Annotated in this window: 106 protein-coding genes and 4 pseudogenes (1 of these 110 running past the window's edge); 59 read left to right on the top strand and 51 right to left on the bottom strand. The window is 68.8% G+C overall.

Translation table 11 applies throughout. From position 1 onward, the window contains the following. From uppS to NMN56_RS24875, 9 genes are all read left to right on the top strand, one after another. Positions 1-276, top strand: partial view of a polyprenyl diphosphate synthase gene (gene uppS / locus NMN56_RS24915; protein WP_274043248.1) — the final stretch only. It extends 459 nt beyond the left edge of the window; 276 of the gene's 735 nt are visible here — the last part of the coding sequence; its start codon lies off the left edge, out of view; the stop codon is at positions 274-276. Positions 277-858: 582 nt separating this feature from the next. Continuing rightward, complete coding sequence (locus NMN56_RS24910) at positions 859-1,854, top strand: beta-ketoacyl-ACP synthase 3 (RefSeq protein WP_274043249.1); 996 nt, start codon at positions 859-861, stop codon at positions 1,852-1,854. 45 nt (positions 1,855-1,899) lie between these two features. Continuing rightward, positions 1,900-2,142, top strand: a complete 243-nt coding sequence (locus NMN56_RS24905) for an acyl carrier protein (protein WP_274043250.1) — start codon at positions 1,900-1,902, stop codon at positions 2,140-2,142. A 173-nt stretch (positions 2,143-2,315) separates the two neighbouring features. Beyond that, complete coding sequence (gene mvk / locus NMN56_RS24900; protein WP_274043251.1) at positions 2,316-3,503, top strand: mevalonate kinase; 1,188 nt, start codon at positions 2,316-2,318, stop codon at positions 3,501-3,503. Then, a complete protein-coding gene (mvaD, locus tag NMN56_RS24895; protein ID WP_274043252.1) occupies positions 3,493-4,491 on the top strand; it encodes a diphosphomevalonate decarboxylase in 999 nt (332 codons plus the stop codon). Before mvk ends, mvaD begins: the two co-directional genes overlap by 11 nt. Then, a complete protein-coding gene (locus tag NMN56_RS24890) occupies positions 4,491-5,654 on the top strand; it encodes a phosphomevalonate kinase (protein WP_274043253.1) in 1,164 nt (387 codons plus the stop codon). Before mvaD ends, NMN56_RS24890 begins: the two co-directional genes overlap by 1 nt. A gap of 54 nt (positions 5,655-5,708) precedes the next feature. Continuing rightward, positions 5,709-6,788: a type 2 isopentenyl-diphosphate Delta-isomerase gene (gene fni, locus NMN56_RS24885; protein WP_274043254.1), complete on the top strand. Its 1,080-nt coding sequence runs from the start codon at positions 5,709-5,711 to the stop codon at positions 6,786-6,788. Further along, a complete protein-coding gene (locus NMN56_RS24880) occupies positions 6,785-7,879 on the top strand; it encodes a hydroxymethylglutaryl-CoA reductase (protein WP_274043256.1) in 1,095 nt (364 codons plus the stop codon). Before fni ends, NMN56_RS24880 begins: the two co-directional genes overlap by 4 nt. Further along, the gene (locus NMN56_RS24875; RefSeq protein WP_274043257.1) at positions 7,869-9,056 is read left to right on the top strand and encodes a hydroxymethylglutaryl-CoA synthase; all 1,188 of its coding nucleotides are present in this window, start codon (positions 7,869-7,871) and stop codon (positions 9,054-9,056) included. The genes NMN56_RS24880 and NMN56_RS24875 overlap by 11 nt, the downstream gene beginning before the upstream one ends. A 388-nt stretch (positions 9,057-9,444) precedes the next feature. Here NMN56_RS24875 and NMN56_RS24870 read toward each other — a convergent pair whose 3' ends face one another. From NMN56_RS24870 to NMN56_RS24860, 3 genes and pseudogenes are all read right to left on the bottom strand, one after another. Continuing rightward, a complete protein-coding gene (locus NMN56_RS24870) occupies positions 9,445-10,314 on the bottom strand; it encodes an SDR family oxidoreductase (protein WP_274043258.1) in 870 nt (289 codons plus the stop codon). Positions 10,315-13,321: 3,007 nt separating this feature from the next. Next, a pseudogene (locus NMN56_RS24865) lies at positions 13,322-16,104 on the bottom strand (RHS repeat-associated core domain-containing protein); the annotation flags it as partial. Between the two features lie 289 nt (positions 16,105-16,393). After that, positions 16,394-17,305, bottom strand: a complete 912-nt coding sequence (locus NMN56_RS24860) for a LysR family transcriptional regulator (protein ID WP_274043260.1) — start codon at positions 17,303-17,305, stop codon at positions 16,394-16,396. A gap of 302 nt (positions 17,306-17,607) precedes the next feature. Between NMN56_RS24860 and NMN56_RS24855 the strand changes: the two genes are divergently transcribed. The 3 genes from NMN56_RS24855 (at position 17,608) to NMN56_RS24845 (ending at position 19,959) form a co-directional block, all read left to right on the top strand. Then, entirely contained in the window at positions 17,608-18,228 is a 621-nt protein-coding gene (locus NMN56_RS24855; RefSeq protein ID WP_274043261.1) for an NADPH-dependent F420 reductase, read from the top strand. Between the two features lie 52 nt (positions 18,229-18,280). Then, on the top strand, positions 18,281-19,219 hold the full coding sequence (locus NMN56_RS24850) for an SDR family oxidoreductase (RefSeq protein ID WP_274043262.1): 939 nt from the start codon (positions 18,281-18,283) through the stop codon (positions 19,217-19,219). An 80-nt stretch (positions 19,220-19,299) separates the two neighbouring features. Further along, entirely contained in the window at positions 19,300-19,959 is a 660-nt protein-coding gene (locus tag NMN56_RS24845) for an NADPH-dependent F420 reductase (protein WP_274043444.1), read from the top strand. A gap of 1,311 nt (positions 19,960-21,270) precedes the next feature. Here the strand turns inward: NMN56_RS24845 and NMN56_RS24840 are convergent. Both NMN56_RS24840 and NMN56_RS24835 read right to left on the bottom strand, forming a co-directional pair. After that, positions 21,271-21,645, bottom strand: a complete 375-nt coding sequence (locus NMN56_RS24840; RefSeq protein ID WP_274043263.1) for a hypothetical protein — start codon at positions 21,643-21,645, stop codon at positions 21,271-21,273. Positions 21,646-22,106: 461 nt separating this feature from the next. Further along, entirely contained in the window at positions 22,107-23,051 is a 945-nt protein-coding gene (locus NMN56_RS24835; protein WP_274043265.1) for an SDR family NAD(P)-dependent oxidoreductase, read from the bottom strand. 140 nt (positions 23,052-23,191) lie between these two features. Here NMN56_RS24835 and NMN56_RS24830 point away from each other — a divergent pair, with 140 nt between their 5' ends. Continuing rightward, positions 23,192-24,058 (top strand): helix-turn-helix transcriptional regulator, encoded by an 867-nt coding sequence (locus NMN56_RS24830; protein ID WP_274043266.1) that lies wholly within the window; start codon positions 23,192-23,194, stop codon positions 24,056-24,058. A gap of 867 nt (positions 24,059-24,925) precedes the next feature. Here NMN56_RS24830 and NMN56_RS24825 read toward each other — a convergent pair. Then, positions 24,926-25,549: a TetR/AcrR family transcriptional regulator gene (locus NMN56_RS24825; RefSeq protein ID WP_274043445.1), complete on the bottom strand. Its 624-nt coding sequence runs from the start codon at positions 25,547-25,549 to the stop codon at positions 24,926-24,928. A 93-nt stretch (positions 25,550-25,642) separates the two neighbouring features. Here NMN56_RS24825 and NMN56_RS24820 point away from each other — a divergent pair, with 93 nt between their 5' ends. Next, positions 25,643-26,389, top strand: coding sequence for an SDR family NAD(P)-dependent oxidoreductase (locus NMN56_RS24820; RefSeq protein ID WP_274043267.1), 747 nt, complete (start codon positions 25,643-25,645; stop codon positions 26,387-26,389). Between the two features lie 590 nt (positions 26,390-26,979). Here the strand turns inward: NMN56_RS24820 and NMN56_RS24815 are convergent. The 4 genes and pseudogenes from NMN56_RS24815 to NMN56_RS24805 all read right to left on the bottom strand — a co-directional run bounded on the left by NMN56_RS24815 (position 26,980) and on the right by NMN56_RS24805 (position 29,234). Beyond that, complete coding sequence (locus tag NMN56_RS24815; protein WP_274043268.1) at positions 26,980-27,909, bottom strand: NADP-dependent oxidoreductase; 930 nt, start codon at positions 27,907-27,909, stop codon at positions 26,980-26,982. A 353-nt stretch (positions 27,910-28,262) separates the two neighbouring features. Further along, a pseudogene (locus NMN56_RS24810) lies at positions 28,263-28,480 on the bottom strand (IS5 family transposase); the annotation flags it as partial. Between the two features lie 25 nt (positions 28,481-28,505). Next, a pseudogene (locus tag NMN56_RS43305) lies at positions 28,506-28,619 on the bottom strand (transposase); the annotation flags it as partial. A gap of 45 nt (positions 28,620-28,664) precedes the next feature. Then, positions 28,665-29,234 carry a TetR/AcrR family transcriptional regulator gene (locus tag NMN56_RS24805; protein ID WP_274043270.1) on the bottom strand — a complete coding sequence of 190 codons (570 nt, stop codon included), beginning with the start codon at positions 29,232-29,234 and terminating at the stop codon, positions 28,665-28,667. Between the two features lie 82 nt (positions 29,235-29,316). On the opposite strand from NMN56_RS24805, the gene NMN56_RS24800 reads away from it, so the two are divergent. Continuing rightward, positions 29,317-30,231, top strand: a complete 915-nt coding sequence (locus NMN56_RS24800; RefSeq protein ID WP_274043271.1) for an NADP-dependent oxidoreductase — start codon at positions 29,317-29,319, stop codon at positions 30,229-30,231. 191 nt (positions 30,232-30,422) lie between these two features. Here the strand turns inward: NMN56_RS24800 and NMN56_RS24795 are convergent, their stop codons facing one another. From NMN56_RS24795 to NMN56_RS24770, 6 genes and pseudogenes are all read right to left on the bottom strand, one after another. Further along, on the bottom strand, positions 30,423-30,932 hold the full coding sequence (locus tag NMN56_RS24795; protein WP_274043272.1) for a hypothetical protein: 510 nt from the start codon (positions 30,930-30,932) through the stop codon (positions 30,423-30,425). A gap of 1,222 nt (positions 30,933-32,154) precedes the next feature. Continuing rightward, positions 32,155-32,544, bottom strand: coding sequence for a CPCC family cysteine-rich protein (locus NMN56_RS24790; protein WP_274043273.1), 390 nt, complete (start codon positions 32,542-32,544; stop codon positions 32,155-32,157). 621 nt (positions 32,545-33,165) lie between these two features. Continuing rightward, positions 33,166-33,786: a DUF3887 domain-containing protein gene (locus tag NMN56_RS24785; protein ID WP_274043274.1), complete on the bottom strand. Its 621-nt coding sequence runs from the start codon at positions 33,784-33,786 to the stop codon at positions 33,166-33,168. Positions 33,787-34,162: 376 nt separating this feature from the next. Then, on the bottom strand, positions 34,163-34,345 hold the full coding sequence (locus NMN56_RS24780; RefSeq protein ID WP_274043453.1) for a hypothetical protein: 183 nt from the start codon (positions 34,343-34,345) through the stop codon (positions 34,163-34,165). A 375-nt stretch (positions 34,346-34,720) separates the two neighbouring features. Continuing rightward, positions 34,721-35,244: pseudogene (locus NMN56_RS24775) on the bottom strand (helix-turn-helix domain-containing protein); the annotation flags it as partial. A 90-nt stretch (positions 35,245-35,334) separates the two neighbouring features. Continuing rightward, complete coding sequence (locus tag NMN56_RS24770; RefSeq protein ID WP_274043275.1) at positions 35,335-36,123, bottom strand: SDR family NAD(P)-dependent oxidoreductase; 789 nt, start codon at positions 36,121-36,123, stop codon at positions 35,335-35,337. 122 nt (positions 36,124-36,245) lie between these two features. Here NMN56_RS24770 and NMN56_RS24765 point away from each other — a divergent pair, with 122 nt between their 5' ends. Continuing rightward, positions 36,246-36,884 (top strand): TetR/AcrR family transcriptional regulator, encoded by a 639-nt coding sequence (locus NMN56_RS24765; RefSeq protein WP_274043276.1) that lies wholly within the window; start codon positions 36,246-36,248, stop codon positions 36,882-36,884. A 303-nt stretch (positions 36,885-37,187) separates the two neighbouring features. On the opposite strand, the gene NMN56_RS24760 is transcribed toward NMN56_RS24765, so the two are convergent. The 3 genes from NMN56_RS24760 to NMN56_RS24750 form a co-directional block, all read right to left on the bottom strand. Further along, positions 37,188-38,573 carry a class-II fumarase/aspartase family protein gene (locus tag NMN56_RS24760; RefSeq protein ID WP_274043277.1) on the bottom strand — a complete coding sequence of 462 codons (1,386 nt, stop codon included), beginning with the start codon at positions 38,571-38,573 and terminating at the stop codon, positions 37,188-37,190. Beyond that, a complete protein-coding gene (locus tag NMN56_RS24755; protein ID WP_274043278.1) occupies positions 38,570-40,093 on the bottom strand; it encodes an NAD-dependent succinate-semialdehyde dehydrogenase in 1,524 nt (507 codons plus the stop codon). Before NMN56_RS24755 ends, NMN56_RS24760 begins: the two co-directional genes overlap by 4 nt. 106 nt (positions 40,094-40,199) lie before the next feature. Next, on the bottom strand, positions 40,200-40,898 hold the full coding sequence (locus tag NMN56_RS24750) for a type 1 glutamine amidotransferase domain-containing protein (RefSeq protein WP_274043279.1): 699 nt from the start codon (positions 40,896-40,898) through the stop codon (positions 40,200-40,202). A gap of 692 nt (positions 40,899-41,590) precedes the next feature. On the opposite strand from NMN56_RS24750, the gene NMN56_RS24745 reads away from it, so the two are divergent. From NMN56_RS24745 to NMN56_RS24720, 6 genes are all read left to right on the top strand, one after another. Beyond that, positions 41,591-42,160 carry a TetR/AcrR family transcriptional regulator gene (locus NMN56_RS24745; protein WP_274043280.1) on the top strand — a complete coding sequence of 190 codons (570 nt, stop codon included), beginning with the start codon at positions 41,591-41,593 and terminating at the stop codon, positions 42,158-42,160. 359 nt (positions 42,161-42,519) lie between these two features. Next, positions 42,520-43,818, top strand: coding sequence for an MFS transporter (locus NMN56_RS24740; RefSeq protein WP_274043281.1), 1,299 nt, complete (start codon positions 42,520-42,522; stop codon positions 43,816-43,818). Next, positions 43,815-44,231 (top strand): Dabb family protein, encoded by a 417-nt coding sequence (locus tag NMN56_RS24735; RefSeq protein ID WP_283742506.1) that lies wholly within the window; start codon positions 43,815-43,817, stop codon positions 44,229-44,231. Before NMN56_RS24740 ends, NMN56_RS24735 begins: the two co-directional genes overlap by 4 nt. A 442-nt stretch (positions 44,232-44,673) precedes the next feature. Continuing rightward, positions 44,674-44,994, top strand: coding sequence for an SDR family NAD(P)-dependent oxidoreductase (locus NMN56_RS24730; RefSeq protein ID WP_283742505.1), 321 nt, complete (start codon positions 44,674-44,676; stop codon positions 44,992-44,994). Then, on the top strand, positions 44,987-45,190 hold the full coding sequence (locus NMN56_RS24725; RefSeq protein WP_274043283.1) for an SDR family NAD(P)-dependent oxidoreductase: 204 nt from the start codon (positions 44,987-44,989) through the stop codon (positions 45,188-45,190). The genes NMN56_RS24730 and NMN56_RS24725 overlap by 8 nt, the downstream gene beginning before the upstream one ends. Beyond that, positions 45,187-45,450, top strand: coding sequence for an SDR family oxidoreductase (locus NMN56_RS24720; protein WP_274043284.1), 264 nt, complete (start codon positions 45,187-45,189; stop codon positions 45,448-45,450). The genes NMN56_RS24725 and NMN56_RS24720 overlap by 4 nt, the downstream gene beginning before the upstream one ends. A gap of 444 nt (positions 45,451-45,894) precedes the next feature. Here the strand turns inward: NMN56_RS24720 and NMN56_RS24715 are convergent, their stop codons facing one another. Continuing rightward, positions 45,895-46,602: a TetR/AcrR family transcriptional regulator gene (locus NMN56_RS24715; protein ID WP_274043285.1), complete on the bottom strand. Its 708-nt coding sequence runs from the start codon at positions 46,600-46,602 to the stop codon at positions 45,895-45,897. Positions 46,603-46,746: 144 nt separating this feature from the next. Next, positions 46,747-47,706, bottom strand: coding sequence for an NAD-dependent epimerase/dehydratase family protein (locus NMN56_RS24710; protein ID WP_274043286.1), 960 nt, complete (start codon positions 47,704-47,706; stop codon positions 46,747-46,749). 730 nt (positions 47,707-48,436) lie between these two features. Between NMN56_RS24710 and NMN56_RS24705 the strand changes: the two genes are divergently transcribed. After that, complete coding sequence (locus NMN56_RS24705) at positions 48,437-48,670, top strand: hypothetical protein (protein ID WP_274043287.1); 234 nt, start codon at positions 48,437-48,439, stop codon at positions 48,668-48,670. An 816-nt stretch (positions 48,671-49,486) separates the two neighbouring features. On the opposite strand, the gene NMN56_RS24700 is transcribed toward NMN56_RS24705, so the two are convergent. Then, positions 49,487-50,071 (bottom strand): TetR/AcrR family transcriptional regulator, encoded by a 585-nt coding sequence (locus NMN56_RS24700; protein ID WP_274043288.1) that lies wholly within the window; start codon positions 50,069-50,071, stop codon positions 49,487-49,489. Positions 50,072-50,169: 98 nt separating this feature from the next. On the opposite strand from NMN56_RS24700, the gene NMN56_RS24695 reads away from it, so the two are divergent. Further along, entirely contained in the window at positions 50,170-50,556 is a 387-nt protein-coding gene (locus tag NMN56_RS24695; protein ID WP_274043289.1) for a nuclear transport factor 2 family protein, read from the top strand. Positions 50,557-50,732: 176 nt separating this feature from the next. Here NMN56_RS24695 and NMN56_RS24690 read toward each other — a convergent pair whose 3' ends face one another. The 3 genes from NMN56_RS24690 to NMN56_RS24680 form a co-directional block, all read right to left on the bottom strand. Then, positions 50,733-51,941 carry an NAD(P)/FAD-dependent oxidoreductase gene (locus NMN56_RS24690; RefSeq protein WP_274043290.1) on the bottom strand — a complete coding sequence of 403 codons (1,209 nt, stop codon included), beginning with the start codon at positions 51,939-51,941 and terminating at the stop codon, positions 50,733-50,735. Continuing rightward, the gene (locus NMN56_RS24685) at positions 51,938-53,962 is read right to left on the bottom strand and encodes a LodA/GoxA family CTQ-dependent oxidase (RefSeq protein ID WP_274043291.1); all 2,025 of its coding nucleotides are present in this window, start codon (positions 53,960-53,962) and stop codon (positions 51,938-51,940) included. The genes NMN56_RS24690 and NMN56_RS24685 overlap by 4 nt, the downstream gene beginning before the upstream one ends. 519 nt (positions 53,963-54,481) lie before the next feature. Next, entirely contained in the window at positions 54,482-55,126 is a 645-nt protein-coding gene (locus tag NMN56_RS24680; protein WP_274043292.1) for a LysE family translocator, read from the bottom strand. 244 nt (positions 55,127-55,370) lie between these two features. Between NMN56_RS24680 and NMN56_RS24675 the strand changes: the two genes are divergently transcribed. Next, positions 55,371-55,496: a hypothetical protein gene (locus NMN56_RS24675; RefSeq protein ID WP_280842760.1), complete on the top strand. Its 126-nt coding sequence runs from the start codon at positions 55,371-55,373 to the stop codon at positions 55,494-55,496. 50 nt (positions 55,497-55,546) lie between these two features. Here the strand turns inward: NMN56_RS24675 and NMN56_RS24670 are convergent, their stop codons facing one another. Continuing rightward, positions 55,547-56,557, bottom strand: coding sequence for an aldo/keto reductase (locus tag NMN56_RS24670; protein ID WP_274043293.1), 1,011 nt, complete (start codon positions 56,555-56,557; stop codon positions 55,547-55,549). 423 nt (positions 56,558-56,980) lie between these two features. Continuing rightward, positions 56,981-57,907, bottom strand: a complete 927-nt coding sequence (locus NMN56_RS24665; RefSeq protein ID WP_274043294.1) for a LysR family transcriptional regulator — start codon at positions 57,905-57,907, stop codon at positions 56,981-56,983. Positions 57,908-57,998: 91 nt separating this feature from the next. On the opposite strand from NMN56_RS24665, the gene NMN56_RS24660 reads away from it, so the two are divergent. The 4 genes from NMN56_RS24660 (at position 57,999) to NMN56_RS24645 (ending at position 61,194) form a co-directional block, all read left to right on the top strand. Beyond that, a complete protein-coding gene (locus NMN56_RS24660) occupies positions 57,999-59,111 on the top strand; it encodes an epoxide hydrolase family protein (RefSeq protein ID WP_274043446.1) in 1,113 nt (370 codons plus the stop codon). Then, complete coding sequence (locus NMN56_RS24655; RefSeq protein ID WP_274043295.1) at positions 59,108-59,284, top strand: hypothetical protein; 177 nt, start codon at positions 59,108-59,110, stop codon at positions 59,282-59,284. Before NMN56_RS24660 ends, NMN56_RS24655 begins: the two co-directional genes overlap by 4 nt. Further along, entirely contained in the window at positions 59,281-60,171 is an 891-nt protein-coding gene (locus NMN56_RS24650) for a fumarylacetoacetate hydrolase family protein (protein ID WP_274043296.1), read from the top strand. Before NMN56_RS24655 ends, NMN56_RS24650 begins: the two co-directional genes overlap by 4 nt. A gap of 117 nt (positions 60,172-60,288) precedes the next feature. Continuing rightward, positions 60,289-61,194 carry an SCO6745 family protein gene (locus tag NMN56_RS24645; RefSeq protein ID WP_274043297.1) on the top strand — a complete coding sequence of 302 codons (906 nt, stop codon included), beginning with the start codon at positions 60,289-60,291 and terminating at the stop codon, positions 61,192-61,194. A 114-nt stretch (positions 61,195-61,308) separates the two neighbouring features. Here the strand turns inward: NMN56_RS24645 and NMN56_RS24640 are convergent, their stop codons facing one another. Beyond that, positions 61,309-62,061 (bottom strand): hypothetical protein, encoded by a 753-nt coding sequence (locus NMN56_RS24640; protein ID WP_274043298.1) that lies wholly within the window; start codon positions 62,059-62,061, stop codon positions 61,309-61,311. 991 nt (positions 62,062-63,052) lie between these two features. Further along, positions 63,053-63,406 (bottom strand): hypothetical protein, encoded by a 354-nt coding sequence (locus NMN56_RS24635; protein WP_274043299.1) that lies wholly within the window; start codon positions 63,404-63,406, stop codon positions 63,053-63,055. A 257-nt stretch (positions 63,407-63,663) separates the two neighbouring features. Between NMN56_RS24635 and NMN56_RS24630 the strand changes: the two genes are divergently transcribed. The 3 genes from NMN56_RS24630 (at position 63,664) to NMN56_RS24620 (ending at position 66,034) form a co-directional block, all read left to right on the top strand. Beyond that, a complete protein-coding gene (locus tag NMN56_RS24630) occupies positions 63,664-64,344 on the top strand; it encodes an HAD family hydrolase (RefSeq protein WP_280842761.1) in 681 nt (226 codons plus the stop codon). Between the two features lie 225 nt (positions 64,345-64,569). After that, the gene (locus NMN56_RS24625; RefSeq protein ID WP_274043301.1) at positions 64,570-65,007 is read left to right on the top strand and encodes an NUDIX hydrolase; all 438 of its coding nucleotides are present in this window, start codon (positions 64,570-64,572) and stop codon (positions 65,005-65,007) included. 574 nt (positions 65,008-65,581) lie between these two features. Further along, positions 65,582-66,034, top strand: coding sequence for a cupin domain-containing protein (locus NMN56_RS24620; RefSeq protein ID WP_274043302.1), 453 nt, complete (start codon positions 65,582-65,584; stop codon positions 66,032-66,034). Between the two features lie 445 nt (positions 66,035-66,479). Here the strand turns inward: NMN56_RS24620 and NMN56_RS24615 are convergent, their stop codons facing one another. Next, positions 66,480-66,980, bottom strand: coding sequence for a hypothetical protein (locus NMN56_RS24615; protein ID WP_274043303.1), 501 nt, complete (start codon positions 66,978-66,980; stop codon positions 66,480-66,482). 123 nt (positions 66,981-67,103) lie between these two features. Here NMN56_RS24615 and NMN56_RS24610 point away from each other — a divergent pair, with 123 nt between their 5' ends. After that, positions 67,104-68,318, top strand: a complete 1,215-nt coding sequence (locus NMN56_RS24610; RefSeq protein ID WP_274043304.1) for a serine hydrolase domain-containing protein — start codon at positions 67,104-67,106, stop codon at positions 68,316-68,318. A gap of 186 nt (positions 68,319-68,504) precedes the next feature. Here NMN56_RS24610 and NMN56_RS24605 read toward each other — a convergent pair whose 3' ends face one another. After that, positions 68,505-69,116: a TetR/AcrR family transcriptional regulator gene (locus NMN56_RS24605; protein WP_274043305.1), complete on the bottom strand. Its 612-nt coding sequence runs from the start codon at positions 69,114-69,116 to the stop codon at positions 68,505-68,507. A gap of 101 nt (positions 69,117-69,217) precedes the next feature. Between NMN56_RS24605 and NMN56_RS24600 the strand changes: the two genes are divergently transcribed. After that, positions 69,218-70,162: an alpha/beta fold hydrolase gene (locus tag NMN56_RS24600; RefSeq protein ID WP_274043307.1), complete on the top strand. Its 945-nt coding sequence runs from the start codon at positions 69,218-69,220 to the stop codon at positions 70,160-70,162. 474 nt (positions 70,163-70,636) lie between these two features. Here the strand turns inward: NMN56_RS24600 and NMN56_RS24595 are convergent, their stop codons facing one another. Then, positions 70,637-71,179, bottom strand: coding sequence for a GNAT family N-acetyltransferase (locus NMN56_RS24595; RefSeq protein WP_274043311.1), 543 nt, complete (start codon positions 71,177-71,179; stop codon positions 70,637-70,639). A 1,045-nt stretch (positions 71,180-72,224) separates the two neighbouring features. Here NMN56_RS24595 and NMN56_RS24590 point away from each other — a divergent pair. Both NMN56_RS24590 and NMN56_RS24585 read left to right on the top strand, forming a co-directional pair. Continuing rightward, complete coding sequence (locus tag NMN56_RS24590; protein ID WP_274043312.1) at positions 72,225-72,620, top strand: hypothetical protein; 396 nt, start codon at positions 72,225-72,227, stop codon at positions 72,618-72,620. A 906-nt stretch (positions 72,621-73,526) separates the two neighbouring features. Beyond that, positions 73,527-73,655, top strand: a complete 129-nt coding sequence (locus tag NMN56_RS24585; protein WP_274043313.1) for a hypothetical protein — start codon at positions 73,527-73,529, stop codon at positions 73,653-73,655. A gap of 331 nt (positions 73,656-73,986) precedes the next feature. Here the strand turns inward: NMN56_RS24585 and NMN56_RS24580 are convergent, their stop codons facing one another. Then, positions 73,987-74,547, bottom strand: a complete 561-nt coding sequence (locus NMN56_RS24580; RefSeq protein WP_274043315.1) for a carboxymuconolactone decarboxylase family protein — start codon at positions 74,545-74,547, stop codon at positions 73,987-73,989. 133 nt (positions 74,548-74,680) lie between these two features. Here NMN56_RS24580 and NMN56_RS24575 point away from each other — a divergent pair, with 133 nt between their 5' ends. Further along, complete coding sequence (locus NMN56_RS24575) at positions 74,681-74,971, top strand: winged helix-turn-helix transcriptional regulator (RefSeq protein ID WP_280842762.1); 291 nt, start codon at positions 74,681-74,683, stop codon at positions 74,969-74,971. A 262-nt stretch (positions 74,972-75,233) separates the two neighbouring features. Here the strand turns inward: NMN56_RS24575 and NMN56_RS24570 are convergent, their stop codons facing one another. Both NMN56_RS24570 and NMN56_RS24565 read right to left on the bottom strand, forming a co-directional pair. Beyond that, positions 75,234-75,911, bottom strand: coding sequence for a hypothetical protein (locus tag NMN56_RS24570; RefSeq protein WP_274043318.1), 678 nt, complete (start codon positions 75,909-75,911; stop codon positions 75,234-75,236). Between the two features lie 62 nt (positions 75,912-75,973). Further along, complete coding sequence (locus tag NMN56_RS24565; RefSeq protein ID WP_274043319.1) at positions 75,974-76,909, bottom strand: MBL fold metallo-hydrolase; 936 nt, start codon at positions 76,907-76,909, stop codon at positions 75,974-75,976. 81 nt (positions 76,910-76,990) lie between these two features. Between NMN56_RS24565 and NMN56_RS24560 the strand changes: the two genes are divergently transcribed. Continuing rightward, positions 76,991-77,854, top strand: a complete 864-nt coding sequence (locus NMN56_RS24560; RefSeq protein WP_274043320.1) for an AraC family transcriptional regulator — start codon at positions 76,991-76,993, stop codon at positions 77,852-77,854. A 99-nt stretch (positions 77,855-77,953) separates the two neighbouring features. Here the strand turns inward: NMN56_RS24560 and NMN56_RS24555 are convergent, their stop codons facing one another. Beyond that, complete coding sequence (locus tag NMN56_RS24555) at positions 77,954-78,565, bottom strand: flavodoxin family protein (protein ID WP_274043321.1); 612 nt, start codon at positions 78,563-78,565, stop codon at positions 77,954-77,956. 199 nt (positions 78,566-78,764) lie between these two features. On the opposite strand from NMN56_RS24555, the gene NMN56_RS24550 reads away from it, so the two are divergent. Further along, on the top strand, positions 78,765-79,706 hold the full coding sequence (locus tag NMN56_RS24550; RefSeq protein ID WP_274043323.1) for an AraC family transcriptional regulator: 942 nt from the start codon (positions 78,765-78,767) through the stop codon (positions 79,704-79,706). A gap of 113 nt (positions 79,707-79,819) precedes the next feature. Here NMN56_RS24550 and NMN56_RS24545 read toward each other — a convergent pair whose 3' ends face one another. Next, a complete protein-coding gene (locus NMN56_RS24545) occupies positions 79,820-81,391 on the bottom strand; it encodes a hypothetical protein (RefSeq protein ID WP_274043324.1) in 1,572 nt (523 codons plus the stop codon). 364 nt (positions 81,392-81,755) lie between these two features. Here NMN56_RS24545 and NMN56_RS24540 point away from each other — a divergent pair, with 364 nt between their 5' ends. The 6 genes from NMN56_RS24540 to NMN56_RS24515 all read left to right on the top strand — a co-directional run bounded on the left by NMN56_RS24540 (position 81,756) and on the right by NMN56_RS24515 (position 86,316). After that, the gene (locus NMN56_RS24540) at positions 81,756-82,082 is read left to right on the top strand and encodes a PadR family transcriptional regulator (RefSeq protein ID WP_274043325.1); all 327 of its coding nucleotides are present in this window, start codon (positions 81,756-81,758) and stop codon (positions 82,080-82,082) included. Beyond that, on the top strand, positions 82,079-82,435 hold the full coding sequence (locus NMN56_RS24535; protein ID WP_274043326.1) for a DUF1048 domain-containing protein: 357 nt from the start codon (positions 82,079-82,081) through the stop codon (positions 82,433-82,435). Before NMN56_RS24540 ends, NMN56_RS24535 begins: the two co-directional genes overlap by 4 nt. A gap of 1 nt (position 82,436) precedes the next feature. Further along, on the top strand, positions 82,437-82,763 hold the full coding sequence (locus tag NMN56_RS24530) for a DUF1048 domain-containing protein (RefSeq protein WP_274043327.1): 327 nt from the start codon (positions 82,437-82,439) through the stop codon (positions 82,761-82,763). A gap of 396 nt (positions 82,764-83,159) precedes the next feature. Beyond that, the gene (locus tag NMN56_RS24525) at positions 83,160-84,146 is read left to right on the top strand and encodes an ATP-binding cassette domain-containing protein (RefSeq protein WP_274043328.1); all 987 of its coding nucleotides are present in this window, start codon (positions 83,160-83,162) and stop codon (positions 84,144-84,146) included. Next, complete coding sequence (locus NMN56_RS24520) at positions 84,143-84,934, top strand: ABC transporter permease (protein WP_274043329.1); 792 nt, start codon at positions 84,143-84,145, stop codon at positions 84,932-84,934. The genes NMN56_RS24525 and NMN56_RS24520 overlap by 4 nt, the downstream gene beginning before the upstream one ends. 419 nt (positions 84,935-85,353) lie before the next feature. After that, positions 85,354-86,316, top strand: coding sequence for a phosphotransferase family protein (locus NMN56_RS24515; protein WP_274043330.1), 963 nt, complete (start codon positions 85,354-85,356; stop codon positions 86,314-86,316). Between the two features lie 296 nt (positions 86,317-86,612). Here the strand turns inward: NMN56_RS24515 and NMN56_RS24510 are convergent, their stop codons facing one another. From NMN56_RS24510 to NMN56_RS24495, 4 genes are all read right to left on the bottom strand, one after another. Further along, positions 86,613-87,617: a HEAT repeat domain-containing protein gene (locus tag NMN56_RS24510; protein WP_274043331.1), complete on the bottom strand. Its 1,005-nt coding sequence runs from the start codon at positions 87,615-87,617 to the stop codon at positions 86,613-86,615. Positions 87,618-87,620: 3 nt separating this feature from the next. Continuing rightward, positions 87,621-88,292, bottom strand: coding sequence for a HEAT repeat domain-containing protein (locus NMN56_RS24505; RefSeq protein ID WP_274043332.1), 672 nt, complete (start codon positions 88,290-88,292; stop codon positions 87,621-87,623). Positions 88,293-88,555: 263 nt separating this feature from the next. Beyond that, complete coding sequence (locus NMN56_RS24500) at positions 88,556-89,443, bottom strand: alpha/beta fold hydrolase (RefSeq protein ID WP_274043334.1); 888 nt, start codon at positions 89,441-89,443, stop codon at positions 88,556-88,558. A gap of 198 nt (positions 89,444-89,641) precedes the next feature. Then, the gene (locus NMN56_RS24495; RefSeq protein ID WP_274043335.1) at positions 89,642-91,135 is read right to left on the bottom strand and encodes an FAD-dependent monooxygenase; all 1,494 of its coding nucleotides are present in this window, start codon (positions 91,133-91,135) and stop codon (positions 89,642-89,644) included. 64 nt (positions 91,136-91,199) lie between these two features. Between NMN56_RS24495 and NMN56_RS24490 the strand changes: the two genes are divergently transcribed. Then, positions 91,200-91,826 carry a TetR/AcrR family transcriptional regulator C-terminal domain-containing protein gene (locus NMN56_RS24490; RefSeq protein ID WP_274043337.1) on the top strand — a complete coding sequence of 209 codons (627 nt, stop codon included), beginning with the start codon at positions 91,200-91,202 and terminating at the stop codon, positions 91,824-91,826. A 258-nt stretch (positions 91,827-92,084) separates the two neighbouring features. Here NMN56_RS24490 and NMN56_RS24485 read toward each other — a convergent pair whose 3' ends face one another. Beyond that, entirely contained in the window at positions 92,085-92,906 is an 822-nt protein-coding gene (locus NMN56_RS24485) for an SAM-dependent methyltransferase (protein WP_274043338.1), read from the bottom strand. A 341-nt stretch (positions 92,907-93,247) separates the two neighbouring features. On the opposite strand from NMN56_RS24485, the gene NMN56_RS24480 reads away from it, so the two are divergent. Both NMN56_RS24480 and NMN56_RS24475 read left to right on the top strand, forming a co-directional pair. After that, on the top strand, positions 93,248-94,045 hold the full coding sequence (locus NMN56_RS24480) for a thymidylate synthase (protein WP_274043339.1): 798 nt from the start codon (positions 93,248-93,250) through the stop codon (positions 94,043-94,045). Then, the gene (locus NMN56_RS24475) at positions 94,042-94,545 is read left to right on the top strand and encodes a dihydrofolate reductase (protein ID WP_274043340.1); all 504 of its coding nucleotides are present in this window, start codon (positions 94,042-94,044) and stop codon (positions 94,543-94,545) included. The genes NMN56_RS24480 and NMN56_RS24475 overlap by 4 nt, the downstream gene beginning before the upstream one ends. A gap of 136 nt (positions 94,546-94,681) precedes the next feature. On the opposite strand, the gene NMN56_RS24470 is transcribed toward NMN56_RS24475, so the two are convergent. Further along, positions 94,682-95,101: a hypothetical protein gene (locus tag NMN56_RS24470; protein ID WP_274043341.1), complete on the bottom strand. Its 420-nt coding sequence runs from the start codon at positions 95,099-95,101 to the stop codon at positions 94,682-94,684. A 211-nt stretch (positions 95,102-95,312) separates the two neighbouring features. Next, positions 95,313-95,828 (bottom strand): MarR family winged helix-turn-helix transcriptional regulator, encoded by a 516-nt coding sequence (locus NMN56_RS24465; protein ID WP_274043343.1) that lies wholly within the window; start codon positions 95,826-95,828, stop codon positions 95,313-95,315. A gap of 139 nt (positions 95,829-95,967) precedes the next feature. On the opposite strand from NMN56_RS24465, the gene NMN56_RS24460 reads away from it, so the two are divergent. The 4 genes from NMN56_RS24460 (at position 95,968) to NMN56_RS24445 (ending at position 100,714) form a co-directional block, all read left to right on the top strand. Next, positions 95,968-96,618, top strand: coding sequence for an FMN-dependent NADH-azoreductase (locus NMN56_RS24460; RefSeq protein WP_274043344.1), 651 nt, complete (start codon positions 95,968-95,970; stop codon positions 96,616-96,618). A 393-nt stretch (positions 96,619-97,011) separates the two neighbouring features. Then, positions 97,012-98,385 carry a PucR family transcriptional regulator gene (locus NMN56_RS24455; RefSeq protein ID WP_274043345.1) on the top strand — a complete coding sequence of 458 codons (1,374 nt, stop codon included), beginning with the start codon at positions 97,012-97,014 and terminating at the stop codon, positions 98,383-98,385. A 526-nt stretch (positions 98,386-98,911) separates the two neighbouring features. Continuing rightward, complete coding sequence (locus NMN56_RS24450; protein ID WP_274043346.1) at positions 98,912-99,406, top strand: flavin reductase family protein; 495 nt, start codon at positions 98,912-98,914, stop codon at positions 99,404-99,406. Between the two features lie 93 nt (positions 99,407-99,499). Next, positions 99,500-100,714 carry an acyl-CoA dehydrogenase family protein gene (locus NMN56_RS24445; protein ID WP_274043347.1) on the top strand — a complete coding sequence of 405 codons (1,215 nt, stop codon included), beginning with the start codon at positions 99,500-99,502 and terminating at the stop codon, positions 100,712-100,714. Here NMN56_RS24445 and NMN56_RS24440 read toward each other — a convergent pair. The 3 genes from NMN56_RS24440 to NMN56_RS24430 form a co-directional block, all read right to left on the bottom strand. Then, positions 100,663-101,622 (bottom strand): hypothetical protein, encoded by a 960-nt coding sequence (locus tag NMN56_RS24440; protein ID WP_274043348.1) that lies wholly within the window; start codon positions 101,620-101,622, stop codon positions 100,663-100,665. The two genes, NMN56_RS24445 and NMN56_RS24440, sit on opposite strands and share 52 nt — an antisense overlap. 26 nt (positions 101,623-101,648) lie before the next feature. Next, a complete protein-coding gene (locus NMN56_RS24435; protein ID WP_274043349.1) occupies positions 101,649-102,032 on the bottom strand; it encodes a peptidase inhibitor family I36 protein in 384 nt (127 codons plus the stop codon). Between the two features lie 304 nt (positions 102,033-102,336). After that, positions 102,337-103,386 (bottom strand): zinc-binding dehydrogenase, encoded by a 1,050-nt coding sequence (locus NMN56_RS24430; protein WP_274043350.1) that lies wholly within the window; start codon positions 103,384-103,386, stop codon positions 102,337-102,339. A 76-nt stretch (positions 103,387-103,462) separates the two neighbouring features. Between NMN56_RS24430 and NMN56_RS24425 the strand changes: the two genes are divergently transcribed. Together NMN56_RS24425 and NMN56_RS24420 are read left to right on the top strand one after the other, a co-directional pair. Next, on the top strand, positions 103,463-104,035 hold the full coding sequence (locus NMN56_RS24425) for a TetR/AcrR family transcriptional regulator (RefSeq protein WP_274043351.1): 573 nt from the start codon (positions 103,463-103,465) through the stop codon (positions 104,033-104,035). A 122-nt stretch (positions 104,036-104,157) separates the two neighbouring features. Next, positions 104,158-105,024 (top strand): LLM class flavin-dependent oxidoreductase, encoded by an 867-nt coding sequence (locus NMN56_RS24420; RefSeq protein WP_274043352.1) that lies wholly within the window; start codon positions 104,158-104,160, stop codon positions 105,022-105,024. A 127-nt stretch (positions 105,025-105,151) separates the two neighbouring features. Here the strand turns inward: NMN56_RS24420 and NMN56_RS24415 are convergent, their stop codons facing one another. After that, positions 105,152-105,724 (bottom strand): TetR/AcrR family transcriptional regulator, encoded by a 573-nt coding sequence (locus tag NMN56_RS24415; RefSeq protein ID WP_274043353.1) that lies wholly within the window; start codon positions 105,722-105,724, stop codon positions 105,152-105,154. A 99-nt stretch (positions 105,725-105,823) separates the two neighbouring features. Here NMN56_RS24415 and NMN56_RS24410 point away from each other — a divergent pair, with 99 nt between their 5' ends. The 4 genes from NMN56_RS24410 to NMN56_RS24395 all read left to right on the top strand — a co-directional run bounded on the left by NMN56_RS24410 (position 105,824) and on the right by NMN56_RS24395 (position 109,236). Continuing rightward, positions 105,824-107,077 carry an MFS transporter gene (locus NMN56_RS24410; protein ID WP_274043354.1) on the top strand — a complete coding sequence of 418 codons (1,254 nt, stop codon included), beginning with the start codon at positions 105,824-105,826 and terminating at the stop codon, positions 107,075-107,077. A gap of 92 nt (positions 107,078-107,169) precedes the next feature. Next, the gene (locus NMN56_RS24405; RefSeq protein ID WP_274043355.1) at positions 107,170-107,970 is read left to right on the top strand and encodes an alpha/beta fold hydrolase; all 801 of its coding nucleotides are present in this window, start codon (positions 107,170-107,172) and stop codon (positions 107,968-107,970) included. Positions 107,971-108,107: 137 nt separating this feature from the next. Further along, entirely contained in the window at positions 108,108-108,851 is a 744-nt protein-coding gene (locus NMN56_RS24400; protein WP_274043356.1) for a class I SAM-dependent DNA methyltransferase, read from the top strand. A 181-nt stretch (positions 108,852-109,032) separates the two neighbouring features. After that, positions 109,033-109,236 carry a hypothetical protein gene (locus NMN56_RS24395; protein ID WP_274043357.1) on the top strand — a complete coding sequence of 68 codons (204 nt, stop codon included), beginning with the start codon at positions 109,033-109,035 and terminating at the stop codon, positions 109,234-109,236. Here NMN56_RS24395 and NMN56_RS24390 read toward each other — a convergent pair. Beyond that, entirely contained in the window at positions 109,217-109,588 is a 372-nt protein-coding gene (locus NMN56_RS24390) for a VOC family protein (RefSeq protein ID WP_274039739.1), read from the bottom strand. The genes NMN56_RS24395 and NMN56_RS24390 overlap by 20 nt on opposite strands. 95 nt (positions 109,589-109,683) lie before the next feature. On the opposite strand from NMN56_RS24390, the gene NMN56_RS24385 reads away from it, so the two are divergent. Continuing rightward, the gene (locus tag NMN56_RS24385) at positions 109,684-110,145 is read left to right on the top strand and encodes a MarR family winged helix-turn-helix transcriptional regulator (RefSeq protein WP_274043358.1); all 462 of its coding nucleotides are present in this window, start codon (positions 109,684-109,686) and stop codon (positions 110,143-110,145) included. Positions 110,146-110,982: 837 nt separating this feature from the next. Here the strand turns inward: NMN56_RS24385 and NMN56_RS24380 are convergent. Next, complete coding sequence (locus NMN56_RS24380; RefSeq protein ID WP_274043359.1) at positions 110,983-111,783, bottom strand: hypothetical protein; 801 nt, start codon at positions 111,781-111,783, stop codon at positions 110,983-110,985. 536 nt (positions 111,784-112,319) lie between these two features. Further along, positions 112,320-112,745, bottom strand: a 426-nt coding sequence (locus NMN56_RS24375; protein ID WP_283742504.1) for an NUDIX domain-containing protein, incomplete at its 5' end; no start/stop codon positions are given.

Below are 112,745 nucleotides of genomic sequence, written 5' to 3'. Positions count from 1 at the left end.
ACCGCGGTGCGCTCCATCATCGAGGACGTCACGCACGGCCGGGGCGTACAGGTGACGGAAGAAGAACTGGCCAACCGGCTGTCCACCGCCGGGCAGCCCGATCCGGAATTCATCATCCGTCCCTCCGGCGAGTTCCGGACCTCAGGGTTCCTGCTATGGCAGGCCGCACTCGCCGAACTGTACTTCTGCGACTGCCTGTGGCCCGACTTCACGCGGGACGACCTCGCCCAGGCCCTGCGGTCCTTCAGCGAGCGCACTCGCCGCCTCGGTGTCTGAGCCCTGTCCCGCCAGTGATTGCCGGCGAGCCGAGGGCGCTGTCGGCCGGCCATGGGCCGTCACTTGTCCGGGCCGGGTCACGGAGGCGGGCGATGCCGAGCACGGCCCCATGGAAGCCGTCCCCCGACTCGACGCGGACGAGGAGTCGGGGAACCATGCCCGCAGCTTCACAGCTCAGGTTCATAGGGTGCCTGACCAGCGCTTTCTCACCTGTGAGCCGGCGCTTCGGGCGTTCAACGCGTTCACGCCTGGATCAGGGTGCCGAGGGGATCCGGCAGAACGTGGAGGGCACCCGACGGATACGCACCTCTTGGCGGACCGGCCGGCCAGATGTCGCCGACCGATGCGTCCCCGCTCCCTCTCGTGATGTCAGTGGGTGGTTTCTGAGATGTCGGCAGCACTGTTCGTGGCGGAAAGCCGTGGTCGGGCGGGCCTGTGCCGGGGCAGACACCCGGGCGGTCGTCAGGCGCCGGGGGCGCCTGCCGCCGTGCTGTGGGGCGCTGTTGACCACGGTGCCCGGCCTGACGTCATCGGGGCTCGCATGCCGTGGGTGCCTCGTGCCGCAACGTTTCGGAGTGTCAAGTGGACGAGAAATATGCATCCCAAGCTGCAGCCGTAGCCGCTTCGGGCAGCTCGCCGAGTGCCGGTTCCCGTATCGGCGGGCTCGGCGCGTACCGGCCTGTGACTGTGGTGACCAACGAGGAGGCGGCCACGGCCGCCGGTGTCAGTCCGGAGTGGATCTCGAAGCGGGTCGGGGTCGAGGAACGTCCTCACGCCACGGATGCCGAGACGGTGGTGATGATGGCCGTCGCGGCGGGCAAGGAAGCGTTGGCCGACTGCGGTGCCTCCGTCGATGACGTCGACGTGGTGCTCCTTGCCACCTGTTCCATGCCGTCTCCCATGCCCAACGGGGCCGCGTCGGTCGCCGCAGCCATGGGTTGCACGGCATCGGCCGGATTCGATCTCAACGCCGCCTGTGCGGGGTTCTGCCATGGATTGGCGGTCGCCGACGCTCTGGTGCGGGCCGGAACCGCGCGGGGCGTGCTGGTCATCGGCTCGGAGCGGATGACGGACTGGGTCTCGCCCGAGGACCGCAATACCGGTCCCATCTTCGCGGACGGGGCAGCCGCGACCTATGTCGCGCCGTCGGCTGAGCCCACCATCTTCCCCGTCGCGTGGGGCAGTGACGGTGCCCAGGCCGCCCTCATCAAGATCCCTGGTGAGACGGGCCGGATGGAGATGGCGGGGAAAGCGGTCTTCCGTTGGGCCACCTCCCAACTGGCCGACGTCATACAAGCCGCCTGCGAGCGGGCGGACCTGAAACCTGCCGACCTCCAGGCTTTCGTGCCGCACCAGGCGAATCTGCGCATCATCGAAGCACTGAGCCAGGGCGTTGACGCACCTGACCTGGTGACCGCGACCGACGTGGTCAGTGCGGGCAACACCTCGGCCGCTTCCGTCCCGCTCGCGCTGCACTCACTGCGGCTGAGGGGCGATGTCAGCCGGGGCGAGCCCGTGCTCCTTTTCGGATTCGGCGCCGGGCTGTCCTATGCGGCGCAAGTCGTTCTGTGCCCGTAACGACCGAGTCCGTCCGACCCGACCTTCTCATTCAAGGAGCAAACCGTGTCCCTCGATCAAGACACTCTGGTGCAGGTGCAGAACACCGTTGCCCTCCTCAGCGAGCGGCCCGTCGATGAAGTGAAGCCGGACCACAGGCTGTTGGAGGACCTCGGTCTCGACTCCCTCAAGATCGCGGAGCTGGCACAGAAACTCCAGAACGCGTTGGGCAAGCCCATCGACGACGACTTGCTCAACGCGAACGGCACCACCGTGGCCCGCTGTGCCGAGATCGCACAGGAAGCCTGAGGCCCCTTCAGGCCAGGGCCGGGGCCGCGGTGACCCCACCCGAGGGCATCCGCCCGCTTGGGGGCCCGCCCCTGTCCGTAGCGGCGCGGTACGGCAGTTGAGCTGTACGCCGGGGCGACGGGCGACACCGCCTGGGCATGGCGATCAGTCCACACCAGGAAAGGTTGATGAGCATGAGCGCAACACCAAGCACCGGCGCGCTGACCGACTGCCTCGGCGCTATGCGTACCTGCCCCGAAGTGGTCCTGGAGATCCTCTGGAGGGCCAGCTCCCTTCGCCGTCGCGACGCGGTACTGGCGCAGAACACGTCCGACGCCGAACAGCTGATGAACCCGCAGCCGGAACCGCGGGCCGGCCCGGACGCCGAGCTGCCGGGCACGGGCACAGGGACCGCGCACGGGAAGGTCGTCCTGCTGGGGGAACACGCCGTGGTCTACGGCGCCCCCGCCCTGGCGCTGCCCGTACCGGCGTTGGGCTGCCGGGCCCGCGTTGTACGCCGTGACCAGGGCGGGCACGGGCTGCTGGGGTTGCGGATGGTTCAGGTCCAGCCGGGCATGCCGTCCGGTGTGGCGCCACTGCCACCGCACACCCAGGAGAGTTCCGTACCGGAAGGGTTGCGGACGCTCACCGAGACCGTGTTACGGGACGCGGGGCTGCGCTCGTTGCCCGGGGTGGACGTGCTGGTCGAGAGCGGTGTGCCGCCCGCACGCGGCCTCGGCTCCAGCGCGGCGTGCGCTCGCTCTCTCGCCCTGGCACTGGACGATCTCCTCGGGCTGCAGCTGAGTGCGGACGCCGTCTTCCACCGTGTGCAGGCGTCCGAGAAGGCGGCACATGGCCGGGCCAGCGGCATCGACGCACTGGCCACAGGCAGCCGCAGGCCGGTGCTGCTGGCCGACGGCCACATCAGCAACCCGCCGGTAGGCGCTGATGGCTGGATCACCGTGGCGGACAGCGGTAGCGGCGCCGGCACCAGGAAGGCCGTCGCGATGCTGCGTGACGGATTCGCGAGGGACCCCGGCAGCCGTGAGGTGTTTCTCCACCGCTCGGCGACGCTGACCCGGGCCGGACTGCGGGACATGGAGCGAGGCCGCCTGGAAGCGCTGGGTGGCAGGCTCACGGACTGCCACACGCTGCTCGCCGGCCTCGGCTTGACCACCGGTCGGACCGATCGCCTGGTGGACGCCGCGCTCCGGGCCGGCGCACTGGGCGCCAAGATGAGTGGCGGCGGACTCGGCGGATGCGTGATCGCCCTGACGGCCACCGAGCGGGCCGCTGACGCGCTGGCTGCCCAGCTCACGGCCGAGCACGGCGCGCGCTGCTGGAGGGCTCCGCTCGCGAAGGGTGAGCGCCATGCTGGGTGACGGTGCCGTGGCAGTGGCTCACCCCAACATCGCGCTGGTCAAGTACTGGGGGAAGCGTGATGAGCGCCTCATCCTGCCGTGCACCGACAGCCTGTCGATGACGCTGGACATCTTCCCCACCACCACCCATGTCCAACTCACCGACCAGAACACGCAGGACGCGGTGCTGACGGACGGCGCCGTGGCCCGGGGCGAGATGGCGCGGCGCATCACCGCCTTCCTGGACGTCATCCGCGAGCGGGCCGGAAGGACAGAGCGCGCCATGGTGGAAACCCGCAACACCGTGCCGCTCGGCGCCGGTCTGGCCTCATCAGCCAGCGGGTTCGCGGCTCTCGCTCTCGCCGCGACCGATGCCTACGGCTTGTCCCTGGAACCCGTGGCGCTGTCCCGGCTGGCCCGCAGGGGCTCGGGGTCCGCCGCACGGTCAATCTTCGGAGGCTTTGTCCTCTGGCACTCCGGCGCGTCCGACGACCCCGATCCCGACCTTGCCTCCTACGCCGAGCCGCTCGCGCACGCGCACCTGGACCTCGCCCTGGTCGCCGTCCTGGTGGAGACCGGGCCCAAGCCGGTCTCCAGCCGCGAGGCCATGCGCCGCACAGCGATGACCTCTCCCCTCTTCCCCGACTGGCTCGCCACGACCCGTGGCGACGTCACAGCGATGCGGGAGGCGCTGGCCAGGGAAGACATCGCCACCGTGGGCGAGATCGCCGAGCGCAACGCACTCGGCCTGCACCGGACCATGGAGACTGCGGTGCCGCCCGTGCGGTATCTGACCCCCACCTCGCACCGGGTGCTCGAAGGAGTGCGCGACATGCGCGCACGCGGCTTGCCGGCCTGGGCGACGATGGATGCCGGGCCCAACGTGAAGGTGCTGTGCGGTGGCGGCGATGCCCAGCGTGTGGCCGGTGAACTGCGCAAGCAGTCCGGCTGTGCGGCAGTGGTGGCCCGCAGCGGACCCGGCGCCGTGCTCCGTAAGAAGGTCCGCTGATGACGCCGGCGGTCACGCACAGGGCGCCGGGCAAACTCCTCGTCGCCGGGGAGTACGCCGTACTGGAGCCGGGGCAGCCGTCGATCGTGCTGGCCGTGGACCGGTTCATCACCGTCGAAGCCTCGACGCCCGGGGACGCTCAGGTAGTACTCGCCACCGATCTCCTGCCGCACGAGGTACGGATGTTCCGTGGCCGGACGGGGCTGGGCCCACTCGACCGGAAGGACACCCGTCACCTCCGCGGAACCCTCGCGCACCTGGTTTCCGCCGTCGAGGTCGTCGACCAGCTGCGATCCCAGCTCGGGCTGGCGCCGGTGCCGTTGCGTCTGACGGTCCGCAGCGACCTGCACGAGCAGGGCACCAAGATCGGACTCGGTTCGAGCGGTGCGGTGACGGTTGCGGCCGTCACCGCGATGACGGACTTCTGCGGTATGCCGATGCCGCCGGAACTGCGCCTGCGTCTGGCTCTGCTGGCGAGCATCCGCGTGGACACCGGCCCCTCCGGCGCCGATCTCGCCGCCAGCACATGGGGCGGCTGGATCCTCTACCGCGCCCCGGACCGCGCCCGGCTGCTGCGGCGCCTGAGGCGGGACGGCGTGGCGGAAACGCTGCTGGCCACGTGGCCCGGGCTGACCGTACGCGCCCTGCCTCCGCCGAACGCGCTGAGTCTGCACACGGGCTGGAGCGGCAGCCCGGCCTCCACTTCGACCCGCGTCGGACACCTGTCCCGCACCACGTGGTGGCACAGCGCGGCCCGCAGCCGTTTTCTGACACGCAGCACGAACTGCGTGAGCACGGCGGTGCACGCGCTTGAGCGGGATGACCCACAGGCGCTTCTCGCCGCGGTCCGCGGCTGCCGCCGCCTGCTGTCCGACCTGGACCACGAGGCGGAACTCGGCATCTTCACCGCCGCACTGACGGACCTGTGTACGGCCGCCGAAGCCTGTGGTGGCGCGGGCAAACCGTCCGGTGCGGGAGGCGGCGACTGCGGCATCGCCCTGCTGCCCAGCAACACCGACCCGCGCACTCTGCACAGGCGCTGGGCAGCAGCCGGGATCACCGCGCTGTCCCTGCGGGTCACCGAGGCGCCCAGATCCCCCGATGACGTATCCGCAGCGGCGGGCCCGACGGCCGCACACCGCCTGATCCCCCGCACCGCCTGATCCCACACCGCCCGTACCCACATCCCGCTTCCCTCCCGGACCGAGGAGGCCCCCATGACCGGATCACGTAAGGACGATCACGTGCGGCTCGCCACCGCCCAGCACCAAGCAACCGGCGAAGACACCGCGACCGAAACGGCAAGTCCGCCCAGTCAGTTCGACGAGGTGCGCTTCGTCCACCATGCCCTGGCGGGCACCGACCGCGAACGCGTCTCGCTGCGTACCCGGTTCGGCGGACTGGAGTGGCCGGTTCCGCTCTACATCAACGCGATGACGGGCGGCAGCGCGAAGACCGGCGAGATCAACCGGGGTTTGGCCACCGCCGCCCGGGAAACCGGCGTGCCGATCGCCACCGGCTCCATGAGCCCCTACCTCAAGGACTCCTCCACGGCAGGAACCTTCTCCCCCATACGCGAATGCAATCCGGACGGTTTCGTGATGGCGAACGTCAACACCAACGCCACCGCGGAACAGGCACGCCGGGCCGTCGACCTGCTGAACGCCGACGCACTCCAGATCCACCTGAACGCTGTGCAGGAAACCGTCATGCCCGAGGGAGACCGCTCCTTCGGCCACTGGCCCGGTGCCATCGAGGCCATCACCGCGGCCGTGGACGTGCCGGTCATCGTCAAGGAGGTCGGCTTCGGCCTCAGCGGCCGGACCGTCTCCCAACTGGCCAAAATGGGCGTCCGCGCAGCCGACGTGGCAGGGCGTGGAGGCACCGACTTCGCCCGGATCGAGAACAGCCGCCGCTCCGATGCCGACTTCACCTATCTGGAAGGCTGGGGCCTGAGCACCCCAGTGGCTCTGCTGGACGCCCGCGGCCACGGGCTGCCCCTGCTCGCCTCCGGCGGCATCCGCCACCCACTCGACGTCGCCCGGGCGCTCGCTCTGGGAGCCCACGCCGCCGGCGCGTCCGGAGGCTTCCTCACCACACTCCTCAACGGCGGTGTGAACGCCCTCGTCCAGCAGATCACCGCCTGGCTGGAGCAGCTCACAGACCTCATGACGCTCCTGGGCGCCCACAGCCCGGCCGCTCTGGCCGATTGCGACGTGCTGCTGACCGGCTCCCTGCGCGAGTTCTGCCTCCTGCGGCACATCGACACCCCCGGCCCGCGAGGAGACGACCGATGACCGATCAGCCCACCCACACCGAGCAGCCCACCTCCCGGCCCGAGACAGCCGCGGCACACGTTCCGATGCGCTGGGTCGGACCGCTGCGCATCTCCGGCAACGCGGCCGACACCGAGGTCGAGGTGCCGCTGGCCACCTACGAGTCGCCGCTGTGGCCGTCCGTCGGCCGCGGCGCACAGATCTCCCGGATGGTCGAGGGAGGCATCGAGGCCACCCTCGTGGACGAGCGCATGACCCGCTCCGTCCTCGTCGAAGCCGACACCGCAGGAACCGCTCACGCCGCCGCCCGCGACGTGCACGGCCGCATCGACGAACTGCGCGCCCTCACAAGCGGGACCAGCCGCTACGCCGAACTGCTGGCGGTGCGCGACGAGATCGTCGGCCCGCTGCTGTTCCTGCGCTTCGAGTTCGCCACGGCGGACGCCTCAGGACACAACATGGCCACCCTCGCGGCCGACACCCTGCTCGACCACCTCCTCGCGCATGTGCCCGGCATCCGCTACGGATCCATCTCCGCCAACTACTGCAGCGACAAGAAAGCCACCGCCGTCAACGGCATCCTGGGCCGCGGTAAAAACGTGATCGCGGAAATACTCGTCCCCGGGCGGATCGTGACCGGCCGCCTGCACACCACGGCCGCCCAGATCGTGAAACTCAACGTGCACAAGAACCTGGTCGGCACGCTCCTTGCCGGCGGCATCCGCTCCGCCAACGCCCACTACGCGAACATGCTTCTCGCCTTCTACCTCGCCACCGGCCAGGATGCCGCCAACATCGTGGAGGGCTCGCAGGGCGTCACCTTCGCCGAAGACCGCGAAGGCGACCTCTACTTCTCCTGCACCCTGCCCAACCTCATCGTCGGCACCGTCGGCAGCGGCAAGGGCCTCGACTTCGTCGAGGAGACCCTCACCACGCTCGGCTGCCGCGCCGACCGCCCCTCAGGGGACAACGCACGCCGCCTCGCGGCCCTCGCCGCAGCCACCGTGCTCTGCGGCGAACTCTCACTGCTGGCCGCACAGACCAACCCCGGCGAACTGATGAGGGCCCACACCGGACTCGAACGCCTCAACGGAGCACACCATGACCGCTGACCTGCCCGTCGGCATCCACGACCTCGCCCTGAGGACCAGCAGCCTGGTGCTCACCCACGCCGAACTCGCCCAGCACACCGGCGCCGACGTGGTCAAATACCACGAAGGCATCGGTCAGCGGTCGATGAGCGTGCCCACAGCGGACGAAGACATCGTCACCATGGCAGCCGACGCGGCGGCTCCGATCATCGAACTCCACGGCACCGACCGCATCCGCACCCTCCTGTTCGCCACCGAAACCTCCATCGACCAGTCCAAAGCAGCCGGCGTCTACGTCCACTCACTGCTGGACTTTCCCCCATACGTCCGGGTCGTCGAACTCAAGCAAGCCTGCTACGGAGCCACCGCAGCGCTCCAGTTCGCCACCGCGCTCGTCCACCAGGACCCCGCACAGCAGGTCCTCGTCCTCGCCAGCGACGTGGCCCGCTACGACCTGGACAGCCCGGGAGAGGCCACCCAAGGAGCCGCGGCGGCGGCCATGCTGGTCTCCGCCGATCCCGCCATCCTCGCGATCAACACCCCCTCCGGCCTGTTCACCCAGGACGTCATGGACTTCTGGCGCCCCAACTACCGGTCCACCGCCGTCGTCGACGGCAAGAAATCCCTGTACGCCTACCTCCAGGCCCTCGACGGCGCATGGAAGGACTACCAGGCACACGGTGGCCTGCCCCTCGATGAGATCCACACCGTCTGCTACCACCAGCCCTTCACCCGCATGGCGTTCAAGGCACACCAGCACCTGCTCGGCGAGACCGGAACGCAGGCCGACGCCGCCGCCGTCGACCATGCCATCGCACCCACCACCGGCTACAACGAAATCATCGGAAACAGCTACACCGCCTCCACGTATCTCGCACTCGCAGCTCTGCTGGAAGCGGACGACACACTCGACGGGCAGACAGTGGGCCTGTTCAGTTACGGCTCCGGAAGCGTCGCCGAATTCTTCACCGGACAAGTCGCCCCCGGCTACCAGGCCGCGCTGCGCACCGACGACCACCGTTCCGTGGTCGACCGGCGCCGCCCCCTCGACTACGACACCTACCGCCAACTACGCATGGCCCCAACGCACACCAACGGCGCACATCACACCCTGCCCCACCACGCCCAAGGCGCCTTCCGCCTCGCCGCGCTCCGAGACCACCAGCGCATATACGAAGCCGTACCCGCAACGACGTGACCGCGCCGGACCGCCGAAAGCGTGGCTGGCACGAGCGGCATCGAGCGCAGCACGCAGCGTGTCGAGCGCTACCGGTACTCCACCAGTCACCAGGTCGTCATCCAGACATGGACGTGCTCCACTCTCGTGTGCGGGACAGCCGTCAGGGAGTGCGAGATCGAACCCGGCCCTTTGGTGCCGCACCCTCGTCGGCGCGCCAGCTCCGCGGTCCGCTTCACGAAAGCCCGCCAGGCAACTGTGGTGATGAGGGCAGGACTTGTCCCGTAAAAAGGCCACCGTCAAGAAAAAGGCCACCGTCAAGAGCCTGCCGACGACGGGCAGGTCCCCAGGAAAGCGCACCGCGTTCGCCTGATGACGGTGACCGTCCGGCGGCACAACCGGAAGGTTCTCAGTGGATGGCCTGGCCCGGGACGGGGTGAGGCCGATCGTGCGTCGTCGCAGCCACGGACTTGCCGCCGTCTACGGGCAGAGTGACGCCGGTGATCCAAGAGGACTGCGGCGACAGCAGGAAGGCCGCTGCCCGTGCGATGTCGTCAGTTTCGCCGAAGCGACCCAGAGGGTAGCTGGCGGCAACGGTCTCTTGGGGCAAGGTGGTGATCGACTCCATGAACGGGGTACGGACGAACGCCGGAGCCAGCCCGTTGACCCGCACATCGGGAGCGAGTTGGTCGGCAAGGTCTTCCGTGAGACGGCGTAGCGCCGCCTTGGTCGCGCTGTACGCCGACAGCCGGACACCGCCGGTGGCAGCGACCGTGTTCATCATCAGGACAGCCCCGCCGTGGTCCTTCATCCACGCCTGCCAAGCCAACTGCGTGAACCCAAGGGCGCCCACCACGTTGGTGTCGAACATGTGCAGCAAACACTCCAGGTCAAGGTCGATGGCGAGTGTGTGCTGAGCGGGATTGGCCCCCGTGGTGTAGACGAGCATGTCCAGCCGCCCGAACGTGTTCATCACGGCTTCAACGGCCTCCTGCCGATCAGTCTCCTTGCGGCTGTGAGCGGGGACGGCAAGTACCCGTTGCCCGGTCGCTTCTTCGAGTGATGTGGCCGCCTGGCGCAGCGGCTCCTCATTACGGGCCGTAAGAGCTACCGAGGCTCCTTGGCGGGCCAACTCCGCAGCGATGGCATATCCGATGCCGCGGCTGGCCGATACCACCAGCGCAACTTGCCCCTGGAAGAGGGCTTCGCCGCGTTCTGGCGTGTACGCGCTCCACACTTCCTCGCTCTGCTCGCTGCCCCAATGGGGAAGAAGTGTCATAGCTACCTACCTGTTAGCACGATTGCAACCTTTAGTCCCATCAACCCACTTGCCGCAGCCCACGACAAGACGGAACCGAAAGCCATCCGTGCACACGTCCACCGGTTGTGAATTCGTGAACGCGGTTGCCCTGGCGGGCAGGAAGACTGCGACGGCCCCGCCTCTGGAGCCTGACCTTCGGGGTCCATGAGACGGGCCGGAAGACCGCACCCACACGGGCACCGCCGTAGGGGCTCGGACGCGTCTGCGCGACCCGGCATCCCCATCTGCGGCAGGCAGCGTCGACCACGGCCAAGTGCCCCGAAGCGCTGGTTACGCGACAAATACCGTCGGTCGGATAGATGATCTTGCCCCCGGTGTCCGCCGCCATTCGTGGAGCGGGTTCGTGAGCCGAACCCGAGGCGGCAGTGGGACCGGCCGAGCTGACCGCCCCGCTCAGCGAGCGGCGAGGCCACTCCCCTCACCCCTGAGCAACAGCCCGCTCGCCCCCGCCATCTCCCGGAGCCACGGCCTCCCCCTGCCTGTACCGGTCCGCCGGAGGCACGGCATCCTCCGAAGCACGGGCAACGCCGTCGCCGGGCACCGGGACACCCGCCGGTGCGAGAGGAGGGAGCGCGCTCAGAACACTCAAAGCTGCAGGGTCATCCATACCTCCCACTCCTATCCCTTTTCCACCCGAACCGGCCGCGACGACAGAGCCCCGAAACCGCCAGTACACCCGCAGAAGTCTCCCCGTACTCCACTTGGCCGACATCACATCTGCGGACCGGCCGATCGCCGGTCGGGGCAGCGGCATCCGGACAGAACGAGTGCGGCAGAGCAGCGCTGCGTCCAACGTGGTCAGCGACGCGCGCTGGCACCTACGAGCTACCTTCACCCACCACCCCGACCACTTCTTCTCCGCCCGGGTGCACTCCTATGAACATGACGCCGAGAGGCCGCCCCTCGGCGGCGGCGCAACTGAGCAGCCCGGCGACCGCGGCCCGTCTTCCGCCCAATCCGGCTCCCGCCCTCTTCGACACCTCGGCACTGTCGAAGGAGTCCCCCAGAAGTGGGGACGCTACGGCGACGCCATCGGACGACGGAAGAAGCTCCCCCACCCGGCACCGCCGCCGACCGACAACGCCGGGCCGCCTCTCCCCACGCTTCGTGGAATGGATGCAGGACCTTGTCGACGGCTGGGTGACCGCCACTCCCCCAGGCCGGGCCGCCCCGCCCAACCCACTGCCCTGAGCAACGGCGTCGTACCCCGGCAAGCAATCCAGCCAGTGCGGAGCCTCGCCCCTTCGTGCACAGTCACGGCCACCGCCCTTCATAGGACTGCACTCTGCTCGCCTCGATCGGGTGCCGCGTTGAGTGATTCACGCAGACCAGAAAAATCACTCTTCACTCCGAGCGGCGAATCGCGCGCACACCAGCTCTAATCGCTCGCCAGCACAGAATTACAACCAGCCACAAGGAGAAGGCACTCAGTCCCGTGAGACTAGACTCCCCCAACCCCGAATTCGCGAATATCCACGCCCCAAGAAAGACAATAGCCCCCCAGGTGAGCGATACACCCAGGATGGCGGGAAGTTCTTTAACGAGGCCCTTCATGAGTCGTTCAGTCCCCCACGGTAGTAGTTTCTTTTTGTCCACCGATACCGCTGTGGCCAGGTGTCAACATGTAGCCCGGGCCACATGGCGATCACGAGCAGGCATCGTGTGCGACTAGAACTTCCATGCCACCCAGTTACTCTGACAGGACCACTCTTCCCCTGTTTCCGTTTTGAATCCTTGCCCAAGTGGCTGACTCATGTCGTCCTCGCCTCGGACAAAGTTGTTGACGTAACAGGCCAGCTCATCCTGTCCCCAGGGTCGGGTTGATCGTTGATTCACAGGACTATGAAAACAGCCTGGCTATCCGGCAGTGGATTGATGGGAACAACCCTGGCTCGGCAGCCGCTGGGGCATCGCGCTACCGTTTCCGGTAGGTGAGCCAAATGAGAACTGGGGCAACGCCGGTACAGATGAACCCTCAGGTAGTGACCGTCGAGCTTCGATCAGCCCACTTGTCGGCAAGAGCAAAGCAGGACTCAGCCATCGCCCCTACCTTCGGGACCGATAGAGAAGGAAAGGCCCTGCCACAAGGAACAGAAGCGCGAACGGAGTCACCACAGTGAAACCCCTGCCTTTGGCCACATCAGAGATGACGAAGATGGCCAACAGCGACCCGAGAACAACCTCGATTATGCCAACGGCGCGAAATACGCGCTTCTTCCTGTCCAACATTCGCCTCTGTCCACATTCGGGGCGGCCGACGAGGCCACCCCTAATGCGCCACGACTAGTTGTAGTTTTCTGAGACGTAGGCCCCATCAGCTGCGCCGATCATGGAGCAGAACGGCAGTGCAAGGTCAGCAAGGCTGCCGCCTGCAGGGGCGGACACTGCGGCAGCACCAGCTTCGCACAGACTCGAGACGCCGACCCCAGTGAGAAGGCCGACGAAGTTGGATTCGGCTAGATCCATATTCCCCGTCAACGTGCCCCCACAATGTTGACCACATTCGCACCCTTAAAGATCCCGTTCAGGCTCAGGGTTCCGTGGGGGTCGATGTGGTTGACGGGGGCCGCCGCTGGCGTAGAGGTAGGGGTTCTTCTCCTGGCCTGAGGGCCGGGTTGGGTGGAGCGGCCGATGCGCGGGTCGTAGTGGCGGGCGTGAACAGGTCATCCAGTCATTTCCCATTCCTTGGACCGTGCCACATTCCAAAAATCAACATCGCTACTGCGAAAAACCCCAGAGCGGCGAGAATGAACGGGATGACACTATCAGAGCCCTGTGTGGTCAATCCGCGAACCAACATAATGACCGCGACAAGAAAAGTCACCCCTATAACCACTTGCAGTTTGATCTTCATGTTCATGCAGCAGCCCAACGAAAATGAATTCACTGGCTTGATAATTGCGGCGACAGGTTATCCCCCGTCGCCGCAATCAGCCTACGGCCAATATCGGGCGAGAAACAGGGTTCAGACTATAATCTCGCCTCCTGAATAACCAATAGCCCCTCCGACCGCACAGCCTGCTGTACCCGCGCCAATGGCTCCTGGCGCACCTCCGGGGACGACACCAGCCGTGATTATTCCGGTTTTTGAGGCAGCGGTGATACCGCTGATACATCCGCTGGCAAGCCCAAATATCTTGCTGCCCTTGCCGAGTGCGTTCGTGATGTCGTCGAAGCCGAACAGCCCGGTGGGGTCGATTTTATTGACGGGGTCGCCTGTGGCGTAGAGGTAGGGGTTGATTTCTTGTCCGCTGGGGTCGGGTTGGGTGAAGCGGCCGATGCGGGGGTCGTAGTAGCGGGCGCCCATGTGGTACATCGCCGTGCCGTCCTGGTAGGTGCCGGCGAAGCGGTAGGGCTGTTCCGCACCCTTGGTTTCGGTGGGTTCGGTGACGCCTCTCGGGCTGTAGTAGTACGAGGCCGTCTTCTTGCCGTTCTCGTCGACCATGGCCACCGTCGAGCCGAGTGCGTCGGTGAGGTAGTAGTGGCTCTTTCCGGCCCGCGTCATGGAGTTGAGAGTTCCCCCGGCTTCGCGGACGAATCCCGTGTCCACGCCGCTCGTGCTGGTGGCGGCCAAACCGATGGGCCCCTGGTGGAAGAAGGTGTTGCCGACCTTGACGCGTTCGCTGTTGTCGGTCGAGGCGTATTCGGCGTCGTATTTCGTGCCGTCTACCGTGGTGGAGGTGAGCTGGGAGAAGTCCGACCAGGTGCTGCCCGTTCTCGTGGTCTCGGGGGTGGAGGCTCCGGCGGTCTCATTCCCCGCCTTGTCGTAGCTCCAGCCCTTGGTGTCGTCGTTCTTCTGGGTCAGCTGGCTCGCGTCGTTGTACTTGTACGTCGTCCCGCGCGGGCAGCCCTCCACGATGCCCTGAGAGGTCAGGTTCCCGGCAGCGTCGTAGCAGTACTGCCAACTGTTATTGGTCGCACTGCCCTTGGTCTCCTTCCCGAAGGAGAAACGGCCCGCACTGTCGTAGGTGTGGGTGCGCTTCAGGCCGCCTACCGCGTCGGTGACAGTGCGGAACTTCGTGCCGTCGGTGGCCTTGCCGCCCGCCGTGTAGGAGTAGGTGTAGGCCAGGTCGACCAGGGTGGTGGAGCCGTGGGTGGCCTTGATCTTCGTGGGGCGGTCGGACTTGTCCACCGTCACCGCCTGCTGGGTGCCGCCCGGGTAGGTGGTGGAGATGCGGGTGTCGTTGTTGTTGTACCCGTAGGTGGTCTTCTTGCCGCCCGGCGCGGTGAGTTCGGTCAACCGGTCGGCCTCGTCGTACGCGTACACCGTCTTGCCGCCGGGGTCTTCGTACGATTCGACGTTGCCGTCGTCCGTGTACGTGAGGATGGTCTGGGAGCCGTCCTGGAGCGTGCGCACCGTCTCGCGGCTGAACGGGTCGAAGGCGTACTTCACCACCCCGGAATTGTCCGAGCGCTGGGTGAGGTTGCCGTCGCCGTCGTACGCGTAGGTCACCGTTTTCGTTGGGGCTTCGACCTTGACCACGCGGTCGCGCTGGTCGTAGGTGTACGTCGTTCTGATGCCGCGGCCGTCGGTCACGGTGGCGGGGCGGCCCTTGTCGTCGTACGTGTAGGCCGTCTCCCCCATGGGGGTGGGCGGGGTGGCCTTGGACAGGTTGCCCTTGGCGTCGTAGGAGAACTTCGTCTCCTTGCCCCGCTCATCCTTCACCCCGCACGCCTGGCCCTCAAAGCCGCCGCACTGGGGGGGTCGGCCTTGTTGTAGTCCGTCGTGCGCGTGCCGCCGCCCGCTCCGGAGACGGCCACCGAGGTGGTGTTGCCCTTGGCGTCGTAGGCGTACTTCGACTCCTCACCGTCCGGCATCTTCATCGTGCCGGGCAGGTCGGCCCCGGCGGTGGTCTGGTAGCCGGTCAGCGAACACGTCGCCCCTGTCGGAAGCTTCGCGGAGGTGGGGTTGGAGCGGGCGTCCCAGCCGTAGGCGGTCACATTCCCGCCGCTGCCGCCGGTGCCCATGGCGTCGGTGGCCGTGGCCACATTCCGGTTCGCGTCATACGTGCGCGAACGCGAGTGGCCGAGCGGGTCGGTGGCCTTGGAGACCTGCCCGTCCGCGTCGTGCGCGTACTCCGTGGCGTCACCGGCCGGGTCGGTGACGGTGGTCGTGCCCGCCTTCCCCGGTGCGTCCGTGTCGTAGGAGTAGCGGTGGACCGGACCGGTCTCACCGTCGCCGTTGAAACCGGTGGCCCGCAGCATCGAGGTGACACGGTTGGCGACGTCGTAGGTGAAGACCGTCACCCGGCCCTCCGGGGTGGTGATCCTCGTCAGGCGGTGCGAGGAGTCGTAGCCGAAGCTGGTGGCCTTGCCCTCCGTGTCCGTGAACTTGACCAGGTCACCCGCCTCGTTGAGGTCGAAGACGGCGGTGCGGCCGGTGTGGTCTTTGGCCTGCCACTGGATCGGGTCCGTCTTGACCAGGTCCACCCAGCGGCCCGAGCGGGCCTCGGTCAGCTTGAAGCCCTTGTGCTCGGCGCCCTCTTCGTGCTGGGTGACCGTGATCGTGCCGTCGTTCTTGTCGGTCACCTTCGTCAGGGTGCCGTGTTCGCTGTAGGTGTCCTTCGTCCCCGACTTGCGGTCGGTGAGGGTGTAGGTCCCGTCGCTGTTCTTCTTCAGATCCTTCGCGTACCTCTTCGGCGTCGCCCAGCCCGAGCCGTCCTTGGTGAAGCGGAGGCTGTCGCCGGTCTTGTCGTAGAGCACGACCTCGTCGTCGGAGAGCTGGAGGTAGCGCTCGTATCCCTGCCATCACGAACGCGCGAACGCCATGCGGGAGGTCACCCTCGAGGCGCTGCGCCGCGCCGGCCTCGTCCCGGCGGCGATCACCCGGACCGCCCGCGCCGCACTCGTCCTGCTCCAGCTCGACTATGGCCGCACCGCCTGACCATGATGACGAGCCGTCACGAGAGGTAACCGAGAAAGGTTTACCGTGCGGCAACATCGCCTCCGCCCTCAAGCTCAATACCTTCGCCATTGCTGTGGCCGGGTGCGTCTGTTGGCGGTGCTGTTGTCAGTCGGACTTTGTCAGTCGGACTGTTCAACCGTGCTTTGAAACGGCCTCGCTTCCGAGCTGCCACATTTCATAGTTCCCGCATTCTGCTGTGGTCTCGGCCATGGCCTGAGCCGCGGTGAAGAAGTCATCGACCACCGGCGAGATGCGCGATGCCGCCATCGCGAGGCACACCTGGTCGGGCGTCAGATCCGGGATGGGCACATAGCTGATGTCCGGATGTGAGTAGAAGACGGTCGCCGAACGGGCCAGGAACGAGATGCCCCGGCCGGCCGCGACATGCTCAAGCGTCTCGTCCACCCCGCGCACCAGGTACCCGGCGTTGGGGTGCGGGCGCCTGGTGGGCTGCGTGCTCGGGTCGGCATGCCAGACCAGTGGTTCGCCGGCCAGGTCGGCCTCGGTGACTTCCTCCTTGCCGGCCAATCGGTGGCCGGCGGGCAGCACCGCCACGCGCGGTTCGGTGTACAGCGGGACGACGCGCAGGCCGGCCTCGTCGATGGGCAGCCGCACATAGCCGACGTCGATGCGGCCGTCGAGCAGCATCGTGGCCTGGTCGTCCCATTCGATCCGCTGCACGTCTACGACCACGTCCGGGTGCCGGACCTCGAACGCCCGCGTCGCCGGGATGACCGCAATGCCCGCCCGGAAGCCGACCGTTAGCCGCTGGCCGCCGCCCGCGGCCACCGTCACCCGGCGGCGGACCGCGTGCGCGGAGGCGAGCAACGGGCCGGCGTCGGCCTGCAGTTGTCGGCCCGCGTCGGTCAGCGCTACGCCGTGGCGGTCCCTGGTGAACAGCGAGGCGCCGAGGTCCTGTTCGAGCGCGCGGATCTGCCGGCTGAGCACCGGCTGGGCGATATGCAGCTCATCGGCGGCGCGGCTGAAGTGCAACTGGTCGGCCACGGTGACGAAGTAACGCAGTTTGCGCAGGTCCAGATCCATGGCGCTCCCCGATTGGTGATGCCTTGAGGGTATCACCACGGTTCAAAGAAGTCTTGGACACCCACTCAGGCCAATGACAAGCTGAACAGGTACCTGACGGGGCCGAAGTGAATTCGGCATACGAATTCGATATCGGAACTCGACATCGGAACTCGATGGCAGGGTCCGGCCCCGGGCCCGGAATGAGCACATCAGGAATTGAGCGCCGTCCGTCATGTCATTCGACGGCGTGGACGACACGACCGTCAGCAACGACGGGGTAGGCATGGCGTCCTATCCAGTTCCAGAAAGCAGGCTCACCAATGAGCAGCATCAGCATTATCGGCCTGGGGAACATGGCCGGCGCCCTGGCCGACCGGGCGCTCGCCGGCGGCAACGCCGTCGAGATCATCGGCCGCGACCCGGTCAAGGCCAAGGAATTGGCCGCTGCGCTCGGCGGCGCCACCGTCGGGACGGCCGGCGCCGCCCCGGCCGGGAACATCGTTGTCCTCGCCGTGCCGTACGCCAGCGCGGCTGCGGTGGTGAGCGAGTACGGGGACGCACTGCGCGGCAAGGTCATCATCGACGTCACCAACCCCGTCTCCCCCGATGCCCAGGGCCTTGTCACCCCCGACGGCAGTTCCGGCGCGCAGGAGATCGCCAAGGCCGCACCCGCCGACGCGCACGTCGTGAAGGCGTTCAACACCGTCTTCGGTCACATGCTGGCGCAAGGCAACCCGTTGGACGTACTCATCGCCGGCGACGACGCCGCGGCCAAGGCGACCGTGTCGGCATTCGTCGAAAGCCTCGGGCTGCGGCCGATGGACACCGGCCCCCTGGGAATGGCGCGCTGGCTGGAGGGAACGGGCCTGGTGATGATCGGCCTGGGCCGCTATGGCGCGGGGAGCTTCAACTTCACCCTCGGCGTCAACACTTCTGCCTGACCGCGCCCACACCGCCACTTCTCCCGCCACATCGATCACAAGGACCAGCATCATGCGCGTTTTCGTCACTGGCGGGACCGGCCATTCCGGTTCGAACATCGTCCCCGAGCTCATCTCCGCCGGGCACGAGGTCACCGGCCTGGCCCGGTCGGACACAGCCGCGGCGGCCCTGTCCGCGCTCGGCGCGAAGGTGCGCCGCGGCGAGCTCCAGGATCTCGACGGGCTCAAGGAGGCGGCTGCGGACTCCGACGGCGTCATCCACGTAGCGCACCGGCAAGACCTGCTTCCGTCCGGCGGGATCGACGCCGTGGCCGCCGCGGAGCTCCCGATCATGCTCGCGTACGGCGAGGCACTCGCGGGAACCGGAAAGCCGCTGGTCGCAGCGGGCAGCATTGGCTCGCCCGGGCAGCACCTGGGCCGGCCGGCCACCGAGGAGGACCCGGCCCTTCCCGGCGGCGATGAGCACAAGGGCACCCTGCGGGTTCGTAACGTCGTGGAAACCGCCGTAGTCGGCCTCGCTGAGCGGGGAGTGCGGTCTTCGGTCGTACGGATCGCCAACATCGCGCACAGCACGACCGACCGTTCCGGCTTCCTCCCCACGCTGATCGCGCTCGCGAAGGAGAAGGGCTTCGCCGGCTACCCCGGAGACGGCGCGAACCTGTGGAACGCCGTGCACACCCGCGATGTCGCCTCCTTGTTCCGCTTGGCGCTGGAGAAGGGTCCGGCCGGCAAAAACTGGCACGCGGTGGGGGACGGGGCCATCCCGTTCCGCGAGATCGCCGAGGCCATTGGCAGCCGCCTGGGCCTGCCCGCCGTGAGCATTCCCGCCGACGAGCTGATGGTGCCGGGATACTTCGGGTTCCTCGCGAACATAGTCACGCAGAACTATCCGGCGTCCAACCTCATCACCCGCCGGACCCTCGGCTGGGAACCCGCTCAGGCCAGCCTGCTCGCCGATCTGGACAACGGCCATTACTTCTCCGCCAGCTGACGGCAGAGACCCGAATCGCAACGAGCCGGCACATGACGAGAGTTGGGCTCTTCCGGAGGGACGCGGAGAACATGACGACTGTGGGATTCATCGGCAGCGGATACATCGGCACTACCCTCGCGCGGCTCGCCATCGAGGCCGGGCACCAGGTCGTGCTCGGCAACTCGCGCGGTCCCGAAACGCTCGCGGACACAGCCGCGGAACTGGGGCCGCGGGCGTCCGCGGCGACGAGCGGGGAGGCCGCGGCGGCCGGGGACCTCGTCGTGGTCACGGTGCCGGTCAGTGCCTTCCCCAACTTGCCCGCCGCGCCACTGGCCGGAAAGACGGTCATCGACACGTGCAACTACGGCCCCGAGCGTGACGGGCACATCCCCGAACTCGACAGCAAGTCGCTCACCTCAAGCGAGCTGCTTTTGCGGTACATCCCGGACGCCATGCTCGTGAAAGCGTTCAACAACATCTTCTTCAAGCACCTGCTGTCACTCCCCCGCCCCGCGGGGACGGCCGACCGTTCCTACCTGCCGATCGCCGGGGACTCCGCACCGGCGAAGGCGGCGGTGACCGAATTCATCGAATCCCTCGGCTACAGCGTGGTGGACGCCGGACCGCTGGCCCATAGCTGGCGGCAGGCGACGGACACGCCGGTGTGGGGGACCCCGTACGGGCCCGCCTCGAACGAGAAGGGCCAGCCGGCCGGCGAGCACGCCATCCGCGCGGCACTGGCCACCGCAACGCGGTGACCGTAAGTTGGCGCGGTCCTCGGTAAGTCCGGCCGCGTCATGGCCCCGTCCGGCAGGTGTCGGGCGGGGCCACGCGGACGCTTACGTTCCCCGCTCTCGCCTCGTACATGATGCCGCGCTCCCAACGCCGCACGGTGAACGCTCCCAAGCCGCACGGTGAAGCGGAACCCGCATCACGCTGGCCGAGGCCCGCGAAACACGCCTCGGTTCGGCCCGCGAGCCATCGCCGACGGCTCGTACGCGGCTGACGTGATGATCGGTGCGCTCGTACCCGGCGTCGCCCACATCCCGGCATCGCCCACATCACGGCGCCGGCCGCATCCCGGCGCCGGCCGACGACGGCTCAGACCGTTTCTCCCCGCTTCTCCTCGAAACCGGCCAGGACGAGGGCGCGTGGGCCGCAGTCGACTACGTCCCGCCAGAAACCGCGTACCGCGTCACCCCGTTCGGACACCGCGACCTGCGGCAAAAGATCTCCGACGCCCAACACGCTCAGAACCGGCCGCCGAACCGCTGCGCCTGCGCCGCATGGCCACCGACCAGCGGGCCTGCGGAGCACGCGAAGACGGGCCCGACGTCGAGTGCGACGGGCACGTGCCCGTTCTTCACCGGACGCTCAGCCAAGTGCGCGTAGCGCTGGCTGGCCCCCCGCCCGGCCCGAACCACTCACGCCAGACGGCCCGCAGGGCATTGCAGCAGCGGACGACGATGTCCCGTCGCCGAACTGAAGTCCACGGACCGGTAACAGGCAAGATTGCTGGGACCGGACCGGGTCGGTTACCGCACCGAACACCGCGATGGCACTGCTGGAGAGAGCCGGGGCCTGGTCCTGGGGCCAGAAGGCCGCAAGTACCGCAGTACTTCCACCCCTACATCGCCTCCTACGCCTCCCAGGAAGAACTGGAAGAAGCCATCCAGGACGCCGCCGAACGCATCGAGGACGGCGGACTGGCCGAGCCAGCTACGGCAGGGCCTGGCAACCCACGGCCCCAGGAGGGGATCGCAGGTTCGGGGCGGCTGCCGCGACCAGGACCAGTGCCGCGTCCCAGGCCGGCGGTCAAGGCTGGGCACGGGTGGCTATGCCACGCTCGGTGCCCCGGAGCCAGCGCCCCGGCCGGTGCAAGCCGAGACGCTGAACGGGCGGGTATCGCCTACTTCTTGGCGCGGCGTCGTATCGGTCGCGGGAATGGGAACATCTTGTTCAGGAGGTCTCTGCGATGTTCACACCCACATTCTTCCCGCATGCGGACGCCGAGCACCTTCATGATGAGTGCGAGAGCATCTCCCAATCCCACCATGGTTCCGCGGCCTTCAGCCGACGCGCCAGAGGCTGACGTCACATGGGGAGGAGGAAGGCGGCTTTACGTTCAGATTCCCGCGAGTGATGGTGAGTGTGACCGTGTGGTTCACGTCATCGCTCGTGAGGAAACAGTAGAAATTCTCCTTGCACGACCAGCGCCCGTCGTCCGACCGGAACGACACGTGCCAGTAGTCCTTGCCCGTGCGCCCGAAACCGGTCCAGTAGCCGGCCGACATGCCGCCCTTGTTCTGACCGTTTTCCATCGTACCGAAGGAATGATTGTCGTAGTGGTCCTCGTCGTAGCGGTGACCCACGGCTACTTCGTAGAGGGTCCCGCCCCACCGGTTGACGACTTGGACGGGTGACCAGGAATTGGGTTCGGCCATGCTTCCTCCCTGTCAGCGGTTCCGCTGAGTGCGAACTGCGCGTCGTATAGCAGGAGAGCACGATTAGCCAAATGAACTCGACGGGTGTTCACCGCTGTTCCGCAGGATGAGGGACATCAACTCTCAAGCATGCTCGAATCCTGAATGCACGTTCCCATTGAGTGCCGCGTCGTGGTCCGAAGCTGGAACCGCTGGTGCTGGACGATGACGAGCGCGCTTCGACGAGACCGCGCCCGAGGACGTCTCCACCGTTCCGCCGAACTCCTCGACACTCTCACCGACTCCGTCGGCGCCTTCGCCGACCCCCAGCCCTCCGCCATGTCCCGGGACACCAAACGCCACCCTGTTCCCGTGATTCTGGGCCACCCTCGCCTTCATCGACCTCGTCCAGGCCCAGGCCCAGGCCCAGGTGCAGAGCGACTCGGTCAAGGAACTCACCGAGGAGGCCGACGACGCCACGCTCATCGTCGGAATGTGGCCGCCCCGGCTGCGTACGCCGCGGTGAACCGCTCGGCGGCCTCCCAGAGCTCGCCTTCGCGCTGCGGGTCGTAGGACTCCTGCGACGAACGGCCCGCGCAGCTGCGGTCGACGTAGGAGCCGGTCGGCGCATGGGTCGAGCCGAGGACGACATCGGCGAGGTAGCGGGCCGCTGCGCTGCGGCTGGTGGCGAACGGAGTGAGGGTCATCACCGGCATGATGCGGCGCATCGCGAACCGGGAGACGGGCCCCGCGTTGCGGGCGAGGCCGGTGCCGGGGACGAACCCCGGGTTGTAGGCGACGACGTCGATCCCGGCCGGCAGCCGGCGCGCGTACTCGTGGACCAGGTAGATCGCGGCCAGCTTGCTCGTCGAGTACGCCGTACGCCCGCCGGCTGCGGTGTCCGGCTTGGGGAAGGCGCCCGTGCGGGCGAGGACGCCCGGGGACTTCCAGGCCGGGCCGGGCACCATGCCCATGTTGTGCTTGAAGTCGCCGAAGTGGGTGTCGCTGGCGGTGATGACGATCCGGGCGGGAGCGGTGAAGCGGTCCTGGAGCAGTCGGACGAACAGGTGGTTGGCGAGGACGTTGACGACGAAGGTGGCCTCGTACCCGTCGGGTCCCTCCGTCAGCGCGTTCGTGTACTGCACGCCGTCGTTGCCCACGAAGCCGCGCAGCGGCGGCAGGTCGCCCCGGTCGAGCCGGTCGCGGATCTCGCCGGCAGCCGAGCGGACGCCGGCCAGCGAGCCGAGGTCCGCCGCGACATGCGAGACCGTGTGCCCGCCCGCGCCGAGCTCCGCGGCGAGCTGCGCGCCGGAGGAGCCACGGGCCACGACCAGGAGGTGCGTGTCCGGCGACCGGCGCAGGAGGCGCTCCGCGGCGACGCGGCCGATCCCGCGGCTCGCGCCCGTCATCACGATGGTGTGCTTCATGGAAGGCTCCTCAACCGGTGGCGCCCGGCTCGGGCGCGTCTCCACGTTCGCCGGTGGCGCCACCGCCAACCAGTGCCGTCCCTGTCACTCGGACTGGCAGTACCCAGGCCTATCCGGCGCCGCGCAGCGAGAATGAACCCATGGCTTCCTCCCGTTCCGATTTCGCCGCACTCCTGCGCGCCTGGCGCGACCGGCTGTCCCCGGCCGACGCCGGCTTCACGATGTCGGACCGCCGCCGTGCCCCGGGACTGCGCCGCGAGAAGCTCGCACAGCTGGCAGGGCTCTCCGTCGACTACGTCCTGCGCCTGGAACAGGGACGCGCGAAGAATCCCTCGGCCCAGGTCGTCGGCGCCCTCGCCCGGGCCCTTCAGCTCTCCCGCGCCGAGCGCGACCAGCTCTGCCGGGGCGCCGAGCTCCTTCCGCCCCAGGACGGGAAGGTCAGCACCCATGTGCCCCCGGGCATCCAGCGGCTCGCCGCGCGCCTGGGCGACGTACCGATCGGGGTGTTCACCGCCGACTGGACCCTGGTGTGGTGGAACACCACGTGGAGCGCCCTGCACGGCGGCCCCGCCGTCCTCCCGTCCGCCGAACGGAACCTCGCCCGTGCGCTCTTCGGCGACGGCGCCGCACATGCCTCGATGCTTCCCGTCCAATCCGAGCGCGGATATGACGCCTTCGCGGAGTCGATCGTCGCCGACCTCAAGGACGCTGTCTCCCGCTATCCCAGGGACGCCCAGCTCGATCGTCTCGTGCAGGAACTGCGAGAAACATCCGGTGCCTTCGCCCGTCACTGGGCCACGCAGACGGCCGCCGCCCAGCACACGACGGACCGCAAGACGATCCGGCATCCGGAGATCGGCGACATCCTGCTCGACTGCGACGTCCTCATCGTCCCCGGCGCGGACCTGCGCATGGTCACCTACACGGCGGCGAGCGGAAGCGTCGAGGCAGGGAAACTGGACCTTCTTCGCGTCACAGGCGGCCGTACTGCCACCGCGCTCCGCTGACCGGCGCCCGCTGGCCTGTTGGGCCCCACAGGGTCAATGGGCCTGAGCAGTGGTGTTGCTGGCTTCGTTGCTGTCTGGGGACAGTGTTTGCCGACGGTTTCCGGAGGCAGTTGGTGATCAACAGGCCCGGAAGTGTCGAGGAGAAATGGGCTCTGGCCCACTTGTTGTGGTGGCGTACGCGATGTGACTGTCGATCTTCTCGTGATGCTGGCTGAGTCAGCCCGAAAATGGCCCGGCCGGTGCGCCGTGTGGTCGACAGCGGTGGGCCGCTCCTTCGGCCACATGGTCGCTCACCTGCAAGGCGACCAACTGCCCGCCTGGACCGAAGCGGTCACCTCTGCTGCCGGCCTGCCAAGCCTCCGGAACTTCGCCCGATGCCTCGGACGCGATCTCGACGCCGTCATTGCCGGCCTCACGATGCCCTGGAACTCCGGCGTTGTGGAAGGTCATGCCAACCGGATCAAGATGCTCAAACCCAGATGTTCGGCCGCGCAGGGTTCGAACTCCTACGCAAGCGAGTGCTGTTGGCGTGACCGGACGCCACCACGTCAGTGCCCAGGGTGTCGCGACCTCTCGGGCTGGTTGATCTTGCCCCTGGGACAGAGCCGAAGACGTCGTTCGGGCGACCGGCACAGAGGCAGGGGCGTGGGATCGTGCTGCACGACACTTACTGAGATGCGCGGTCAGCGTCGTGATCGGGATCGGCGACGGGGCGTTTCTGACCGCTGCCGGCGTACCTCGCCGGACCGGTCGGCACCGCAGGCGGCATCACCTCGTTGATCTCCTCATCACGATCGTGGGCGGTATGACGGCGAAGTGCGCCTCGGGGAAGCCTGCGGTCGGGATCCGCCATCACCGCGGACGACGTCAATCCAATCCGCCTGTCCTGACCGCCGAAGGCGGCCACTGGCCCATGGCCGCGACGGCGACGACGTGCAGCTCGTCGTGGCCGACGCCCCCGGCTGCCTGCACCGCGATGCCGTTCGACACGGTCATGACATAGCGGGCGAGCAGCCCAGGATCCACGTCGGCCGGCAGGTCGCCTTCATCGACCGCTCGCTGGAAACGGCCGCGGAGCCGGGCCACGAATCCCTCGCGCCAGGCTGCCAGGGTGTCGCGCGCCGGCCGTCCCGGCTCACCGGCGGCCAGTGAGCCCTGCACACCCAGGCAGCCGGCGGGGCAGCCGGGCTGCGTGGTCGCCCGCACCGAACCGGCGAGCAGGGCTGCGGCGACCTCGCGGGCGGTTGGCAGCTCCAGCGCGGCGGGCCCGTAGGCGGCGGGACCTTCGGTGTAGAGCTGCAGGGCCTTGCGGAACAGCTCCTCCTTGTTGCCGAAGGCCGCATACATGCTCGTCTTCGTGATGCCCATGGCGTTGGTCAGGTCGGTCAGGCTCGCGCCCTCGTAGCCCTGCGCCCAGAAGACGACCATCGCCCGCTGCAGGGCCTGATCGGTGTCGAAGGTCCGGGGCCGACCGATCCTCGCTGCGTCCATGAGCGCGATCCTACCTTTCCGCACCGTTCGGTCTGGAAGTGCTAGCGTCTCCATTGCGTACCGATCAGTACTTAACTTTTGGGAGCTCACATCATGGGAACGCTGACAGGCAAAACCGCTGTCGTCACCGGCGCCGCCACCGGCATCGGACTGGCCACCGCCGAGCGGCTGGCAGCGGAGGGCGCGCACGTCTTCCTCACCGGCCGGCGCAAGGACGCCCTCGAAGCGGCGGCTGCGGGCCTCGGATCGGCAGCCACGGCGGTGCCGGGCGACATCGCGGACCCGGCCGACCTGGATCGGCTCTACGCTGCCGTGAGCGCGCGCGGCCGGGGGCTGGACGTGCTGTTCGCCAATGCGGGGGCGGGCGCCTTCGCACCGCTCGCCGAAGCCACCGAGGACCAGTTCGACCAGATCTTCCGTACGAACGTCCGAGGAACCTGGCTCACCATCCAGAAAGCCGTGCCACTGCTCAACGAAGGCGCCGCCGTGATCCTGAACGCGTCAACGCGCGCGGTTGACGGCTGGGACAACTTCGGTATCTACGCGGCGTCGAAGGCTGCGATCCTGTCACTCGCCCGCACCTGGGCCAACGAACTCAAGGGCCGCGGCATCCGCGTCAACGCGGTATCCCCGGGGTCGATCGACACACCCGGCGTCGACACGGCCGTGGGCGACGGCGACGTGACCGCCGTCAAGGCACAGTTCGCCGCGGCCGTCCCGATCGGCCGCATGGGCCGCCCGGAAGAGGTCGCAGCCGCGGTGTCCTTCCTGGCCTCGGCGGACAGCAGCTTCATCGTCGGCGCCAACCTCTTCGTCGACGGCGGTGAGAAGCAGTTCTGACAGACACAGCGGCCGGGCAGGCCGCCGAGCCGGTCGAACAGTGTCTCGCGCCGACTCTGCCGGCCCGCACCGTCCGCCAGCGGCGGCTACCCGTCTCGGGTGGCCGCCGCACCCGCACTCCGTCCGGCAACTCCGACGTTTGCCGAGAGTCGGAGGGACATCAAAGCTCGCTGATGCTGATCGCTCCATCTCCCTTGAAGCGACTCCCCCAGCGGCGTTCGAACGACTCCCGCAGAAAAGATCTGGGCCACTTCTTGTGGAGCTGACGTTGCGCGTGGACCCGTGCCTACGGCAAGGGCGACTGACCTGCGCAGTACGGGGGCAGTCGCTGTCTGTCGACGTAGCGGCGGCCGACTCCACAAGAAGTGGACCAGAGCCGGGAAATGACGGCAGTTCCGTGGCCGCGAGCGCGGGACGGCCAGTCGCCTGTCAGGGCGGCTGGCCGTCGAGGACGGTAGCGGCAAAGAGGTCAGTCGGCCTGTACGGGCTCCTCAGCCCGTGCCCGCGTGCTGTCCAGGCGGCAGGAGCCGACGCGGTCGGTCTCGATGACGGTGCCGTTGAAAGTGAGCCGGTCCGGCGAGGACCAGGCCTCAGCTCGCGGCGACGTCCAGCACGATCTTGCCGCGAGTGTGGTTTTCCTGGACGGCCCGCCAGGCGTCGGCCGCTTCGGCCAGAGGGAAGGTGCGGGCCACGGTGACGGACAGCTTGCCGGAGTCCGCCAGGGCGCACAGCGCGGCGAGGTCGTCCGAGCTGGGGCGGGCCCACACGAAGTGACCGCCCTTCTCGGTGATGGCGGTGTCGACGATGGAGGCGACCCGCTTCGGGTTCTTGAGCACTTCCTGGGAGACAGCCACCGCGTCACCGCCGACGAAGTCGAGTGCCGCGTCGATGCCGGCGGGCGCCAGCTCGCGTACCCGGTCGGGCAGGCCCTCGCCGTAGGCGACGGGCTCGGCGCCCAGCCCGCGGAGGTACTCGTGATTGCGCGCGCTGGCAGTGCCGATGACGCGCGCTCCACGAGCGACGGCGATCTGCACGCCGAACGAGCCGACACCGCCGGACGCCGCGTGGATCAGCACGGTGTCGTCCCTGCCGATGCCGAGCCGCTGGATGGCCTGATAGGCCGTCAACCCGGCCAGCGGCAGCCCGGCGGCCTGCAGCCAGTTGAGGGACTGGGGCCTGCGGGCGAGAGTGCGCACCGGAGCGGATACGAGTTCGGCATAGCCGCCGTTCTGCGCCCAGTCCTTGCAGATGTAGCCCACGACCCCGTCGCCGACCTCGAACTCGGTGGCGTCGAAGCCTCTGGCCTCTACGACGCCGGAAACCTCCCAGCCCGGAATGAAGGGGAAGTGCGCTTCCATAACGTCGTCGAGGTAGCCGGCGGCGAGCTTCCAGTCCGCCGGGTTGACGCCGGCCGCCTTGACCCGCACAAGGACCTCGCCGGGGGCGACCTTCGGGGTCGCCAGCTCTGCGAGCTCCATGCCTTCCGGGCCCCCGTACTGCTGCAGTGTGATTGCCTTCATGATCAAAAATAACGGACGGCGCCGGACACGTATTCCGGTTCCCACTTCGCCATCTGCGGCGCGGCCAGGGCCTTTTCACCAGAAGCGCCCCGATGCTGCCGGGCAAGAGACCCGGTATCTCCCAAATTCATCAACACCACCCGACCGTGGTCCGGGGCACCTCCCAAAATCGTCGACAAGCCACGTCACTACCGTTCGATGGAGCAGCCAGGCAGTCGATGTTGGGGCTGAACTCATGGTGCAACGGCGGCGCCGAACCTCGGGGCACGTACCCGAGGGACGAGGTCGAGTCGACTCGCTTGACCGGCCGAAGAGCGCTCGATGGCGGTTAGGGTCTGTTGCCGAAATTCTGGTCACGGCCACTCGTTGATGGCTGCGACCAGCACTGTTGCTATGTAGCGGACGGCGCGTTTGTCGTAGCGAGTTGCGGCTGCCCGTTGTCGTTTCAGCCGGTTGATCCCGCACTCCACTGCATGGCGCTGCTTGTAGTCGTCCTGGTCAAACTTCGGTGCCCGGCCGCCTCGGGGTCCGAGCTCTTACAGTTGCGGATCTGATCGGCCTTCTCCGGGATCGGATCGTGCGGCCGATCGCGCGCTCCCGTTGATCAGCTGCCGACGCGGCCACACGGGCGGCCTGCCGGACCTCTTCCCCTGAGGCAGCGGCGGCTCCAGCCGTGCCCACTGCCGATCAGTCAGGTCCCCACGCGCCACGCCGTGCTGATCACACGTTCAAGATCCACTTTCGCGAGACCCTGGCTAGCGCACGGCTGCGGCCGTGCGTACTTCGGCGAGCGCTTGCCGTGCCAGCGGGCCGAAGCCCTCGCTGTTGTCGGGGTCGATCCACTGGTCGTAGGCGATCTCCCAGACGAGCGCGCCCAGTTCCGCGGCCACGCGCGCGGTCAGGCTCGGGACTCCGCGGCGGCTGAGGGCCTCGATCATCGAGGCGGTGAGACCGGTCCTTTTCAGGGCTTCGCGTTCACGCAGTTCCGTATTGGCGTTCAGCACGGCCTGGCGCCTGCCGCTGAACTCGCGACGGTCGGCAGTGAAGAACGTCCGGCCGAGCGCATCGAGAGCGTCCGCCACCGCGTCGAGCGGCCCGGCCGCCGGCGGCGCCGAGGCGATCCCTTCGACGAGCAGATCGGTCAAGGTGCCCCTGCCGAAAAGCACCTCGCGCTTGTCCGGGAAGTACCGGAAGAACGTGCTCTTGGTGAGCCCCGCGCGCTCGGCGATCTCGATCACGGTCGTGTTCTCGTAGCCGTGCTCCTCGAAGAGGTCGAGGGCGGCGGCGGCGAGTCGTCCTGGTGCGTCGGGTTGCCAGCGAGCCATGGGAGCAGTGTACGGGACTTGGTCCCATCACTGGTGTACGGTCCATGAGACCAAGTCCCATCACTGGCAGGAGAGGTCACCGATGACTAAAGCCGTGCGCTACCGGCAATTTGGCGGTCCCGAAGTACTCGAACTGCAGGAGATACCCGAGCCGCACGCCGCACCGGACGAGGTGCGCGTCCGGGTCACTGCCGCCGGGCTGAACCCGATGGATTGGCAAATCACCACACAGCCCGACATGGCGGCGCGGTTCGGCATCACCTTGCCAGCCGGGTTCGGCAGCGACTTCGCCGGCGTGGTGGACGAGTTGGGCGCCGAAGCCACGGGATTCGCGATCGGCGACCGGGTGTACGGGGCTGCGATTGGCCGGTCCGTCGCCGATTTCGTGCTGGTCAACGCGGCACACCTATGGCCCACCCCGGAGGGCATCAGCGACGAGGTGGCGGCCACGCTTCCGGTGTCCGGCCTGACGGCCTCCGCCGCGCTCGCCGCGATCGGGCTCCGCACCGGGGACACCGTCCTGATCGGTGGGGCGGCGGGTGGCGTGGGCATCTTCGCCGTGCAGCTCGCGAAGCTCGCGGGCGCCCGGGTGCTCGGCACCGCCTCCGAGCGCACGTTTGCATTCCTGCGCGGGCTCGGCGCCGAACCCGTGGCGTACGGCCCTGGCCTGGCGGACCGGGTGCGGGCCCTGGCGCCCGAGGGGATCACCGCAGCAGCCGACCTGTTCGGGAGGGAGGCGGCCGAGACCGCGCTCAAGCTGGGCGTGGCACCCGAGCGGATCTCCGTCGTAGCCGACGGCCCCGCCCCGCCGCCCGGTGTGCGCAAGACGGGCGCCCTCGATGCGGGTCCGGGCACCCTGGAACGGATCGCCGACGCGATCCATTCTGGCGAGATCACGGTCCCGATCGCGGCGACCTTCCCGGTCGAGCAGATTCGCGAAGCCGTGATGACGCAGGCCGGGAGGCACGTTCACGGCAAAATCGTGGTCGCGCTGTGAACCGGGCACCTTGTGCCGGTTCACAGCGCGACAAGATGGACTCAGCGACCGAGATCCACTTCCTCAACAGACCCCAGAACCCCACCCTTCGGACGGCCGGGGCATCGTCACGTGAGTGGAACCAGCTCGGAACCGCGGAGCGTGTTCGCATCAGGCAACGTGTGATCCGCGTGATCCGCGTTCAGGTGTCCCTATTTCAGCGTTGAGTCACGCCAAGAGGCTCCACACTGATCGGACTGCTCGTGGATGTATTCGGGTTCGGGTGGCTGCGGCCATACGACGAGAAGGTAGTCCTCCACCGGTTCTTCGACGAAGCCGTCCGGCTCCGTATCACGACCTCGTGCATGGACTCTGACACGATAATGGCCTGCCCCGTGGGGCGTGAGTACGGGCAGATCAGAGGGCCCGTATTCCATATGGCCAACTCTGACCTGCCCGTACGGTGCGCGGAAACTGTGATCGAGAACCTCGTCCCAGGCGTGAGTGTCCACGGTCTCCGGTGCTTGGGAGCGGACCTCGACTTCAACCCGGACAGGTCCGGCCTGTATGCCCGTCATCACCACGGCGATACCGTCCACCGAGAAGATCAGGCCGTTGTCGGGGAGTATCTCTGTGGGAGGAAGGGTGTCGTTGTCGCACAGGTAGAACATGCCGTAGTCGGCACCTACTTGTCCGCTGCCGGTTCCGGGCGATTCGCTCATGGTCTCCACGCTATGGGCTGATCAGCCGGCCACCGAGACGAAGAAGTCGTCCTTCTCGATGACCCGGTTTTCACGGTAGAAGTCCTGGAGGGCGGACCCTCCACCGCTGTTCTGGCTCTACGCGCTCGTCGCCGAGCAGCAGCCGTGAGCCGATACCGCAGCAGCTCACGGCCGCTGCTCCGGGCCGCGTGGGACTGCCTGTTGCCGACCGCCTGCCGCGGTGCTTCGGATTGGCCGGGCCAGTCGCCGTGTGCGGCAGGCCAGCGCCGGGCCGCTGTTCGGGCACCGCGCCCAGGCGTACTGCTTGTGCGCGGTGACGGTCACCCAGCGGCGGCCCCTCATCGGCCCAGCACACTGGGGGTCAGGCGATGTTTACGGAAGGGGAGCTCGCTGATGGCTGAGCTGATCGCGGAATCAACTGCCTGCGCGTACAGGGCTCGATAGATCGTCCCGTCAGTTACGTGCATCTCAGGCAGGCCGGGAAATCGCCGACGAAGGAGGTGTGCGATCTGGTCGGGACTCCATTCTCATCCAGGCGGGCCTGGACTAATCATCCGCAGCTCAGGGCGCATCGCGATCCGTCATGGCTTCGGTCGTGCCCGCCTGGCCCCCGCGCGCTTATGGACGGGGGACGGACGGTAGGTAGTACGCCGAGCTACTCGGCCTGACGTGGTTGCAGTCGCGGCTGATGGTCGACGGTCTACGGCCGAGCTCGGCCGCGGTCGACCGGACTGACCGCTCCTCTTCCCCACAGGTCCGATACGAAGGCGTTCGTCCTCGGACAGGTAGCGCCCGCTCCCTGTGCCGGAGGGTCCATCCACACGCTCAACCGGCACAGAGGTGAGGCAAGAAGACCCGCGCCGCACCCTCCAGGGGCTGCACCGCGGGCCTTGTCCTGTGGCGTCCCGACTTCATGGTCCCCGCCCGCGCGGCCCGGCCGTGAAGCCACTCCCGCCCGGTTCTCCGGTTGACCCTTACCATCTGACGGGCAGCTCTGATGCTCACCCCTTGGGCAACAAGCTCGAAGAACTTCTGTCGCCCTTCAGCCTCCGGCTTGCCGCGCCAAGAGCCGCCGTCGGTCATCACGTTCCCGTCATGCTCGGCTGCTCCGACGATCAGTAGATCCCAAGTGCGCTCGGCGAGGCTTCACATGTGCTACATCAACTCTGCCGGGAGAAGGCCGGCAAACGGCAGACTTGCCCCTCACTCGGAGCCAAGGCCATCACGCCTCCGAATCGACGTCCCTACTCGATCGCCTCCAGAAGTGCGGCCTCCACCAGTAGAGCCGCGTGCGATCCTCAGGCCATTCCGTCTCCATTACCCCATCCGGCTCGAAGTCATCAAACTCCGGGACGATAACGCGAAATCCAGCCTCCAACGGCCAGAACTCGCCCGGGAGACGAATCTTGGGAACGAACTCGGAATGAGTGATTCCCACCTCTCGGTAAAGCAGCTGCGCCTCCATGAGAGGGCGACGATTGGTGCCGCTGGCGCCGGGCCAGCGCAGCTGAACCAGGTCGTCCTCCCAACCGCAAACGGGGCAGATCTGGAAAGAGCCGGGCGGGGCTTCGTAGACGAGGCGCCCACAGCAGGGGCAGGGATAGGAACTCATTTACAGAACCTCGACTCCTGGCTGTCGCCTGAAATAATGTAGACCGTCGCGGGGCTTGAAGTACGTAAAGATGCCCCTTGGTCCGGGAGATCCAAATTCTCCCGACTCAGGGTCGAACAACAGATGAACCTCGCCATCCTTCTTCATGAGAACCCCGCGCCTGCGACCATCACACACGCGCAAGAGGTCCCGCGCTCCATAGTTGTCCTCGACCACGGTGCCGCCGAGCCACGCGTGCAGCCAGTATGCGGAGCCTGCCGTGACGCCGACAGCTTGCTCTCCATCACCCGCCCTGTCAGGACAAGGCCGGGCGGAAGCGGAGGTTACGCCCGGCCAGGGCTGTGACCGCATCGCCGGTTAGGTGGTCGTGACGCTGAGGCGTGCGGAGAGGTCCGTTCCTATCGCTGGAGGCGTGTGGCTGGGCTTGTTTGTGTGCGCGGACTGACCGCCAGAGAGGGGCGGCGACTGCAGCAGGTCGTGTGGTGTGACAACAGGAGGTCGGTACGGTGCCGGTGGGCGATCACATTTCTGCCTCGATCGGCGGGAACCATGTGTTGGTGATCGCGCAGCTGCTGTGGGGACTGTGTGAGCTGCTGCCGCAAGTCGATAGGTCTGGGACACTCAGGGGGTTTCGGGGGTGAGGATGAAGAGACCGCTGACTTGCCCTTCTTTGTTGAACGTGACGCGGCCTTTCATCTGTCCGGCTTCAAATTCCATCGGGATGTCCACGACTGTGTGGTCGCCGAGTTGCCGGACCAAGGGCTTGCCCATTCGTTCGTAAGCGCCGACCATGCCGATAACCTGGGCCCAGGCGGCGGCTATCTGATCGGGCGGAAGTTGTGCGGTCATCGTCGGGTCGAAGAGAGCGAAGATCTCATCATGTTGCCCTTCGACCCAGTAGACGAACAGCTCAGTCGCGCGGTTGGCGGCGTCCGGGAGTGCGGCATTACTCATGGGTTCTCCTGCTCGTGGGTCGATGGGGCGCCCGAAGCGCTGGAAGGCGGCCTGCCGACTGACGCCAAGCAGGTCACCGACCTCCTTCCAGGTATGGCCGACGGCGCGGGCCCGATCAACGCTCATGCGCAACGCGATGTCGGACAACGCTTCCAGGTCACGCGCAATCCGCACGCCGGCCAGGTCAGCGGGCACTGCGTTGTTGCGCTCGACGACGTCGGCGAGCTGGCTGGCGAGCGCGGCAACGTTTGCGGCAAGTGCCGCAAGCTCACTTCGTGGACTGCTCACACTCGTAAAGGTTGCCTTGACGTTGATTACCTGTCAAGGAACGGTTTACAGTCTCCGGCTCGGCATCATCAGTGGCCTCCTCCGCCCGGGAGCGCCAGTCGCCCATGTCATCGAAGGACCGTCCCCAAGGCCACTGAATTCCTCGGAATCCGACTGGCCGGACACGGCCTGGGCACACCGATCACCAGCAGAACAAGGTGCCCTTCTACCAGCAGACGAAGCCGCTGCTCGACGCCGACGCCGCCCAGCTCACTGCGGCTTCTCCGGGATAACTGACACCGCGGAGCAAGGCTGACCTGGGGCGCCTGGCCGGTCGGATCGCTCTACTTGCCACCGTCGGCCCGCTCGTTGTTGACGCCTCCCAGCGCGCGGGCGGTCAGCGCACGGTGAGCAGCACTTGGTCAGCGGGCGGCAGGGAACTCGGCATGGCATCGGTGATCCAGGCGAACTCCAGGGCCGCCAGGGTGGCACCCTTCTCGGTCCACACAAGCAGTTCACCGATGTACTCGCCGGAGTGATCGTGGACGTGCGCAGCAACAGGCACCAGTTCGGAAAGCATGGCGGAATGCTGCGCTGGTTCCCGGACTCGCAGGTCGACGCTCATAGACTCAGGCGCCCAGAGCGCCACAACCTCCGTCCGGTCAAGCTGGCTACACAGCTCGGAAGCACCAGCGAAAACGGCCGAGAGGATGTGCTCCAGCACGGCTCGCTCGGAGACGCTCAACGGGCGAGGTTCAACGGGCAGATGGGGTATACGCCAATTTTCCCAGGGCAACGTCTCGCAGTGACGGTTGGGATGCGGGACGAGTACATCGCCCAAGGGTCGGGCGGTCCCCGAGCCAGCCCGTATGGAAGGACCAAACGCCGCCGTCAGGGCCTGCCCAACTACCGTCTTGTGCGGTGCGGGACGACTGGCGTCCGCTCGTGGCAGGCACCGCGCGCGAACCTGTTCGTGGGACCGGTTGTGTTCCTCTTTCCAGGCCGGAAGTTGGGCTTACCCGGCCGCTCGCCGGTGCGGGTCACCAGTCCAGTGCCCTGGTAGCTGCCAGTCGATCACGACCGGATGGGCAGTCGAGTAGCGGTAGTTTTGGGACTGTTCGGCGATCGAATGGTCGCGGGTGGGCACCAGGATGCCGTCCACGATGAGCACGGTGTCGTTGCGGAACCGCCGACGAGGCGGGAGCGCGGGCCGGGGACCGAGGTGGTCAATGATGCGGTCAGCCGCGGACTCCGAGATGCCGAAGAGCGGGCAAGCTTGTGCACCGTCAAGTTTGCGCGCCAGTACGTAGTCACGAGCAGCACGCGGTCTTCCAGCGGCAGACTCCACGGACGGCCCTGCCGCACCGTATCCGCGCCCTCCTGTCGCAACGCGGCCACCAACCTGCCGAAGCAGCGCGGGCTCCGCCCAGTGGATGGAGCTGTCCAGGACGGCTCGGACGCCGTGATCACAACTGCCACGGCCCGTCATCCTCGCAAGAAATGGTCGCTTCACCTTGAACAAGACAGGATGGGCGCCCGCGACTGCACGCTCGGTACTGCAATACCGGCTCAAGCTGCGATGTCGGCCTCGGGTTGCAGTGCGGGGCCGAGCAGCAGGCCACCGTCCAGGACGAATTCCGAGCCCGTAGCGAAAGATGCGTCCTCGGACGTGATGAAGAGCAACAGGCGGGTGATGTCAGAGGGTTCGGCGAGGCGGGGGATGGCGAAGGGATCGGGCGAGTAGAAGTCGGCGATGGCCGGCTGGCCTGCGACGGCGGGTTCGTTGATCAGCGGTGTGGAGACAACGCCGGGGTGGATGGAGTTGACCCTGATGTGGTCCCGCCCCAGTTCCAGCGCGGCCGTCTTGGTCAGCCCGCGCACGGCCCACTTGCTGGCGGTGTAGGGGGCGTAGAAGGCCGTACCGACGTGGGCCGTGGTCGAAGCGATGTTGACAATGGTTCCGCCACCGCCCCTGCGCATCGACGGAGCCACGGCCCTGATGCCGAGGAACTGGCCGGTGACGTTGACGCTGAAGGTGTGCTCCCAGGTGCCAAGTTCGGTGTGCTCGATAGGGGCCGCCGGGTTCTGGACGCCCGCGTTGTTCACCAGGATGGTGATCGGCCCGAAGTGGCCTTCGACTTCTCGCACCACCGCCGCCCAGTCGTCCTCGCTGGCGACATCCAGGTGAACGGACAGAGCCCGATGACCGAGCTGAGCAGCGAGATCGCGGCCGGCGGCGTCGTCGCGGCCGGCAATGACGACGTTCGCCCCCTCGGCGTGGTAGCCCTGCACATGACTGCTGCCCATGCCCCCGCTGCCGCCCGTGACGATGACGGTCTGGCCCTCAAAGCGTCCCATGATGCATCCTTCCAGGCTCACATTAATGGTGAGTCCAGTGACTCACCTCCTCTCTCAAAGTAAGAGCAGGACCAGAGGTGAGTCAAGTGACTCACCTCGCAGCGAGAGGCATACTGGAGGGCATGACGGCACAGCCTTCGGAATACCACCGGCGCGTGGCAGCGCAGAAGCGGACGTCCATCATCGAGGCAGCGACGAAGCTGTTCCTCGACTCCGGCTACGACGGCACCCCGCTGGCCCGCATCGCCGAGGCGGCCGGAGTGTCGAGGGCGACTCTGTTCAAGCAGTTCACCACCAAGGCGGCCCTGTTCGAAGCGATCGTCACCGAATACTGGAAGGTCGACGACGAGGAGGCACCCCTCCCCGAGCCAGGGAACCTCCGCGCAGGGCTTGAGACCATCGGACGCCGATACGTGGACCTTCTCACCCAGCCCGGCATGGCCGCCCTCTTCCGCATCGTGATCGCCGAGGTACCGCGCTTCCCCGAGCTCGGCGAGACGCAGTTCAAGCTCGGCAAGATGCCCTACTTCGAATCGGTCCGCCGCTACCTGGAAGCGGAAAACGCCGCTGGTGCGGCACGGCTTGACGATGCGGAGATGGCGGCGACCCAGTTCCTCGGAATGATCTCCAACTACGTGTTCTGGCCGCGGATGCTGCTCGCGCGCTGGGAGCCCGACGACTCCGCCATCACCAACGCGGTCGACCAAGCGGTGCTGACCATGCTGACCCGATACGGCGCGCCGGGGACCCCCGGTGCCTGAGACACCAGGCGCCCGAGCGTTCTGCGTAACCACCCGGTACCTCCCGCACAGCCAGGCCCTCGACCCGTCGGATACACCGTGCCGGAGCTCCTTGGAACTGCCGCCTTCGCGATGGAGGCGCGCCTGACAGCCCGCGGGAAGCGCTCGACCAGCAGCATTGATCCGGTCCGAGACACCGCTCCGTCGCCGCCGCCTTCAACACGGACAAGGGGTAGGGCCTGATACCCGATACGCGTCTTCACCTGAGAACTAACCCGCGGAACCAGACACCCACCACCCGAACCAAACGCTCAACGAGGCCGCTCACAGCGCCGGTTCTGCCGTGTTCGCTGGTCCGGGACGGTCGGAGGGGGCTATGACGGAGCGGGTCATGGCCCTCGCGCTGCCGAGGTAGGCGGCGGGGTCGCACAGTTGTCGTATCCGGTGTTCACCGAGGTTCGCGACGATGGCCCGGTTCTGCGACAGCGCGTCGGCGAGGGGGGTCGAGTTTTCCGCAGCCCGGGCGCATATCTCGTAGACGAGGTGATGGGCGCGCTGTCGGCCGAGCTGAGGTGCGAGGGCCATCATGACGGCCTCAGCCAGGATGAGCCCTCCCGTCAGGTCGACGTTGGAGCGCATGCGCCTGGTGTCGATCCGCAGGCCGGATACGGCGTGCGTGGCCTGGGCGAGAGAAGAGGACAGGAGGAGGAACGCCTCGGGGACGACGGCCCATTCGATGTGCCAGGGGCCCGTGGCACGTTCGAAGTCCTGTAGCGCGGCGTCCAGCACGGCCGAGGACTTGTCCCGCAGAAGTCTGGCAGCAGCGATCATGAGCTCGCTGGAGATGGGGTTGCGTTTCTGGGGCATGGTGGAGCTCGCGCCCCGCCCGGGGGTGTAGGGCTCCGCTGCCTCTGCGATCTCTGTCGAGCACATGAGGGCGATGTCTGTGCCGATCTTGCCGACGGACGCGCCGATGGCAGCCAGGAGCCCGACGATCGAGGTGAGGCCGTCGCGTGCGACATGCCAGGTGATCTCCGGGTTCCGCAGCCCCAGTTCCGCGGCGAGTTCTGCGCGCACGCGCAGAGCCTCGGGGCCGGGGCCGAGGGAGGCCAGGGTGCCGGCGGCGCCGCCGAACTGCACCATGAGGTCGCGTCGTCGCACCTCGGCAAGGCGTTCGGCGTGCCGGTCCAGCGCGGAGAGCCAGACCGCGGCACGGTAGCCGAAGGTGATGGGCAGGGCGTGCTGGAGGTGGGTCCGTCCGGCGGTGACGGTGTCGATGTGTGTGGCGGCCAGCCGGCGCAGCGCTTCGCGGAGTTCGTCGAGTGCGGCGCTGATCAGGGACAGTCCGCGGGCGCACTGCACCATGGTCGCCGTGTCCATGATGTCCTGGGTGGTGGCGCCCCAGTGCAGGTATCCACCGTCGTCGCCGCACTGCTCGGAGAGCTGGGAGACGAGGGGAAGGATCGGGTAGCCGACATTTTCGGTCTCGCGGCGCAGTCGTTCACGGTCGAGCCGCTGTGGGTCGCAGGCCGCGGCGATGGCGTCCGCTGCGCTTCGGGGGATGACCCCGAAGCGGGCCTGTGCCCGCGCCAGGGCCACCTCGACGCGGGTCACCGTCTCCACGTACGTGTCATCGCTGAAGACGGTGCGCATCCGGGACGTTCCGAACATGTCGCGGAACAGCGCGGAGTCGTAGACGGTGCTGCTCATCGGCTGTGCTCCGGTTCCGCGCTGTCCTCGACGACGTCGGTCCCCCGCGTGGCCGGCGTCATGTCGATGGCGAGGTACTTCTGCTCCAGGTACTCGTCGATGCCGGTGTTGCCGCCCTCGCGGCCGATGCCGGACTGCTTCATGCCGCCGAAGGGTGCGCTGGGGTCGGACACGTAGCCACGGTTGAGGCCGACCATGCCGGTCTCCAGCCGCTCGCTCATGCGCAGGGCCCGGTTCACGTCCTGGGTGTAGAGGTAGCCGACGAGGCCGAACTCGGTGTCGTTGGCCGCGTGGAGCGCCTCGTCCTCGGTGGTGAAGGTCTGGATCGCCGCGACCGGGCCGAAGATCTCCTCTCGGGTGATCCGCGCGCCGACGGGTATCCCGGTGAGGACGGTGGGGGGATAGAAGTAGCCGGGGCCGTCCGGCAGCACCGCTCCCGTCCGTACCCGGGCGCCGGCCGCGATCGTCTCGTCGACCAGGTCGGCGACGCGGCGCCGCTGGCGCTCGTCGATCAGCGGTCCCAGGTCGGTTGCCGGGTCGGTGCCCGGACCGAGGGTGAGCGCCTCCATGCGCGCGGTCAGTCTCCGGGTGAACTCCTCGACGACACCGGCGTGGACGTGGAAGCGGTTGGCGGCGATGCACGCCTCTCCGACGTTGCGCAGCTTGGCGGTCATCGCGCCGTCGACAGCGGCATCGAGGTCGGCGTCCTCGCACACGAGGAACGGCGCGTTGCCGCCGAGCTCCATCGAGGTGCGCAGCACGGTGCCGGCGGCCTGCGCGAGGAGGAGGCGCCCGACGGGGGTGGACCCGGTGAAGGACAGTTTGCGCAGTCTGCCGTCCCGGAGGAGGGGTTCGGTGACAGCGGCGGCCCGGGTGGTGGGGACGACGTTGAGCACACCGTCGGGCAGGCCGGCCTCCGCGAGCACGCCGGCGAGCGCCGCCGTCGTGAGCGGTGTCTGCGGGGCGGGCTTGACGACCATGGTGCAGCCGGCTGCCACGGCCGGCCCGATCTTGCGGGCCGGCATCGCCAGCGGCGCGTTCCACGGGGTGATCAGCACGCAGGGGCCCACCGGCTGGCGGGTGACCAGGACGCGGGCGGTGCCGTCCTCGCTGACCTTCCAGGTGCCGTCGATACGCACCGCTTCCTCACCGAACCAGCGCAGGTAGTCGGCGCCGTAGCGGACCTCAGCCCGGGACTCTGCCAGTGACTTGCCCATCTCCGCGGTGATCAGCAGCGCGAATTCCTCGATGCGCTCCAGCAGGAGGTCGTGGGCGCGGCGCAGGATCCCGGCCCGGCGGCGGGGAGGAACCGCCGCCCAGTCGGCCTGGGCCGCGTGTGCGGCATCGAGGGCGGCTGCCCCGTCGGCCGGCGCGGCGTCGGCCACCTCGCACAGCGTCCGGCCGGTGGCCGGGTCGTACACCGCGAACGTGGCGTCTGCCGTCGCGGGCCGCCACCGGCCGGCGATGAGCAGCCCCTTCTCCACACGGCCGATGACGTCGTCCGGCGTGACTGTCTTCATGGAACTCTTCTTTCTGGGGTGCGCCGTATGGCTGGTTCACCGGTGGCGCACGAAGGGTGGCCCCTCGTACGGGCGAAGGGCCACCCTGCGTGCGCCGGGTGGTGTGTCAGCGCAGCGCGGCGATCATGTCCTCGGCCAGCCTGGTGCTGGAGGCGGGGTTCTGGCCGGTGAAGAGGTTGCCGTCGATGATGTTGTGCTGCTGCCACGCCGTTCCACCGGTGTGGATCGCGCCCGTCTCCCGCAGGCGGGAGGCGAGCAGCCACGGAGCGCCCTCGGCGGTGCCGAACAGCTGCTCCTCCTCATCGGTGAACGCCGTCATCCTGCGGCCGGCGAAGAGCCAGTTGCCGTCCTCGTCCTTGGCACTCAGCAGTGCGGCCGGACCGTGGCAGACCGCGCCGATGAGCTTGCCGTCCTTGTCCGCCTTTGCCAGCAGACGGCCCAGGTCGGCGTCCTGGAAGAGGTCGATGACCGGGCCGTGGCCGCCTGGCAGCACCACCGCGACGTAGTCGTCGAAATCGACCTCGTCGAGCTTCAGCAGCGGGCCGAACTCCTTCAGCGCCTTCTGCGCGTGTGCCACGTAGTGACCGCACTCCTCCCCCGCGACCGCCGGGTCGGCGCTGTGCTCGTCCAGCGGCTGCAGCACCCCGCCCGGAGAAGCGAAGTCGACCGGGTAACCGGCCTCCACGAACTTCTCGTGCGGAGCGGCCAGTTCCTCCGCCCAGTAACCCGTCGGGTACTTCGATCCGTCGGTGCGCTCCCACACGTCGGCGGCCGACATGACGAGGAGAACCTTTCCCTTGCTCATACGAGTTCCTTTTCCGTGGAAAACCGTCCGGGGCAAGCGGCGACTTGCCCCGAAAGTCGTTGGTCGGGCGTTGTCCGATTGCGGCAGAGGACATAAGCGCGTCCCCTGTTGCCCGCCCTGAGGACGTACATCCAGCATGGTCTTCCGCCGGCCCCCGCGGACGCCGATAGCAGGCCCTGCGCGACAGCGGACCCGGCAGACTAGGACTCGCAGACCTACGCGGGAAACACCCACACACACCCACAACCGCGATGCTGCGCGGCATGGCCAACAACAACCGTGAGCTGGGAAGTTGCTGCGGAAGGCGCGCAGCCAGGTGGACCCCGAGCAGGCCGGTCTTCCGCAGGACAGCCGGACGCGACGTGTTCCGGGCCGGGGCACGGCGTGGTTCCGGGCCTGCGCCGTGAAGAGCGTGCATGCCGCCGGGGTACGCCTACAGCCACGCACGCCGTCCACCGGCGGGCAGCCGCGAGGCCGAAAGCCTGGAGTGCGAAGAGGACGCACCGCCACCCTCGCCGGGTACGTCGGCGCGTGGTCACCAAGGTGACCACCGAAGCCGAACAGCTGCCCCTCCCCCGGCCGCGCTCGGGTCACCTGCTGTCACCGTCACTCACGGCCGCCCCGCCGCGCCCCGACACAGCCCCCTTGGCGGCGCGTTTGACAGTCCTAAGTGTGAGTGGTTTATTACTCATATGCCGAAGCCCACCGCACAACGACAGCTTTCGACCGCCGACGAACGGCGGAGGACAGTCCTCCAGACCGCGGTCAGCGCGTTCGCGGACCGGGGTTACTTCGGTACGAGGACCGCGGACGTGGCGCAGCGGGCAGGCATCTCGCAGGCGTACATCTACCGGCTCTTCCCCGACAAGGAGGCGCTGTTCGTGGCGGTGGTGGAGCACTGTTTCGCCCGGGTCCGCGAGAGCCTCGGTGACGGGGCCGCCGCGGCGAAGGGGAGTTCCGCACAGGAGGTCCTGGACGTGATGGGGAACGCGTACGCCGAACTCATCTCGGACCGCGACCTGCTGCTGCTCCAGCTCCACGCACAGTGCGCGGCAGCCGCTGAGCCGGCCATCCGTGAGGTGGTGCGCAGTGGTTACGCGCGTCTGGTCGAGTACGTACGGGGGGTCTCCGGCGCCCCGGAGGCCGACGTCCAGCGGTTCTTCGCCGTGGGCATGCTGTGTCATCTCGTGGTCGCCCTCGGCGCCCATGAGCTGGACACCCCGTGGGCCCGGACGCTGTCCGACGGGCTTCGGCACTACTGAGATCCCGTAGCCGATCGACGCAGAGAGGAGGTGATCTCATGCACCGCACCGTCGCGGCCCGTTGGGCCGCACTCGTTCCGCTGGCCGTACTGGACGCAGCGCTGTTCATGATGTGGCGCTGAGCGCCGCGCCACGATCTCCGCGGCTCCTTTTTTTGACCGCGAGAGTGAGTGGTTAACCACACATAGACCTGAACCCAAGGAGGACCGACATGCCACCCATCACCACCGCCACCCCCGCTTCGAGCGCGGAACGGCTCGCCTGGAAGGCCACGCTGACCATCCTGCTGCTCGCGCTGGCCTTCATGGTCACGCTCTGGAACTGACCGCCGACGACTCGTTCGCGAAAGGAGGGTGGCCATGACCCTCAGCACGGCGCAGCCCGTCCCGGCGCGGCAGGCACCACCGACACGCGCGGCCCGCGCCGCCGTACTGGCCTCGGCCACGCTGACGCTCATGGCCGCGGCGATCATCGCGCCCGGACTGCCCGCGATGAGCGAGGAGTTCGCCGAAGCACCAGGCGGGGGGCTCCTCGTCCGCTTCGTGGTGACCATCACCTCGCTCGCCATCGCCGTCAGCGCGCCGGTGTCCGGGCTGATCGCCGACCGTCTCGGGCGACGTTCACTGCTGGTGTCCGGCCTCGTGCTGTACGCCGTCAGCGGCACGGCCGGATTCTTCGCCACCGACCTGTACGTGCTGCTCGCCACGCGGGCGCTGCTCGGCGTCGCGGTGGGCGGGATCATGACGGCGGTCAGCGCGACCATCACCGACTGGTTCGAGGGGGCGCGACGGGCCTCGTTCCTCGGGTTGCAGCAGGCGTTCGCGAGCCTGGGCGGCGTCGTCTTCCTGCCGCTGGGCGGAGTCCTGGCCGGGGTCGACTGGCGTGCGCCGTTCTGGCTGTACGCCGTATCGGCCGCCGTCGCAGTCCTCGCGTTCACCGCTCTGCGGGAGGCGCCGCGGGGAGCGCGCGACGCAGGTCCTGGGGCCGGGGAGCCCCCGCCGCTCGGGCAGCCTCCGCGGCGCAGCGGGGCGGGCCGCATCGCCGGTGTGTACGCGCTGGCGCTCGTCGCGACGCTCGCGTTCTACATGGGACCCACCCAACTACCGTTCCTGCTGCAGGACTTCGGCAGCAGCCCCGGCGTCGTCGGCGCGGTGGTCGCCGGGAGCACGCTGTCCGGGACGTTCGGCGCGCTGGCCTTCCCGTACCTGCGACGGCGGCTGGCCACCACCGCGATCACCGCCGTCAGCATCGCGCTGCTGGGCACCGGCTGGCTGCTGGTCGGGGCGGCCGGCACGGTCGTCCAGGTTCTGGCCGGGATGCTCGTCGGCGGTACGGGAGTCGGGCTCGTCGTACCCAACCTCAACCTGCGCCTGAGCGAACTCGCCCCCGAGGGGCGGCGTGGACGAGTCCTCAGCGGGCTCGTCACGGGAATCTTCCTCGGACAGTTCCTCTCGCCACTGGCCCTCCAACCCCTCATCCACGCGGCCGGCCTCGCGGGCGCGTTCGCGTGGACGGGAGTGGCGATGGCTGCCGGGGCGGCCCTGGTCGGCCTCGTGACCAGCCTGGCCCGCCGAACCCGCGTGGCCGGGACAGGGGCCCGCCACACATCAACCACATCAACCACAGAAATGAACTCCGGAAAGGGAGCACCTCAATGATCCACCACTGTGTCCGCTTCACCACCAGGCCCGGCACGACGCCGGCACAGCTCGAAGACGCCCTCGCCAGCCTGCGCAACCAGGGCGAGGTCATCCCCTCCGTACGCTCCTTCCTCGTCGGCCGCGACCACGGCGGCGGGTACGAGTGGGGCGCCACCTTCCAGATAGACGACCTGGAGGGCTACTGGGAATACCTCATCCACCCCGCCCACCGCCGCACCGACGAGATCGGGCTGCCGCTGGTCGACAAGTTCGTCTCCTTCGACATCACCGACGACCCCGACCCCGAATCCGGCGACAAGATCGCCGAGCTGCACCAGCGCCGCTTCGACGCCGACCCCGGCCTCACCGAACTCGTCTCCAACATCAACCAGTACGAAGGCAGCGCCGCCCCCGGCCCCCACGCAGCCTGACGCCCGTCCGGGAGGCGGGGCGCGGCGGACTGTCACCGCCGCGCCCCGCCTCCCGGCGTCGCCACCGCTTCAGGGCGGCGCTCTTGCCTCAGGCCCTGTGGCCCCCGCGATCACCTTCCGCGCCGTTTTTGAACCGGCCCGGAAGGTGATCGCTGCCGCGCCGTGCGGACAGCACCCGGCACGCCCGCCCCGGCGTCGCATCGCTGGCACAGCAAAGACATCCGCCCACCGGTTTCGCCTTCGCTCTCAGGGCGCGGTCGGGCGGACACACCAAGCCGCCACTTCCCGCCCCGACTTCACCAACACGGACCTGGTGTCGGCCTTCGCCGCCAACGCCCTGCCGACCCGAACCACCGCCGGGGCCGCCCCCTCAACGCCTGGCGCCGCCGGACAGGTCCAGGGGCGGGTGCGTTCCATGATCACCAGGGGGTTTGATCGCCGCATGAGGGACACGAAGGGAATCCTGGCCGGTAAAACCGTCATGAACACGGGTGCGTCGAGCGGTGTCGGAGAGGCAGCCGCTCGCCTGTTCGCCGCCGAGGGCGCTGCGGTTCTCCTGATGGCCCGCCGCGAGGACGTACTGAACCAACTGGCTCGGGAGATGACCGACTCGGGCGGCCGGGCAGCGGTCAGCAGGGGCGACGTCGCGGTCCCCGAGGACGTACAGCGCGCCGTGGACGCGGCCCGTGAGCACTTCGGCTCCCCTGGACGCGGCATTCAACAACGCGGGCTTCTCCGGCGAGGACCTGTCCCCGATGCATGAGCTCGACCAGGCCGTCTTCGACCGCACGATGGCCGTCAACGTCAACGGCACCTGGAACTGTCTGCGCTCCCAGATCCCGGTGATGCTCGAAGCCGGCAAGGGCGCGATCGTCAACACGTCCAGCACCGCGGCACCATGGGGGCCACCGGAGCCCCCGTGCCCTACACCGCCGCGAAGCACGCGGTACTCGGTATGACCAGAGCCGCAGCGGCCGAGTACGCGGCACACGACATTCGCATCAACACACTCGTCGTCGGCACCACCCGCACGGAGATGATCGACCAAGCGGTGGATACCTACCCGGAGTTGGGGACGGCGTTCGTCGCCCGTCAGATGCAGAAGCGCATGGCAGATCCCGCCGAGATCGCCGAGGCGGCCCTGTGGCTGTGCAGCGACCGCGCTTCCTTCGCCACGGGGTCGGCGCTGGCCGTGGACGGCGGTTGGACGGCCAACTGACGGCTGACGAGGGTGGGAGGCGGCAGATGGGTCGGGGCCCGGCCATGGAATGCGTTGATGATGACCGGGCCCGCGCCGCCAGGGCCGGCCGCGCCGGGTGCGCTCACGTGACACGGGGGCAAGCAGCGCTGACACGGGGGCACCCGACCGCCAGGGCGGTCGGGTGCGCAGGGTGAGCGGTACGCGGCCACGGCCTCCCGGTGACCGACCCCGAGGTCGAGCAGGAAGCGGCCGGGGTATGGGCCGGTGGCCCGGTGGTAGGACTCGGCGACGGCGGCCGAGCGTTGGACCAGATGTTGACGACGCCGGTGGCGACGGCGATTGGGCTGGTGCCGGCTGAGCATGTGGGCCGTTGCATGACACGTCCGCAGCGCGGACAGCGGCACCGGGTGTCGGCTGGGCTGCCCGCGCTGCGGTGACACGGCGGGGAAAGTGCTCTGGCGGTCAGGGGAGTTGAAAGGTGTCGGCCAAGAGTGCCGTCTGGACGTTGAGCAGGGTGGCGGGGTCGTGTCCCATGCCGGTGAACTGGCCTGTGATCTCCAGGCTGACCGTGCCGTGCATCTGGGGCCAGGTCATCACGGCCCCGGTCAGCGCGTTGGCCGCGGCAAAGCCGTCGGCGTCCTGGCCCGTCCACTGCTCGACCCAGGCCGCCACCTCGGGCTCCTCGCGCAACCACACCCGCAGCTGCGTGAGGAGCGGGTCCACGGAGGCCAGTGGCCGACCCTCGGTGAAGACGGACAGGAAAGGGCCCAGGACGGAGCGCGCCTTCAGTACGGTCTCGGCCGGCGCCGTGAAGCCGGCCACCGGGGTGCCCTGGATGAGCAGGTACAGGTGTGGCTGGGCGACGGCCCATACTCGGTAGGCGCTGGTCAGGGCGTGGAGCGCGGCCCGCCCGCCGCCTTCGGTGTTCACCGCGTGGACGGCTGCTGCCGCGCCCTGATAGGCGTCGATCACCAGCTCCGCCAGCAGGTCGTCGCGGCTGGCGAAGTAGCGGTAGAGCGCCGGGCCGGACGTCCCGATCTCCTTCGCGATCCGCAGGAGCGCCACGCCCTCGACGCCGCCGGCGGCGAGCTGCCTTACGGCCACTTCCTTGATCTCGGAGCGAGTCTGCTCCCGGTACCGCGCACGCGGACTGTCCGCACGGGCTGTCATTCCCCGCCTCCTGTCGTTGTTCGCGCCGGATCGCATGGTTCAGCTCATATCGTATGCGTGACCGTATCGCTGCTGCGACAGAGCGAAACCCTCTCCCGGTCCTCTTCGGGTGAGGGCTGCCGCCGAACGCGTATGACCTGCGGGTCAGCCCTTCGCCGTGGAGGCGAGGAAGCCTCGGTACCACTCCAGGGTCTGCTTCAGAGTGGTCTCGATCGGGGTGGGTTCGACACCGAACTCCCGCTGGAAGGCGGTGGAGTCCATGATCTGCGGCTCGGTGTGCTGGTAGAACAGCTCGGCGTAGGAGTTCATGAACGTCTCGTCGAACGGCCCGAAGGCGCGCGGCTCGTCCATCGTTCCGATCCGGAGCGGGTGGCCCACCAGCTCGCCCAGCGCGGTGAGGATCTCGCGCGTCGTACGAGCGGGGGCGGTGGGCAGGTGCCAGGCCCGGCCGTCTCCTGAGGGGTTCTCGCCGAGTACGGCCAGGCCTCGGGCCACGTCGAGGATGTTGGTGTAGCTGTGCGCCAGGTCGATGTCGCCGAGCGCCAGAACCTCGCCGCCGGTGAGCGCGGCCGGGAAGACGGCCCCGCCCAGCGTGGAGTTCAGCACCCGGGGGCCGACGAAGTCCGCCGAGCGGCCCAGCACGACCTTCGCACGGCCCTCCTTGTGCGCGGCGAGGTAGTTCTCGTCCAGCGCGGCACGCATCCTGCCCTTCGCCGTGGTCGCCCGCCACGGAGTGTCCTCCGTCATGACCTCGCCGTGCGTCTCGCCGTAGGGATACACCGTGTCCAGGACGACCAGGCGCGCGCCGGTGCGCGCCACCGCGCCCAGAACCGCCTCCTGGATGCCGGGCATGACATCGACCTGGAGGTGATAGGCGACGTTGACGCAGTGGTAGACGACGTCCGCGTCCTCGATCGCGGCGAGCGCCCCCTCCACCGTGCCGACGTCCCCGGCGAGCCGCTCGACGCCGTCCAGCGGCTCACCGGATCCGGCACGGTCGACCAGCCGGACCGCGTGCCCGCGGCGCGCGAGCTCCAGGGCGACGGAGGTGCCCGCAGGGCCGGCCCCCAGAACGGTGTGGAGCGGACCCGGTAGTGCAGCCATGAGGCAATCCTTTCGGTAGCGGCGACGAACACCATCGCCGTTAGCGGTAAGTGCGAACGTTATACATCGTAACTGAAGTTTCTGTGCATCGCCAACACGGTGAAGGACGGGCGGAGCGCTTCACCGCGGGAAGGTCCAGCGCTGTGGTGGGTCTGCGCCGGCCTCAACGGGTCTGCGCCGGCCTCAAGGTGCTCCCCCCGCAAGGCGCTCCGCCGCAAGGGCTCGTCGTCTGGCCGACCAGCGGGTCCGGTCAGCACCGGAAATGACGGCTCCGATGGTCCGCCCTTGCCCGTTCGAGACGCCGTTCACGTACGTGTTCCATGACCGGCACGGCGGCATGCCGGTTGAACGCGCGGTGCAGCGCGCGAACGGACACGCCCAGGGCCTCCGCGATCGCTCTGGGGCTGAGGTCGGGTTCGGTGAGCAGCCGGTCCTGAGAGCGAGCAGGTCGCGTCTTCCTGTCTTGACGCGGTGCGCGCCTTTGCTGTGTCTCGGCAGCGTTACCGGCGGAGCCCGCTTGTTCTCTATGGCCCGCCCTGTCAGGACAAGGCCGGGCGGAAGCGGAGGTTACGTCGGGCCAGGGGTCGCAAACATGCAGGTCAGAGGCCGGATTCGACGGCAACTCATGGAACTGATCCGAACCGAAGATCGTCTTCATCCAGTGAAAAGGGCCCCGGTGCGCGGACCACCGCCGCACCGGCATGGCCGGAACCCCGAAGAAATGAGCCACATGAAGCTCCGCAAGATCGCGTTCACCCTGCTCGCCGTAACCGCCATGGGCGTAGGCACGGCCGGCGCCGCACACGCCGCCGAAATCGCCCCCGGCTGGGAGCGCTACGGCGTGTACTCCACCGACAGCGAGTGCCAGAGCAAGATGCACGACCTCACCTCCGCCGGGAAGATCGACGGCGGCGAGTGCTACGCCGAAGGCCGCGGCCACGCCCTGGACGTGCACTACAAGTGAGGTAACGCCCGGCCCTGGTGCACACCGTCGCACCGCGACCTCGCCGCACCAGGGCCAGGGCCCACCCCACCGGCAAGCCCGGACCCGAACCCGGTTCCGTAGCCGCCGGCCCTGCAGCCCAACCAGCCGCATCACCCCGCCAACCGGGCCCCCACACCACCAACCGCACACGCGGCCCCGCGCCCGGGGCGGTAGCCTCCCGGCCGGGCAGGCGCAGGCTGACGGCAATGGTGGCGGCCTCGGCGATGTACCCGCCCTTGGCGAGGAACTCGCTCTCCAGTCGCTCGTACTTCTTCATCGGATCGCGCGGATCGCGCAGTCCACGCCGCGGGCGGACAGTACGCGGTCGAGTGCCGGACTCCCTGGCCCGTCAGGCCGTGTACGTCGCTTGACCGCGGTGACGATGGGCAAAGCGCCTGACCTGACGGGGCATCCGCACCCTCTCCGGTCAGGGGTCCTGCCCCACGCAGGTTCGAACCCTGCTCTCTCCGCTCTTCCCGTCTTCCCGCGTGCGAGCCGTCGCCGCCGGACAGGCCCCGCTCGGGCTGCTGCTGAGGGCGCGTGCGGGGCCCCACCCCGAGTACGAAGCCGAGTACGACGCCGCCCTCCACTCACGCCCATACCCCCGCCGACAAGGCGCGCGGAGACCGGGACAAGTCCGCGAAGTCGCTTGTGAGGTGCGGCCGTTCCTCTCAACGGGGCGTTTGCTGCTGTTGACCCGGTCCATGATGTCCAGCGGGATCGTGTCGCCGGCCTGCCTGGTACCCGCAACGGCGACGGGGCTCCGTTCCGCCGGAGCGATGAGCCGGTCGAAGGTCAAGGATCAAGCTGGGGCTCCCCGATGAGCCCCGCGACGAGTTCGCGGACGTATGCCTCGTCCGTATCGGGGATCGAGAAGACCACGCGAAAGTAGAGCGGCGCGACGATCCGGTCCAGGACCTGTTCCAAGGACGGGGGCGGGGGCGCGTCGCCGCGCTCCCGCGCCGTGTCGAGGACGGGGCGGAAGCGCTCGCTGACCCTGCGCAGACACTCGCGCAGTCCCTCGTGCCGCTCGTCGACGTCAGGCGCGACCTCGGCGCGGAAGAACGCGATGCCACCGGGCCTGGAGAGTTCCGCCAGCGTCCAGACCGCCTGATTCTCCAGGTCGGTGCGCAGGTCACCGATCAGCGGGGGCGCGTCGGCGTCGCCGCGGTGGTTGGCGACGTCGGCCAGGAGCGCGGCGAGCGTGCCCCAACGCCGGTAGAGGGTGCTGGAGTTGACCCCGGCGCGCTCGGCGACGGCGGGAAGGGTCACCTGGTCGGCGCCGAACTCGCCCACAAGCGCGACCGCGGCGCTGTGTACGGCGGCACGGACGCGGGCGCTGCGGCCTCCGGGCCGCTTCGTCGATGCGTCAGCGTTCATCCCTCCACCTTAAAGCAGAGAGTTGCGCCTTAGCTGGCGGTGTGCGTACAGTCGCGCTAAAGCGGAGATCACCGCTTTAGCGCTTCGAAGGGAATGCCATGTCCACCAACGAAACCAACCTCGCCCTCGGCCGCAGCTTCCACCAGGCCCTCGTCTCGGGCGACTGGGACGGCATCCGGGCCCTGCTGCACGACGACGCCACCTGGACCCTGCCCGGCGACAACACCATCTCCGGCACAGCCGAAGGCGCCGACGCAGTGGTGGAGCGCGCTCAGCTGATCGCCTCGTACGGCCTCGACTTCGAGCTGCTGCATCTCCTGGTCAGCAGGGAGAACATGGCGCTCTCCCTGCACAACACCGCACGCCGGGAGGACGCCGTGCTGGACGAATACCTGGCCACGGTCTGCCGGCTGCGCGACGGAAAGATCGCGAGCATCGAGACCTACCTCTCCGACGTGCCCGGGATGAACGCCTTCTTCGTCTGACGACACCCGGCCTGGGTTCTGGCCTTCGGCCGGCTCGCCGCTCCGGCGCGACCATGCCTCGGTCCTCCCGGCGTCCGCCCTGAGCCGGGCGGGACCGGCGGCGCACACCGCGGAGACGGGGCGGGCAAGTCGCCCGGGGCCAAACCTCAAACCAGCCGCAGCCGGCCGTCACCGGCTCAGTTGTTGAGCTGGTGTGGTTCCACCAGCCCTGCCGACCGGCCTGGAAACGGGGGGAGGTCGACCAGGCGCCGCGCCCAGAAGGGGCGGTGGATCCAGCGCACCTCCTGGGCGTGAAGGAGGCGGTGGCCGCGCAGGTACGCGGTCCGGGCGGCCAGGACCTTGTGCGCGTAGGCGGCGAGGTCCGAGTCCTCGCCGTAAGGCCCGCGACTCAGGCGGGCATCGACGGCCCGGCCCGCGCTCATCCCGGTGTAGAGGGCGGTGAGGACGCCCTGGGAGGAGAGCGGGTCGAAGGCGACTGCCGCGTCTCCTGCGGCGATCCAGCCGTCTCCGTACACCCGGTCCAGGTGCGCCGTATGTGCGGCTGCCCGGCGGGGCGCGGCAGGTGGCGTGGACGCGGGTCCGTGCCGGCGGGCCCACCGTGACACGTGCCGGGTGCCCAGTATCCGTCGGCGGAAGTAGCGCGCGGTGTACGGGGCGGCGGGCAGGTCGGTGTCGGTGAAGTAGGCGACCAGGCGCCCACCGGAGGGCTGTGGCGCCGTGTACCACCAGCCGTCCTCGTCGGACTCGACGAGCGAACAGCGGTCGGTGTCCTCCGGATCCGCCTCCAGGGGCGCGTGGAGGGCTGCGAGCCGGTCCCGGACCCGCCGCCGGGCCCCGCATCGGACGGCGATCGCGGCGGCGCGGCCCGTGGCGTCGATCACCCAGCGGCACCGCACCGTACGCTCGCCACCGGCCCCGGCGCCGGCAGGGCCCGCGCCGCCGCGCAGCGCCAGAGTCCAGCCGCGGTCCGGCTGCCGCACCGCTCCACGTACGGCCGTGCCCTCCGCGACCTCGGCCCCCGCCACGCGGGCGGCATCGCGCAGTCGCCGGTCGAACAGCCGCCGGTCGAGGTGCCAGCCATGGCCGTGCGGATCGTTGATGAAGTCCACGGCGTGCAGTTCGGCCGAGCCCCACGCCGAAAGATTGCCGTAGCAGGGCAGATGCCCGGACCCGAGAACGCGGTCGGCGACGCCGAGGTCGCCGAGCAGCACCCGCCCGGCGGGCACGAGCGTCTCGCCGGCCTTCGGCGGCCCGGTACCAGCGTCGGCCAGCAGAACCGTACGGCCGGCCCGGGCCAGCGTGAGCGCGGCGGCGCAGCCGGCCGGGCCACCGCCCGCCACCACGACGTCGCAGGTCTCCGCGCCGGGGGCGGGTGCGGGGCTCACAGCGCTTCATGGAAGGGGTCGAGCCTCTCCAGGTACCCGGCGGCGATCTCCTCCTCGCGGAAGCCGGTCGCCTCCACGGCCTCGCTGACGGCCCGCGCCACGTGCTCGGCCTCGACGGTTTCGGGGGCGGGTCCGTCAGCGGGCCAGGTGCCGGCCGCGGCGGCCAGCACGGGCGCACCCGCGTCGAGAACCTGCAAGTTGACGAGGTTCGCCGTGTCCATCGCCTGGTCGAACGGCGATGCGGGGCGTGACTCCACGTGGATGCGGTCGGGGAACTTCCCGTCGCCGACGGTGTAGTCGCGCACCTCGACGATCCCGAGCTTCGGCCAATCCTTGATCATCTGGCTGCGCTGTTCGTTCATGTTGCCGTCGAGGCCGCGCAGCCAGGCCGCTCGCCGTTCGAACGCCTCTTCCCTGGCGCTGTCGTCGCCGCCGGCGGGCGGCGTGTTCACCTTCTCGAAGTCCTCCACCTTGAGTACGTGGTTGGGCACATGGGCAGGCCAGAAGGTCGGCACGTACGGGCTGTAGCGGGGCCCGAGGGCCGGCACCAGGGCCTCGTAGCCGGAGCGGCAGCTCGCGGTGTCGGCCTGCCAGGGTGCGGCCATCCAGCGCGTGAGATCCCCGGGCCCTTGCGCATACAGCGGCCCGTTCTGGACGACCACCTCCTGTGGAGTGAGAGTCGGACCGAAGTCGGGCTCCGCAGCGCCGGAGGGGCGGTGCCGGATGCGGAAGGGTTCGGCGAACATGGTCGGATGCCTGACCGGCCAGGTGACCTCGCACCCGGGGTGGAACGCCTCGGCGGCACAGTTCTCCAGGGCCGCCCGGTCCAGCAACCCCGGCTGTTCCGCGACAGGCGCGTCATCCACTGTGGGGCGGAGCTCCCGTAGCGGCGCTGCCTGGAACGCGCCGTCAGCCCAGCGCCGCAGCATCCAGTCCTGGAACGGGGACAGCGTGCTGTGCTGACGCACGGATTTGGGCTTGCTGGCCATGGCGTCCCCATAGAGCCACGGCCATGGCACAGGAGACATCCCGTCGCGGGAGTAGTCGCGCAGGGCCACGTACATCTGCCGGCGCAGTTCGCGGTTGCGGTCGGAAGGATCGGCGAGTCGTTTCCGCATCGCCGGGGAGAGGAAGAAGTGGGGCCCGTTCCAGCCGAATTGCGTCGCGAAACCCCGGTTGACCCACTGCAGATCGCAGAACCGCCGCAGAATCGGCTCGATGTGATCGGTGAACGAAATCTTCTGCGGGCGGGCCAGGGAACCGGCCTCGACAAAGACATCGAAGAGCAGATCGTAGAGGGTACGGATGGACTTCACACCGGGGGCGTAGTCCGGAGGGCCCACCACGACCCATGCCGGTGCGGCGACCAGGTCCCTGCCTTCGATACGCACCTTCGCCGTCACAGGGCCGTCGGACACGTCGTCGTACCAGGTGTCGTTGTTGGCGACTCCGGTGATCGGTCTGTTCTTGTAGGAGGCGGAGTTTCCCCTGCCACCGAGCACCAGCAGGCGCCCGTCGGAGTGGGTGGAGATCTCGCCGAGATACACCGCTTTGCCCATGACCTTGCCGGAATCGAACTTCTTCGTCTCGGTCATCGAGCCGCGAACGGTCCGGCTTCCGGGGTCGATGACCAGCTTTTTCCGGTCGGCGCCCACGACATCGGCGTTCCGCCGAGCGTATTGCCCGGCCGCGAGCACCTTGCCCTCGGGGATGTCGAGCGGCACATGGAACTGGTACCAGGCGGCCTTTTTGTTGGCCAAGTGCACGGTCCACTGCATCTCGGAAACACCGGCTTCGCCCGGCTTCAGCTCCCGTACGACCTTCCCTGCGGCGTTGCATCCGTACACCCGGAAACGCGCGGCCTGCCTTCGGACCGCCCCCGAACTGTCCTTGTAAGAGCCAGGGGCCGCGGGTTTCTGGTCCGGTGATTCCGGGCCGATGAAGGGCGCTTCGGTGCTGTTGCCCACCCGGGCGACACCAATGGCAGGGTGGATCTTCACCTGCACGATGTGACTGTCCATCGAAGAGCCTTCCCTTGCCGCCCCCCGGGTCGGTTCTCACCGTAAAATCCTGCGATTCCCACCGCACGACGGCACTGCCGAACGGGCGTACCGATGCACCGTGATGCAGCTTCCATGCCCCGTGCACGGTCAAGCGCACCGCCGCCCACCGCACGACGGCGGCCAGAAGCCGCGGGACCGCTGGACGTCGCCGGACCTCCCCGGACGTGGGCGTCACCGGACGTGGGCGGACGTGGGCGTCACCGGGCGGCGATTCCGCCCGGAGTCGGGCGCGGTCACTTCTACGGCGCCGGTACCCGGACGGCTACAGGAGGACGAGGTCTCGAACGCCGTCCCCCTGCACCGCGCCTGGCCTCACACGAGCGTGATCAGCGGTGCGGAGACGCGAGAGAGACGCGGTCTGACGGAGAGCCTGCCCAGTTGACCACGCCAACGTGACGGGCTGCTCGACGTGTCGGGCCGCTCAACCCGTCGGGCACGCGGACCAGGAGGGCCGGGGGGAAGGGCCAGGGGCCAGGGTCAGGCGGAGACAGGGGAACGGGAGAGGGCGGTGCGCAGCGCGAAGGCGCCGAGCAGGCCGCCCGCCGCGAACCGCTGGGCGGCCATGACACGGGGCCGGGCGGCCAGAAACCCCGAGACCCGTGCTGCGCCCAGCATGATCAGCCCGTTCACGGTGACCGCCACGACGATCTGCACACCACCGAGCTGGAGCAGCTGTGCCCAGTCCGGGCCTGCCTGCGGGTCCAGGAACTGGGGCAGCAGCGCGGCGTACATCAGAGCGATCTTGGGGTTGAGCAGGTTGGTCAGCAGCCCCATGGAGAACAGGCGCGCGTCGGAGACCGGGGGCAGATCCTGGCCCGGGGCGAAAGGCGAGCGACCACCCGGCTTGAGCATGCCCCAGGCGAGGTAGGCCAGGTAGGCGGCCCCGGCGAGCTTGACCACCGTGAACGCCACCGGCACGGCGGCGAACAGCGCGGACAGGCCGGCAGCCGCTGCCAGGAGATAGCACAGGAAGCCGACGGCGGTCCCGCCGAGGCTGACCAGGCCGGCCCTGCGGCCTTGGGCGATCGCGCGGGAGGCGAGGTGAATCATGTTCGGCCCCGGGGTCAGGACCATGCCCAATTCGACCAGGGCCACCCCTCCCATCGCGGTCAGAGCGATCACCGGTCAACCTCCTGGTCGTTCCCTGGTCGTTCCTGGGGCACCTGACACCTCAGAGTGCGGGTGCCGCCCGAGGCTGTCGACGTACGGCCACGACGCGTCAGCGGTATCCGACTCGCCCGCCGCAGATTACGCCCCTGCCGCTCGGGACCTGCATGCGCCCCGTGGCGACATTCCTGAACACGGCCTCGTACAGGGAAGGCTCGTACAGGGAAGGACAGCCTCGCCGGGTTCGCTGCTGCTGCGGATGTGCCGGCCCGAACGATGCCTGGACGACTGCGTCACCCTGGTCCACGCCTATGCGGACTTCGGCCTCGCCGCCGAGGTGCGCAGCGCCGAAGCCCGCACCGCCGGGCCGACCACAGAGCTGTGAAGGCCGGGGCCGAGGCCGAGGACTCGTCGAAGGCCCGGCGGTAGCCCGGACTACCGGGAGCCCGCCACAGGCTGCGGCTTGTAGAAGGACTCCTCCAAGTAGGCGGCCTCGTGCGGCTGGTAGGGCTCCTCCAGGTAGGCGGCCTCGTCTTCGCCGAGTTCGACGTCCACCGCGGCGACCGCGTCGGCCAGCTGGGCCGGCTTGGTGACCCCGACGATGGGCGAGGTCACCGCCGGGTTGCGCATGACCCAGGCCAGGGCGACCTGGGCCGGGGACAGACCCCGCTTGCCCGCGATCTCGTGGACGCGCTCGGCCACTGCCTGGTCCTGGTCGCGGTAGAGGATCTTGCCGCCCGGGTCGGTCTCGGCACGCGCCGTGGCGGTGTCCCGGGCCCGCGTCAACCTGCCCCGCGCCAGCGGGCTCCACGGGATCACGCCGATGCCCTGGTCGGCGCAGAGTGGGAGCATCTCCCGCTCTGCTTCCCGGTGGATGAGGTTGTAGTGGTCCTGCATCGACACGAACCGGGTCCAGCCGTTCAGGTCAGCCAGGTACAGGGCCTTGGCGAACTGCCAGGCGTACATGGAAGATGCTCCGATGTAGCGGACCTTCCCGGACTTGACCGCGTCGTGCAGCGCCTCAAGGGTTTCCTCGATCGGGGTGTCGTAGTCCCAGCGGTGGATCTGGTACAGGTCGATGTAGTCGGTCCCCAGTCGCTTCAGGGAGGCGTCGAGCTCGGCGAAGATCGCCTTGCGGGACAGCCCGGCGCCGTTCGGGCCAGGACGCATCCGCATCCAGACCTTGGTGGAGAGAACGACCTCCTCGCGCCGGGTGAAGTCCTTGACCGCCTGGCCGACGATCTCCTCACTGCTTCCGGCGCTGTACCCATTGGCCGTGTCGAGGAAGTTGACGCCGTCCTCAAGGGCTTGCTTGATGATGTCCCGGCTGGCGTCCGCGCCCAGCGACCAGGGCTCGCCGCCCCGGTCCGGCTCGCCGAAGCTCATGCAGCCGAGGGTGATGGCGGAGACTTCCAGCCCGGTCGTTCCGAGTTTGATGTATCGCATGCGTCCGAACCTAGGAATTGAAGTGCGTTCTAACGCAAATACGTCTCGGTCCGGAATTCGGAGGTGTGGGGCATGCACGCCCCCATCCCCGTGCGTACGAGGAGCACACTCCTTGACCAGGGATGCTACTCACGGAATCTCCAAGGCGGCTTGGCACCGCAGCGGTGGAGAGGGCCGTGAACCCGGCTTCCGTCAGGGGCGTGCGGTCGGGCCGCATGGCCCAGCGGTGGGCGAGCGCCGCGAAGACCTCCCGGTCGGCGAGAGGAACACCCGTACCACCCAGACCTCGTTCGTGGATGTCGGGCAGGGTCCAGCGGACCGTCGGGCAGGTGACGGCGGTTGCTGACGGGGCGTCACCGGCGGGGCCGAGGTCGTGGCGTGCCTACGGAAGGGCCGCGTATGCGCGGGCGGAGCCGTCGTGGATCACGTTCTCCGTGTCGGTCCGGCCTGGTGGATTCCGGTGAGCAGCGCTTCGGCGTGTTTGCGGAAGGCGGTGACCAGGCGGCTGCGGTCGCCGGTGCGGGTGGCGAGCACGACCTGGCTGGGTTCGACCCCCCGCAACGGGACGGTGGTGAGGCTGGGATGCAGGCCGGTCGCGTAGTCGAGGGGCGGCCCGATGGCCACGGCCTGCCCGGCGGCGATGAGTTCGTGTTTGTCCTCAAGGGCTTCGACCAGGGGGCCGTCGGGCGCGGACCGCCCGTCGGGCCGGGGATCGAGCCGCCAGTAGGCGTTCAGCAACGGGTCGGACTGGCGTACGTGGGGGATCGGCTCGCCGGCGATGTCGTCGGGAGTGACCGACTCCTTGCCGGCCAAACGATGATCCGTCGGCACGACCAGCACGCGCGGCTCGTCGTAGAGGACGGTGACGCTCAGCTGGTCGGTGGGGAACGGCAGGCGCGTGACCACCGCGTCGACGCGGTGCTCCAGCAGCGCGCCGCGCGAGTCGTTCCAGGCGAGCAGGCGCGTGTGGACTTCGGCGTCGGGACTGCGGTCGCGCAGGGCACGCACGGCCGGAGTGATGACCAGGCCCTTGGTGTAGCCGATGGTGACGCTGCTGGGCCTGGCCGCGGCCCGGGCGCGGGCCATCGCCTCGACCGCGGCGTGCAGCAGCTCCTTGGCCCGGGGCAGGAAAGTCTCACCGGCCTCGCTGAGCCGGGTGCCGTGCGTGGTGCGGTCAAGCAGGCGGACGCCCACTTGCTGTTCGAGGCGGCGGATCTGTCGGCTCAGCGACGGCTGGGTGGTGTGCAGCGCCTCGGCAGCACGGCCGAAATGCTGATGCTCTGCGACCACCGTGAAGCACTGCACCAGCCGCAGGTCGAGGTCGACGGGTGCGGGGAAAGGATCGGACACCAACCCACCCTAGCTGGCGTTATACGCGCTTCGTATGACGTGTTCCGGAACAATCATTGGACCGCTGACCCCATACGGCCACACCGTAGGGATCGTGACATCGAACAACGTGACACCGTTTCGCATCGACATTCCTGACAGTGCCCTGGAGGACCTGAAGGACCGGCTCCGCCGGAGACGCCTTGCCGGCCGGGAGACCGTGCCGGACAGCAGCCAGGGGGTGCAACGGGAGCGCCTTGAGGAGCTGTTGCACCACTGGGCCACCGGCTACGACTGGCGCAAGCTTGAGCGGCAGCTCAACGAGCTGGGCCAGTTCCGTACCACCATCGACGGTCTCGGCATCCACTTCACCCACGTGCGCTCGCCTCGCCCCGACGCCACTCCCCTGTTGCTGCTGCACGGGTGGCCGGGCTCGTTCCTGGAGTTCCTCAAGACCGTCGGCCCGCTCACCGGCCACGGCTTCCACCTCGTCATCCCCTCAATGCCCGGCTACGGCTTCTCCGCCCAGCCCGCCTCCACCGGCTGGGGCCCGGACCGGATCGCCGGCGCGTACGGGGTACTCATGCAGCGCCTCGGCTATGACTCCTACCTGGCCCAGGGCGGCGACTGGGGCGGTGTCGTCGCGACCCGCATGGGGGCGCAGCGCCCGGCGGGCCTGCGCGCGATCCACGTCAACTTCCCCGAGTTCCTCGCCGCGCCGCCGGTCGGCGAGGACCCGACCCCCGAGGAGAAGGCCGCGCTCGAACAGGGCAGCCGCTTCTTCGCTGTCCATTCCGGATACCACGTCATGCAGCGCACCCGGCCGCAGACCATCGGCTACGCACTGACCGACTCCCCGGCCGGGCAGGCAGCGTGGATCTACGAGAAGTTCCTCGACTGGGCCCGGCCCGACGCCCTCACGCCCGACGAGATCCTCGACCATGTCTCCCTGTACTGGTTCACCGGTACCGCTGCTTCCTCCGCCCGCCTGTACTGGGAGTACGCCCGGGAGCCGCTCGCTCTGACCGAGCTCGACCTTCCCGTCGGTGTCAGCGTCTTCCCTGACGAACTGACGCGTACGCCGCGCGTCTGGGCCGAGCGCGCCTACCACGACCTGCGTTACTTCAACGACGACATCCCCGCGGGCGGCCACTTCGCCGCTCTGGAGCAGCCGGAGCTGTTCGTCGAGGAGATCGTCAAGTTCGCGCGGGCGGTGGCCGCATGAAGCCGGTCGTGCTCGCCGAAGGTACGGACGCCATCGGGCGCGGTATCGGGCGCGGTATCGCCCGCGTGCGTCACGCGAGCCAGGAGGTCGCCATCACCCCGGGGCCCCAGGCCGCCTCCCCTGCCGGCGTACGGCAACTCCCCGACCGCGACCGGGAGGTGCTTGCCCGATGAGGTGGGTCAGCTACCGCTGCGGGGACGGATCCGCACGCTGCGGCGTGGTGCGCGGCAAGGAAATCCACGCCCTGGGCACGAGCCTGCTGGAGCTGCTGCGTGCCGAAGGCGGGCTGGAGGCCGCCGCAGCCGGGGAGCCGACCGAGATCGTCGAGCTGGCTACGGCCCACCTGCTGGCGCCCGTACCCGTGCCCCCGGCGGTCCGGGACTTCGCCGCGTTCGAGCGCCACGTCAGCAACGCGGGGAAGGCAGCCGTCGGCGACGGCACGGTCAGCCCGGTCTGGTACGAGCATCCGCTCTTCCACTTCTCCAACCCTGCGGCGATCAAGGGACCGCACGAACAGATCCCCATCGCACCCGGCGCGCGGTTGTGGGACTACGAGGCCGAGGTCGCCGCGGTGGTCGCCGGAGACTGCTCGGACCTCGAACCCGGCACGGCGGAGGAGCACATCGCCGGCTACCTGGTCTACTGCGACTGGAGCGCACGCGACATCTCCGCGCGCGAGATGGAGTTCGTGTACGGCCCGTCCAAGAGCAAGGACGCCTCGACCAGCCTCGGCCCGTTCCTCGTCACCCCCGACGAGCTGGAGCCCTACCGCTCGGACAGGGGCTATGCGTTGCGGATGGACGGGTACGTCAACGGCGAGCACTACGGCGGCGGCAGCTGGGACGAGATCCACTGGTCGTTCGGCGAGATGCTGGCGCACGCGTCGCGCGGCACCACGCTGCGAGCCGGTGACATCCTCGCCAGCGGCCCCGTGGGCACGGGCTGCATCCAGGAACTGTCCGGCCACCGCCCCTACTTGGCACCGGGAGACACGGTCCGGATCGAAGTGCAGGAACTCGGCGCGATCTCCGTACGGATCACCGCGCCAGACCCGTCCTGACCTACCGGACCGGCCCAAGACGATCCCGCACTTCACCGCTTGAGGTCGAGTGCGTTCACCCTCGCGCCGCCCCCTCCCCCGACGTTGATCCCCCGACTTGCCAGGAGACAACCTGCGATGCGTCTCACCCGCACCTTTTGCCGTACCAACGTGGACAGGAACGCCGTCCGCGAGGTCAGCCTCGCCATCAACGCGGCCCACCTGTTCATCTACTTCGTCCCCGAGGCACCGGAAGAGGCCGCCAAGCTCGGCGTGACCGAGTACGGACCGGCGTACTTCGCGTTCCGGTCGGCGCCGATGGGTGCGGTCCCGTGGCAGGTCACGCTCGCGGCCTTCTACAACTTCAGCCCGCGGTCGGTGCAGGCCATGACAGGCGTATGGGATACCGCAACGCCAGAGCAGTGGCAGGCCGCTCGCTTCGCGGCCGTCGACCGTGCGTTGCAGCGCGTCGGCGTCGCCCTCACCGCCGATGAGATCGTGGAGGCACGGTCGCTCATCGACCCGGTCGTCGCGCGTGCCGACTACGCCGGAAAGACGATGGCAGCCGCCAACGTCTCGGTCACGCTCCCCTCCGATCCGCTCGTCGCGCTGTGGCAGCAGATCACGGTACTGCGCGAGTGGCGCGGCGACGCCCATCTCATCGTGCTCGCCGCCAACGACCTCGGGCCGTGCGACTGCAACGTTCTGCAAACCGCGACAGGCCACTTCCCTGAAGCGATCGCACGTGCCACCCGGCAGTGGGACGACGAGGAGGTGGCTGCGGCAACGGCACGCCTCGTCGCACGCGGCTGGCTCAACGCCGACGGCACAGCGACCGATGCCGGCATCGCGGCGCGCGAGCAGATCGAGGCCGAGACCGACGAGCACTGCGCCGCGCTGTGGTCGCCGGCCGGCGACGCGAACGTCCGTCGCCTCACCTCGCTCATCATGCCGATCCACGACACGTTCACCGCGGCCGGGACCTACCCCTTCCGCGTGGAGGCAGGAGACGCGCGGTCAGCGGTTACGGAAGCCGCCAGGTAAGTCCGGTCGTGTTGGCCCCTGGCCGGGGCTCCGGGGCCCCGGCCAGGGGCGGATGTGTCGCCGTCTGGGCGGGTTCAGTCGCCGCCTGGGCGGGTCAGTCGCCGTCCGGACGGGTCAGGGGAGAACAGCCACTCTCAGGGCATTGGATCGCACGGCGTCGGGGTGTTCGGCCTTCAGGCTCTCGGCCCCGGCCTTCTTGAACACCACTCGCGCCTTTCCGTCCGCACCGGTGCTCTGTCCTCCGACGGTGGCCCCGGCGATGGGCTCACCGGTCGCACCGTCCGTCACGGTCACCGTTGCGGGTTTGCCGACCTTCGCGGCGTGCGGGCCTTTGAGCTTCAGGAAGTGGTCGGCGGCGAATGCGTCGAAGGCGAAGAGGATTTCGTCACCGTTCTGCACCCGCTGCTGGCAGCCACCCACTGGCGTGAACGCGTAGTTGCGCAGGATTCCCCAGAACTCTGTGTCGGTCTGCGCCGTGTCCCCGATACGGGTCACCAAGATGTCGTCGAACTCCGCCCAGTAGGTGCCGTCCCAGGTGAAGGGAGCCAGCCGGGCTGCGTCGTCGAGGGCAGAGGTGGCGGTCGGCCCGGGCGTCGGATTGGCGTTGTTGTTGGTTCCGTCGCAGTGGTGGGTCCCGGCGGATTCGGTGGTGACATCGTGGCCCCGGGTGAGCACATGGCCTTCGAAGATGGTGCTGGTGCGGCCCTCAACTCTCAGCCGTACCAAGGCGGTGGCATCGTCGGACGAGCCACTGGTCGCCGTGGCGACGGCCGGGCCGGCCGTCACGGGCACGATGAGTACGAGGAGAATTCCCGCGAGCGCGGCAGCCAGGCGGAGTACGCGCGGTCTTTTTTCGCGTAAGCGCATCGATTTCATTCCCTTTTCGTCGTTTCGCGATTCGGATTACCCGGCTTTCCAAGGCCTTGGGCACACCACCGGTCGGGGACATCGACGACCCGGGGGCAGACGGGCGCAGGGGGCGCCGCGGAGGCGTACGTCCGGTCACGCGGTCACCCAGAACCAACCCGACGCCGGTTCGGACACACTCCCAACCTGCCCCCCTGATGCCGGCTCCTGCTCAACCGTCGCAGAGCGTCAGCGACTCACGCATTCCCTCCTCCGGAAGGCCGATTGCGCGAGCACCGGACACACTAAGGTCGTGGAGAGAATCTGCGTCCCGCCCGCACCGAATTGAGTGTGATCGCTTCCGTTCTTCCAGCACATTTCAGACTGCGGGCATCCCCAGGAAGGCGGAGATTGGAGATACACCAGTGGGTCATGGTGTTTTTGAACCCTGGCTCGCTGTCGCGATACAGAAATCACAAATAGTTACTCGCGCGTCAGCATTGGCGCGTATCCACCCGGGTGCCGGTGACGGCGATGCGGCCCGACCCCGTCCTCGGGGGGGCCGGGCTTCGTACCGGCGGGGGCAAGCGTTCGCCGAAGCGCCGCATTGACGCTTGCGCGAACGGCCGGATTGTCCGTTCGGGGTCTCGAACGGACAATTTCGGTCGGCACTGGTGGACGATCTCCCCACGGGCTGACGCTGCGTGCAGCGCGGGCCCCGCAGGCCCCCGCGGGCCTGCGGCCAGTGGAACGATCCTGGTCATGGACCATGCGGGCCCGCCGCCGCTGCCGGGACCATGAACGCCCCCCGAGATGAGCGAATCGCTGATCACCCGGGCCGCCATCACCATCACCCTCATGACCCGACGCCTCACCCGCCGCAAGAACCGTCCCGCCGAGCGCCACGACGTCGCCCACGGCTACGTGATGCCACAAGCCGCCTGTCAGGCCACTGTTTCCGAGTACCTGGTCAAGATCCTCGCTGCTTGCTGGGCCATCTCCACTTGCTGGGCTATCTCCACGGCTGGCCGGGAATGCGGAGCTGATTCTCCCGAAGGACGCACCGGACATCCAGCCAGGCGTTGTAGAGCACCGCCTCTTCCTCGGTGGCGACGCCGTCAATGATCCTGTCCCGCCAGTAGTGCAGTTCGTCCTCGGGCAGGTGGGAAACCCAGGAGAGGTAATCGGGCAGAGCCTGCCCCTTCTTGCCAGCAGCTGCTTCGAGGACCGGCCTGTGGTCGGCAATAACGGCGGAATCCATCTTGTCCATGCGGACCCTCCACCTGTGGTCCATTCCATCGCCGAAGGGCTCTCCGACTGTCCAGCCGGTCTCGTCCTCGTCTCTCTTGCGCTTGAACAGTGCCATCCACTTCCCCTTCACACCGTTGCGGGCAACGACCACAGCGTGACTCGGCGCCGCTGCCGCCTTGCGCCCGTTCCACAAACCCTTCACCGGCCGGGGCTACGACACAAGTGCTGACGGGACAACACGCGGTGGGTCTTTGTGAGTAGTTCATGCCCGACGAGGAAGGGTCTGGGCAGTCTGGCTTTCCTGGAAATGCCTGGTAGGAAGAGCCAGTGACCGATCTCCCTGTCTGCGGCCCTGAGGGCCCTCTGCGTGCCGTGACAACACCTCAGCGCTCCGTGCCCATACGGGCGGTGCTCTTCGACTTCTCCGGCACGCTGTTCCAGATCCGCTCGTACGCCGCTCGCATCCGGGCAGCGCTGGGCGAGTCCGTGAGCGAGACGGCGATGAATGCCCTACTGAACGGGCTGGAGGCGGGCCTGTTCCTGCCTGATGTGATCGAAGCGCAGCGGGCGCGTGATGTGTCGTCCGCTGCACATCGCCATGCCTTCACAACCTGGTACGCGTCGGTTCCTGAACTGGCCCCGGTGGCGGACGCGCTCTATGAGCAACTGCGCGTCCCGAAGCATTGGTTGCCGTATACCGACACCGAGCCCGTGCTCGCGCGGCTGCGGAAGAGCGGTGTGGCGCTGGGCGTGGTCAGCGACGTCGGGTGGGACCTACGGGCCACCTTCGCCCACCACCACCTCGATCACTTCTTCTCCGCGTGGGTGCACTCCTATGAACACGGCACCGAGAAGCCGGACCCCGCGCTCTTCCAACACGCCTGTATCCAGCTGGGCGTTGAGGCGAATGAAGCACTGATGGTCGGAGACCATCCGGCCAAGGACGGGGGCGCTGCCACCGCGGGGCTGCGCTCATACGTACTCCCGAGCGGCTCCGGCCCCGGAACGCACCGTGGCCTGGACGCCGTGCCGCGTATCGCCAACCTTGCCTGAAGCTGATCGGGTTGGAGCCTTCAGTCACAAACACAGCTACAGGCGTGCCGCCCGGCCACCGGGCGGCACATGGTCAGATCCGTCCTCCAGGTTCCGGCGCCCCATCGCGACGGCCCTCGGGTACCACGGCAAGTCCGCCGCACGGTTGGTCACCGCGGTCGGCGGAACCGGGAGCGGATACGCCTCCGACGGTCCTGAAAGGCGCCGATGACTGACAATGCGGGGATGACCCGACCCAGAATCCGTGTCGCCGCCTACGTGATCCGGCGTCGCCCCGCCCCTGAAGTATTGGTGTTCGATCACATCGGTATGCCGGAGGCCGGCACTCAAGTCCCCGCCGGAGGAGTCAAATCAGGCGAAGGTCTGGAGGAAGCGGTCCTCCGAGAGGTCGCCGAGGAGACCGGCTTGCTGACGGCCACGGTGGTCCAGCAGCTCGCCGTGGAGGACAAGCCCCACCCCGACACAGGTCAGCCACGGCGAACCAGCTTCTTCTTCCTCCGAGCACCAGCAGCCACACCCGATGCCTGGGACCACCACGTCCTCGGCGACGGAGACGACGCCGGCCTCACCTTCGCCTGCCGGTTCCTCCCCCTTCCCCTGAGGCACCCACTCGCCGACGATCAAGACGCATGGCTGGGCCACGTCGTAGATCGGCTCATGTAGAACGACGCGTACGAGACGAGCGCCGGAGACCGGATCGGCCGACTCCGTGGCCGTCGCACGGTGCCCCAGGAAGAGCGGGCCGAGACCGCGCACGTGTCCGTGGACACGGTGCGGAGCTGGGGCAGAACCGACGGTTGACCGCCCGTATGCCGACGGCTCCACCAGCTCGCCCTCGCCCTCAATGCAGAAGTGTCCGCGCTCAGCGGCGACCCGCCCAGCGTCGGCGCGCTGAGGGAGGCGGTGGTACTCCAGTGGGACTTCGTGCCTGAGCTCGTGAGCTGGTTCTTCGTTGGTAGTGGCAGCGTCGGGCGGTGGCTTGACGGCGTCTGCGCCGGCGGGACGAGTTCAGGGCGTGTTGGAGGCGGTCGTCGGGGGCTCCGGGGTGGGGCAGCGGAGCGCCCAGCAGCCGTCGGAGCAGTGTGCTGCACGGGGCCGGGAAGAAGATGGCGTGGCGGGGATGTGCCGCGCGGATGCGGTCTCGCCGGCCCAGGCCAGGCACCGGACGGACCCCGCCCCGCACCTTACGGAGCCCCCTCCTGGCGGGCCGTACGGGCGCTGCGCCAAGATGTACGGCATGGCTGAGATCTCTGAACTCGTGCAGCAGCTGGACCTGCAACGCCACGTCGAGGGCGGCTGGTTCCGGGAGACGTGGCGGACCGGGGCGGAGACGACGCCGGCCGGATACCCCGGGCCGCGGTCGCTCGCCACCGGTATCTACTTCCTGCTGCACCCCGGCGAGGTGTCGCGGTGGCACCGCGTACGCTCCGACGAGCTCTGGCTGTGGCACCGGGGCGGGCCGCTACGCATGCGGCTGGGCGGCGAGGGCGCCACCCCGAACGAGGCGGACACCGACGACACGCTGCTGGGAGGAGACGTGGCGGCCGGTGAGCAGCCGCAGTTCCTCGTACCCGGCGGCGTCTGGCAGGCCGCCGAACCAGCGGGCTCCGAGCCGGTCTTGGTGACATGCGTGGTCGCCCCCGGCTTCGACTTCGAGGACTTTACCGACATCAAGGACGTCCAGGGCTGACGAGAGCAGTCAGAAGCAGACGGCGCGGACGACGGTGGGTGGCTGGCAGGACGGCGGCGCTTACGTAGTGGCCCCCTGGCCGGTGCTGCCGAGCGGGCAAGGACGGCCGAGCGATCAATGAGGGTGCCGAGGCGCATGCCCTGCTGATCGGCGGGGGGCATCTCGTCTCCCGGCCGGTGCGTTTTCCAGCGCCGCGCTCTCCCTTGTGGTGAAGCCGTCCGGCTGGCGACGCCAGCGCGACGCGCTGCCTCCACGTTCTGCCTCGATGTCCTGCCTTGATGCGCTGCCGAGGGGGCAGGCCCGCCAGCCCGTTCGGGAGCTGCAGTGGCGGGCCGCGCAGTCGTCGACGACGCTCTTTCCCGTGACGCCGGTCAACGATGGCGGCGCGCGGTCGGCCGGGGGCAATCCCCTCATGCCCTCGGCTCGGTGCGCCCGGGCCGGCTGTTCACATGCTGGCCCGGCCTGTGCCGGACGACGTCTGTATCTCCTGGATCTCCTCGGTGCCAGTGAACGTGCCGTGGGCCGCCGCCCCGCCCAGAAACGCGGCAAGGAGTACCGCGGCACCGGCACATACCCACCGCGACCGCCGTGACAGACCCGACCCCCGTGACAGACCCGACCCCCGTGGCCGTCGCAGGAGCCTGCCGTCTGTCGGTGGGACAGTCGTCTCCCCGCATGCGATTCTGCTGCGCGCGTCCACCCACGCCTGCGCGTCGCCTTCCCCCACACCACACGCTGTGACGAACGCGAAGACCAGTTCCGTGCGGGGCAGTCGGTCCCTGCGAAGCATCGTCGCCGCCGTGGAGTAGGGCAGGACGTGGCCGGCGTCCGCAGCGCGACGCTCCAGCTGGCGGTAGCTCAATCCCGACCACGCCTTCAGGCGCCGCAGCGCCGCTACGAAGGCGGCCTCGTCGGTGTCAGGCGGTGCGGGCGGTGCTGTGGTCATGGCGGATCCCCCCGTATTGACTTGGGCGTACACAGGCTCGCACAAGCCCGAACACCCTGACAGCTAGAAGAACGGCACCATTGGCGGTCAACCTCGGCGCACATTCTCTGCGTTGGAGGCCACATGGATTTGTCCTGCCGCTCCCGCCGCCGCACCGGCACCTCGGCGATGGCCTTCGCGGCGCTGCTGACGCTGTCGTTGCTCGGTGGCTGCGCCGACCAGCGAGCCACCGAGTCCCCGGCCGAGCCTCCGGCCGCGGGTGCGGGTGCGGGTGCCAGCGAGGGTGCGGGCGAGAGGAAGAAAGAGGGAAAGGCGCAGAAGGAGTCCGTTGCCGATTACCTTCGACGCACCTTGCCGAAGGGAGCCAGCGGCACGGTAATCGCCGCGCGTGGCGATCACCTCGCGTACTGCGGTGGGTTCGGGACGGCCGACCGCGCCGCGGGCACTCCCGCGAGCTGTCACACCGTGTACGACGTCATGTCGATCACAAAACAGTTCACCTCGGCCGCGATCCTGAAGCTGGAGGTGATGGGACGGCTCCGGGTCAGCGATCCCATCGACCGGTTCCTCGGCCCGATACCCGAGGACAAGAAGAACATCACCATCAAGCACCTGCTCACGCACACATCGGGCCTGGCCGAAAGCCTCGGCGACGACTACGACCCCGTAACACGCAACGAGTTGGTGCGCAGAGCCCTGACCTCGAAACTGCGCTCGGCCCCGGGCAAGGAGTTCCACTACTCCAACACCGCCTACAGCATGCTCGCCGCGATCGTCGAGAACGCCTCGGGAGAGGGGTACGAACCCTTCCTGGCCCAGCATCTGTTCGCACCGGCCGGAATGAAGCACACCGGTTACGTACTGCCCCGGTGGCCGCGGCGCCGGATCGCGGTGGAGTACGACAACCAGGGACGCAGCCAAGGCCGGCCTGTCGACCACCCCTGGGCCATCGACGGACCGTACTGGAACCTGCGCGGCAACGGCGGCATGCTCTCCACCGCACACGACATGCTCCGCTGGCACCGCGCCCTCTCGGACAACAGCGTCCTGCCCGCCCGGGCCCGGCGACAACTGTTCGCACCGCGCATCCGCGTCCCCGAGACCGACGACTCGTACGGGTACGGCTGGAACATCCGCGACACCACCGGCGAACGCCTCGCCTGGCACGACGGCGGCAACGGGTGGTCCCTCGCGCTCCTCGCCCGCTCGCTGCGCGACGGCGTCCTGGTGTATTGGGTGAGCAACCACGCCTACCAGAAAGGCAAGTGGAACCTTGAGGACCAGGCACAGGCGCTGACCCTGGGCATCGCCGACCGCGTCCGCGGCGGGAGCCGTTGAACAGCGCGAGCAGAGGTTTCCACCGGTGTGGTGCCCCGCCGTGGGTACCCAAGGGCCCCGCCGCCCCTGCCTCACCGTCAGCTACACACCACGTGGCCGTAGCCATTGAGCACTGATGAGCTGTACGAGAACAGGGCCGTTGAAGCGGCCGGGACCGCCGACGGGGGTCCTGGCCCGGATCTGCCGCTACTGCTCACGCATCTCCGAGCCGGACACCTGGCTCCGGGCATGCGAGAGCGCGCTCATGCTGATGTCGATAACGGTGCGGAGCTCTTTCTGGCTCGCCCCGGCCCTGCTCATCACGGCCAGTGACTGGTTGACCGTCGCCATGTGAACCGCGAAGTTGTCGGCGTCGGCCTCGGTCAACTCCGTGGCGTTCAAGGCGGTCCGCAGCCGCGCGCGCTGAAAGCCCAGAGCTTCGATCGCGCGTGCGGCGATGGTGGGGCTGAGCACCGGTGTCGCCATCACGGTCTGGGCGATCAGGCATCCATCGGGTACGTCGGGATCGGCGATGCGCTGCAGGGTGACCTCGAAGAACGCCCGTACCGCCCCGAGCGGTTCTTCGGACGCACGTGCAAGCGCCTCGTCGTACCTGTTTCCGTACCGCGCGGCGTAGCGGTCCAAGCAGCGCAGATAGAGCGAGTCCTTGTCGCCGAACGAGGAGTACAGGGAACTGCGGTTCAATCCCGTCGTCCTGGAGAGGTCGTCGAGTGACGTGTCGGCGTATCCGGCCCGCCAGAACTGGACCATCGCCGCGTCGAGCACGATGCCCACGTCGAACTGTTTCTTCCCGGCCATCACGCATGCACCTCGTTCTTGTTTCAGCGTTCTTGTCAGCCGTTGTGGCCCTGCCCACTCTATCTTGAACCGTTCAGTCCAAGATGGGATACGCTCAAGGCATGACAGACGCCACTACAGCCCCGAACCGCTCCTGCCACCAGAACCCGGTCCCCGGGTTGCCACTGCACGACCTCGCAGGCTTCACCCACCGCTGGGTCGACGCGGAAGGAATCCAACTCCATGCCGTGGAAAGCGACCGGACGGCCGGCCCCACCGTCGTCCTGCTCGCCGGGTTCCCGCAGACCTGGTGGGCTTGGCGAAAGGCGATGCCGGGCCTTGCCGAGCGATTCCACGTGATCGCGATCGACCTGCCGGGGCAGGGCCACTCCGACCGCCCTCAAGAGAGCTACGACACCCACACCGTCGCCTCGCGTGTCCAAGCCGCGCTGACCGCGCTCAACGTGCCGAAGTACTGGCTCGTCGCCCACGACATCGGCGCCTGGGTTGCCTTCTCGCTGGCCCTCAAGTACGAAGAGCGCCTGCACGGCGTGGCTCTGCTTGACGCCGGCATTCCGGGAATCACCCTTCCCGACTCCATCCCAACGGACCCCGACCGGGCCTGGAAGACCTGGCACTTCGCGTTCCACCTGGTGCCCGAACTGCCCGAGACTCTTCTCGCCGGCCGCGAGCGTGACTACGTCGACTGGTTCTTGAAGGCCAAGACTCTGTACCCGAACACGTTCGACGGCGCCGAGATCGCCCATTACGCAGCCGCCCTCGCGGCCGAGGGTGGGCTCCGAGCGTCTCTCGCCTACTACCGCGACGCCGCGGAATCAGCGCGCAAAAACCACGACGCTCTCGGACGAGGGCCCTTGACCGTCCCGGTCCTGGGAATCTCCGGCTCCCATGGCTCGATCCCCGACATGGCCGCCTCCCTCAGCCCTTGGGCAGAGAACGCGACCGGCGTCGTCATCCCACAAGCCGGACACTTCATTCCCGACGAGCAGCCCGAGGCGACCGTGGACGCGTTGACCGCGTTCATTGATCACAAGCGTGTCGGGTAGCTCGCGTCACCAGATCCCGGGGGCCCGGCGCCCTCGCCGCGTACTCCGCCGAGTGCGACGCGCACCCGGCGGCCGGCGCGCACCGCCGCAGAGCGCCCGGCACCGTCGCCCTGCGCGTGTGCCGCCAGAAACGCGGGACGCTGCCGCCCGCACTGGCCCGGCTGGATGCGAGTGCCACGCGTCGTCAGCTCGCGGGCCGGTGCGCACGGCGGGTTCGTCGTGCGCACCCGCTGCGCACGGGGCGATCCGGGGAGCGGGACGACATCACTGGTGCGCACCGCGGTGCGGTGGCCGACCGTCACCGCCCGCACTGCCGGGGCGCGGCCCCGGGGCTCCGCGGCCCAGGGGCTCCGGCAGTGCGGGTCGGCCCCACACGGACAGCCAGAGCACACGGCGCCTGTGAACAACGTGCGCGCTCCACAACGAGCACGCGCCCCCAGCCGGGCTGCGAACCGCAGGGCTACGGAGCCTTCATCATGGGTTCGCTTCGTAGATGAGTTGCTGTTCGTCGGCCGGATCGGAGCCTGTCAGCTGGAATCCCGCCCGGTCGAGGACCTTTCGGCTTGCCTGGTTGTCAATAGCGGCGTAGGCGCGCAGGGAGGCGTCGACGCCGGGCTCAGGGTGCGTGTGATGCCAGTCGACAAGGGCGGTGGCGAGTTCGGTGGCGTAGCCGAGGCCCCAGACCCCTGGCGCGAGCAGATAGCCGAGTTCGCGATGCCCTGTGCGGTGTGGCTGCCGGAAGCCCGCCCGCCCGACGAACGCACCATGGCTGTCCTCGACCCGCCACTTTGTCCAACCCGGGGTTTCCTGCTCGCGCAGGAAGGCATCGAGACGGGCCCGTGTCTGATCGAGGGTCTCCAGCCCGGAGGTCATATAGCGCATCACCTGAGGGTCCGTGTGCAGCGCACGCAGTTCGTCCAGGTCGTCCGGCAGCCAGGTGGTCACTTGGAGCCGGGGCGTGGTCAGCACCGTGGCACGTTCCGCCGCCGACGGCTCCCCTCGGGTGTCGGATGACATGGTTCGATCCTCCAAGAAGCAGGCTACGCAGGCCCGCAACCCGCACCGTGCCGACCCCGGTACACGGCAGAACAGCGACGGAGGCGGTCCGGGCGCGTCTCACGAGGGTGGGGCCGAGGCTCTGTTGGCCGATGGGGAGCGAACCCGGACCAGGCGTATCTGATGTCGACAGCGGCCGGGTGCTGGGCGGGACCGGCTCGGCGGGCTTCGCCGGTGACCTGCCGAGCGCACCCTGGGCTGCCGGTCGTATGCACGGACGGCGATCAGGACTCTGTGGAGGAGCGGGTCTCTCGGCTTCCCCGGCATGCGCCTCAGCGCGGTTACGGGCCTGACGTGCTTGCTCGCGGCGGCTGTACGTGGCCTGCCGTACGGCCGCTTCGCTGTCCAGGCTCGACCCCAGCGCCCCTGCGACGATCCCCATGGAGGTGGACAGCCATGCCAGGGCCGCGTAGTCACCCAGGCTGGCGGGATGGCCGAGCCGGGACTGCAGGTATCCGGCGTCGATGACGGTGAGGGCGGCCAGCAGGGCCAGGGCGTAGAGCAGGAGATACATGCAGCTGACGCCCAGCGTCAGAGTGACGAGGGTGGAGGTGTTGTACAAGACGGTGTCCTCGGGGGTGCGGTGGCCGTGGGGCGCGTCCCACAGGTGGTTGTAGAACAGCAGCCAGGCGACCATGACGGCGACGGCCAGTACCGTGATCAGCGCCAGCCGGGCGGCCGGGAGGGCATCGGCCATCTGCCAGATGCTGGAGTAGAAGATGCCGAAGGCCGCCGTGGCGGCGGCAGCCGCTGTTGCGCTGGCCAGATGCGGAACGAGCCGCTGGGGCCGGTTGGCACCGACCATTCCGCACAGCAGCCGCGCGCGTCCCCGCCAGCCCGTCAGGATCAGCGAGGTATCGATGCTCTCCTCGCCCGAGGTGACCTCCTTGACCGACCATCCCCAGCTGGGCGGTGCCTTGCGCAACCGCCGTGGGGGCGGCACCTCTTGGTCTTCGCCGTCCGGGCCGGCGAGCCGGCGTGGGCCGTGGCGAAGGCGGTAGGTGGCGTGCAGCAGAACCTGGACGAGGTGACGGCGGAATCGGACGTACCCCGTCGCGGGCAGGCTGACCAGCGCGGCCTTCCGCCGGGTGCTGATATCGGCCAGAACAGGCCGGACGACCGAGCCGCGCGGGAGTTCGGTGAGATAGACGACCAGGTCGCCCCCGACCTCGGCATGCTCATCGGCCAGCGTCAGCAACGGCAGGATGCCGTTCTCATCCAGTGGCAGAGTGCGCGTTTCCACCTCGACCTGCCAGGCACGGTCGCAGACGTGCTGCCGCAACAGGCCGGGAAGCCGGTCACGCGCCAGCCTCGTGGCGATGTCGCTGGGAAGACCCGGGTCAGCGACGATCTTGAGCTGAAGCGTGGCGTGCGGCGTGGCGTGCTGACGTTCGGTCGGTGACACTCTGCTCCTTCCTTGCTGCCTCTCGTCGGCGGAACGCGCTGAGGGACTTCTTCTTGGATCTCCGTCGGTGCGGGGTGCCCCGGAGTTGCTGCGGCTACCGCATAACGGGCACATGGCGAATGTGCGGTCGACCACGACCTCCGTATGAATACGCCGTCGACCACGACCTCCGTATAGAAGCGCCGCCGACCACGATCTCCGTATATATGACACGCAGGAGGAGGCCGGTGTGACACAGCCGCGGGCCCTGCTTGGAGGTACCCCGAAGGCAAGGCGGTGCGGCAGAGAAGTGTCCGCTGCGGTGCGGGCACCTCAGCCTGCTTCTCCTCGGAGCCCTCCCCCGCCAGTTCCTGCCCCACCGCCGTACTGGATCCGCTGGTCCTCTCCGGCTGTCTGGGCGCAGGTCCCGCGCTCGTCTCGCACACCCGCGCCGAAATCCGGCCTTCCACACCTGGACCGGCTTCCTCGAACGCACGGAGGTCTCGGCACGAAGAAGCACACACCGGCCAACGAGACGGAGCCGTGCCACCCGCACGACGCACGGCCGCACGGGCGACGCAGCGGCCGGCCCGCTGTCCCTCGCCCGCGGGTACGCGGACCAGATCAGCGGGCAGGCACTCGCCTGCCTCGTCGTCGTCGACCGGTACCACCGAGTCTTCGGTGGGGCCCCGAATCTTCGGCGGAGCCTCGTGTCTTCGGCGGGACCCCGTCTTCGTGCCCGCCGCGCCGAGCAGTCCGGAGAGCCGTGGTTCGTCGGCCATTTCCCGCCTTTCGTCGGGGAGTTGCGACACCCGCCGGCTCTTCCCGGCTACCGTGGCTGCGAGGCCCGGTACCGCCTCCCCCGTCGGTGCCGGGCCCGTCTGCGCCCTGCCGGGCCGGAGTCCGGAAGTAGCATCCGATCGTGTGAACCCTGAACTCCTCGCGTCCCTCGGGGACGCACTCCCCGACGGCCGGGTGATCACATCCGATGAAGGCGGCGGTGACGTGCAGGCTCTGTGGCTGAGCGATGCCCCGGCCTCCGCCGAGCTGTGAGTCTCTCTCCACGCCGAGCACGACACCACAGGCATGTGGCCCCTCCTGCTCGACTCCCGGGACCCGGACGACCATGAGTTCCGGCCCTGGGCATCAGGCGAACTGTTTCCCGAGCGCATGTCCTCGTCAGAAACCCACGACCCTGCCGTACTCCTCGCAACGTGGTGGCGGGACCACACCGGCATCGACGAGAGCGATGACAATCTCCCACTGGACGACCGCCTGGCCGTCACCGCACCCTTCGGGCAGAACTGGCCAGGGTCGGCCCCCGGCCGGGGCCCTGTGTCGGACGCTGACCGGATGGCCGCGGTCAGGCACATGCTGGGTGGAGTTATCCCTTCGGGAATCGAGCGGCCCAGGCTTCCTCCTCCAGGAGGAGCCCGTTGGCCAGATAGCTGATGGTTCGGTACCAGCCGATCAGTACGAGGAGTTCGAGAAGCTGAGCGTCCTCGTAGTTGACGCGCAGGGCATCCCAGGCGGACTGCGAGAGCTGGGCCGTATCGTGCAGTTCATCGACCGCGTCGAGCAGTGCTGCATGATGTGGCGACCATGTGGCACTGGCTGCCGTGTCGGTTTCGGTGGTTGCCCGTAGCTGTTCCGGGCTGAGTCCGGCCTGTTGGGCGAGGGTCGCGGCGTGCACGCCCCATTCGTAGGCACAGCCGGCACGCGCGGTCACTCGGGCGATGACGATCTCGCGGTCGATGGTCGGGAGCAGTCCATGGCCCAGCAGCCCGGCGCCCAGGGAGAACATGCGTGAGGCAAGTTCCGGGTTGCGGTGCAGTACTCGGAACAGTGCGAGTGGCTCGTGCGGCACGTCGGGAGGCATCCACCGGCGGAGTGCCTGGTCGACGGAGGAAGGGTACGGCGGGATGAGCGGTTCGATGCGCGGCATGCGGCACCTCTGCTTCGATTTTCGAATCACTATGATGCTTCGACAACCGAAGCACAAGGAGTGGGTGGGCATGGAAGCCAGAGCGCCACGGCCGGGTGTACCAGTACGAGGGTCCGAGTCGGGTCGACCAGTCATGGCGGCACTCGACCTGCTCGGACGACGCTGGACGATGCGCATTCTGTGGGAACTGAGCCAAGCCCCGGCCGGCTTCCGGGAATTGCAGCGCCGATGCGAGCGCATGTCCTCCAGCGTGCTCACCACCAGGCTCGACGAGCTGACCGGCGCCTGCCTGCTCACCCTCCAGGCAGATGGCTACCACCTCACCCAGCTCGGACAGGAACTCGTCGAGGCGCTGAGCCCGTTGGACGCCTGGAGTCGACGGTGGGCCAAGGTCACGACCGGAGAGTCCGAGGGCCTGAAGTGATCACAACGTGGCTGGTGTGATCACGGCGACGGTGTCGTCCTGGACAACTCCGTTCAGCGGGCTGAGCCCGCGCCCTGAAGATCATTTACGGGACAGCCTCTGGCTTGAGTTTCAAACTGTGTGCGGGAGTTGCTCGGCATGCGGGGCTGAAACTGGCCGGTCGGCCGTCCTCACGGCCGACCGCCAAGTGGGCGGAAGCGAATTCGGGAACACCAGGCAGGCGAAGCCCCGTCCTGCTGGTGTTGCGTAACCTCTCGGGCGCTCAGCGAAAGAGCGAGTCGGGCTCAGGCCGCCTTCGTCGCCCCTCGGGGGTGAAGATGAAGGCTTCGTCGAAAGGCGCGTCCCCGAAGCGGGCAGCGAGCAGGACAGGTTCCTCAAGCTCGGGCCATGTGGACTCGGGGGCCGGGGTGCTGCCATTCCAGAGGTGGAAGAACACCATGGACTCGGCGGGGTCCTCGCCCAGGTAACCGAGCGCCTTGCCGTACAGCGGGTTGGTCCCTCCACACAGGATGGACGGGGGTCCGAACTCGGACGTGACGTCTGCCCACGAGCGGTCAGCTTGCACCCACCGGCGCACCCTGGCCCGCAGAGCGTGATGCTCACCGGTCGGCAGAAGGCGATCGGGCCTGAGCCAGCCGCGGCGGTGCGCGAACTCGGCGTAGACCGAGGCTACGTAATACTGATCGCACCCTCCCGGCATCAACTCCTGAAACATGCCTGCCACACCGGTGCTGGTCCTGGCCCCTCGACTCACCCAGGCCCGCTGCTCTTCAGCCCATACCTCGGGCCGGCACTCCACGAACAGCAGGTGATCCACCAGCATCCGCAGGGCCGCATCACCCTGCGAGAACATGCTGGGACGGCGCAGGGCAGAGTTCAACTGGTCGACGAGATAGGCGTGTATCTCATCGACACCCGCAACAGATCCATTGGAGGGCACACCCAGAGTGTGCCCTACCCCCTCGAACCCGGCGCCGCAGCAGGCGGAGATGAGAACCCAGGTCAGGTGATCAATGCCGAAGGATCGCTGAACGGCGCCCACTTCTTGAGGGCGAAGGAGGAGCCGTCGCGGCGGACTTCAGCCGCTCCCGGGCCGGTGAAATGGGCGGGGATGAGGAGGGCGTTGGTGTCCGCGGCGTACTCAAGGACACGCCGGCGGGAGTGTGCCGCAGCGTGCTGGTCCTCGCTCAGGCAGGTGTCGACGTGCGGTTCGAGGATCTGCAGCGGGGTGTGGAGCAAGTCGCCTACGAACAGGGCCCGTTCGGTGCCTGACCGCAAGTGGAGCACCGCCGAGCCCGGGGTGTGCCCAGGGGCGGGTTCCAGGTGGAGGTTGCCGTCGATGCGATGCGAGGTCTCCCACAGCAGGGTCTGGCCGGCGCGGTGCACGGGATCGATGCTGTCCTCGAACATCGGCCCGTTGGCGACACCCGCGTTGACTCCGCCGATGCCGCCCCGCTTGGGTACGCCGTTCCTGGGGTTCCAGTACTCGAAGTCGTCCCGGTGGATCAGATAGGTGGCGTTGGGGAATGTCGGCACCCATTCACGGTCGCGCAGCGTGGTGTTCCAGCCCACGTGGTCGGCGTGCACATGGGTGTTCACCACGACATCGACGTCCTCGGGCCGTACGCCCGCTGCCGCAAGGCGGTCGAGGAAGTCGGTCTCCAGATGGGTCCAGGCCGGCATGTACGAGCGTTCCTTGTGGTTGCCGAGCCCGGTGTCGACCAGGATGGTCCTTCCCTCGCTGCGCACCACCCAAGTCTGCGTCGCGGCCAGGTAGTTGTCGGTCTCGGTGTCCCAGAAGCGGGGGGCGACCCACGACCTGTGCTCGTGCCACTTCTCGTGGGCGAGGTCCGGGAAGACCACTCCGACCGGAGCGACGGGGCCCTGCCATTCCACGATGCGCGTGACCTCGATGTCGCCGATCTCTGTCGTTTCCATGTCTTGAGCGTATGGACGTGCGGTGAGACGGACGATAAGAGATCGTGCCTGCTTGATACGCGATCGTCTACCGTTGCGGGTATGGATGTCCTCAGTGATGTGGTCGCCGCCATGCGGACCGGCAGCCCGTTCGCCAATCGTGAGGACAGAGAGGGCGTGTGGCTCACGCACTTCGAGCCTTTCGCCGGAGCGGGCTTCCACGTCGTTCTGCGCGGGGCCTGTCTGCTCGTGCCCGAGGAGGGGCCCACGGTGCGGCTCGGCGCGGGGGACGTTGTGCTCACTCCGCACGGGACCCGGCACACCTTGACCGACGACCCCGGGCATGCCGGCGCACAGGGGGCGACGGCCCTTCTGTGCGGCGGCTATGAGCTGGACCGCTCACGGCCGCACCCCCTGCTGGGCACCCTGCCGGAGACCATCCACCGCCCCTCCGGGACAGGACGGCACCAGGACGTGAGTGCCGCCGTCTCCCTGCTCGGCGCCGAGCTGCGGAACCCCCGTCCCGGCACGGACGCCGCCCTGCCCACCCTGCTCGATCTCCTCCTGCTGTACGTGCTGCGCGCCTGGATCGAGGACGAGTCGGCACGCGGAACCACCGGCTGGCCGACCGCCCTCGCCGACCCGGCGATCGGCAGCGCGTTGCACGCCATCCACGACGACCCGGCAAAGCCCTGGACCGTCGAGGCCCTGGGCAAGAAGGCGAACCTCTCGCGTGCGACGTTCTCCCGCCGGTTCGCCGCAGCGGTCGGCGAACCCCCGCTGACGTACGTCACCTGGTGGCGGCTCACCGTGGCGGCGCAGCTCCTGCGCAGCTCCGACACCGCGCTGGCTCCGATCGCCCAACACGTCGGCTATCACTCGCCCTTCGCCTTCGCCACCGCCTTCAAGCGGGAACACGGCATCTCCCCGGGCCGCTACCGGCAGCGGCACCGAGACCCGAGCTGAACCGGCGGAGTTCGGGCCACCAGCGCCAGGCCGGACACGGGACCTGACGCCGGAAGGAATCGGTGTCGGAGCGCGGAGCGGCTGCGTGCGGTCGTCGCGTCAGGCGGTGACGGATGCGGCGTGGCGTCCGGCCGCCGCGAGGGCGGACTGGCGGGCGACACGGGCGCCGAGGTGCTCGGCGGTCCTGATGTCAGAGGTGTGGACGGTGTCGGCGCCACCGTCGAGCGGGGTCTGGGCCCCGGCACCGCCCCAGAAGCCGAGACGGTTGAGGTCGTTCTCGGTGGCGGTGGTGGAGTTCCAGCCGGCGGGGAGGCCGAGGCTGATCCACAGCATGCGGTGCTGGGCGGCGAAGGTGGCGAAGAAGGCGAGGGTGCTGGACTTGTCGCCCGCCTTGGAAGCGGAGTTGGTGAAGCCGGCTGCGAGCTTGTCGGCCCAGCGGCCCTTCGAGAAGCGGCGGCTGGTGGCCTCGGCGAAGGTGTGGAACGCGGCGGACGCGCTGCCCATGTAGGTGGGTGAGCCGAAGACGATCGCGTCGGCGTCGTCCAGCTGCTGCCACTGTTCGCCGGTAATGGTGTCCACCGGGACGAGGGCTACGTCGGCGCCCGCGTCGGCCGCCCCACGCCGGACCGCCTCGGCGAGGACCGCGGTGTGGCCGTAGCCGGAGTGGAAGGCGACGACGACTGACGGGGGCAGGGTGACGAACGCAGACATGTGAACTCCAGTGGTCAAGTGGTCGGAAGCCGCGACGGAGCAAGGCGCATGTACCCGGCTGGGTGTGCGTCGCCGATCGCTTCGGACTCTGCCCTCGCGCCGGCGTCCTCCCCCGTGCACTGTCGACACTACGGCGGCTGATCGAGACGGAAGAACGCTAAGAGTCCGGCATTTATGACTGATCGTCTACGGTGACGAGGTGGATCCCATTGATGATGTCCTGGCGGCGAGGTCAGTCGAGGACTCGCAGTACGTCAGCGTAGAAGCCCACGGGGCCTGGGGGATCTCCTTCAGGTCGCCCCATACGACCTACGTGATGATGATCAGGAGCGGGCGCTGCTGGTGGCAGCCGGCGTCGGGCGCTGATCCGGAACTGCTCGCCCCCGGCAACTGCTTTCTCGTCCGGGCCGGCGCTGAGTTCGCTCTCGCGGACGAACCGGGGCGGCCTCTGGTCAGCTGCGAGAGCCTCCTGGCGTCTCACCCGGATTCTCCTGTGCGTCACGGCACGGAGGGGCCGGTGACCGAGATCGTCTCGGCGCGGTTGGCCTTCGACACCGGTGCCGCCGAGCCACTGTTGGAAGTGCTGCCTCCCGTACTGCGGCTCGATCTCGACGACTCGATCGGTGATGCGTTGCGTTCCACCTTCAGGCTGCTGGAGTTGGAGCGGGCATTCTCCAGTTTCGGGTCCGGTTTCATCACAAGCCGTCTGGCCGACGCTCTCTTTGTGTACGCGCTTCGTACCCACGTCTCATCCGCCGAGAACTCACATGGATGGCTCTCCGCTCTCAGCGACCCGCAGCTCGCCCCGGCACTGCGCGACCTTCACACCGATCTCGCGCATCCATGGACGGTTGAGGAGCTCGCGCACCGAGCCGGGATGTCGCGGGCGGCATTCGCCGCCGCGTTCAGACGAAAGACAGGTGACTCGCCCATCAACTACCTGACGTACTGGCGTATGCACCGGGCGAAAGCACTGCTGCGTGACACGGAATCGAGCCTTCAGCGGATTGCCCTCGCGGTCGGCTACGACACCGACGCCGCCTTCAGCCGCGCGTTCCGTCGGCACCAGAGCATCGCCCCCGGCGCATGGCGTCGCCGATGGCGTTCCGCGGCCGGGAATTCCGGCGAGCCGACCGAGTGACACCTGGCCGGTCACCGCAAGGTGACCGGCTGTCCAACCGCACACCGCGTGAGCACAGTTCAGCTTGAATCCGCTGCCCGGTGGTGGAGTTGGCCGGCGGCACGCTGCTCGCGTCAGCGGCGGTACAGCTTCCGTCGCACCAGCACGCCGGCGCCGGCGAGGACCACGCAGCCGCCGAGCACCCAGGCGACCACGACGCCCGTCCCCGGGCCGGAGTCGGGCTCTGCGGGCACAGGCCCGAACAGGTCGACGGTACGTGTGTTGTTCGCGGTATCCGGATCGGCGTGGTCCGCCTCCGTGTCGCCGATCCTGAGCGCGGCCTTCGCCTTTCCGCTCCCCGCGCCCTCGCCCTTGCTCCCACGCACCTCGAAGTCGAGTGCGGACGAGTCGCCGGGCGAAGCTGTGTCCAGCGGGCAGGTGTATGTGAGCCCCTTGTGCCGGCAGATCGGCTCGAACGCGTCCTCGTCGATCTCCTCCATCGGCTCCTTGCGTACTTCGGTCCCCTCCGGCAGCGTGAGGACGAGCGAGGTGCCCTTGTTGCCGCCACGTGGATCGCCTGGGCCGTTGTTGCGCACTCCCACCCGCAGGCGGCGGCCGTCGTCACCCGCAGCGGAGATCTTCGAAAAGAGCGCGTAGTCCGGGTGGTTGGCGATGCGCGCCTTCGTCCAGACGTCCTTCTCCTCGCTGTACTCCTCGCGCCCGCCGCGCGCCTTGCCCACCTGCGGGTCGAGCGCGGCGTCGGTTCCCCTGCGCGCTGTGCCGGACGGGGAGGGCTCCGCCGTGGAGCGGGAGGAACCGTCGAGTCCCCCGTTGTCGGCGCCCCTGCCCAGGAGCGTGGCGGTGGCACGGTAGGAGCCGTACATACCGCTGCGTGAGGCGCCGAGAACGAGCCAGTCCGCCACGTGTGCCTCCTCGCCTGGTTCGAGACGCACCCCGGAGAAGCGGCAGGTCACGGTCGTCGCGTCGCCGCGGGACAGGTAGTCGCACGACCGGGAACGACGGACCGGGCGCAACGCCTCGCTGACCGTCGCGGTGACGGCGAAGCCGTCAGCGGGCAGCTCACCGGTGTTGCGTACGCCGAGCGCGACAGCGTGTTCCTTGCCCGAGCCCATACGGATGGTGCCCTGCTTGCGCAGGGCCAGGAGGGGGCCGCCGACCTCGATGCGGGTCGTCGCCCGGCTCACCTCCCCCTCTGCGTTACGGAAGCTGACGTGCAGTTCGCCCTTGTCCCCGGGTTTGCTCGCGGGCGCAGCGCGCGGCCTGGCACCGGCCCAGTCGGTCCAACTGTCGTACGCCTCACCGACACGGCACACGACCTTCCGGTCCGTCCCGGAACAACCTTTGCCGTACTGCTTGAGCCGCAGGACGTCGGAGGAGCCGGTGACGTCCATGGTGAGCGTGGACCCGTTCCCCTTACCGCGCGGCACACCCCGGTCGTAGCTGATGAGGAGGTGCTTCTGGCGGTCGGGCCGCGGCTTCCCGCCGTAGGGGGCGACACGGAACGACGCGGGTGCCGTGAGCCCTGGCGCGTCGGAGTCTTCGTCGGCAAGGGCGGTACTCGGCGGGAGGGTGCCCAGGCCGAGCAGCGCGAGGACGCCGACGAGCAGGCCCCGCAGGAGCGGGGAGGACCTCCGGCGGAGCGCAAGGGGGCGAGGACGTGGAACAAGAGTTTCTGCGGAGGCCATCGCTCCAGTTGAACAGCCCACGTGCACACCGCAGGCACCGTCGTATGACGGAACAACAACGGTTACGCGCCCGGCCAGGAACCGCCTGCCACGCCGGCACTGCCCCAGGCCCTGCTCCGCCGCCGGAGGCGGGGCACCCACTGCCGGCGAAGACGAACGGGTGGGATGCGGCTCACCCTTGGCGGCGAACTCCCCTTCAAACACCGGAGGATCGAGGGCCATGTCGCATGGGCCACTCCCTTCGTTTCGCGGGGCGCAGGGGTCCGGTCCACGTTCGCCGATCGCTGACACCTCCACTACTCGGTGGTACCGTATAGTGGTACTCGGTGCTACGCAGTACCAGTAGGGGTGAGGAGGACTCGCATTGGACGACCTGACGGAGATGCTGAAGGGCACGCTCGAAGGGTGCGTGCTCGAAATCATCGGCGGTGAGGAAACCTACGGGTACGCCATCACCCGTGAATTGAACGAGCTCGGCTTCACCGACGTCATCGAGGGGACGGTGTACACCATCTTGCTGCGGCTGGAGAGGAACGGACTCGTCCAGGTGACGAAACGGCCGTCCGGGGTCGGTCCGCCGCGCAAGTTCTACGCGCTCAACGACGCCGGGCGCGAGGAACTCGCGAAGTTCTGGACGAAATGGCAGTACGTCTCATCACGCATCAACAGGCTCAAGGAGGGCGGGAGATGAACTTCTGGGAGACCATCACTGGCAGCGATCTCACCAGGGAATGGAAGGCATTCGAAGCCCGGGCCGGTGCCCTGCCGGACGATTACCGGGCGGCATGGGAACAGATAAAGGGCCACATCCTTCCCCATGGGAGCTTCACCGGCCGCAATCTGTTGCCGATCCTCGACGCGGCCCTGGGGCTGCTCGAAGAAACGGCGGCGGACGGGCAGGGCGTCCACGAGGTGCTCGGCGACGACATCCAGGGCTTTTGCACGGCACTGGCCGGCGGAGAAGGGGCCCGGACCTATCGCGACCGCTGGCGCGAGCAGTTGAACAGGAACGTCGCAAGGAAATTGAGCCGGCTGGGAGGCTGACGTGAGCATCCAGGACATCATCGAGGGCAAAAAGCAGTGGCGGGCGCACCTGGCTCGGGTCAAGGCACTCCCGCCGGACTACCAGATCGTCTACAAGGAGATGCAGAAGTACCTGTTCAAGGTCGGACCGATCGACCTGCTTGACGGGCCCCTGCTCCCCGGAATCGTCGACTTCTTCGAGGAGGGCGTCGCCGGGGGCAAGGGGGTCTTGGAACTCATCGGCAAGGACGTCGCCGCGTTCTGCGACGACCTGATCAAGGACTCACGCACCTTTGCGGATGTCTACCAGGAGTCCATCAGCGGGGAATCCGGCACAGCCGAGAAGTAACACCTCTCGCCTCATACCAGCGGGCGCGGCCCGCACGGTTCACCGCCCGGGCCCGGCGCGAACGGGCACGAACAGGCGCGGGCCGGCCAGCCGCCGGAGACCGCCGCAGATCCTGCCCACCGAGATGGCCGAGCCGGCCGCCGCCGAGACCTGACTCTGCCCTGCCAACACCGGCAACGCCCCTGCAGCGCCTCTGCAACGCCCCCGTCGGACAGGTCTCCGGCAGCGGGCCACTCAAGACCGTTCCCCCGGGGACGACGCGACTGACGTGCAGTCACAAACGGTCAAGCCGAGTCCCGAAGCGGCCTCCGCTCCCCTGTCTCTTCGCCTCTTCGTCTCTTCAGCCTCTTCAGCCTCTTCAGCCTCCGAAAGGACAGCACTATGCCTCTATCTGTCATGCCCACATCCAGGAAGGGTGACGGTGATCTGTCACCGGTCGCCATCTCAGCTGCCGGTCTGCGCAAGTCGTTCGGCGACAAGCTCGTGCTCGACGGCATCGATCTGCGCGTCCCTGCCGGGTCCGTGTTCGCGCTGCTCGGCCCGAACGGCGCCGGTAAGACCACCGCCGTGAAGATCCTCTCCACCCTCATCACCGCCGACAGCGGTGAACTGCGGGTCGGTGGCCACGACGTGGCCGTCGACCCGCAGGCGGTACGGGCCGCCATCGGTGTCACCGGGCAGTTCTCGGCCGTCGACGGTCTGATCACCGGCGAGGAGAACATGCTGCTCATGGCCGACCTGCACCACCTCTCCAAACGGGAGGGGCGCCGGGTCGCGGCCCAACTCCTGGAACGCTTCGACCTGGTGGACGCCGCCAGGAAGCCCGCCCAGAGCTACTCCGGCGGCATGAAACGCCGCCTCGACCTGGCCATGACGCTGGTCGGCAACCCGCGGATCATCTTCCTCGACGAACCCACCACCGGACTCGACCCCCGCTCCCGCCACAACATGTGGGGCATCATCCGCGAACTCGTCTCCGACGGCGTCACCGTCTTCCTCACCACCCAATACCTCGAAGAAGCCGACGAACTCGCCGACCGCATCGCGGTGTTGAGCGACGGGAAGATCGCCGCCCAGGGCACCGCCGACGAGCTCAAGCGACTCATCCCCGGCGGACATGTGCGGCTGCGGTTCTCCGACCCGGCCGCATACCGGACCGCCGCCGACGTACTGCGCGAGGTCACCCGGGACGACGAAGCACTGTCGCTCTCCATCCCCAGCGACGGCAGCCAGCGCGAACTGCGCGCCATTCTCGACTGGCTCGACTCGACCGGCATCGAAGCCGACGAGCTGACCGTGCACACACCCGACCTCGACGACGTCTTCTTCGCCCTGACCGGCCCGGCCAACCTCCCCAAGCAGCCCGAGGAGAACGTCCGATGAGCGCACTCTCTCTCGCAGTCCGCGACTCGAACACGATGCTGCGCCGCAACCTCCTGCACGCTTGGCGCTACCCGTCCGGGACCCTGAATCTGCTGCTCACGCCGATCATGATGCTGCTGCTCTTCGTCTACATCTTCGGCGATGTAATGAGCGCGGGCATCGGCGGCGGGAGCGCCGACCGTTCCGATTACATCGCCTACATCGTCCCCGGCCTGCTGCTGATGACCGTTGGCAGCACTGTGATCGGGGCCGCGGTGTCTGTCTGCGTGGACATGACGGAGGGTCTCACCGCCCGCTTCCGCACAATGGCGATCTACCGGGGCTCTCTGCTCGTCGGACATGTCATCGGCGGCGTGCTGCAGTGCGTGATGAGCGTGGTCCTCGTCGGCGCCATCGCGGTGGCCATCGGCTTCCGCTCCACCGACGCCACAGCGCTGGAGTGGATCGCGGCGTTCGGACTGATCACGCTGTTCGCCCTCGCACTCACCTGGATCGCCGTCGGCATGGGCGCGGCCAGCCCGAACCCCGAGGCGGCCGGCAACATGGCCATGCCGCTGATCCTCCTGCCGCTCATCTCCAGCGCCTTCATCCCCGCCGAGACCATGCCCGGCTGGTTCCAGCCCATCGCCGAGTACCAGCCCTTCACCCCGGCCATCGAGACCCTGCGCGGACTGCTGCTCGGAACCGAGATCGGCAACAACGGCTGGATCGCCCTCGCCTGGTGCCTCGCCCTGACCGCGCTCGGCTACCGCTGGTCGACAGCGCAGTTCAACCGCGACCCGAAGTAACCGGGACGACCGCACCGGCCGCCTCCCCCACCTCGTCCCTCCTCGCGCCACCCCATCGGCGTGCAGCTCAGCACCCGTATGCCCGGCCGGAGGCAAGGCCGACCGCGACAGCCCTTGGTGGAGCGGGCTGACTCTGGCCCGCTCCACCGCACCGCACCGACCCCGCGTCGATGCGCAGTGGTGGGCGTTCGGCCTGAGAACGCAGGCGTGTGGTTCGTTCCTCTCCAGCAGGGCATTAGCCGGCGCAGTCCGGGCTCTCTCCGGCACAGGTCTCGGGAGTCGCCGGAGGGTCACTGCGGCGTTCGATTGTGAAGGGTGGGTCGGTCCGGTGTGTGACCCCGAGAGGAGCAGAGCGGTGTTGTCGTCGCCCCGATGAAAAACTTTTGCGCATGCCGCTGTCCGGCTGATGGAGTGGCACGGTGATCGACCACGATGAGGCACCGGCTGTCCGCCCACTGACACTGGCTTGGGTAGGCGGGCACCTGGAAGTGGGCGAACGGGTCGTCAGGACCGAGGTGCTGCACGGCGGCATCACTGCCGAAATGTGGAAGGTGACCGTCGGCACGCGGGACGGAGGCACTCGTGACCTGGTGCTGCGGAGCTTCGTCGACCCGTTCTACGTGGAGCACGCCGAGGACTGGCTCAACAGGGAGGCCGGCACCCTGGCCCTGCTCGCGGGGACCGGCGTACCCGCTCCTGGTCCGGTCGCGGTTGATCCGACCGCCGCGCATTGCGAGTATCCGTCGCTCCTGATGACGCACCTGGCGGGCCGGACGGTCCTCGGCGACGAGGGAGTGGAGAGGCGCGTTCCTCTGCTGGCCCGCCAACTCGTGGCGATCCACGCGTTGCGGCCCGCTGAGCGGCCCCGGGAGTACGAGACGTTGACGACCGCCGATACCGTCGTGGTTCCCCAGGGCGCCGACGCGGCGGTATGGTCCGCGGCCATCGAGGTGATCCGCAAGCCCGCGCCGCCCTATGAAGGGCGCTTCCTGCACCGGGACTTCCAGCCCGGCAACGTGCTGTTCGACGCCCCGCCTTCGAGGCCGGCAGCTGCCCGGATCACCGGCGTCGTCGACTGGGCACAGCCCTCATGGGGCCCCGCGGATCTCGATGTGGCGCACTGCTCCACCGTTCTCGCGCTGCTGCACGGTCCAGCGTGGGGCCTGCGGTTCTCCGAGGCGTATGAGGAAGCCGGTGGTGTGCTGGCCGCGACAGCCAGCGAGCGGCTGTACTGGCAGGTCAGGGACGCGCTGGCGAGCTCGGAAGAAGTGCGGTTGGTGGCGCGGCCATGGCGGAAGGCGGGGAGGAGAGAGCTGACGACGCGAGCCGTGGAGGAGCGGCTGGACGCGTATGTCACCGCCCTGATGGACACGTTGGGCTGAGCCAGAGCGGTCCGGGACACCGCACCCGAGCCTCATCGCGCCAAGAGTTGGTACACACGCGCAGAAGGGCATCGGCTCGCGATCCGGACGGCGCGGGGCAGCCCCGCGCGCACTGCGGGAAGAGATGGCCGGGCGCCATCTGGGCACGGTTGTCGTGGACTTGGAGAGCTGAGGGACCGGCGGCCGAGGGACCGCCGGAGGGCTGAGTGACCAGCGGTTCGTCGAGGAGACCGGTCGCGGTGCGGACTCCGGTGTCACGCGCAGGCCGTGGCTGAGGGCGTACCGGGAGGGACCCGTCACCGTGCGTCGCGCAGGTGGAGAAGGTACGTGGCGGTCAGGGCGACAGCGCGGTCCTCGTCATGTGACAGCTCCCCGAGGGCGCGTGCCGCCGCCGGTCCCGGGATGCCCGCCAGCGCCTGGGTCAGCCGGCCGCGTGCGGGCGGTTCGGTGGTGTCCTGGGCGAGGCGGTCGACGAGTTCGGCCGTGAGCTGGTCCGCCGTCGTGTTGTCGCTCGCCAGCACGCTCAGTGCGTCGGCCGCGTCGGTGTCGTTCCTGCCCTCCACGATCATGTCGAGGAGCGTCGGGACCGCATCGGTGACTCCCCGTGTCCCGAGCGCCAGAGCCGCGTGCCCGCGGACCACGGCGTCGGAGTGCGCGAGAGCGTGCCGCAGTTGCGTGGTGGCGTCACCGGCGGGCAGCTCGGCGAGGGCCTGAACGGCGCGTTCCCGTACCGCGGGCACGGGAGAGCCGAGGGCCTCGGCCAGTAGTGCGTGGGCGCCGTCGCCGGATCGCGCCAGCGCCCATCGGAGGGCTCCGGCGACGTTCGGCACCGTCTCGCTCAGTGCCGCCTCGACCAGGGCCTCCACCGGCACCGGGGCCTCGTCGGCGAAGGAGAGGGCCGCGCGCTGGCGCGCGGCGGGGCTCTTGGATCCCAGCGCCTGGAGGAGCGCGACAACCTGGAGGACGTCCTCCCATCCTGTGGGGTCCGCGGCATCGATCCGGTGCAGTCGCGTGAGCAGCTCGGTCTCGGCTGCGACGCGGTCGCGCGTCTGACGGATGAGGTCGGTGACGAGCGCCGAGGGCATGAAGCCGGGGTCGTCGAGCGCGCGCCCGATCTCCCGCAGCGACAGGCCCAGCGACCGCAGGCTCTCGATATGGAAGATCCGCCGGATGTCCTCGCCGGAGTACTCCCGATAGCCGGAGTCCGTACGGCCCGAGGGGCGCACCAGCCCGAGCGACTCGTAGTGCCTGAGCATGCGGGCACTGACCCCGGACCTTCGCGCCACCTCACCGATCAGCACGTCCTACCTTCCCTCCTGGCCCGACCCGCCGAGGGCCGTGACGCGCTTGGCCTCCTCGATCGCGAACTCGAATCCGGCGTCCGGGTCGCGCAACAGCCGTTGTGTGGCGAGCGCGTGCGTGCGCTTGCCCGGGTCAGGGGCCGTCGTCGCAGCATGCAGGGCCGGCGCGATCGTGTCACCCAGTGCGATCAGCGCCCGGCTGAGGCTCAATTGCGTCTCACGCTCACCGCGCCCGAGCTGCGTCGCCAGCGCCGCGGCCAAGTCCGCTTCCTCGCCCTCCGGTACGAGCACGACCGCCGCCCGCCAGGCACTCCGCGCCACCTCGTCGTCGGCGTCGGACAGCAGCGCCCGTGTGATCACCGGCCACGCCCGCCGGTCCCCGATCTTGGACAGCGTGTGCAGCGCCTGGCTCCGTGCCTGTGTACGTTCCGAGCGGACTTCGCGGACAAGCTCGGGGAGCGTCATGGACACCGGGTGGCGGGTGAGCGCCCAGGTCAGCATGTCGCGGACGAAGAACTCGGGCTCGATCGCGCATCGTTCGACGAGCTTGTCGACGAAGCGCGGGTCGGGCGTCGTGCCGACCGCCAGCGCGGCCCGCAGCCGCACGGACGAACTGTCGTCCTCCAGCCCCTGAAGCGCTCGTACCGTCTCCGCTTCCTGCCTGATGGTCGTCATCGAGACCACCTCCTCGGCAAGCAGTGAAGACCATGCCACTGTGTCAAGGTCAAACAGAAATCGCTGCGGGAGTGCCCGTGACCCGTTGTGTGCGGACCTCGCGACCGAACCGTTCCATGACGGTCGGCAAGGCGGATTCGCCAACGGTGCCGGGGCCGTCGGGGTGGACCCGCCCACGGGGCAACCTCCTCGGCGGCCGGCTTCGCCCGAAGCGGCGGGGACCGGAAACGGAGCGTCAGCCACCTCGCCGGTCCCCGTCCCTCTCAGACCCAGCGCTTCACGAACTCGATCGCCGCTGAGTCGACCTCATCGGGGTTCGAGGCACTCAGGAAGTGCTGCCCACCCTCGATGATCTCCAGGCGTGCCTCGGGAGAGCCGGTGAACATCCGTATCTCCTCCTGGGCGTTCGGCACGGAGTACACCTGGTCCGCGGTGCCGTGCAGCCACAGGACGGGGCAACTGATCTCGTCCAGCCTGCCGTGGAGCCCGTCGCGGTCCCGCAGGTTCACCGTGCTCAGGCGCAGACGACGGCGTCCGGCGTCACCGGAGTAGTTCGCGCGGTAGGCGGTGAGCCAGAACTCGCGTTCCTCGCCTGCGACTCCGCCCAGGGCCGTTTCGAACACGCCGTCCACCAGCTCGTCCGGCACGACCCAGTCCTCGCCGACCGGGTCGGCGAGGTCGTCGATGAGCGGGGTGTTGAACCCGATACCGTCCCAGCACCCCAGATCGCGGCTGCGCCGGCTTTCGGAGTCCATCGACGTGCCGAGCGTGATCAGACCCTTCACGGTGTCCGGAGCGAGCAGCGCCATGCGGACCGCCACCCAGCCGCCCTGCGAGGTTCCCAGCACGAAGGTCTCATCGATCCCGAGGGCCGCGAGAGCCTGCAGGTTCGCGACCGCACTGTCCCAGTAGGTGAAGTGCCGGTACGAGGCCCTCGTGCGGCCGTGCCCGTAGGGCTCCAGAGCGAGCAGGTTGACAGCGGAACCCAGCGCCGGGTCGGCGAACTGCGGCCGGTACAGCTCGGCCGAGGTGGTGTACGAGTTGATCAGGACCAGCGTCGGGAGCGCGGGATCGTACGGCCTGGCGAAGGTGTACCCGACGGTCGACCCACCGAGGTGGGGAACCTCGACAGTCTGCTCGATCTTGCTCACGGATCACTCCTCTGTCGGTACGCGTCTGTGTGTACGCGGAAGTCTCTGGGACTGTCTGTACGCGGAAGTCTGGGGACGGGCGTCGGAGCGCGTGGGGCCGGAGCCCGGAGACGCTCGACAGCCGCCGGGTTCGCCTCTCGCTCTCGCCCGAACGTGGCCCAGCCTCGGCACATTCCCGGCCGATGGGTGTCCGCCGGGTCACTCGCGGTGGGTGGTGGCGAGGGCGGCGGTGAGGTCGTTGACGAGGGCGGCGTCGTGGCTGTCCGCACCGGCCCAGGCGACATGGCCGTCGGGGCGGATGAGCGCTGCACGTATGCCGGCCCACTCGGCCGGGGGCGCGTGCACGGTGCCGGTGTGCACGCGGAGGCCGGGCCGGGTGAGGTGGTGGAGGGGCTGGTCCGGGTTGCCGGTGAGGTCGAGCAGCAGGTAGCTGTCGGCGCGCAGCAGCGCGAACAGGTTGGTGTCGTCGAGGGCGTTGGTGTCGTCGAGGGCGAGGTCACCGGCGCGGGTGCCGGTCAGCTGGTGGGCGTCGGGCGCGGGCGGCGGGTAGGCGACGGCGAGGGAGCTGACCTGCGCGGCGAGTTGGTCGTTGAGGTCGGGCAGTGCACCGATCAGCCTGCTGAACAGGTCGCGCAGGCTGCGCCCTTCCGGGCTGAAGGCGGTCATGAGGGCGACCTGGGCGCGGCTGGTCTCGGTGAGGTTGACGCCGACCGGGTGGCGTTCGGCGTGGTACGTGTCCAGCAGGGTTCCGGGAGCCCAGCCGTTGAGGGTGGCGGCGAGCTTCCAGGCGAGGTTGCCGGCGTCCTGGATGCCGACGTTCATGCCGACTCCCCCGGCGGGGAAGTGCTGGTGTGCGGCGTCGCCCGCGAGGAAGACGCGGCCGTGCCGGTACTGGGCCGCCAGCCGGGTGGCGTTGCCGAAGCGGGAGAGCCAGACGGGGTCGCGCATGCCGAAGTCGGTGCCGGCCAGGGCGACGACGTTCTCGCGCAGTTCGTCCAGGGTCAGTTCGCCGGGCCAGTCGGTGGTGATGTCGCGGGGGACGGTGCCGACGAGGCGGTGAAGGCCGCCTGGCATGGGAACGGCCATCAGTATGCCGTCCGGCCCGAACCGGCTGTGACCGGGCGCCGGGGGCTCATCGAGGACGAGGTCGCCGAGCCAGCCGAGCACGGTGGAGTCGGTGCCGGGGTAGTCGATGCCGGCCGCTTCGCGCACCGTACTGCGTACGCCGTCGCAGCCCACCACGTAGGACACCTCCACCGTGCGGGGGCCGTCGGGTGCCTGGATGTGCACGCGGACACCGTCGGGTTCCTCGCTCAGACCTGTGACCTCATGGCCGCGCAGAATGGTCGCCCCCAGTTCGAGTGCCTGCTGCTCCAGCAGTGCCTCGGTGCGCTCCTGCGGCAGGGCGAGCGTGTGCGGGAACGGGCTGGGCAGGCGGCGGAAGTCCAGCCGGGTGTCCAGCCCGCCGAAGTGCCCGCCGGGCAGCGATACGCCCTCGCTGGTGAAGGGCTGGTGCACGCCGCGGGAGGCGAACGTCTCGATGGTGCGGGGGTGCACGGTCAGGGCGCGGGAGCGCGTGTCGCGTTCGGTGCGCGTTTCGACGACCACGACGGTGATGCCGCAGCGGCGCAGTTCGGCGGCCAGCCACAGGCCCACGGGCCCGCCTCCGGCGACGGCGACCTGGTAAGTCATGGTCTTTCTCCTTCACTCAGGTCTTGGTCAGTGACCAGGAACGTTCCCGAAGTAAACTAGGTCAGTGACCAGGAAGCAAGCCAGGGAAGACGCCGCAGGCCAGCTCACACGTACGGCCGTGATCGACGCCGCACTGCAGGTGCTGGAGGACCGAGGGCTGGAGGGCCTGTCGACCCGGGCGGTGGCCGACCGCCTGGGGGTGCGCATGAACACCGTCCTGTGGCACGTGAAGACCAAGGCCCGGATGCTGGAGCTCATGGCCGACGCCATCGTGGGCGGAATCGACTACGCGAAGCTGCCCTCAGCGCCACGGCAACGGGCGCGTGAACTGGCCGGCCGCTACCGGCGAGCGCTGCTCGCGCACCGCGACGGCGCCGCTCTGGCGGCCGGGACCTACCCGGCCGAGCCGCACACCCTGCGTTTCGCCGACTGCCTCGTCGATGCCCTGCTGGAGGCGGGAGCGGACGAGGAACACGCGGCCTGGACGGCGTGGACCGTCATCTACTTCCTGCTGGGCCTCGTTCAGGAGGAACAGGCCGCGCCCGACCGGCTCGACGACCGGCTGACCCGGGCCGTGGACGCCGACACGCACCCAGCGCTGCACCGGGTCGCCGCACACATGCACCAGGGCGCCTTCGAGGACCGCTTCACCTACGGCCTGGAGGCGATCCTTGCCCGCCTGCCCGAGTAAGACCGACCCGACCGGGCATGCCGGGCCCCCCACGGGGGCGCCGGTCCGCGGGGCGCGGTCCGTACGAGAACGGTCCGTACGGGAGCGGCCCGTACGGGTGCGCCGCTGCCTGCGAGGCGCGACACACCAACGGATCACCGCGACGTGACCTGCCCCGGCGGCTCCGCCGGGCTGACCGCGCCCCCGGGCCGGGAGGCCGCAGGCCAGGAAGTCGCAGGCCGGGGCATACGGTGGCGGGGCCGGTCGGTATCGCGCCGCCTACGGCTTGCGGCCCACCACTCCGAACTCGGCGACCTCGTTCTCGCTCTCGTCCGCCGACTGCTCGGGCCGCCATCGCGAGCAGGGCACTATGCCCGGTTCCACCAATTCCAGGCCCTCGAAGAAGTCCGCGATCTGGGAGCTGTCGCGGCCGGTGATCGGGGGCGTGGCGTTCTCGTTCCAGAACCGCATCATCTCGGCACCGCCCTCGCCGCCGACCTCGAAAGTGGGGTGGGTGAGGACGAGATAGCTGCCGGAGGGCACGGCGGCCATGACCTGTTCCACGATCGACTTCGCCTTGTCCGTTTCCAGGACGAAGTTGAGGATGCCGAGCATCATCACGGCAACGGGGCGGTCGAAGTCCAGCGTCCGCGCTGCGCCTCGCAGGATCGTCTCCGGGTCGTGCGCGTCGGCGTCGATGTAGTCCGTCGCGCCCTCGGGGGAGCTGGTGAGCAGCGCACGAGCGTGTACGAGAACGGTGGGATCGTTGTCGACGTACACGATCCGCGACTCGGGCGCGATGCGCTGGGCGACCTCATGGGTGTTGTCGACGGTGGGCAGGCCCGTACCGATGTCGAGGAACTGCCGTATCCCCACCCTGCCCGTCAGATAGGTGACGGCCCGGCTGAGGAACGCCCGGTCGGCGCGGGCCACTTCGGCGATGGTGGGGAACATACCGAGTACGTGATCGCCGACCTGCTGGTCAACGGGATAGTAATTCTTGCCGCCCAGCCAGTAGTTCCAGACTCTGGCGTTGTGCGCCACCGCCGTCGCAGCCGCCTGCCCGCTGGCGCCGCTCGACGGGCTGATGTACTCACTCACTCCGAGGCCCCTCCCTCTTCGCCGTCCCGCGCGTCCCGCTCGTCGCGCTGGTCCCGCTTGTCACGCCGCTCCGCTCGTGCCGGGAGCCTATGCCCAGCCCGCCATGCGATGAAGCCGTGACCGACGGCCCGGCGGCCCGTTCCTCGGCCGCGCACTCCGGGTACCGGCGGCGGCCTCCCTCACCCGCCCCGCCGCGCGAACGTCCCCGCGCAGCACGCGCGTACCGGCTGCGGCCCGGCCCCCTCGGTCGCAGCCGCCGACGAGTGGCTGTGACGCGGCACGGCTGCTCCAGCTGCGGGAACGTCGAGTCCGCGTTCAGGTGGCCCGTAGACTCGACGGCTGTGGCGGACACCCAGTACGAAGACCTGTTGAGGCTGGCACTCACCTCCGGGACGGCCAAAGCCGACCGGACGGGGACCGGCACCCGGAGTGTCTTCGGGCACCAACTGCGTTATGACCTCTCGCGGGGGTTCCCGCTGGTCACCACCAAGAAGGTGCACCTCAGATCCATCGTGTACGAGCTGCTGTGGTTCCTGCGTGGCGACTCGAACGTCGGCTGGTTGCGGGAGCACGGCGTCACCATCTGGGACGAATGGGCCGACGCGAACGGCGAACTCGGTCCCGTCTACGGTGCGCAGTGGCGCTCCTGGCCCACCCCTGACGGCCGGCACATCGACCAGATCAGCGAGGTCCTCGACACCCTGCGCCGGGACCCGGACTCCCGCCGGATGATCGTCTCCGCCTGGAACGTCGCCGAGCTGGACAAGATGGCGCTCGCGCCGTGTCACGCCTTCTTCCAGTTCTACGTCGCGGACGGCAGGCTCTCCTGTCAGCTGTACCAGCGCAGCGCGGACCTTTTCCTCGGCGTCCCGTTCAACATCGCGAGCTATGCCCTGCTCACGCATATGGTGGCGCAGCAGACCGGCCTTGTGCCGGGTGACTTCATCTGGACCGGCGGCGACTGCCACATCTACGACAACCACGTCGAGCAGGTCACCAAGCAGCTCTCGCGCACCCCGTTCGAGTTCCCCGAGCTGCGTCTGCGCCGGGCCGACTCGCTTTTCGCCTACACCTACGCCGATGTGGAGGTGCTCGACTACGAGCACCATCCGGCCATCAAGGCCCCGGTCGCGGTATGAACGTCGGGCTGATCTGGGCACAGACCCTCGATGGCGTGATCGGCGCCGACAACGGGATTCCGTGGCGACTTCCCGAGGACATGGCGCATTTCAAGGCGACGACCCGCGGTCGTCCTGTGGTGATGGGGCGCAGAACATGGGATTCGCTGCCTCCGCGATTCCGCCCGCTGCCGGGCAGGCGCAACATCGTGGTGACTCGTAATCCGCGGTGGGTGGCCGAAGGCGCGGAACGTGCCGGGTCCGTCGCCGCGGCGCTGCGACTCGCGGCCGAGCCGTCGGAGCCGACTTCTCCTGCCGCGGCATGGGTGATCGGCGGCGGCGAAATCTACCGCGCCGCGATGGAATACGCCACGACGCTCTCGGTGACAGAAGTCGACTCGACAGTGGACGGCGACACCTACGCCCCCACACCGGACCCCACGTGGAAAGTCGCCGAGGACACAGACTGGCAGTTCTCGACGTCCGGGCTGCGTTACCGCATCCGCACCTACACCCGGTGACCGTTGCCCCGCACCCACCTCTGAGTCGCCGGAGCGGCACGTTGTTCGGGCAGTACGACGCGGTTTGAGCTGTGCCGAAGCATTCCCGTGCACAGCCAACTCGACGACCAGCATCTGCCCTACCGGTCTCAACTGGTCAATTGCGCGAGGTCCAACCGCCGATGCGCCCGACAATTCGCCAGGCCGCCCTCTCGCTCTGCCGGCTCCTGTGCCGTTTCCGTTCCCAGGACAGCGCGCCGCTGCCGTACGCACGGGTCGACAGGCGGTTCACCTCTTCCTCGACCTCGCGAAGGTGCCTGCCGAGGCGCTGCATGCCCTGATTGCAGTCACGCAGCCAGAGCAGGCCGAGAATGATGCTGAGGACCGCGAGATAGAGATTGGGTTCATCAGGGGAGAGCCCTCCTGTCGCCATGAGAGCAGCGATCACACCCGAGAATCCGAGCACCTGCATCCTCGCGGCTATGCGCTGTGAGACTTCCGCCCGAAGCGACTCGTACTCACGCATGAGCAGCGCGATGATCTCCGCCTCGTTTCCCTGACCGCCCTGCTGCGACACCGACTCCCCCAGGATCGCTCCACACGTCTCATCCCGGGATCCCCTCCACCCGCCGCCAACGAACCCCGCACGCACCGCCGCACGCACCTGACGGCGCAACAACTGGCGCCGCCCTTCGGCGACTTCGGTGACCAGCGCGCATGCCGGGGGCGGGCCGGTGACTCGCCGGAGCGCTCCCCAAGCCGTATCAAGGACCGCGCGTGGTCCCGTCTCACTCGGGTGGGGCGTGCGCGCTTTCGGCGAAGGTCTCGTCGAGGAACTGGACCGTCTCGGGTGAGGCCACCAGCAGGATCTTGCGCAGCGCGTGGCGCAGCTGGCCCAGTTCCTCTTCGCTGAGGGCGTCGACGACCATGCGCCTGACCTCGCGCACATGGTGCGGAGCGGCTTCGGTGATCTTCTCGTAACCGGTGTCGGTGAGGACGGCCTCGACCGAGCGGGAGCCGTCCCCGCAGTTGCGCCGCTCGACCCAGCCGGCTTTCTCAAGGCGGCTGACCGCGTGTGACAGGCGCGACTGGGAGCCGTTGGCCATCTGCGCCAACGTGGCCATCTTCATCGCCCGGTGCGGGGCGCCGGACAGGCCGGCCAGGATCGAGTACTCGAAGAAGTTCAAGCCCGCGTCACGGCGCAGCTGTGTGTCGATCACCGCGGGCAGCTGCGTGATGGCGCCTGTCAGTTGCATCCAGGCGTAGAGCTGCGTCGGCGTCAGCCATGGTTCGTCCTCACTCACGACTGCAGCCTAGTGGATTGAATGTTCAACGCCAACGTGGCATGGTCTGTCTTGCGAGTTGAATGTTCAACCCGCAGATCGCGCCGGGCCGGGAGGTCTGTGCGCGCTCACGACACGATGTTCTCCAGGGAGTTCCCCCATGACCCTCTTGCGTATCGACGCGAGCATCCTCGGCCCGATCTCGGCGAGCAAAGAGCTGGCCGATCTGGTCCTGGCCGAGTGGACCGCCCAGCGCCCCGACGAGGAAGTCGTGACCCGCCACCTGGGTACCGACCCGCTGCCCGCGGACGCGTGGGCGATCACCGTGGACGCCGCGCACAACACACCCGAGGACCGGCGCAGCGACGCACAGAAGGCGGCCGGCGCACTGGCCAAGGAGGTCTATGACGAGCTGGTCTCGGCAGATGCCGTCGTCCTCGCGTTCCCCCTCTACAACTGGGGCGTGTCCGCCCACGTGAAGAACTGGATCGACCTGGTCGTCGCCGGCGCCGTCGTCGCCGGAGGCACCTCGGGCGACCGCGTCCTCGAAGGCAAACCCGTCGTCCTGCTGACCACCCGGGGCGGCAACTACTCCAAGGGCACGCCGAAGGAGGGCTGGGACCACAGCACGCCGTATCTGCGTCGCGTGCTCGCCGACGCCTGGGGTGCCGAACTCACCGTCGTCGAGCGCGAATTCACGCTCGTCGGCATCAAGCCCGAGCTCGACCGGTTCGCCGCACTCGGCGCCCAGCTGAAGGACGCCGCCCACGAGGCCGCCAGCAGCGCCGGCAAAGCCCTCGCCGCCGGCTGACGTTCCACGGCCGGCTCGACCGAACCCGCCTGACGAACCTGCCTGACGAACCTGACGAGTCCGCGTGACGAGTCCGCCGACGACAACGCCCGCGCCCGCCCGCACCCCGGCGAGCGCGGGCGTCGGGGTGCAGGGCTGGGGCCTGGCCTCCGCTCTTGACGCACCGTTCTTGACGCACCGGTTGCAGGTCCTCGGGAGGCAAGCCCTCCTGAGTGGGCCCTCCTGCCGTGGGCCCTCTCGACGCAAGCCCTGCCACGAGTGCCCAGGAGACGCTGCGCGCCTGCCTGTTGGCCGCCCGCCCATGGTCACGGTCGCCGGGGAGGCCGTACTCGTACAGGGAGCCCTGGCCTGGTTGATCCCCGTCGCGATGCAGTGAACCCGAGGGAGCACGGTATGACCGAGACCGGTAGGCAAGCGGAGCGGCAGCGGGCCTGGGTCGCGCGGCTGTGCCCGGAGGGTGAGGTCGGCCTCGACCGGGCGGCAGGCCCGCGCGCGCTCGTCGAGGAAGCCGTCGCGCGCATCGGTGCGGGCCCCGTGCGCTGGGCGATCGAGCTGAATTCCGTGGTCGTGCGGCGGATCGTCGACGAGGTGCCGGCCCTCGGCGGTGGCACGGCCGCGGTCGAGATGCTCCGCCAAGGCAACGAAGCGACCACCCTGCGGGCGCTGTTCACTCTGCTGGAAGGCCCAGCCACCGCCCCGCCCACCGGTGAGGCCACCTTGGAGGGCATCCGCGAGTTCGTTCGCCGGGGCGTACCGCTCGAACAGGTGCTGCAGGGCGTCCGGATCGGGCACGCGGCGACGACCGAGGCGTTCCTGCGGGCCTGTGCCGAACTGGTCGACCCGAAGGCGGCGGTCGCGGAGGTCACGGCGATCTCCCGCGAACTGTTCTCGTACGTCGACGACCTCTCCGACACCATGATCCGCACCTATCTCGCCGAGTACGACGTGTGGAGCACCAGCGCAGCCGCTGCACGGGCCGACATCGTGCGTTCCTTGCTGAGTGATGCCGCGCCGGGGGACGTGGGCGAGGCGTCGCGTGCTCTCGGCTACGACCTGCGGCGCACCCACGAGGCGGTGGTGGTGTGGTCGGACTCGCCGAACGGCGGGTCCACGCTGCAGGCGGCGGCGATCGAGGTGCTCCGGGCTCGGGGCGCGACCACGACACTGGTCGTACCCGTGGCCTCGGGACGGTTGTGGGCGTGGGGCACCGTACCTGCGAACGCCACGCGCGGGGCCGGTCCGTGGGAGACCGTCGCGGAGACCTCGTGGGAAACCGTCACGGAGCGGCTGTCCCAGCAGCGGATACAGGCGGCCCTCGGGACACCGGGTGACGGCGTGGCGGGTTTCCGCCGCTCTCACCGCGAGGCTGAGAGCGGGGAGAGCATCGAGCAACTGCGGCGCGAGGCCGGGCGGGTTCCGAGGCACGCGACCGCGTACGCCGATGTCGCACCCGTCGCGCTCATGGCCAACGACCTCGAAGCAGCCGGTGACTTCGTGCGGCGTGAACTCGGCGGGCTCTCCGCCCGCAGCGCACCGATGGAAGCGCTGCGCACCACGCTGTACCACTACATCGGCGCCGAGCGCAGCCTCGTGGACGTCGCCCGGCGCCTGCACGTGGCCAGAGGAACCGTGACCTACCGCGTGAAGCGGGCCCAGGAGGTGCTGGGCCACGACCTCGACGAACGCCGCTTCGCCCTCCACACCGCCCTGGCACTCGCCGAGGAACTGGGAGACGCGGTCCTCCTGCCTCGCGACGCCGACCAGTAAGCCAGGGGTGCCGGTCGGCGAGCCCGATATGCCGAACGGCAAATTCACGTGCCGGGCAACGAGCCCAACGTGCCGTGCACGAGCCCCACTTGCCGGGCACGGAGCCCAACGCGACGAGCAACGCGACGAGCAACGCGACGAGCAACGAGCCCAACGTGCCTGCCGGGCACGAGCCCCACTTGCCGGACGCCAAGCCCAACGTAACGAACCGCGAACCCAACAGGACAAGCGGCGAACCCAACCTGCCGGGCAACGAGCCCCACGTGACGGGGGTGCCCCCGCCCGGTGACGGTAGACGAGCCCAGTGTCCCGGTCGCGGGGCCGGTCGCGGGGTCGGTCACGGGGTCGGTCACGGCCGGTCGCAGCCCGGGCCGGATCGACGCGGCAGACCAACGGGAGCCGGGAATTCTGAGCCGGCAGACCAAGCAGCCACCCCGGCAGCCGGAGTCTCATGGTGATGTCGGCGCGGTGCTCCACCAGGCCACGCAACCCGGCAGACGGACTCCAACACACCAGGAGACGCCCGATGATCGACCGACAGACCTTCGTTGAATTGATGAGCGGGGTGTGCGCCCCGGTCACCGTGGTGACGGCGATGACCGCCGACGGGCAGCCGCACGGCAGCACCGTGTCGAGCTTCGCCTCGCTCTCGCTCGACCCTCCCCTGGTGAGCTTCGCGCTGGACCGCTCCTCGGGGCTGCTGGCCCACCTCCAGCCGGGTGCCCGGGTCGGGGTGAACATCCTCGGCGCCCAACAGCAGGACCTGGCCTCGACTTTCGCGCGTCGACGCCGTGGACCTGGCCTGAAGTTCGACGGCGTCACCTGGACCGTCCGCGCCGGGCTGCCTCACCTGCCCGAATCCGCCGGCTGGACGGCGGGACGCGTCGAACGTCACGTGGACGGCGGTGACCACCTCCTGCTCGTCGTACACGTCGAGGAGGCCGAGTCGACCTCCGCCGCCCCGCTGGTCTACGCACGCCGCGTCTTCGGCACGCATTCCCTTCTCGCTGCCGCGAGCTGACCCGTACCGCCGCCCCGCTCGCACCCACGCAAGACCCGCAGGACCCGCAGGACCCCTGATACCGGCAAGACCCCTGACACCGGAGTGACGACGATGAGCATCATCATGGACGCCCCCCGCACCACCGAGGCCGCGCGCGCACTGCGGGCCGACCTCGTCGAGCGCGCCGCCGGCCTGCGACCGCTGCTCGCCGGCAACGCCGATCTGACCGACCGCGAGCGTGAGGTGCCCCAGGAGAACATCGCCGTCCTGGCCGAGGCCGGTCTGCTCTCGCTGATGCGGCCCGCCCGTTACGGCGGTCTGCAGACCGACTTCCGCACGCTGTTGGAGGTCGGCCGTGAGGTCGGGCGTGCCTGCGGCTCGACGGCCTGGGTGACCTCGCTGCTCAATGCCAACGCGTGGTTCGTCGGCCTCTTCCCCGCCCAGGCCCAGGACGACGTGTGGGCCGACACCCCCGACGCCCGGGTCGCCGGCGTCGTGACCCCCTCCGGTACCGCGCGCGTGGTCGAAGGCGGATACCGGGTGAGCGGGCGCTGGGCCCCCGCCTCCGGGTGCGCCCACGCCGACTGGGCAGTCCTCGGGGTCACCCGGCCGGACGCCGAGGGCACGTCGGACGCCGTCGGCATCGTGCTCGTGCCGATGTCGGAGCTGGCCGTCGAGGACACCTGGTTCGTGGCGGGCATGCGCGGGACCGCGTCGAACACGCTCACCGGCGAGGACCTGTTCGTGCCCGCGCACCGCTTCCACTCCGTCCCCGAGGCCGTCGAGGGCCGCTACGCCACGCCCTTCACGGACGAGGCGCTCTACCAGGCGGCGTTCGTACCGGCCGCCGCACTCGTGTTGACCGGGCCCCAGCTCGGGCTGGCGGCAGCCGCTGTCGACCTCCTGGCGGAGAGGGCCCCGCAACGCCGGTTGACCATGACGAGCTACGCCTCCCAGTCCGAGGCACCCACCACCCAACTCGCCCTCGCGAACGCGGCCTCGCTCGCCGACTCGGCCCAACTGCACGCCTACCGCGCCGCCGCTGACCTCGACGAGGCCGCACGGGCCGGAACGTTCCCCGATTACGACGCCCGGGCACGCATGCGGATGGACGCGGGCATGGCAGCGGTCCACGCACGCGAGGCGGTCCGCCTCGTGTGCTCTGCCCAGGGAGCTGCGAGCTTCGGCGAGTCCAACCCGCTGCAGCGCGTCTGGCGCGACATCGAGACCAGCAGCCGCCACGCCGTCCTCAACCCGGAGGTGGCCGCCGAGATCTACGGGAAGTCCCTGTTCGGCATCCGGGGCACGGTGTCCGTGATGGTGTGAGAGTGCGGACGCTCTTCGCCCGCGGGCGACGGGGGCCGGTCCATGGCTCCGGCCCGCACGGCGCGCTCTCGTGCGGCGGACACGCGGGTGGCGAGGCGGCGCGCGCCGGCGGGCAGGCGGGCCTCCGCCTTGCGCTGCACCGCGCGGACGGCGTTGGCCAGTTCGCTCTTCTCTTGGCAGGCGGCGTCATGTCCGGCGAGTTGGAGTTCCCTGCGTGCCGTGCGGCGCAAGGCGCCTGTGTCCCCCTCTGTCTTGGCAAGCAGTTCCTGGACAGCCCCGCGCGCGGCGTCGGGCGAGGGATACGGTTCGCTCCTGGTCCGCATGCACCGGGCCCAGGCCCGGCGCGCCTCGACGTACCGCGGCGACTTCGTCACCGTCTCGATGGCCTTCGCGTTCATCCCCTCCAGGGTGAGGCGGTCCTTCTCCCAGCGCGGTCCGTAGACCGTGACCTGGCTCCGATAGACGCAGCCGTCGGTGTTGACACGGAGCGAGGGAGCACCGCGGGCGGTGATGATGCGCTCGTGCCGGGCCGTGCCTACGAGCGCGCGTTCCCAGCCGGCCCGCCGTCCGGCGGACCAGCCGCTCGTGAGCCGGGTGTTCGGGTCGGCGCCCGGCGCGGCGAGCGCGGCCGTCGTCAGGCCATAGCCGTCCTGCCGGGCGTCCTCGCGGGTCACCAGCCCGTACGGATTGACGGAGGGCGTCGGGACGGCCGGCACCTCCCGGTACGGGAACCCCTCCCCCCGCATGCACGTGGCGACCGCCCGCTCTTCGGCCTTGTGCAGCACACGTTCCTCGGCGGGCGTCGTCAGGGCGGCGCCGTTCAAGGGGACCGGCAACGGCTGTGGTGCCCGGTGGCCGGGTGCTTCAGAGCACCCGGCCACCGTCAGCAGCGCCAGTGACACGGTCACCACTGTGGTTCTGAAGTGCTTGGGGGTCACGGGCACCAGCGGTTGGAGGCCACGTTCTTGTAGTACGCGGTACCTGTCAGGTCACCTATGCCGTAGCCGCGTCTGATGTCGACGTGACTGCCGCCGTAGCCGGTCTTGCTGTAGATGCGCACGGTGCACTGGGTGCCGCTGTTGGACACCGACAGAGCGTTGTTGAACTTGTTGTACTGGAGCAGGTTGGAATTGTGGCCCGCCACCTCGCCGGGGTCACCCACGTAGTTCTTGCTCAGGTAGCCACAGAGCTTGGTGGCCGGACACGCGGCGACGGTCGCCGAGGTGTCGGTCGCGTTCGCCGGGGCGGCGACCGCGACCGACACCCCGCCCGCCGCCATGGCCAGGGCAGCAGCTGAGGTGAGCAACTTCTTGATCATTGTTCCCCCTTCCGTCGAACAGGTCATATGTCGACTGCGCGCCTCACAGGTTCACGGCAGGTGTCACCGGACGACACGCTTCCGTGCGGAGCGACCGGAACCCGGCGGTGGATGGCCGAAGACCTCCTCCTGACGTGCAGCCGGGACCCGCACCGCCGAATCCACCGTTGCCGAGGTCACGCGCCTGCTCGCGCCGGGTGACGGCCGACACGGAACGTCGCGACACCGGGTCGCGGCCAGTTGCCGACCGCGCTCGCGCGTGGTCTCCGACTCCGTCGCGGGGGGGGGCGCCGCCGGCCGCCCGTCAGGGCCGCATGACGATCTTCCCCACATGCGCCCTGCGGGCGAGTGCCTCCTGTGCCCCGGCGGCCTGGTCCAGTGGGAACGTCGCGGCGACGACGGGCTGCACCGCGGCCTGGCGGGCCAGGTCCATGAGGAGGGCGAAGTGCGTGGGCGTGTGCATCGCGGAGCCGATCACCTGCGCGTTGTGCAGGTAGAGACGGCGCACATCGAAGGTCACGCCGTACCCGCCGAGTGCGCCGGCGATGACCCACCGGCCGCCCTCGCGCAGCAGCGGCAGTCCCTCACCCACCAGGTCCCCCGCGACGACGTCGAGTGCGACGTCGACGCCCTCAGGGGCGGCGGCGCTGACCTGCTCGGCGATGTCCCGTGCGCGGTCGAGGACCGCGTGTGCGCCCGCCTCGCGCACCGCGTCGATCTTGCGTCCGCTGCTGATGGCGAGCACCCGCGCACCGCGCGCACGGGCGATCTGCACCAGCGCGAGGCCGACACCGCCGGACGCCCCGGAGACCAGGACGGTCTCGCCCTCCCGCAGCCGGCCCCGCTCGATCATTCCCAGCGCCGTGCCGTAGGCGGTCGGCAATGTCGCGAGCTGATCGTCCGTGAGCGGGGAGTCCGTCACGTCGTGTACGCGCTCCGCGGGCGCGGTCACATACTCCGCGTAACCGCCGTCGCGTTCGCTCCCCATCAGGCCGACCGGGTTGGCGTCCGGCCCCTCGGCGTCGTAGATCGCCGGATCGACGACCACCCGGCGACCGACAAGGCCCTCGTCCGCACCGGCGCCGACCGCCACGACCCGGCCGGCCACGTCGGCGCCCTGGACGCGCGGGAAGCCGATCGGGCCGCGCCAGCCCGACAGCGCCTTCGGGTCTCCCGGGCGGCCGTAGGCGCCCTCCCGGGTCCACAGGTCGGTATTGTTCAGCGCCACCGCGCTGACCTGGACCAGCGCCTCTCCTGCCTGCAGGGAAGGCACCGGCACCTCCGCGAGCTCAAGGACCTCCGGCCCTCCGTGTTCCGTGATCCGCACCGCACGCATGGTCTCGGGTGCACTCATCGCCTGAACCTCCTCATAGGTATACTGATCTGTGAACCTTGACCCCACCGTACACCGATCAGTGAAGGGATGCTCAATGCAGGAGGCACAGGCCAGGACTCCGGCGGGCCGGCGCATCGTGGCGGCTGCGGAGGAGCTGTTCTACAGCCGCGGAATCACGGCGGTCGGCGTGGATCTGATCGCTGAGCGCTCCGGCACGACCAAGCGGACGCTGTACAACCAGTTCGGTTCGAAGGACCAGCTCGTGGCGGCCTACCTCGCAGAACGTGATCAGCGCTGGCGGTCACTCGTACGCTCCACCGTCGAGACCCGTGACGACCCGGTCGAGGCCGTCACCGCGCCCTTCGTCGCGCTGCGGGACTGGAGCGAGGCCAACACCCGCGGATGCGCGTTCATCAACGCGCTGGCCGAACTGCCGGACCCCTCGCACCCCGCCCATCGCATCGCCGCGGACGAGAAACTCTGGCTGCTGAACCTGTTCACGGAACTCGCCACCGCGGCCGGCTGCTCGGGACCCGCCGCCCTCGCCACCCAGCTCCTCGTGCTGCACGAGGGCGCCCTCGCCACCCAGCCGCTCGCACTCGGCACCCTCGCGGAAAGCACCGGCCTGGCACGAGCACTCGTGCGAGCCGCCGTACCGTCCCGCTGATGAGCCCGCTGATGAGGGACGCCGGGCCGTACGTGCGGAGACCGCCCGCACGTCGTCCTGGACCGCGTCACGCGGCGTCGACTCGGCATCGCCGGCACGCGCCCCCCTGGCACGATGGCCGTATGCGCTGTTCGGTGAACGTGCCCAACTTCGGCGACTTCCAGGACCCGCGCGTCATCGCGGACCTTGCCCGTACAGCGGAACAAGCCGGGTGGGACGCCCTGTGGGTATGGGACCACGTGGTGCACGAGCGGGCACGGGCTCGCGAACTCGCCGACCCATGGGTGTTGTTGACGGCCGCGGCGCTGGCCACGGAGCGGATCAGACTGGGCGCGATGATCACTCCGGTCGCGCGGCGCCGCCCCATCAAACTCGCCAAGGAACTGACCACTCTGGACCGGCTCACCGGTGGGCGCATGGTCTGTGGCGTCGGCCTCGGTGCCCCCATCGCGGACGAGTTCGGCCGGTTCGGCGAGCCGACCGACCCGAGACTGCTGGCCGCCGTGCTCGACGAGGGGCTCGACGCGCTCGCGCTGCTGTGGTCCGGTGAGGCGGTGAGCTACCAGGGCGAGCACATCACCCTCGATGACGTGCTGTGCCTGCCGACGCCGGTGCAACGCCCGCGCATCCCGGTCTGGGTGGCGGGCCGATGGCCGAACAAGGCGCCGATGCGCCGCGCGGCCCGCTGGGACGGGGTGATCCCCCTCTTCACCGGTACGGAGGGCGGTCACGTGCCACCGGCCTCCGAGGTACGTCAGCTCGTCGAGTACATCACCGCGCGCCGTGCGGAGGCGGGCGCGCTTGATCAGCCCTTCGATGTCGTTGTCGGGGGCACCTCTCCGGCGTCGCCTGCCGCGGTCGGCCAGGTGGCGAAGCTCGGTGACGCCGGGGCCACTTGGTGGGACGAACAGATGCCGTTCGACGACCGCGTCGACCAGCTCGAACCCATCCTGCGCCGCGTCGAGTACGGCCCGCCAAGGCCCGCGTGACGAGCCTCTACGGCAGCCAACTCGCCCCAGAGCGCCCGGACACTTCCCACTCCCCCGCAACGGGCCCGGTCCGCTCGTATGGCACGGCGATCCGGCCGTAAGGCATGGCGAGGGGCCCGGTTGGTGTTCAGTCGGGCAGGAGGTGGGTGACGAGGGTGCGGGTCCAGTCGGGGGTGAGGGGCTGGTCGGTGAAGACGGCGCGGTAGTAGAGGGGGGCGAGCAGGGCGTCGGTGGCGTGTTCGACGGTGGGGGTGTGGTGGCCCCGTGCCTGGTCGCGTTCGAGCATGGCCTGGAGCTGTTGTTGGCGTTCTGCGGTGCAGGCGCTCGCGCCCTGTTCGCCGGCGGCGCCGATGGTGGCGCGTACCAGGGGCAGGGTGTCGGGGTCGGTGAGGTCCCTGGCCAGGTCGGACGCGTAGCGTTCCAGGTCGCCGCGCAGGCTTCCGGTGTCGGGTACGACGATGTCGCCGGAGAAGCGGCTGGTGGCCACGTCGGTGAGCAGCTCTCCCACCGAGCCCCAGCGGCGGTAGACCGTGGTGGCGTGCACGCCCGCGTGGGCGGCCACGACCGGGATGGTCAGCGGCTCGCCGCCCTGCTCGGCCAGGAGTTCCCCGACGGCCCGGTGGACGGCCGCGCGGATACGCGCTGAGCGGCCACCGGGGCGGCTGCCGGTACGGGACGGAAGCGAAGCCGGAGTGGACATGCACCCAGTATCGCACTGATCACTGCGCTTTAATTGCAGTGATCAGTGCGTTTGTGTTAGCTTCGCAAGCACTAAAGCACAGATCATTGCGAGGCCCGCATGCCTGTCGAACCCCCTGTCACCGCCGCACAGCGCGCCGGCGGTCCGCGCCGCACGCTGTGGAAGGGCGCCTTCCCCGGCGTGGCCGCCGTCTTCGTCCTCTTCCTGGCCGCCTCCAGCGTGCCGTCCCCGCTCTACGCGCTCTACCAGCAGCAATGGCACTTCGCCGCGTGGGCGCTGACCGTCGTCTTCGCCCTCTACGTGGTCGGCCTGCTGGGCTCGCTGCTCGTCGTCGGAGCGCTGTCCGACCACCTCGGCCGCCGACCGGTGCTCGCCGCGGCGATCGGGCTGGAGATGGTGTCGCTCGTCTTGTTCTTCACCGCCGGGAACGTGTTCCTGCTGGCCGCAGCGCGGGTGCTGCAGGGCATCGCGACCGGCGCTGCGATGACCACCCTGAGCGCCACTCTCGTCGATCTCGAACCGTCACACGCCCGCGGGCGTGCGGGCGTCATCACCTCGGTGTCCCCCATGGCCGGACTCGCTCTCGGTGCACTCGGCAGCGGCGTACTGGTGGAGTTCGGCCCCGCCCCGACCCGGCTGGTCTACGCGATCCTGTTCGGCGCGATGGTGCTGGCCGCGGTGTTCGCCACCCTCATGCCCGAGACCTCGCTCCGCAGGCCGGGAGCCGTCGCCTCCCTGCGCCCGCAGGTGAGGATGCCCGCGCACCTGCGCGCCGACATCGTGCCGGTGGTGCCGGCGATGATCGCCAGCTGGGCACTGGCCGGGATGTACCTCTCACTCGGCCCGTCCGTCGCGGCCCAGCTGCTGGGGCTGCACAGCCATCTCGTCGGCGGCGTCGTCGTGACGCTCCTGGCGGGCACCGGAGCGCTCACGGTCACACTCCTCCGCTCCCGCCCCGTGTCCTCGCTGCTGGCCCCGTCCTCCGCGCTGCTCGCGCTCGGCGTCCTGATATCGCTGGCCGGGATCGCGGAGAACCTCGTCTGGCTCTCCGCCGCCGGCTCCGTCGTCGCGGGTGCCGGCTTCGGCGCCTCCGTGCTGGCGACGTTCGGCACCTTCGCCCGGATCGCCGGGCCGCACGAGCGCAGCTCGGTCTTCGCCCTGGCGAACGTCATCTCCTACCTGGGCAACAGCGTGCCCGCCGTACTCGGAGGAATCGCCGTCACCGCTCTGGGGTTGAGGACAGCCGTCGACATCTACGCCCTGGCGATCGTCGTGATCACCTCCTCCGCGCTCGTCCTGCGCCTCAACCAGATACGGACCAGGCGCCGCACCGTCATGGCCCCCTGCAAGTGAGCCACCGGCAGCGACAGCCGAGCCGGCGACCGGCGTTCCCCTCCCACCCCACCGGCCGACAACGCGTCCCCCGTACCGAGCAAGGAGACACCGTGACGACCGTAGGCAGGACCAGGAAGAACCTTGAGGTTCAGCGACCTGACCACACCGCGATCCGGTACACCGCCAGCGGTCCGGCCGGAGGGCCGACCCTGGCTCTCATCCACGGCTGGGCGTGCGACCGCGGCGACTTCGACGCGGTGACCGACCACCTGCCCGAGAACTACCGCGCCCTCGCCATCGACCTCGCCGAGCACGGCGCTTCACGGTCGGCGCGGGACGTGTGGACCATGGAGGAGTTCGCCCGCGACGTGGCGGCAGTGCTGGAAGCCGAGTCGGTGGGCACGGCGGTGGTTGCCGGGCACTCCCTCGGCGGCGCTGTCGCCGTCGAAGTCGGCCGCCTCCTCCCTGAGACGGTCTCGCATGTGGTCGCACTCGACGCGCTGCACTATCTGTCCCTGTTCCCGGCCCTGAGCGCGGAGCAGACCGAAGCGACGCTGCACTTGTTCCGTGACGACTTCGCCGGAGCGGTTCGGGGTCTCGTCGAGGGAGGGTCACCTGCGGGGACCGACACCGCTCTCATGGACGCGTACTTCGCGAAGATGGCCACGGTGCGGCAGCCAGCGGGTCTGCGTTCCATCGAGGGCCTGGTGCGCTGGGACATGGACGCGGCGCTGCGGGAGACGAGACAGCCGATCACCGTGTTCGCGGTACGTGACCTGCTGGCACGCGAAGCGATCGACCGCTACGGCGACCGCTTCGACATCGTGCCCGTCGACCTGGGCACCCACCACTTCCCGGTGGAGGCTCCCGAAGGCACGGCGAAGCTCCTGGCAGGCGTGAGGACGAAGTAGGGACGGCGTAGGGGCGAGCGGGTGCCGGCTCCCCTCTTCCTGTCGCGACCGCGCCCCTCCCCCTAAACCGTGTGATCGGAGCGGTGGAAGGTAAATCCGTCGACAGTGGCCCTCCGCATCGGGCAACGTGTCCGCCCGTGACGAGCAGTGAAGTGTGGACCCGCGCGACCGCCGACCGCTACGACGCCGAGGAGACCGAGATGTCCTCGGCCTCCGTCCTCGGACCGACTCTCGCCTTCCTCACCGAACTCGCCGGAGACGGGCGGGCATTGGAGTTCGCCATCGGGACCGGACGCGTGGGCGTCCCGCTCCGGGAACGCGGCGTGCCGGTCGTGGGCATCGAACTGTCCGAGGACATGGCAGCGGTGCTGCGGCGCAAGATCGACGAGGAGACGCTCCCGGTAGCGATCGGGGACATGGCCACGACCGTCGTCCCCGGCGGGTTCACCCTGGTCTATCTCGCCTACAACACCATCACGAACCTGCTCACGCAGGACGAACAGGTCGAGTGCTTCCGCAACGCCGCACGTCATCTGGAGCCCGGCGGCCGATTCGTCATCGAACTGGGCGTGCCGCCGCTGCGGTTCCTGCCGCCCGGCCAGGTCGCGGTGCCGTTCGACGTCTCCGAGCACCATCTCGGCTTCGACACCTTCGACCTGGTCGAGCAGATCCTCGTCTCGCACCACTTCACCCGCGACGGCGACGACGGCCGCTACCGCCGCGGCAGCTCCCGGCAGCGGTACGCCTGGCCCGCGGAACTCGACCTGATGGCACGGATCGCTGGGCTCGAACTGGAACGCCGGGTCGCTGACTGGGACGGGGCGCCGTTCACCCAGGACTCCACGAAGCACATCTCCGTGTGGCGCAAGCCGGCGGCCTGAGGCCGACCACCGGGCCGTCACCGTAAGCCGCGCCTGCCTTGAAACCCCTGCCGGGGGTTGGTCATTCAGGCGCCGCCAGCAGACCGGTGCGCATCCGAGGGCGAGTGAGGCTTCGTGGATGGGATGTCCGCCAGGGCCTCCCAGCGGATCCGCGGGCGGCGGAGCCAGTGCAGGTGGGCACATGCCCGCCCCACGCCCCAGCGTCGGGCGCCGCCGCACCGCGGGCCGCTACCCCGACGACCCGAACCTCAAGTCCTCCATCGCCGAACTACGCTGCCGCGGCGCCGGGTTCAGCACCGAGGACGCCGACCGCCCGGCGCTCCTGAACGTCATAAGGACGGGGATGCGGACGACGGCCTTCATGGTCAGCCTCCGTACACGGTGAGCTCGTAGCCCTCGGGGCCGGCGAAGGAAAACTTCGGCCCGAAGGGGCTGTCCTGCAGCTCAGTGACATCTTCCGTGCCCGCCGCCAGGAGCTGCTCGCGCAGCGCCGGGGCGTCGGTTGTCCGCAGCCACAGCACCACGCCCAGGCCGGGGCGTGCGACGTCGTCCAGGTCGACACCGGGCAGCAGCTCCCGGACGGCGAACGGAACCGGGGTGGTCTCGAAGACGACCGCGTGGGCCGGGCCACCGGAGGCCCGCCGCAGCCCGAGCCGTTCCTCGAAGAACGCGGCGGCAGCCGGCACGTCCTTCACCTGCAGGGCGATGAAACCGGGGCCTTCGACGGTAGTGGTCATGGTGACTCCAGGGCTTGGTCTGCCAGAACATTGATGTCAGGGCTTTGACATCCATGAGCGTAGGCACCGAGCCTTCGGTATGTCAAAATACTGACATGGAAGACCGTGCGCCCGTGCCCCCTCCCCACCCAGCCAAGGACGTCACCGAGCACGTGGGATACCGCCTCAAGCAGGCATCCGCCGCCCTACGCGGCGCGATGGACAGGGCCCTGCGCGAACACGACCTCACCGTGCCGCAGTACTCCTGCCTGGAACTCCTCGACCAACAGCCCGGCCTGTCCAACGCCGACCTGGCCCGGGGAACGTTCGTGTCCCGGCAGTCGGCCAACGTCGTCCTGCGCGGCCTCAAGGACGCGGGCCTGATCACCCAGGCGACCAGCACCGACCACGGCCGCGCCCTGCCCGTCCACCTCACCGCAGCCGGACAGCAACGCCTGCACACTGCCCGCGGCGCCGTCTACACCATCGAAGAACGCATGATCAAAAACATCCCCGCACGCCGGCTGACAGCACTCCTGGCCGACCTCGACGCCATGACCGCCGCCCTCGACGGATGACCACATGACGGGCGCCGCACGCGGCACACCGGCAGGATGGCCTCGCCCTTTCCGCAGCCCCTGATACCGGACCGGCCAGGACCGGAGTCGGCAGTCGTCGGCCCGCACCTCGCCGAACTCGCGGAACCCTTCGCCGACTTCCGGGCGCGGCCCGTCCGAGGCGCCGACCGTACTTTCCTGTACATCACGGGGCTTTGCTCTCCATCCCGGGGGCTTCCCTGTCCATCGCGGGCAGCGGTGAAGCACCCCACCGGCGCCGACGCTCACCGCCGGGCCGACAACCCCACCTGCCTCGCCCGGAAGTCTGCGACTGCCTCGATAACACCTCCGGCCGGCGCGGCTGGACACCGGGCACTGTGGCCATCGGCAGCCACGCGAGTCACGAGCCGCGTCGTCTACTCGACGGCCAGTTACCGCGCGTCGTACACATCGGCCTGTACGTCGACATCTAAAGTGCGGGGCCGGGCTACCTGCGAGGTTGACTAGGGAACCTGCTGTGAACTGCGGAAACACCTCTCAGCGCTTCCCGTCGTTCCTAGAGACTTTCCACCAGCATGTGCACCGGGTGTGCACCGGGAGCCCGATTCACTGATGAGGCGTCAGTAGCGTCAATGAGGGCAGCCACCCCGCAGGCGGGGTGGCTGCCCTCATTGTCTTGGCCTACTGCAAATCGTTGTTCGAGACTTGAGGACGCGCCAGCGTGACCCCTGGCCTCATCGGACATGGACACGGCCTCGCGACCGCGTGGGCAATGCGGATCAGGAGAAGCTTCCATAGAGGGTTGCTTGCGGCCTCAATGGCGGTCTTGTTACGAGCTATCCCAGCGAGCCGACAGGATCAGCCTGCCCAGGAATCCTCCACGCGACTTCGGTTGTCTTCCTGGCCTTGCGCAGTCCGGCGGGAGCGAATCTTACGTAGTACCTGCTCTTCGGATTCGCTTAGACCCACATGGTGCACTTCCAGGCCGTCTACCTTGATTGTCTCGATGAGCCGGAATTCAACCAGTTCCTCGATAGTTGCAGGTGCCTCGCTGAAGTAGGTCCTGAGCTTCCTGAGCCGGTCGAAGCCTGGGGCCTCTCCTTGGGTAAGCCGGGCGATGACCTCCGCGAGGTTGATCTTGGGTCCGTCATCGCTCCATGTCTCCGTGTAGCCGCCCTGTGGGAAGTCCCGCTCTGTACAGACGCTTGGATGGTGCCGCACCATGCCGAGGACGTGAGCTTCTACTGTCAGTGCAGCTTCCCGATTCGGCACCTCATGCTGGTCAAGAAGAGTTCCACCCCGCGCTGCATGAGAGGCGATCCTGTCGTTGCGTGCCTCAGTGCTAGTTGCGCCGATCTTGTAGGCGCTGAGCTCGCGGAAGAACATCAGGTAGACGACGTGGATGGCATCCGGGTCCGTGTCTTCGGCGCATCTGAGACAAGGAGCAATGCCAGCCGTGAGGTCTGAGATCGAGATGCGGCGCTCGGCGCCACAGTCGACGCAGTGGGCAGGAACTCGTTCACCGAGTCGTGCATAGCCTTCGTGTGCGCGTTTTAGCCCGTGCACCTCGAAGAAGTCGTCCTGCCAAGGAGAAAGGGGCAGGGAAAAACAGTACAAGCATCGATGATGGCTGGTGACCTTGCTGTTACTAAGGCTCATCGAAGCGCTCCACCTAAGAGTGGAGCCGCAAGTAATGCACTCCACGACTACGAGCGACCAAACATGCTCCATCTGAAGTGCAACACCTGCGGCATCCAACGCCTCACCGTCCGCCCCTCGGACGAGGAAGTCGGTACCTAGGACGATCTGCGCCGCTTGCTCCCGACTGATTTCCCATCTGAGTGGTTCTGCTTTCAGGCCGTCCTCGTATGCCTGGCGGCACGAGCACCACTCGCAATAGCGGTTGCCCTTGTTGCGAATGTCCTCGTAGGCGACTGCCTCGGACTTCTGGCATTCGAGGCATACGCATAGGCGTGCATGTTTCGAGGAGACATACGGCTCGTGAGGCTCCCATCCCAGCTGCTTGTATCGGGCATCGATGCAAAGGATGCACCGTCCCGCTTTGCCTTTCCGGTTAGCGCTACTGTTGATCTTACATTCGGGACATCTTCGGGTTGCTGCCATGTCATCCCTCATACGCAGATCGGGTTGCCCAGGAGGGTATCCATAGTTACTGACAGGGAAGGTGTGTGAGGCTATCGCCAGCCGTCGAGGGAGACCTGTGGCCCGTCGACGAGGTAGCGGTGCAAGGCGCTAGCGGTGGTGTTCACGAAGTCCTTGGGAATCTCGGCGGTGTTGAACCAGCACACCTGGGCGTGCTTGAAGGGCTCCCGGTTCTCGGGCTCGCCGGTCCAGTCGTGGGTGGTGAAGACGACAGTGAAGAAGCCGTTCGGGGCTTCGATGCCGCGGGCGCTGTGGATGAGGTGGGCGACGCGAAGCGACTCGGGCTTCACCGTCAGGCCGGTCTCTTCGTAGAGCTCGCGTACGGCGGTGTCGGTGATGGACTCGCCGGGGTCGTTCTTGCCGACGGGCAGGTCCCATTGCCCCTGGGCGAACTTGGCGTTCGGGCCGCGCTGGAGGAGCAGAACGCGGTTGGTGGCCTTGTCGTGGACGATGACGGC

It is taken from the genome of Streptomyces iconiensis (assembly GCF_028657195.3).
Taxonomy (GTDB): domain Bacteria; phylum Actinomycetota; class Actinomycetes; order Streptomycetales; family Streptomycetaceae; genus Streptomyces; species Streptomyces iconiensis.
This window is presented reverse-complemented; position numbering and strand designations above follow the sequence as displayed.

What these genes read in the sequence shown, in the direction of transcription:
- mvk (WP_274043251.1), top strand. Translation starts at nt 2,316, where the DNA reads ATGAGCGCAACACCAAGCACCGGCGCGCTGACCGACTGCCTCGGCGCT.
- mvaD (WP_274043252.1), top strand. Translation starts at nt 3,493, where the DNA reads ATGCTGGGTGACGGTGCCGTGGCAGTGGCTCACCCCAACATCGCGCTG.
- NMN56_RS24890 (WP_274043253.1), top strand. Translation starts at nt 4,491, where the DNA reads ATGACGCCGGCGGTCACGCACAGGGCGCCGGGCAAACTCCTCGTCGCC.
- fni (WP_274043254.1), top strand. Translation starts at nt 5,709, where the DNA reads ATGACCGGATCACGTAAGGACGATCACGTGCGGCTCGCCACCGCCCAG.
- NMN56_RS24880 (WP_274043256.1), top strand. Translation starts at nt 6,785, where the DNA reads ATGACCGATCAGCCCACCCACACCGAGCAGCCCACCTCCCGGCCCGAG.
- NMN56_RS24875 (WP_274043257.1), top strand. Translation starts at nt 7,869, where the DNA reads ATGACCGCTGACCTGCCCGTCGGCATCCACGACCTCGCCCTGAGGACC.
- NMN56_RS24870 (WP_274043258.1), bottom strand. Translation starts at nt 10,314, where the DNA reads ATGACACTTCTTCCCCATTGGGGCAGCGAGCAGAGCGAGGAAGTGTGG.
- NMN56_RS24860 (WP_274043260.1), bottom strand. Translation starts at nt 17,305, where the DNA reads ATGGATCTGGACCTGCGCAAACTGCGTTACTTCGTCACCGTGGCCGAC.
- NMN56_RS24855 (WP_274043261.1), top strand. Translation starts at nt 17,608, where the DNA reads ATGAGCAGCATCAGCATTATCGGCCTGGGGAACATGGCCGGCGCCCTG.
- NMN56_RS24850 (WP_274043262.1), top strand. Translation starts at nt 18,281, where the DNA reads ATGCGCGTTTTCGTCACTGGCGGGACCGGCCATTCCGGTTCGAACATC.
- NMN56_RS24840 (WP_274043263.1), bottom strand. Translation starts at nt 21,645, where the DNA reads ATGGCCGAACCCAATTCCTGGTCACCCGTCCAAGTCGTCAACCGGTGG.
- NMN56_RS24835 (WP_274043265.1), bottom strand. Translation starts at nt 23,051, where the DNA reads ATGAAGCACACCATCGTGATGACGGGCGCGAGCCGCGGGATCGGCCGC.
- NMN56_RS24830 (WP_274043266.1), top strand. Translation starts at nt 23,192, where the DNA reads ATGGCTTCCTCCCGTTCCGATTTCGCCGCACTCCTGCGCGCCTGGCGC.
- NMN56_RS24825 (WP_274043445.1), bottom strand. Translation starts at nt 25,549, where the DNA reads ATGGACGCAGCGAGGATCGGTCGGCCCCGGACCTTCGACACCGATCAG.
- NMN56_RS24820 (WP_274043267.1), top strand. Translation starts at nt 25,643, where the DNA reads ATGGGAACGCTGACAGGCAAAACCGCTGTCGTCACCGGCGCCGCCACC.
- NMN56_RS24815 (WP_274043268.1), bottom strand. Translation starts at nt 27,909, where the DNA reads ATGAAGGCAATCACACTGCAGCAGTACGGGGGCCCGGAAGGCATGGAG.
- NMN56_RS24805 (WP_274043270.1), bottom strand. Translation starts at nt 29,234, where the DNA reads ATGGCTCGCTGGCAACCCGACGCACCAGGACGACTCGCCGCCGCCGCC.
- NMN56_RS24800 (WP_274043271.1), top strand. Translation starts at nt 29,317, where the DNA reads ATGACTAAAGCCGTGCGCTACCGGCAATTTGGCGGTCCCGAAGTACTC.
- NMN56_RS24795 (WP_274043272.1), bottom strand. Translation starts at nt 30,932, where the DNA reads ATGAGCGAATCGCCCGGAACCGGCAGCGGACAAGTAGGTGCCGACTAC.
- NMN56_RS24790 (WP_274043273.1), bottom strand. Translation starts at nt 32,544, where the DNA reads ATGAGTTCCTATCCCTGCCCCTGCTGTGGGCGCCTCGTCTACGAAGCC.
- NMN56_RS24780 (WP_274043453.1), bottom strand. Translation starts at nt 34,345, where the DNA reads ATGCTTTCCGAACTGGTGCCTGTTGCTGCGCACGTCCACGATCACTCC.
- NMN56_RS24770 (WP_274043275.1), bottom strand. Translation starts at nt 36,123, where the DNA reads ATGGGACGCTTTGAGGGCCAGACCGTCATCGTCACGGGCGGCAGCGGG.
- NMN56_RS24765 (WP_274043276.1), top strand. Translation starts at nt 36,246, where the DNA reads ATGACGGCACAGCCTTCGGAATACCACCGGCGCGTGGCAGCGCAGAAG.
- NMN56_RS24760 (WP_274043277.1), bottom strand. Translation starts at nt 38,573, where the DNA reads ATGAGCAGCACCGTCTACGACTCCGCGCTGTTCCGCGACATGTTCGGA.
- NMN56_RS24755 (WP_274043278.1), bottom strand. Translation starts at nt 40,093, where the DNA reads ATGAAGACAGTCACGCCGGACGACGTCATCGGCCGTGTGGAGAAGGGG.
- NMN56_RS24750 (WP_274043279.1), bottom strand. Translation starts at nt 40,898, where the DNA reads ATGAGCAAGGGAAAGGTTCTCCTCGTCATGTCGGCCGCCGACGTGTGG.
- NMN56_RS24745 (WP_274043280.1), top strand. Translation starts at nt 41,591, where the DNA reads ATGCCGAAGCCCACCGCACAACGACAGCTTTCGACCGCCGACGAACGG.
- NMN56_RS24740 (WP_274043281.1), top strand. Translation starts at nt 42,520, where the DNA reads ATGACCCTCAGCACGGCGCAGCCCGTCCCGGCGCGGCAGGCACCACCG.
- NMN56_RS24735 (WP_283742506.1), top strand. Translation starts at nt 43,815, where the DNA reads ATGATCCACCACTGTGTCCGCTTCACCACCAGGCCCGGCACGACGCCG.
- NMN56_RS24730 (WP_283742505.1), top strand. Translation starts at nt 44,674, where the DNA reads ATGAGGGACACGAAGGGAATCCTGGCCGGTAAAACCGTCATGAACACG.
- NMN56_RS24725 (WP_274043283.1), top strand. Translation starts at nt 44,987, where the DNA reads ATGCATGAGCTCGACCAGGCCGTCTTCGACCGCACGATGGCCGTCAAC.
- NMN56_RS24720 (WP_274043284.1), top strand. Translation starts at nt 45,187, where the DNA reads ATGACCAGAGCCGCAGCGGCCGAGTACGCGGCACACGACATTCGCATC.
- NMN56_RS24715 (WP_274043285.1), bottom strand. Translation starts at nt 46,602, where the DNA reads ATGACAGCCCGTGCGGACAGTCCGCGTGCGCGGTACCGGGAGCAGACT.
- NMN56_RS24710 (WP_274043286.1), bottom strand. Translation starts at nt 47,706, where the DNA reads ATGGCTGCACTACCGGGTCCGCTCCACACCGTTCTGGGGGCCGGCCCT.
- NMN56_RS24705 (WP_274043287.1), top strand. Translation starts at nt 48,437, where the DNA reads ATGAAGCTCCGCAAGATCGCGTTCACCCTGCTCGCCGTAACCGCCATG.
- NMN56_RS24700 (WP_274043288.1), bottom strand. Translation starts at nt 50,071, where the DNA reads ATGAACGCTGACGCATCGACGAAGCGGCCCGGAGGCCGCAGCGCCCGC.
- NMN56_RS24695 (WP_274043289.1), top strand. Translation starts at nt 50,170, where the DNA reads ATGTCCACCAACGAAACCAACCTCGCCCTCGGCCGCAGCTTCCACCAG.
- NMN56_RS24685 (WP_274043291.1), bottom strand. Translation starts at nt 53,962, where the DNA reads ATGGACAGTCACATCGTGCAGGTGAAGATCCACCCTGCCATTGGTGTC.
- NMN56_RS24675 (WP_280842760.1), top strand. Translation starts at nt 55,371, where the DNA reads ATGTGCCGGCCCGAACGATGCCTGGACGACTGCGTCACCCTGGTCCAC.
- NMN56_RS24670 (WP_274043293.1), bottom strand. Translation starts at nt 56,557, where the DNA reads ATGCGATACATCAAACTCGGAACGACCGGGCTGGAAGTCTCCGCCATC.
- NMN56_RS24655 (WP_274043295.1), top strand. Translation starts at nt 59,108, where the DNA reads ATGAAGCCGGTCGTGCTCGCCGAAGGTACGGACGCCATCGGGCGCGGT.
- NMN56_RS24650 (WP_274043296.1), top strand. Translation starts at nt 59,281, where the DNA reads ATGAGGTGGGTCAGCTACCGCTGCGGGGACGGATCCGCACGCTGCGGC.
- NMN56_RS24645 (WP_274043297.1), top strand. Translation starts at nt 60,289, where the DNA reads ATGCGTCTCACCCGCACCTTTTGCCGTACCAACGTGGACAGGAACGCC.
- NMN56_RS24640 (WP_274043298.1), bottom strand. Translation starts at nt 62,061, where the DNA reads ATGCGCTTACGCGAAAAAAGACCGCGCGTACTCCGCCTGGCTGCCGCG.
- NMN56_RS24635 (WP_274043299.1), bottom strand. Translation starts at nt 63,406, where the DNA reads ATGGCACTGTTCAAGCGCAAGAGAGACGAGGACGAGACCGGCTGGACA.
- NMN56_RS24625 (WP_274043301.1), top strand. Translation starts at nt 64,570, where the DNA reads ATGACCCGACCCAGAATCCGTGTCGCCGCCTACGTGATCCGGCGTCGC.
- NMN56_RS24620 (WP_274043302.1), top strand. Translation starts at nt 65,582, where the DNA reads ATGGCTGAGATCTCTGAACTCGTGCAGCAGCTGGACCTGCAACGCCAC.
- NMN56_RS24615 (WP_274043303.1), bottom strand. Translation starts at nt 66,980, where the DNA reads ATGACCACAGCACCGCCCGCACCGCCTGACACCGACGAGGCCGCCTTC.
- NMN56_RS24610 (WP_274043304.1), top strand. Translation starts at nt 67,104, where the DNA reads ATGGATTTGTCCTGCCGCTCCCGCCGCCGCACCGGCACCTCGGCGATG.
- NMN56_RS24605 (WP_274043305.1), bottom strand. Translation starts at nt 69,116, where the DNA reads ATGGCCGGGAAGAAACAGTTCGACGTGGGCATCGTGCTCGACGCGGCG.
- NMN56_RS24600 (WP_274043307.1), top strand. Translation starts at nt 69,218, where the DNA reads ATGACAGACGCCACTACAGCCCCGAACCGCTCCTGCCACCAGAACCCG.
- NMN56_RS24595 (WP_274043311.1), bottom strand. Translation starts at nt 71,179, where the DNA reads ATGTCATCCGACACCCGAGGGGAGCCGTCGGCGGCGGAACGTGCCACG.
- NMN56_RS24580 (WP_274043315.1), bottom strand. Translation starts at nt 74,547, where the DNA reads ATGCCGCGCATCGAACCGCTCATCCCGCCGTACCCTTCCTCCGTCGAC.
- NMN56_RS24575 (WP_280842762.1), top strand. Translation starts at nt 74,681, where the DNA reads ATGGCGGCACTCGACCTGCTCGGACGACGCTGGACGATGCGCATTCTG.
- NMN56_RS24565 (WP_274043319.1), bottom strand. Translation starts at nt 76,909, where the DNA reads ATGGAAACGACAGAGATCGGCGACATCGAGGTCACGCGCATCGTGGAA.
- NMN56_RS24560 (WP_274043320.1), top strand. Translation starts at nt 76,991, where the DNA reads ATGGATGTCCTCAGTGATGTGGTCGCCGCCATGCGGACCGGCAGCCCG.
- NMN56_RS24555 (WP_274043321.1), bottom strand. Translation starts at nt 78,565, where the DNA reads ATGTCTGCGTTCGTCACCCTGCCCCCGTCAGTCGTCGTCGCCTTCCAC.
- NMN56_RS24545 (WP_274043324.1), bottom strand. Translation starts at nt 81,391, where the DNA reads ATGGCCTCCGCAGAAACTCTTGTTCCACGTCCTCGCCCCCTTGCGCTC.
- NMN56_RS24535 (WP_274043326.1), top strand. Translation starts at nt 82,079, where the DNA reads ATGAACTTCTGGGAGACCATCACTGGCAGCGATCTCACCAGGGAATGG.
- NMN56_RS24525 (WP_274043328.1), top strand. Translation starts at nt 83,160, where the DNA reads ATGCCCACATCCAGGAAGGGTGACGGTGATCTGTCACCGGTCGCCATC.
- NMN56_RS24520 (WP_274043329.1), top strand. Translation starts at nt 84,143, where the DNA reads ATGAGCGCACTCTCTCTCGCAGTCCGCGACTCGAACACGATGCTGCGC.
- NMN56_RS24505 (WP_274043332.1), bottom strand. Translation starts at nt 88,292, where the DNA reads ATGACGACCATCAGGCAGGAAGCGGAGACGGTACGAGCGCTTCAGGGG.
- NMN56_RS24495 (WP_274043335.1), bottom strand. Translation starts at nt 91,135, where the DNA reads ATGACTTACCAGGTCGCCGTCGCCGGAGGCGGGCCCGTGGGCCTGTGG.
- NMN56_RS24475 (WP_274043340.1), top strand. Translation starts at nt 94,042, where the DNA reads ATGAACGTCGGGCTGATCTGGGCACAGACCCTCGATGGCGTGATCGGC.
- NMN56_RS24460 (WP_274043344.1), top strand. Translation starts at nt 95,968, where the DNA reads ATGACCCTCTTGCGTATCGACGCGAGCATCCTCGGCCCGATCTCGGCG.
- NMN56_RS24455 (WP_274043345.1), top strand. Translation starts at nt 97,012, where the DNA reads ATGACCGAGACCGGTAGGCAAGCGGAGCGGCAGCGGGCCTGGGTCGCG.
- NMN56_RS24450 (WP_274043346.1), top strand. Translation starts at nt 98,912, where the DNA reads ATGATCGACCGACAGACCTTCGTTGAATTGATGAGCGGGGTGTGCGCC.
- NMN56_RS24445 (WP_274043347.1), top strand. Translation starts at nt 99,500, where the DNA reads ATGAGCATCATCATGGACGCCCCCCGCACCACCGAGGCCGCGCGCGCA.
- NMN56_RS24435 (WP_274043349.1), bottom strand. Translation starts at nt 102,032, where the DNA reads ATGATCAAGAAGTTGCTCACCTCAGCTGCTGCCCTGGCCATGGCGGCG.
- NMN56_RS24430 (WP_274043350.1), bottom strand. Translation starts at nt 103,386, where the DNA reads ATGAGTGCACCCGAGACCATGCGTGCGGTGCGGATCACGGAACACGGA.
- NMN56_RS24425 (WP_274043351.1), top strand. Translation starts at nt 103,463, where the DNA reads ATGCAGGAGGCACAGGCCAGGACTCCGGCGGGCCGGCGCATCGTGGCG.
- NMN56_RS24420 (WP_274043352.1), top strand. Translation starts at nt 104,158, where the DNA reads ATGCGCTGTTCGGTGAACGTGCCCAACTTCGGCGACTTCCAGGACCCG.
- NMN56_RS24415 (WP_274043353.1), bottom strand. Translation starts at nt 105,724, where the DNA reads ATGTCCACTCCGGCTTCGCTTCCGTCCCGTACCGGCAGCCGCCCCGGT.
- NMN56_RS24410 (WP_274043354.1), top strand. Translation starts at nt 105,824, where the DNA reads ATGCCTGTCGAACCCCCTGTCACCGCCGCACAGCGCGCCGGCGGTCCG.
- NMN56_RS24395 (WP_274043357.1), top strand. Translation starts at nt 109,033, where the DNA reads ATGCCCGCCCCACGCCCCAGCGTCGGGCGCCGCCGCACCGCGGGCCGC.
- NMN56_RS24390 (WP_274039739.1), bottom strand. Translation starts at nt 109,588, where the DNA reads ATGACCACTACCGTCGAAGGCCCCGGTTTCATCGCCCTGCAGGTGAAG.
- NMN56_RS24385 (WP_274043358.1), top strand. Translation starts at nt 109,684, where the DNA reads ATGGAAGACCGTGCGCCCGTGCCCCCTCCCCACCCAGCCAAGGACGTC.
- NMN56_RS24380 (WP_274043359.1), bottom strand. Translation starts at nt 111,783, where the DNA reads ATGAGCCTTAGTAACAGCAAGGTCACCAGCCATCATCGATGCTTGTAC.